Here is a 115,343-nt window from a genome sequence, read left to right on the forward strand (position 1 = left end):
TTATGTATGGGAGCATGATTGTCCATGTCGCTGCTGAAAGATCAAACTTATCCATGCCTTTAACGACGCCGCTTTGGAGGGGATTGAATGAAAAAGATTTTTGTATTGGATACGAACGTGCTTCTGCATGACCCCAATGCCATATTTGCCTTTGATGAACATGAGGTAATCATTCCCGCGGTTGTACTGGAGGAGATCGACTCCAAAAAAAGAAATGCCGATGAAATTGGGCGTAATGCCCGTAATGTATCAAGACTTCTTGATGGGTTGCGTGAATTGGGACATCTGCACAGTGGCGTCCCTTTAGCTAATGGAGGCTATCTGAAAGTGGAACTGAATCATCGTAGTTTTGTAAAAGTACAGGAAATGTTTGGAGAGGTATCCAACGATAATCGGATTTTGGCCGTCGCACTGAATTATCAGATTGAGGAAAATGAGAAAGAGGTCGTTGAGCGACAAGTGGTTCTGGTCAGCAAGGATGTGCTTGTTCGTATCAAAGCGGATGTACTCGGTCTTTTCACACAGGATTACTTATCAGATCGAACGGCAGGCCTTAGTGAATTATATCCAGGCTATACTGCCCTGAAGGTTCATCCTTCGGTCATTGATGAGTTTTACACATATCGCTTCCTACCGATCAAACCGTTACAGTTGTCTTATTCGCTTTACCCGAATGAATTTGTAATTCTCAAGGATGAGATGGGAACCAATAAATCGGCTTTACTCAAAGTAAATACAGAAGGAACGAAGTTGGAACCACTTTTCCTTAGTAATGATAATGTATGGGGCATCAGTGCACGTAACGCGCAACAGCGTATGGCCCTAGAACTGCTCCTAAATGATGATATTCCACTTGTCACGATTACAGGAAAGGCGGGTACAGGAAAAACTTTGTTGGCGCTTGCTGCGGGTTTACTTAAAGTGGAGGATGATCATAAGTACAAAAAATTATTGATCGCTCGTCCGGTTGTTCCGATGGGGAAAGATATCGGTTATCTCCCTGGTGAGAAAGAAGAAAAACTAAGACCATGGATGCAGCCGATTTATGATAACTTGGAATTTTTGTTTGATACCAAAAAAGCAGGCGACATTGATAAAATTCTGATGGGTCTTGGCAGTATTCAGGTTGAGGCACTCACTTATATTCGTGGACGGTCTATACCAGGACAGTTCATCATTATTGATGAAGCGCAGAACCTGTCTCGACATGAAGTGAAGACTATTGTATCAAGGGTGGGCGAAGGCAGTAAAATTATTTTGATGGGTGACCCTGAGCAAATAGACCATCCTTATCTGGACTCAGCAAGTAATGGTCTGACGTATATTGTGGAGCGGTTCAAGCAAGAGGGAATCAGTGGACACATTATGCTGGAAAAAGGAGAACGTTCCAAGTTGGCTCAGCTTGCAGCGGATTTATTGTAAGGTAACGGGAAGTTTATTTCCCGGAAAATGTTTCTATTGAACCGGCTCTTAGGGCCGGTTTTTTGCTGAAAAAATAAAAATCAGTTATTGCACAGAACTCGATATGCTCGAGGTATGCAAAATATCGGAAAACTGTTTTTTGGCAGGATAGGACAAGAGCACTACTTATTTGTTACAATGAGTGTTGCAGGAAAAAATTAGGTGAGCAAGGAGGGGAAGTTAATGAAGCGTGGACACCAGGTTGTTTTGTTCGCAGTGCTACTGCTTTCGTTAACGATTCTGTCTCCCAGCTTTGATTTTAGAGGTTCACAGCTTAATCAGGAACGAGATTCGGAAAAAGATGCATTTCCCAACACGTCATCTCGTAGTGAAGACCAACATGCCCCATTAGAGATTGTAGTCTCGATGTCTGAGACCGACTTTAAATCGTTTAAAAAGATGGCTAATGAAGTAGCAACTTCTCAACATGTGGAAATCAGTCTTCGGAATTTAGAGCCAGTTACATATAAGCGAGTGCTTGATAATAAGTTCTCGGTAGGAGAGAGCGGGGATATTATTCTTCTGGATAGCGCGGAAGTTCAATATCATGCCAAAAAAGGACATCTGTATCCGTTAAACGGTACAACACTGTCCAAGTCTTTGGGAGAAACTGTGGTTGGCTTACGTGAAATGACAGAGTGGAATGGTTACCAATGGGGGATGCCGTTTGATTTTGACGCTTATGTACTCGCAGCCCGCTCTCCATTCCTAGACGAAGCCGGTTTGGCAGGTTTACCCGAAAATAAGGAGCAATGGATCAAACTTGTACAACAAGCAACACAAGATGGAACGGATTTGATAAGTATAAATTCAAATGACCTTCATGCGGTAAGTGCGTGGCTGAATCAGTTTGAGCCAGGCATGGCCCCCGACAAAATTAAGAAAGCGCAAACTTCTTCGCAGACGGAGGCATACCAACAAATCATACAGCTGTTGGATCAGATTCAGTCGCACATTACAGCCGAATCCATAAATCCGATGATCTTTTCTTCTGTTGAGCAGACGGGAACTCCTATGGTAGTAACGTTGCTTTCTCGTTTGTTGAGTGGAGATAAAGCCGTGGCAGGCGATCAGAGCTCATCGGAGAAGATAGCTCTCAGTGCGTTGGAACCGCTAAGATCAAGAAGCCTTGTTATCGCAGCTGGCTCACTTGAGGCGGAAGAGGCCAGCCGCTGGATTGAAGGAATGACTTCCTCTACCGTGCAATCGGAGTGGCACCAACAGGCTAACTATTTACCAGCAAAGCAACAGGAACTAGATCTTGAGTCACAGAAACTAATAACGAAGTATGATACGACTGATGTAAAATCCTGGTTTCCAGCTGAATCTTCACAGGCCGTATTGACGGAAAGTCCTATACTAACTTCTGCCTTTCAAAAAAAGATACAACAACTTCTTGCGGGAGAGATTACGGCTAATCAATATGTCAAAAGTATTATTGCCTTGCAAAGCTCGTCAAAATGAAATGGCGAGCTTTACTTCAAGTATGCCTTCGCTTGTGGATACCTCTGTGGCTTTGACAAAGGACAGAATTTTCTGTGGGTAAAATCCGAGATCGAATTCTCGTTCCAGCATACGACGTGTGGTATCGGGTAGTTCTAACTGATTAAACACAAGTTTATCGACATGAAATCGAATTGAATTCTGCGGTTCATTTTCGACCGTATAATGACCTTCAATGCTTAATTGCAACTGATCACGCTGCCCGGAAGCAGTGATTCGATCTTTGTCGAACTGAAAGGCGAAGTCTTCAAAAATCGGATTCTGTGATCGAAGAAACGTATTCAGCTCATCTTGTCCAATTCGAATGGTGTACGATGTTCCGGTAGTGGAGATTCCTCCGTTTTGTTCTTGGATAAACTGTGGCAGGTTCTGCATAGCTGATGCCAAAGCTTTAAAATATCGCTTGACCTCGTATATGCCAATGTTCTCCCAATAGATGGTCAACTCATCCATCAATTTCAGCATGGCTGCAGCATCCCCGCTGGCAGCTACTTTTCCGTCCACTTCTTTCTGCAATGCAAGTACCCGTTCACGTTGATGTTGAAGATTATTTTTGAGTTCAGACAGCTCTGCAGAGGTCTGATTAATCTGGGCAGACGTTTGCTGCATCGTGCGATATCGATCTTGATACTTGTCCAGAACAGCCTGATCCCTGCCAATAATAATCTGATAGTAATCGTATAGAATGAACAGATCCTTAATGGATCTTGCTCCGAGTACCGTCATCAAGAGACTATCACGCTCCCCGGTATAGTAGGATCTTACAACTGCGCCCGCTCGGTCTTGCTGAGTATGTATCTGGTCTTCCTGTTCCTGAAGCTGAATGGATAACGTCTGACGCTGTTCGTCCAACTGTTTTTGTCTTGCTGTAATACGTTCGATTTCATGATCGATTTCGACGATGGATAGGCTTTGTTGCAGTATTTCGCGTGTTTCCTCAGATGAAGGCTCTCCATAGGCATAAGTCCAAGGTAGCTGAATCAAAAATATAATACATACGATGAAGCCGGGAATGCCGTATCGACGTTTCACCCATCATTCTCCTTTCCATACCCACATATGATGCGACCAGGCTTATCTCTTCCAGACAATATATGAAATAGATACGTGAAATATCCGTAGTGGTTACATAACACAAAGAATAGTCATTTAATCTGAAAACGACAAAAAAGCAATCCGACATTAGCCGGATCGCTTTGATGCTGCTGGCGGATTAGAGCGGCAAATCCATTTGGAATACGGTCCAATAGCTGAACCCTGTGAATGTCACGATCATATAGCCCCAGAAGAGCAATATGTACGTACGTTCCGTAAATTTCAAATATCCCAAAATGACAAAAAACGCAGTCTGCAGGAAAAAAAGCAAAGCCATTTCGACCAGGTCTCCCGCAAAAGCCATCAGGCCAATCGCTAGCGTGAAGAACCCGAGTACCCGAAACATGCGCGCCACGGTAAGTCCTCCTCTCCTATGTACGATCATAGATTGTCTACACAACATTATACCGGGAAAGGAAAAAGGTGTAAACAAAATTGGATATGAAAGCGAATTCTTTTTTTGGCCTAAAAGAGTTAAAGTATGGTTTGTTTTGCATATGTAACGTATGAGTACTCATAAATGTGGAAATACATTTTAGTATGAAATCAATTCTATGAACTCTATGAGAGGCATAAGAATGAATAAAGCAGCTTTTATACCTAATTCACATGCCGGGAACTCGGTTATGGGGACGGTTATTTTAGGATGTTGTTAGGAGGGTATTATAGCATGACTGCAGTGAGACAGGATGCTTGGAGTACAGAGGACGATTTGATTTTGGCTGAGGTTACTTTGCGTCATATTCGGGAAGGAAGTACACAACTGGCTGCTTTTGAAGAGGTTGGCGAAAAAATAGGCAGAACTTCTGCCGCTTGCGGTTTTCGCTGGAACAGCTGTGTACGTAAGAAATATGAGTCTGCTATAAGCAATGCTAAGGCTCAACGACAAAAACGAAGTTATCTCCGCAAACAACCGGCTTTGCTTGGACCACAAGTAGCAGCGTTGTCCACCCTGGATACAGAAGAAAATCTGTACAAGGCGGATGGTATTTCGGAAGACTCTCTATCCATCGATGCAGTTATACGATTCTTGCGGCAATGGAAGGGAACTGTACAGGAAAACGGTCGCCAGCTCAAAATGCTTGAGAAAGAGCTTCGTGAAAAAGAGGATGAACTTCATGAACTGCGTTGCGAGAATGATCGTCTGTCTAAGGAAGTGAATGAAGTACAGACTGATTATCGTGTTGTAAACGACGATTATAAAGCGTTGATTCAGATTATGGATCGTGCTCGCAGACTTGCATTTCTGACAGAAGAAGAAGAGGAACTCAAAACGAGATTCAAAATGGATGCCAACGGGAATCTGGAACGAATTGAATAAAAGCAAACGATGTCTGATGATCAGCATTAGATTAGGGCCCGTCACACCTCCGTTACATAACGGCGGGTATGATGGGTTTTTTGTTTGCTGTTTTTGTTCTATTATAGATAAAAGCAACTATTGGAGCAGAGGTAGGGGTGCAGGATGATCATTGACGTTGTAGGTTCAGGGTCACTGGGTCTTTTGTATGGAGGTAAGCTTCAGGACGCAGGCAACGAGATTCGATTTTGGACAAGAACGGCCGAACAGGCAAACAAACTTAGTATCGAAGGATTTAAGGTCATTGAACAGGAGAAAACCATCCAGATTACACCTGATCATACCCAGGCCAAGCCGATTACGGAGTTAAATCGAGTATGGAAACACTCACCTGGAGATTGGCTACTATTAATGGTGAAACAGACAGCGATACATGATGTTATACGTGAAATTGGTTCATTGAAGACGCAAGTGCTCAACATCGCATGTTTCCAAAATGGGGTTGGGCATCTGGAACATGTGCAAACCAATATGCCACATTCCAATGTATACAGCGTCATAACCACAGAAGGGGCGAAACGACAGCAAGATGGAGTCATCCGTGCAGGTATAGGAGAGACCTGGTTGGGCAAAAGTGCAGATGTACGTATCTCATCTCTAACGCCAATGGATTCTAATGAACCCGTTCGTTTACAGGGACTTTTGCAGCAGGCAGGATTTGGCTGTACAGTGTCGAATGAAATCGATAAGCTGATTTATAGGAAGTTGTTAATCAATGCTGTCATTAACCCACTTACCGCGATATGGCGTATTCCTAACGGGGAGTTAATTACAAAGGAAGAGCGAATCGTGTTTATGCGTCAGTTGTATGATGAGGCATTGGCGGTATACAGAGCAAGCGGAATACTTCTTGATGTAGATGTGTGGGAACAAATCCTTTCCGTCTGTCGTTCCACAGCCTCGAATACATCTTCCATGCTGTCAGATGTTCTGCATGGACAAGAAACGGAGGTACAATCCATTAATGGGCAAATTGTAAGCATGGCGTGTCGGTGTGGCCTGTCTGCTCCAACGCATGAAGTACTGCTTCATCTGATTGAAGGTATGCAACCGGAAGGAGTGAGTTAATGGGATTTTTTATTGTGCTGAGCATACTGCCGTTCTTTCCGTTTTTTCTTGTCTATTGGATCATGTATGGATGGAAAAAAGATAAGCGTGTGGCGCTGCGATCGGCAATGGATGTTACAACCTTATTCCTTATATTCTCTGTATCGGCGTTATTCAACTTAACATTTGATTCGAATTTTGGATTTTATTTAACATTAATACTCATACTAATAGCGCTTGGATTCATCGGAGGGGCGCAAAATCGGCTCAAAGGTAAGGTCGATGGGGGTAGAATGTTCCGGGCCGTTTGGCGCATGGCTTTTGTCATAATGAGTTTTGGATATGTTTTGTTTACTATATTTGGATTATTTAGATACTTCATGAAACAGATGTGAGGATACATAACGCAAAAGGGCTAAAAAATGTGTCGATTTTGTCGAAAACTGAAAAAAACATTACTTTCTGAAAAAGTAATGTAGATTTTTTTGACCGGTGGTTGTATAATCTATAAACATATACCACATCAATTTAGGGGGAAAGTGTTAGATGAAAAGGAAAAGTCTATTAGTCCTTTTGACGCTGATTTTGGCGTTCGGTACCGTACTTGCAGCGTGCGGATCGAAAAACGAAGGCACAGGTAACACCGATACTGGTTCTGCAACCGAAGGAAATGGTCTTGCTAAAGATCAAGTCCTGAAAATTAACCTGTCAGCTGAACCTCCTACGTTAGACCCGGCTCAAGCAAAAGACAGCCAAACCAACACTGTACTGAAATTCTTGTATGAAGGTCTTGTGCGTATCGACCCTGATGGCAAAGAAGCTCCAGGTGTTGCTAAAGACTGGACAATTTCCGAAGATGGTTTGAAATATGTTTTCAACCTGAACCCGGATGCTAAATGGAGCAACGGTGATGCAATCACTGCCGAAGACTTTGTACGTTCTTGGGAACGCGCTTTGAAACCGGAAACAGCTTCTCCATATGCTTACCAACTGTATTACATCAAAGGTGCTGAGGGTTACAACCTGAGCAAAGACGAAACATATAAAGGTACTAAAATCACAGACTTCTCTCAAGTAGGTGTTAAAGCTACTGATGAGCACACGCTGGAAGTAACGTTGGAAAACCCAACACCTTACTTCTTGGGTCTGACAGCATTCTACACGTACTACCCAGTACACAAGTCTGCTGACACGAATGACAAATTCTTCACAGACTACAAAAACATGATCGTTAACGGACCATTCACAATGGATCAATACGCTAAAGGTCAAAAAATCGTTGTGAAGAAAAACGATAGCTACCATGCAGCTTCTGACATCAAATTGTCTGAAATTAATATGTCCCTGACAAACAGCAGTGCTTCCGAACTGCAAGCTTACAAGTCTGGACAATTGGACTACACAGGCGCACCTAACGGTGAAATTCCTTCCGACCAAATTCCTTCTGTAAAAGCGGAATTGCCGGACGAGTTTAAAGCTACTGGTATTGCAAGTACTTACTACTACCAGTTCAACGTTAATGAAGCTCCATTTAACAACGTTAAAATCCGTAAAGCTTTTGCAATGTCAATCGAGCGTCAATTGATCGTTGACAAAGTAACACAAGGTGGACAAATTCCAGCTTTCGGCTTTGTACCTCCAGGTATCCGCGGTGAAAACGCCGAATTCCGTGATGAGCACAAAGACGACTACTTCACTGAGAACGTAGAAGAAGCTAAGAAATTGCTTGCTGAAGGTATGAAAGAAGAAGGCTACACAACATTGCCAGCAGTAACTTTGATCTACAATACTAGTGACGGTCATGCGAAAATCGCTCTTGCTGTTGCTGACATGTGGAAGAAAAACCTTGGTGTTGACGTGAAAACGGAAAACCAAGAGTGGGGCGTATTCCTTGAGAACCGTCAAAACCAAAACTTCCAAATCGCTCGTGCGGGCTGGTCTGCTGACTACAACGATCCGTACAACTTCTTGGAAATGTGGACTACTGGAAACACAAACAATGATTCCAAATTCAGCAATGAACAGTATGACAAAGATGTTAAAGAGACTGTAAAATCTGCAGATCCAGCTACTCGTATGGCTGCTTTTGCTGACGCTGAGAAAATCCTGATTCAAGATGAAATGGGCGTATTGCCGATTTATTACTACACTAACGTATCTTTGACTAAGCCTTACCTGAAAGGCATACAACTTGATTTCAGTGGAGCTATTGACTTCACTCGTGCATATCTGGAAGAGAAATAAGTTGTTCTGAAGTCTATATGATTACTTCGGGATATATATGTGGAATTCCATATATATCCCGATTTTTTTGTATGTGCACCGATTTTCCTTATAATTCTTGAAATTTCCGATAAATGGATTGGACATTATTCTTGTCTAATTCTACAATCGATTTGTATACAAAATATTGTTTTGTGGAGGTGTGCAAGGGTTGGTTAAGTACGTGCTGAAAAAACTGCTATTTATGCTGCTATCGCTTTTCATACTCGCATCAGCAACCTTCTTCCTGATGAAGGCCATTCCAGGTGACCCTTTTACATCCGAGAAAAAAGTATCACCTGAAATCCGGGCACTTTTGGAAGTGAAGTATGGTTTGGACAAACCGATGTATGAACAATACCTGAAGTACATGGGTGGAATCATTCAGGGTGATTTCGGGGTTTCTATGAAATACCTGAATCAAGATGTAACGGGTATGATCACTCAAACGTTTACAGCATCGCTGAAGCTAGGAATCTTTGCGATTATTATCTCAATTGTTGTGGGGGTTTTGTTGGGGCTTATTGCCGCAGTGTACCATCGCAAATTGATTGATGATATTACGATGATTCTGGCTGTTATCGGGATTGCTGTACCGAGTTTCTTGCTCGCATCCCTGGTGCAATATGTTTTTGCATTCAAACTCGGCTGGTTTAATGTTATGGGCTTCGATGGCCCACTCGACTATGTGCTTCCGGTTGCCGCACTGTCAGCATCTCCAATTGCCTTTATCGCACGTTTGACGCGTTCAAGCATGTTGGAAGTGTTGCATGCAGATTACATCAAGACAGCCAAAGCCAAAGGTTTGAAATGGCCTGCTATCATGTTTAAACACGTTTTACGGAACGGTATTCTGCCAGTCGTTACTTATGTTGGTCCGATGACAGCAAATATCATCACGGGTTCCGTTGTTATTGAGCAAATCTTTAATATTGGTGGAATTGGTAAAGTATTTGTAGAGAGTATTACGAATCGTGATTACACGATGATCATGGGGATTACAATCTTCTATGGTATTCTCTTGATGCTTGCACGTTTCCTGACGGATATCGCTTACGTGTTGATTGATCCTAGAATTAAGCTAGAAAGCCGGAAGGGGGCATAACGTTGTCTGGCACGAATAACAACAATAATGAAACGGCGAACACAGGCCTGGATAGTCAGGCAGCGTTGAAATCGCAAGAGAGTGTGTCGCTATTCAAAGACGCTATGTACAGACTTGCAACCAACAAGGCCGCTATGATTAGTTTGGCTGTTCTAGTCCTTGTTGTCATTTTCTCTATGATTGGTCCAACTTCGTTGTTCTCAAGCTATAATTATTATTCCAATGATTTGTTAAATGCCAATGCTGCACCGAGTGCTGAACACTGGTTCGGAACAGATGAACTGGGTCGTGATGTATGGGTAAGAACCTGGGTAGGTGCACGTGTGTCTCTTACTGTAGGTTTGGCTGCTGCTTTGATTGACCTTGTCATCGGGGTAATTTATGGAGCCATTATGGGCTTCTACGGTGGACGTGTTGATGGCATCATGAACAAGTTCTCCGAGATCTTGTACTCCCTGCCATACATGCTCGTTGTTATCTTGTTGCTGGTTGTATTGGAGCCAAGTCTGACAACGATTATCATTGCACTCACCATTACAGGATGGATCAGTATGTCCTGGATTGTACGTGGTGAGATTATGCAACTCAAAAACAGAGACTTTATCCTTGCTGCTCGTTCCATGGGCGCAAGCACTGGACGTCAACTCTTCCGTCATTTGTTGCCAAATGCTGTCGGACCAATTCTCGTTACATTGACGTTGTCCATCCCAAATGCCATCTTCGCAGAAGCATTTTTGAGCTTCCTCGGATTGGGTGTATCTGCACCTAAATCCTCTCTTGGATCTATGATCAATGATGCACTTACAGGCTGGACGCTGTATCCTTGGCGGATGTGGTTCCCTGCAGGTTTGATGGTTATGACAATGCTCGCATTTAACTTGCTTGGTGACGGCTTGCGTGACGCGCTTGATCCGAAATTACGTAAATAGAAATAGGAGGTGGGATTATGGAGCCGATTTTAACAGTCAAAGACCTGAGTGTGTCATTTACGACGCGTTCTGGTGAGTTTGATGCCGTTAAAAATGTGAGTTTTGAACTTGGCAAAGGAGAGACGCTGGGGATCGTAGGTGAATCCGGTAGTGGTAAGAGTGTTACTGCCCAAACCATCATGAAATTGATTCCCTCCCCGCCTTCGAAGGTCAAAAGCGGAGAAATTACTTTTCACGGGCAGGACCTGCTGAATAAGACAGATAAACAGATGGAAGCCATCCGTGGTAAAGATATCGGCATGATCTTCCAGGATCCAATGACTTCTTTGAATCCTACCATCAAAATTGGTAAGCAAATTACCGAGGTACTGCGCAAGCATCAGAACATGTCCAAAAAAGAAGCTGAAAAAAGCGCATTGGAAATGCTCGAACTTGTAGGCATCAAAAATGCGGAAGCGCGTATGAACCATTATCCACACCAATTTTCCGGTGGTATGCGCCAGCGTGCTATGATTGCAATTGCCTTGGCATGTCGTCCATCCCTTCTGATTGCGGATGAGCCAACAACTGCACTCGACGTAACGATTCAGGCACAAATCTTGGATGTTATGAAAGACATGCAGCAAAAGCTTGGAACTTCGATCATGCTTATCACGCATGACCTTGGAGTAGTTGCAGGAATGTGTGACCGTGTTGTCGTTATGAAGGAAGGCGAAGTTGTTGAAACAGGAACAACTGCTGAAATCTTCAGTAATCCTCAACATCCATACACGATTAAATTGCTGAATGCTCTTCCTCGTTTGGACGAGCCTAAAAAAGAAAAGCCTACTCCAGTTGGTATTATCAAAGGTGCCAACAAGCCGCTGGTTCAAGTGAAGAACCTGAAACAATACTTCAATTTGGGCAAAGGGAACATTCTCAAAGCGGTTAATGATGTTAGCTTTGATATTTTTGAAGGCGAAACACTTGGAGTTGTAGGGGAGTCTGGCTGTGGTAAATCCACAACTGGCCGTACAATTCTGCGCCTTTATGAGCCAACAGGCGGAAATGTTAACTTTAATGGAACGGATATTTACAAGCTGTCCCCACGCAAGATGAAAGAAATGCGTAAAGATATGCAGATGATTTTCCAGGATCCTTATGCATCCTTGAACCCACGTTTCAACGTTATGGATATCATCGGTGAATCTCTTGATATTCATGGTCTGGCATCAAGTCGGACAGAGCGGAAGAGACGTGTTGAAGAATTGCTTGATCTTGTAGGTCTGAATCCTAGCCACGCACTCCGTTATCCGCATGAATTCTCAGGTGGTCAAAGACAACGGATCGGGATTGCACGTGCATTGGCCGTAGATCCTAAATTCATCATCTGTGATGAGCCATTGTCAGCATTGGACGTTTCCATTCAGGCTCAGGTCGTTAATTTGCTTGAAGAACTTCAGCAACGCCTCGGCTTGACATACCTGTTCATTGCGCATGATTTGTCCATGGTTAAACATATCAGTGACCGTGTAGCTGTAATGTACATGGGTAAAGTGGTCGAGTTGGCAGAAAGTGAAGAACTTTATGCTAATCCGATTCACCCTTACACCAAAACATTGCTGTCTGCGATCCCTGTACCTGATCCGGAAGTAGAAGCGAGCAAACGTCGCATCTTGCTGCCGGAAGAACAAGCACTTAAGAATGGATCTGGTGGTCCTGCAAGTGATCCATACAACCTGCAGAACGCTCAATTGATTGAGGTATCCAAAGGTCACTGGGTTGCAGAACCTTACGTATAAAAAGTACAAATTTCATTTGGACTTATCCATGAATATCAAACCGCCGACTTTGTTCGGCGGTTTTTTATTTTTTGATGCACTTTCTTTTGACGAAGAGGGCTCTCATTCGGTACAATCAAGAAAGGCTCTTTGAAGCAGAATAGGAGGCAGACCTCATGAAAGGTATTACCGAGGCACTCCGCAGCGGAAATCGACTTGCAGAAGACTATGTCTGTTCAAGGGATGCTGCGCGTGGCCTTTACGAGTATGACATTCGCTGGGAATCGGGGCTTCATACGCGTGCCGAGTGGCTAGATCAATCGGAGAACACACGTATTCCTCGTCAACGTCTGGCAGAGTATCTACGTATATATAATAAACGGGTGAACGATCATGGTGCTGTTCATGAATCCATCACACGTCTCGCGGAACAAGATGCGTTGGTTGTTACGGGAGGACAGCAAAGCGGCCTGCTTACAGGTCCGTTGTTTGTAATTTACAAAGCAGCAAGTGTGGTTGCAGCTGCGCGGGAAGCGGAGAACAGGCTACAACGGCCGGTCGTTCCCGTTTTTTGGATTGCAGGTGAAGACCATGATTGGGATGAAGTGAACCACACATACTTGCCTGACGCCAACGGTGACATGACAAAGATCAAGTTACAAGGGCGGTTTGCAGGCAGGGATTCTGTGAGTTATGTCCATGTGGAAACAGAACAATGGATGACCGTGCTGAAGCAGGTGGAGCATCTTTTACCGGATACGGTGCACAAACCAGGATTAATAAAGCTGGTTACGGAGATTCATCAGTCGAGTTCGAACTTGAGTGATGCGTTTGCCCGGTTAATCTCAGAGTTGTTTGGCAGCAGTGGACTTATTCTGATGGATGCTGCAGATCCAGACTTGCGCAGACTTGAGCAGCCTGTATTTGAACGTTTGATTCGTGAAAATGGGACATTACGCCAAGCATATGCACAAGGTGCCTCCGCATTGGAACAAGCCGGATATGCCATGCCAGCTGAAGTCGCGGAAGATGGGGCCAATCTGTTTTACATACATGAAGGGGCGCGGTTGCTTCTGATGTTGAAAGACGGCTTGTACGGCGACCGTAAAGGTCTGGTTTCATTTACAGAAGAACGACTGCTTCAGGAACTGGCTGAACATCCCGAGCGGTTTAGCAACAATGTATTGACCCGGCCATTGATGCAAGATTCCATTTTACCTGTAGCGGCTGTTATCTTAGGTCAAGGTGAGATCGCGTACTGGGGATTGACACGTGAAGCGTTTGCCCGGTTTGAGCTGCAGATGCCTATTTTGCTTCCACGTCTGTCCTTTACCATTATGGAAGATGTTCATCACAAACATATGAAGCAGTACGGTCTTTCTTTCCAGGACGTTCAATATCATATGGATGAAAAGAGGGAACAATGGCTGGCGCAACAGGAGACCTTCCAGGTCGATGAACAGTTCGAGCGCATTCAACAAGCATTTGCCGATCTATATCGTCCATTGCTTGATCAAATTTCAGAGATCCACCCTGGTTTGGACCGAATTGGAGATACCAATGTAGGCAAGATCAGCGAACAGATGCAGTATCTGCAACAGCAGACCCACAAAGCCATCAAAGATAAACACGATGTGAGTCTAAGGCACTGGAACGGGGTGCAAAACTCACTCTTTCCCATGAACAAACCGCAGGAACGAGTGCATAACGTGCTCTTTTACTTGAACCGTTATGGAACCGAGTGGATTGAACAACTGATTGAAAGTCAGAACGAATTCCGTGGACAACACCAAGTGATCACGTTGTAGTGACCTTTTATAATAGAAGGAATAGATAATCGAGGAGGATGAGGAATGACTACCCCTGCATTGCAAAACAGTATCGTTAAAGATATGGGACTCGCTTCAGAAGGTCATCTGAAAATTGATTGGGTAGAAGCACATATGCCAGTGTTGAACCGCATTCGTCGCCAATTTGAACAGGATCTTCCGTTTAAAGGTTTGAAGGTAGCCATTTGCCTTCACCTTGAGGCCAAAACGGCTTATCTAGCGAAAGTCATTCAAGCTGGTGGTGCAGAAGTGACGATTACACATAGCAACCCATTGTCAACACAGGACGATGTTTGTGCTGCTCTGGTGGAAGACGGCGTTACTGTGTATGCCAAACATAATCCGGACCCTGTTGAGTTCAAAGAACTGCAACTCCGTGCACTTGAAGTGAAACCTGATCTGATTATTGATGACGGTGGAGACTTTGCCACTATTATTGCTTCTGAACGTCCTGATCTAGCTGCCACCATTCGTGGTGGAGCAGAGGAAACGACAACGGGCATCATTCGTCTGAAAGCTTTGGCGAAAGAAGGACAATTGCGTTTCCCAATGGTTGCAGTCAATGACGCTTATTGCAAATACTTGTTTGATAACCGTTACGGTACAGGTCAGTCTGCATTCGATGGTATCATCCGTACAACCAATCTGGTCGTTGCAGGAAAGAACGTAGTTGTAGCGGGTTATGGCTGGTGTGGTAAAGGTGTAGCAATGCGTGCCAAAGGGCTCGGAGCAAATGTTATCGTAACTGAAATTGATCCTATAAAGGCCGTAGAAGCTCATATGGACGGATTCCGTGTCATGACGATGGTGGAAGCTGCAAAATTGGGGGATTTCTTCATCGCTGTTACCGGCAATAAAGATGTGATCACTGGAGAGCATTACGATGTGATGAAGGATGGAGCCATTCTTAGCAATGCAGGTCACTTTGACGTGGAAGTAAACAAACCTGAACTTGCTAAACGTTCCGATTCGATTCGTACCGTACGCCGCAACATTGAAGAATATCGCTTCAAAGATGGTCGTAAAATGTATTTGCTGGCTGAAGGACGTCTCGTAAACCTGGGTGCAGCCGATGGACACCCTGCCGAGATTATGGATACAACGTTTGCATTGCAAGCGCTGGGTCTGCGTTATGTGAGCGAGAACTATGCGGAACTGGGTAAAACCGTTGTTAATGTACCTTATGACATTGACCAACAAGTTGCCAGTTACAAACTGGAAAGCTTGAATATTGCTATCGACTCCTTGTCCGCCGAACAGGAAAAATATCTGGATAGCTGGAAATTCTAAGAGCCATCCATTAATTACAAGCTGATTAAGTGCTTCAAAGGGTTTAAAATGGTTTATTAATGATATGGCTCATATGCGGGTGTACGTGCGATTGCCCGTAAACGGGAAACGTCTTTGATCCTGAGTGACAGGATTAAAGACGTTTTTTTGCGGTTGCGAAATTAAAAAAAGTAAAGCCTGTAAGAAGGGTTTTGATTTTTTTGTGCGAATCTATTATGCTTAGGTGGTGGAAAGTGGGGCAAAGTGGGAGAAACGGGTGAGGAGTGAGTGGGCCAATGTTTATGGGGGAGTTCCAACATAGCATTGATGACAAGGGTCGGGTTATTATTCCGGCTAAATTCCGCGAATCTCTGGGACCGTCTTTCGTTGTCACACGGGGTTTGGACCAGTGTCTTTTCGTGTACCCCATGGAGGAGTGGGGGGTCATGGAACAGAAGCTCAAAGCACTGCCATTGATGAAATCCGATGCACGTGCGTTTACCCGGTTTTTTTTCTCGGGTGCCACCGAATGTGAATTGGACAAACAGGGCAGGGTAAATTTGCCGGGCAATCTTAGAGAGTATGCCAAGCTGGACAAGGATTGCGTTGTTCTTGGCGTGTCGAACCGGGTGGAGATTTGGAGCAAAGGCATATGGGAGAGTTATTTCAATCAATCCGAAGAAGCATTCAACGACATTGCCGAAAAGCTGGTCGATTTTAATTTTGATCTATAAAGTCAGGAGGGGTGCAGGTTGTTTCACCACATAACCGTACTCAAAGAAGAGGCAACAGAGGGTTTAAACATCAAGCAGGACGGTATATACGTGGACTGCACTTTAGGCGGTGGCGGACATAGCTCCGTGATTGCATCCAAGCTCGGTCCAGGGGGGCGTCTGATCGCACTGGATCAGGATGATTGGGCTTTGGATAACGCGCGTGAAAAATTGGCTCTATATGGAGATCGGATTACATTGGTGAAAACCAATTTCCGTGATCTCGAACAGGTACTGAAAGAACTGGATGTACCGATGAAAGATGGCGTGCCGCAGGTAGATGGCATTTTGTACGATTTGGGGGTATCATCGCCGCAATTCGACGAAGGAGAACGTGGATTTAGCTACAATCACGACGCTCCGTTGGATATGCGTATGGATCAGGACGCATCCCTTACCGCCAAAGAGATTGTTAACGAATGGCCGGAAGAGGAGATTGCCCGCATTCTGTATCGCTATGGTGAAGAGAAATTCTCAAGACGAATTGCTCGTGTCATTGTTGAAAAAAGGAAGCAGTCCACAATTGAGACTACTGGCGAACTGGTGGAATTAATCAAGGAAGGTATTCCGGCGGCGGCTCGTCGTACCGGAGGACATCCTGCAAAACGCAGTTTTCAGGCATTACGAATTGCCGTTAATGATGAGCTGGGCGCGTTCGAAGAAGCGTTACATCAGGCCGTTCGGTGCTTGGCACCAGGCGGACGTGTATCTGTTATTACTTTTCACTCACTTGAGGACCGAATTTGCAAACAGATTTTTAGCAGTTATCTGGAGAAATGTACATGCCCTCCCGATTTCCCGTTGTGTGTTTGCGGCGGTAAGGGTGCCATGCGTTTAGTGAACAGAAAGCCGCTGATTCCAACGGAAACGGAACTGGCCGAAAACTCCCGTGCTCGTTCAGCGAAGCTGCGCGTAGCCGAGAAACTGTAAATCAAGAGCGGAGGAGAGAGTCGGAGTATGGCATATACACGTGGTAATCTGGCAGTGAAAGAAAAAGCGTCCCAAGAACGTGTGACCCAGCAGCGGTACAAGGAAACCACCAAAGTGGTGACCCGTCGTACCGGTCTTCCGGCACGCGAGAAATTTTTGTATCTGATTACTCTGGTTGCAGTCATTGTTGTGGGCGGTGTTATGATGTCGCGTTACGCTCACATCTATGATCTGAATAAGCAGGCACAGACAACGTTGTCTGACGTGAGAGAAGCAGAGAGAACGATTGCAGATTTGCAAGTGGAAAAAGAAAAACTAAACAATTTGGTCATCGAGAATGCTCGCAAGCTTGGTTACGTTGAGGCTTCCGGCAAGGATGTCATTTTTGTACCTCGCTCAACAAGTACAACGAACTCGACAGGTACTGAATCGTCCTCGGATACAGCAAATAAGTAGAACATTTTGTATCAATCCTTACAAAGTGCTGAAGCAAAAGAGGTGTACCGATGGTAAAAAGAATAAAGATGCGCACGCTGCTTATAGGGGGATGTATTACCCTCTTTTTTCTTGTATTAATAACCCGAATCTTTTTTATTCAGGTTGTTAATGGCGGTATTTGGCAGGAAAGAGCAGCTGGATTGGTTGAACGCGAACAAACCATCAAGGCGAGTCGCGGGACAATCACAGACCGCAATGGTAACATTTTGGCGACGGATGCGCCTGCATACACGGTGTCCGTTAACCCAAAGATAATTAATCAACTTGGGATTGAAGATGTGGTCACTAACAAATTATCTAGCTTATTGGGTAAAAGCGAGAGTGAAATGCGCGCACTTGTAACAGCGAAAAAGCAAGATGGGACATTCTTTCAACAACGTGAAGTGCGAAGTGAAGGGTATAAAATTAACCCTGATTTGGCTACCAAAGTAGAAGAATTTCGCAAAGAACTGAAAGATGACTACAAGGGTCAAAATGCGATTGTCATGACACAAGAGTCGAAGCGATATTATCCGGAAGAAACGCTCGCCTCTCATTTGCTGGGATACATGAGCCGTGATGGGAAGGCTGTTAATGGACTTGAAGTCTCCTATGATGAACAGCTTACAGGTACAGATGGTTATCTGAACTACCAAAATGATGCCAAAGGGTACAAGCTGCCTGATTCCCAGGACAACTACCTTCCACCGCAGAATGGAAGCAACTTAAAGCTGACGATTGATGATACAATTCAGTACTACATCGAAGATGCAATGAAAGAAGCTGTTGCCCAGTACAATCCACTGAGCATGACTGTCATTGCAGCAGATCCTAACACCATGGAAATCTTAGGAATGGCCAATTGGCCGACCTTTAATCCTAATACGTATGCGGAAACGCCGGATCAGAAAAATTTTATCAACCATGCGATACAATCCATCTATGAACCAGGATCTACTTTTAAAATTGTTACTCTGGCGGGTGCGGTTGAAGAGAAGCTGTTTGATCCGAATGCTACGTTTGAATCCAAGCGAGTCTATATTGGTGGCTACCCAATCAGTGATAACGGTCACGCCTATGGACGGATTTCCTACTTGGAAGGTGTCAAACGTTCAAGTAACATTGCGTTTGTTAATCTGGGTTATAACATGCTTGGCGGTGAACGTTTGCGTCATTACATAGACCAATTCGGTTTTGGTAAAAAGACGGGCATTGATCTGCCGAGTGAATCGGCTTCACCAATCAAGCCGCTGGTTTATAAATCGGAAATTGCCACAGCAGCATATGGTCATGGTCTTGTACAGGTAACACCAATCCAGCAGGTAGCAGCCATTTCGGCAATTGCCAACGGCGGCAAACTTATGGAACCGCATCTGGTGAAGGAAATTATTAACCCGAATGACGGTACATCAGAAGTAATCAAGCCGAAGGTTGTTCGTCAGGTGATTTCCAAGGAATCCTCCAAACTGGTGAGCGGTTATCTGGAACAGGTTGTAGCTGACCAAACGATTGGTACAGGGCGCAATGCTTATATCGAAGGATACCGAGTTGCAGGTAAAACGGGTACTGCTAGAAAAGTAGTGAACGGGGAATACAGTAAATCCAAAGACGTCGTTTCGTTTATCGGATTTGCACCCGTTAATAATCCCAAAATCGCGATGTTGATTGTAATTGACCAGCCAGATGGTTCCAATATTGGCGGAGGTACTGCAGCTGCTCCCGTATTCAAGAAGATTGTGAGCCAGACTCTTCAGTACATGGGAGTTCCCAAAGATACAGTAAAGACCACTGACAAAAAGTCAAAAACAACGCCGGTCGTTCAAGCTAAAGCTCCTGATCTGTCAGGTAAGACAGCCAAACAGGCTAGAAGCCAACTATTGAACGCCGGAATTGCCTATGAGACGCTTGGTCAAGGTGAAAATGTCATTCGCCAGTATCCTGTGGCAGGTGCAGCCATGAATCCTGGCCAACGAATCTACCTGTTGACCGAAGAAAGCAGCAAAATGAAGATCCCTGATCTGACCGGCGAATCACTACGAGATGCACTTGAAGTGCTCTCCCTCATGAAAGTGGGCGTGACCGTTAAAGGTGAAGGATATGTGGTGAAGCAAACGGAGCAGGTGGCAGGCGAACAGAGAACGGTTGAGCTTGTGCTGCAGACGGCCAAAGCGGCAGTTACCGGTATAGCAGATGAAGCTCCCGAGTCTTCTGATCCAGCATTAGGGGACGAGACTAACAATCAGGGAGAAGCTGATGGAACGGCGAACACCGAAGAAACAGGCAAAACCGATACTACAAATCCACCTTCAAATGAGACAAAATCATCTGATAACACATCGGATGGGGCTTCGCTTCCATAGAGATCACAGACAGCTTGTTCTAACCCCCGGTTGTCCTGAATATTCATGAATTGAACACAATCATGATTTTGGGACGAGTGGGGGGATCTTTTCGTGAAGGGGTCAAGCGTAAATCTGCGGCGCAGGTTGTTATGGAGTTTAGTGATTTTAGTTCTCTTATTCTCAGCCTTGGTGATTAGGCTTGCTTATGTACAGTTAGGGAAAGGGCCGGAACTATCTGCGAAAGCGGAAGAGTCCTGGCGGCGGAATATTCCTTATTCAGCCAAACGGGGAGAGATCCTGGATCGAAATGGAACCTCTCTCGCCTACAATATAACCACACCAACCATTATGGCGATTCCTGCCCAGGTGAAGGAAGCGGAGACAACAGCAAGAGCACTGGCTCCTTTGCTGGGGATGACCGAAGAGAAAGTGCTGGCAACCATCAAGAAAAGAGAACTAATTGTACGACTACAACCCGGTGGCCGCAAAATTACGATGGAGAAGGCTCAGCACATCCGTGATTTGAAGCTTCCGGGTATCGTTGTTGCTGAGGATAATAAACGCTTTTATCCTTATGATGATCTGGCGGCCCATATTCTTGGTTTTACAGGCATTGATAATCAGGGCTTAACGGGTGTAGAGAAAAAGTATGATGATAAACTGAACGGTTTGAATGGCAGTGTGTCCTACTTGTCCGATGCGGCCGGAAGGCTAATGCCGGGCTCATCTGAGAAGTATGTGGAACCGAAGGATGGTCTGAACCTCAAGCTGACTATTGATAAATCGATTCAGTCCATCATGGAACGCGAGCTGGATCAGGCTATGGTCAAATTCCAGGCCAACTCGGCGCTTGCCATTGCAATGAACCCTAAGACGGGTGAAATCCTTGGTATGGCCAGTAGACCCGGATATGAACCAGCTGATTATCAGCAATATCCGGCCGATGTATACAACCGGAATTTACCGATCTGGATGACGTATGAACCAGGCTCAACGTTCAAAATTATTACGCTTGCAGCAGCACTTGAAGAGAAGAAAGTAAATCTGACGCAGGATCAGTTCTATGATCCCGGATTTGTTGAAGTTGGAGGCGCTCGCCTGCGTTGCTGGAAAAAGGGCGGTCATGGAAGCCAGACCTTCCTGCAAGTTGTGGAGAATTCCTGCAACCCTGGATTTGTTGCACTAGGTCAGAGACTGGGCAAAGAATCATTATTCTCCTATATTAAAGACTTTGGATTCGGCACCAAAACAGGCATCGATCTGAGTGGTGAGGCCAGCGGGATTTTGTTTAAACTGTCACGGGTTGGACCTGTGGAGCTTGCGACCACTGCTTTTGGTCAAGGGGTATCCGTTACGCCGATTCAGCAGGTAGCGGCTGTGTCAGCAGCTATTAATGGTGGTAAACTATACAAGCCATATGTTACAAAGGCTTGGGTTCATCCGGAAACGGGTGAAGTGATGGAAGAGGCCAAGCCGGAACTGGTTCGACAAGTCATCTCGGAAGATACGTCCAAGCAAGTACGTGAAGCACTTGAGAGTGTCGTTGCCAAGGGTACGGGACGTCCGGCGTTTATTGATGGATACCGGGTTGGCGGCAAAACGGGTACAGCCCAGAAGGTAATTAATGGACGTTATTCCTCTACCGAGCATATTGTATCTTTTATCGGTTTTGCTCCGGCGGATGATCCGCAGATTGTTGTGTATACTGCGGTGGATAACCCGAAAGGAATTCAGTTCGGCGGCGTGGTTGCTGCACCGATCGTACAGAACATTCTAGAGGATGCGCTGCATTATATGAATGTTCCGGTTCGGAAGGATCAGGTAGCCAAAGAATACAAGTATGGAGAAACGAAAATCGTGACGGTTCCCGATCTGACAGGAGCTACGGTCGAAGACCTGTATGAGGATCTGAATATGAACTTTATGCTGGCTAAATCCGGCAGTGGGAAATATGTCATTAACCAGGCTCCAAAGCCAGGAGCGCGGGTTGATCAGGGTTCTACTATACGGATCTATATGGGTGATGTTCTGAATGATATTCATGATCATACCAAGGAGGAAGGACAAGAGCCCTGATGGGGCTCTTGATCACCACCGCAACAAAATGCACTGAGTTGCGTTTCATTAATTGGCTGTGTTGACGATATTAATGATTACAGAGAACTGTTGAAATTGAAGTAAACTTGGAAAAAGTGAGGTTATTCATGTGCTTTTAAAACAACTTTCATCATTGCTGACAACCGCCCGTGTCATAGGCGAACCAAATACAGAATGTCAAAACCTACAGACAGATTCTCGCCAGGTACAACCGGGAGATCTGTTTATCTGTCTTCCAGGGCATACAGTTGATGGACATGACTATGCTGAGAAGGCTGTAAACGCTGGAGCTGTTGCTCTTGTTGTGGAACGAGAGCTGGATCTGCCTGTTCCGCAGTTGCTGGTAAAAGACAGCCGTTTCGCCATGGCTGTACTGGCGGATTCCTTTTTTGACTCGCCAAGCCTCAAGATGAATATGATTGGTGTAACGGGAACTAACGGAAAAACAACGACTACCTATTTAATTGAAAAAATCATGAGTGACTTTGGTCAAAAAACAGGATTAATCGGGACCATTCAAATGCGGTATGACGGGCGCACGTACCCGATGTCAGGCACTACACCGGAAGCACTTGATCTGCAGCGCAGTCTGAATGATATGGTTCAAGCTGGCACGGACTGTTGTGTGATGGAAGTTTCCTCCCACGCTTTGGAGCAAGGTCGGGTGAAGGGGACGGAATTCCGCACGGCTGTATTTACCAATCTGACGCAGGATCATCTGGATTACCATCATTCCATGGAGGAATATCGCGGAGCCAAAGGACTATTCTTTGCACGGTTGGGTAACGGATATACCGCAGATGCTTCCAAGCGCAAATTTGCAGTGATCAATGCAGATGATCCAGCTGCTGCCTATTTTATATCTGTAACTGCAGCTGAAGTCATTACATACGGCATGGAGGAAAATGCGGATGTTCGCGCATCCCAGATCTCAATTACCTCGCAGGGGACTTCTTTCCATGTAGATACATTCAGAGGCAGCACCGATATTCGTTTACGCATGGTAGGCAAATTTAATGTGTACAACGCAATGGCTGCCATCGCTGCTGCTCTGGTTGAAGATATTCCGCTGGAGGAGATCAAACGTAGTTTGGAGACGGTGCCGGGCGTAGATGGACGTGTTGAGGCTGTTGACGAAGGACAGTCGTTTGCAGTCATTGTTGACTATGCTCATACACCAGATGGCCTGGAGAACGTATTGCGGACGGTGAAAGAATTTGCTGAAGGCCGTGTGATCTGTGTATTTGGATGTGGTGGTGACCGAGATCGTACGAAGCGGCCTCTAATGGGTAAAATTGCAGCGAAGTATAGCGATATCGTATTTGTCACTTCCGATAATCCGCGGACAGAAGATCCCGATCTGATTCTCAAGGATATTGAACAAGGCTTGATTGAAGATGCCATTCAACCTGACCGTTATACGATGATTGTGGATCGGCGCCAGGCGATTCATGAGGCTATTGAAATGGCAAGCCCTGCCGATGTAGTATTGATTGCGGGCAAGGGGCATGAGACCTATCAAATTATCGGCACAACCAAGACGGATTTTGACGATCGGATCATAGCGAAAGAAGCGATAAGGGGCAAATCCAATTGATAAAAAGAACAATGGCACAATTGGCCGAGATGTGTGGAGGAACACTAACTGACGTTGCTACTTATGGTGATGTTGGTGTTGAAGGTGTATTTACAGATTCGCGTAAGCCGGTTCAAGGCAGTCTCTTTATCCCTCTTGTTGGCGAAAGGTTTGACGGACACGAATTTGTGCAAACATGTGTAGAGAAAGGCGCTGCCGGGGCTTTATGGCAAAAGGATCACGGAGTTGCACCTCAAGGTGCTGTGATTATTGTGGAGGATACTCTGGTTGCATTACAGGAGCTTGCGTCTTCCTATCTAAGAGAAAACAAGGCCTCCGTTGTAGGCATTACAGGCAGCAATGGAAAAACAACAACAAAGGACATTGTGGATGCCATTCTCTCTACAACGTTCAAAGTGCATAAGACCCAAGGTAACTTCAATAACCATATTGGTTTGCCACTTACCGTACTTAGCATGGAACCGGACACTGAGATCGTAATTCTGGAGATGGGCATGAGCGGCCGGGGGGAGATTGAAGAATTATCTTTAATTGCCCAGCCGGATGTCGCAATCATCACGAATATTGGAGAATCCCATCTACTTCAACTGGGATCTCGATTGGAGATTGCTCGGGCAAAAGTTGAAATTGCTGATGGAATGAAACCAGGTGGATTGTTGATATATAACGGCGACGAACCATTGATTGAGCAGGTTCTGGCAGAGCCAGCGACTAAGCTGCCTGAAGGACTTCAGCGGTATACATTTGGCTTGCAGACGGATAATGATGATTATCCTACTGGAATTATGAATGTACAGAGTGGGGTCGCTTTTACCACCAAGCAGTCTGGAGAGAGTGCTCTTACACTGCCATTATTGGGAACACATAATGTGGTCAACTGTCTTGCTGCATTAGCGGTTGCCCGTCATTTTGGAGTGGCTGCTGAACAGATTGTAGCAGGACTGTCACGTCTGAAATTAACCGGCATGCGCATCGAGATTATTAACGGCGTCAGTGGTTTGACCATGCTTAATGATGCTTACAACGCTAGTCCAACCTCCATGAAAGCCGCTGTGGATGTGCTGGAGGGCCTCAAGGGGTATCGGATCAAAGTCGCCGTGCTCGGTGATATGCTAGAACTGGGGCCTCAGGAGCATGAGCTCCATCGGGGAATCGGTGAATACATTACACCCGACAAAATGAATATGGTGCTGGCTTACGGCCCTTTATCTGCGAGTATCGCAGAAGGAGCAAGACAAAACATGCCAGCAGAAGCCGTACACACTTTTGAGAGCAAGGAAGCATTGACCCGATATCTACTGGAGAATCTCCAATCCAGAGATGTTGTCTTGTTTAAGGCCTCCCGGGGCATGAAACTGGAGGATGTGGTCGAAGCGCTAAAAATAGCTCCATTACAGAATAGAGTAGACTAGAGGGGTGAACCCATGGATTTTCAGGTATTACTGTTAACAATCGGTGTTTCATTTATTTTGGCGGTGATTGCTGCACCGCTCTTAATTCCATTGCTGCGTCGAATGAAGTTCGGACAGCAGGTGCGGGAAGATGGGCCACAGAGCCATCTGAAAAAAAGCGGAACACCTACAATGGGCGGAGTAGTTATTTTACTCGCGTTCACATTGGCCTTTTTGAAATTTTCAGCGGTCAAAAATACAGACTTTTACGTCCTGCTGGTGGCTACACTCGGCTTCGGTCTGATCGGTTTCCTGGATGACTACATCAAGATTGTATTCAAACGTTCACTAGGGCTGACGGCTAGACAAAAGATGATTGGTCAGTTGTTTTTCAGTGCAGTGATGTGCTACTTACTGATCCAGAATGGACACAGTACAGCCATATCGATTCCGGGTACATCAGTCTCCTTCGACTGGACGGGATGGTTCTACTATCCGTTTGTGGTATTCATGATGCTTGCCATCACGAATGCAGTTAACTTTACCGATGGTCTGGACGGCTTGCTGTCCGGCGTGAGCGCCATCGCATTTGGGGCATTTGCCATTGTGGCGATGCAGGCAACATCAATGCCAGCAGCAGTATGTGCGGCGGCGATGATTGGGGCGGTACTTGGATTCCTGGTATATAACGCACACCCGGCCAAAGTGTTTATGGGAGATACAGGCTCACTCGGAATTGGTGGTGCGATTGGTGCCGTCGCCATTGTGACGAAGACAGAACTTCTTTTTGTCATCATTGGCGGTATTTTCGTCATCGAAATCCTGTCCGTTATCATTCAAGTAGTATCTTTCAAAACTCGTGGCAAACGCGTATTCAAAATGAGCCCGATTCATCATCACTTTGAACTGAGTGGCTGGTCGGAATGGCGAGTTGTCATTACTTTTTGGGCGGTAGGCGCCATTTTGGCCGCTCTCGGACTTTATCTCAACAAGGGGTTGTAAACAATGAATCATCCTGAATCATATCGTGGACAACAAGTGGTCGTGCTTGGACTGGCCAAGAGCGGCGTGCAGGTCGCTAAAGTACTGGACCGTGCCGGCGCAATCGTTACAGTTAATGATAAAAAAGAGAGAGAACAGTGTCCCGAAGCATCCGAATTGGAGGCTTTGGGAATTTCTGTTGTATGCGGTGGACATCCGGACGACCTGATTCATAGTGATGTGAAGCTTGTAGTCAAAAATCCGGGCATTCCTTATCAGGCGCCTCCTGTGCAACAGGCACTTGCCTTAGGCATAGAAGTGGTGACTGAGGTGGAGGTAGCTTACCATTTATGCGCTGCGCCTATGATCGGGATCACGGGCTCCAACGGGAAAACAACCACAACAACGTGGGTAGGCAACATGTTGGAGCTTGCCGGTTTGAAACCAATCGTTGCCGGTAATATTGGAACGCCATTGTGTGAGGCGGCAGAGCAGGCTTCTGCGGATAACTGGATGGTGGTGGAGCTTAGCAGTTTCCAACTGAAAGGCACATCCGATTTCCGTCCGCGTATTGCCAGTTTGCTAAACGTGGCGGAGACTCATTTGGATTATCATGGGGACATGGATGATTATGTGGCTTCCAAAGCCAAATTGTTCTCCAACCAACAACCGGAGGATGTGGCTATCCTGAACTGGGATGATCCGGTATGCCGCGGACTAGTTCCATATATCAAAGCAAGACTCCTCCCATTCTCGCTGACAGAGAAGCTCGAAGCAGGGGTATATGCTGATCCTCCTTACGTGGATGGGGAAGAGGATGATGTGAAGCGCCAGGTGATCTATGCAGACGGTCAGGGCAACCATCATGTCATTATTGATGTGGAAGACATCGGAATACCAGGACGATTTAATGTGGGAAATGCCTTGGCAGCAGTAGCTATTGCTGTATCCGCTGGAGCCGATCCATCTGTGCTTGCTGCGCCTCTGGCTGACTTCAAGGGGGTTGAACACCGTCTTGAATATGTACTTGAACATAATGGAGCGGGCTATTACAACAATTCCAAAGCGACCAACTCCAAAGCAACCGTAATGGCTCTGAACTCCTTCAAGGAACCGGTCGTGCTCATTGCCGGAGGACTGGATCGTGGTTCAGACATGATGGAATTGCTGCCATTATTCCAGGAGCGGGTGAAAGCTGTGGTTGCTATTGGAGAGACACGTGAGAAAATTGCCAAGGTCGCGGAACTGGCGGGATTAAAGCAAATTAAGGTCGTCGATAATGAGGAGGACGCTGCCCAAACGTTAACCGCTGCCGTGCAGGAAGCTTCACAGTTTGCAGCTCCAGGTGATGTGGTCTTGTTATCACCGGCATGTGCAAGCTGGGACATGTTTCCTTCCTATGAAGAGCGGGGACGCATTTTTAAAGAGGCGGCGCATAACTTGTAAGTAGGGGGGTGGAAAAGCCCCTACTTCCATGCAAGGGGTGGCCTCCTGATGAAACAGACGCGACCGGCGCCGGATTTCTGGCTCCTAATTTGTATTCTGGCATTGCTTGCCATCGGCATTATTATGGTATACAGTGCGGGCTCGGTGCTTGCTTTTCATGACTATGGTGATTCATTTTACTTTGTCAAAAGACAGCTGCTGTTCGCCGGACTTGGACTTGCTGCCATGTTTGTTACGGCAAATGTGGACTACCGGGTCTGGAGAAAGTATGCAAAGCCTATACTGATTGCCTGTTTTATAATGCTGATTGCGGTGCTGATTCCTGGCATCGGAGTGGTTCGCGGAGGAGCACGAAGCTGGTTGGGCATTGGCTCATTCGGCATACAACCTTCGGAATTCATGAAACTGGGTATGATCCTGTTTCTGGCTCATTGGTTAAGTAAGGAACCCGGCAAAATCAAAACGTTTACGACGGGGCTTCTGCCGCCGCTCGGTTTGATTGGTTTGGCCTTTGGTATTATTATGCTTCAGCCCGATTTGGGGACAGGCACAGTAATGCTGGGTGCATCAATGCTCATTATTTTCACAGCAGGAGCACGGATGAAGCATCTCTTGCTTCTTGCCCTAGGCGGTGTAGCGGGATTTGCCGCGTTGATTGCGGCAGCTCCTTACAGATTGCAGCGAATAACGGCTTTTTTGGATCCGTGGTCTGATCCACTTGGCGCCGGATATCAGATTATTCAATCTTTATATGCGATCGGCCCGGGAGGACTTGCCGGCTTGGGGCTAGGTATGAGTCGGCAAAAATACAGCTATGTACCCGAGCCACAGACGGATTTTATTTTTTCCATTTTGGCAGAAGAGCTTGGCTTCATTGGTGGAATGATTGTATTATTGCTGTTCCTGGTCCTGGTATGGAGAGGGATGCGTGTAGCCATGACGGTACCAGATGCTTTTGGCAGCCTTCTGGGCGTAGGTATTGTGGGTATGGTGGCTGTTCAGGTCATTATCAACATTGGCGTTGTGATTGGGCTTATGCCAGTTACGGGGATTACACTCCCACTCATCAGTTATGGTGGTTCCTCTCTGACCTTGATGTTGACAGCGTTAGGCATATTATTGAACTTATCCCGTTATGCGAGGTGAATGTACGATGCGAGTCGTTCTAAGCGGCGGCGGTACCGGTGGGCATATCTATCCGGCCGTTGCTATAGCAAGGCAATGTGAGGCGGAGAATCCCGACTCGACATTTTTATATATCGGTGGTACCCGTGGACTGGAAAGCAAACTGGTGCCACAAGAGAATATTCCGTTTCAATCGATTGATATCACAGGTTTTCGCCGGAAATTGTCCTTTGACAACGTGAAGACTGTGATGAGATTTTTGCAAGGTGTACGTAAAGCCAAGAAAATGCTCAAGGAATTCAAACCTGATGTTGTCATCGGTACGGGGGGCTATGTGTGTGGGCCTGTCGTATATGCAGCAGCCAAACTAGGTATTCCAAGTGTTATTCATGAGCAGAATGCCATTCCCGGGTTAACTAACAAGTTCCTTACTCGGTATGTGGACACGGTAGCTGTTAGTTTTGAGGGTTCGGAGAAAGCATTCTCTGGAGCCAAAAAGGTTGTGTATACCGGCAATCCAAGGGCTACAACGGTAGCTCAAGCCAGCCGTGATCGTGGATTTGCGACATTGGGTGTACCCATGGACAGCCGAGTTGTTCTTGTGGTTGGTGGTAGCCGTGGTGCGAAAGCAATTAATAAAGCCATGGTGGATATGGCACCGATGCTGGCCAAGCTTGAAGATGTGCATGTGGTCTACGTGACTGGTGACTCATATTTTGATGAAACGCGTGAAGCGATCCGCAGTTCCCTTGGAACGATGCCAAATCATCTGCATGTGTTGCCATACGTACACAACATGCCTGAGGTTCTTGCATGCACGTCGCTGATCGTAAATCGTGCAGGGGCATCGTTCCTTGCCGAGATTACATCTCTAGGTATTCCATCCATTCTGATTCCGTCACCTAACGTGACAAATAATCATCAGGAGGCGAATGCTCGTACGCTTGAGGGTGGCGGTGCATCACTTACGATGCTGGAGAAGGATCTGACAGGCCAGGCGCTATATAAAGCGATTGCTGGAATTATGAATGACGAAGCGGCGCGCAAAAGGATGGCGGAAGCCTCCCGGCAGCTGGGGAAACCTGATGCAGCCGAAGTGCTTGTGAGCGAGATTCGGCGTCTTGCTGTAGGGCGTTAATGTGCGTTTTGGGCGATTGTCACACACACGGCGGGACTGACATAAGATACCCTATAAATCGTGACAATCGTTCCATGGCGCCGCAACACGGCTTGCAGCAACGAAAACTGCCGTGCTCATCGGTTTTGAAGTAAAGGAGGATATTAATATGCAGCAGTGGATATCGTTACTATCCCAGAACAATGTCGGCAAAGTTCTTGAAAACGAGCCGCTAGCCAAATACACCACATGGAAGATCGGCGGTCCTGCAGATGCGCTGGTCATACCGGAAAACAAGGAGCAGATGGTCAATCTCATCCAATTGCTGCACAAACATCAGATCCCATGGATGCAGCTTGGACGGGGTTCAAACATGCTAGTGTCTGACAAGGGAATACGCGGAGTTGTCGTGAAACCGGGAGAAGGTTTTGATTATGCCGAATTTCACGAGGGCGGGGTAACTGCTGGAGCGGCACATTCCTTTGTTAAACTCAGTGTTGTTGCTGCAAAGAAAGAGTGGACCGGTTTGGAATTTGGCAGCGGAATCCCCGGAACAGTCGGCGGAGCCGTATATATGAATGCTGGTGCCCATGGATCGGATGTGTCACGGATATTTCAATCCGCTGAGATTGTACTGGAGACAGGGGAATTGGTACGTTATAGCAAGGAGGACATGGAATTTGCCTATCGCCACTCTGTTCTGCATGACCGGAGAGGCATCGTGCTGGAGGCTACATTTGAACTACAGCAGGGAGAACGCAAAGTCATTTCGGAATCGATGGCGGCCTATAAAGACCGCAGACGCCGTACACAGCCACTGCAGATGGCGTGTGCTGGCAGCGTGTTCCGGAATCCCCCTGGTGATCATGCCGCCCGCCTGATTGAAGCAGCGGGGTTAAAGGGTATGACTCAGGGAGGCGCACAGGTATCCACCATGCATGCCAATTTCATTGTCAATACAGGCCAAGCAACAGCAGAGGACGTTATCACCCTAATGCAGCAGATTCAGAACACTATATCATCTCAAAACGGTATTAACCTGGTACCGGAAGTCTTCGTAGTGGGTGAACGGTAAACCCCGGAGGTGATACATTGGACAAATTGGTGATTGAAGGCGGGAAACCCCTCTCAGGATCCATACGCATCCATGGAGCAAAAAATGCCGCTTTACCGATCATGGCCGCAAGTTTGTTGGCAGACGGAGAAGTTACGCTGCACAACGTTCCACACTTGCTGGACATCGAAGTGATGCTGTATATCCTGGAACGACTTGGATGCACGTGTCGGCATGAACAGGGAACAGTGACGATAGATACATCGTCCATCCGGTCATATGATGTGCCTGAGGATCTCATGAAGCAGATGCGTTCTTCCATTTTTTTGATGGGACCATTGCTGGCTAAGTTTGGGCAAGTATCCGTGTACCAGCCAGGTGGCTGTGCCATTGGGGAACGTAAAATTGATCTTCACCTTCGGGGCCTTGAGGCCCTCGGAGCTTCGATTGAAGAGCTGGATCAGCAGATCATATGCCGTGGGCGCAAGCTGGTGGGAACAGACATTCATCTGGATTTCCCCAGTGTAGGAGCCACAGAAAATATTATGATGGCTGCCGTTACCGCTGAGGGTACAACAACGATATTTAATGCAGCCAGAGAACCAGAGATACAGGATCTGCAACATTTTCTGAATGCGATGGGTGCACGAATTATCGGTGCTGGAACGGATACGATCACCATTAATGGTGTGGAGAAACTCAAGCCTTGCTCTTATGAAATTATACCTGATCGGATCGTTGCAGGAACGGTGATGATTGCAGCCGCAGCAACGAGAGGGAATGTAACGCTTACACACTGCAATCCGGCCCATCTTACTTCCCTTATACATGTGTTGAAGCGTACTGGTGTTCAAATCACAGTCTGCAATGATATAATGACGGTGAGCTGTATGAGCCGTCCCAAATCAGTAGACCGCATTGTGACTTCTCCGTACCCTTCATTTCCAACAGACCTGCAGTCGCAAATTATGGTGCTGCTCAGTCTGGCCGACGGTTTCAGTGTGATGAAGGAAACGGTATTCGAGGGCCGGTTCAAACATGTGGATGAGCTGAATGTCATGGGAGCCGATATCTCGGTAGACCTGAATGCAGCATTTATCCGTGGCGTTCCCCGATTGTACGGGGCTACAGTGGAAGCAACCGATCTGCGTGCAGGTGCAGCACTAGTTATTGCTGGCCTTGCTGCCCAGGGAAAAACGGTTGTGGAGCAAGTGCATCATATTGATAGAGGGTACGATCGTATCGAGAAGCTCTTTCAGAGTCTTGGAGCTTCGGTTGAGCGACAGTCCCCCGTTTCGAAGCAGCTGGATTTTGCCAATTAACGTCCTTTGAGTCCCCTTCTTAAGGGAAGGGGGCCGGAGGCTTTGTGGAGCGCGACCTATGCCTAAAAGTCAAATTCCGGTTCTGAAGAAGAATCGGCCCAAACGAAACACAAGCCGTAAAATTGTTTTTATTCTCTTACTTCTTTTTATTGTATTACTTGCTGTACTTTTTTTTCGTTCTTCGATGAGTCGGATTTCGGCAATTGAGATTACGGGTAATGTATACACAACGACTTCAGAACTGCTGGAGAAAAGTGGGCTGAAGGAGGGCGAACAGTTTTTTGGGACAACCTCTGCTGATGTGATTGAGCGACTGAAAACGATCAAGGCTATATCAACCGTAACTGTGGATAAACAATTTCCAGGGACTATTCATATCAAGGTGCAGGAATATCCAACGGTTGCGTATGAACTTGGTTCTGACGGTACGCTAAAAGCCATACTGGCAAGCGGGACAAGCTTAACGGTCCCTGCCACCATTGGTGTTGCGGTTGAGAAACCGATTTTGACCCAGTGGAAGGCGGATGATCCGCTCAAGGCTAAGCTGAGTGAAGAGTTGGCCAAGATCCCGAATGAACTAACGACGGATATTTCAGAGATTATTCCGAATCCTACACCTTCTTTCCCGGATCAGATTCGGATGTATACCAAGTCACAGTTTGAAGTGATTACAACCGTTTCTCTATTGTCCGATAAGGTAGAGTATCTCAACCAGGTCATTGAGACGGAACGTCCAGGGAAAATCACGATGCTGGAGGCCGATACGTACGTGCCTTTCATTCCGGATAACCCGGAAGAAGATGCTGAACCAGGAGCAACTCCCTGATTTCCGCCTTTATTCGGTTGATCAGTATTTAAAACCAGGCGGGATCGGGGTTTAGCCCCTTTTATCCAGTGAAAGTTGTTCTTTCTGAGACGAAGAAAAAATGATACACTTGAACTTATGGCACTTGAGTTGCCTCCTTCTTTTTTCTTCAAGGTTTTATGTCTCGCAACCAGATCTTGGCACCCAAAAAAATTGTAGAAAAAAGAGGGAAAGCCTAAAGTGTGTTGAATATATTTTAAGAGTGTTTAAACCCGAACGTATTTTACTATTTGGAGTCAGGAGGTGCCACAGACTTGAGCAACAATGACATCATTGTTAGTTTGGACATCGGTACATCCAAAATTCGCGCTATTATTGGGGAAATGAATAATGGAACCTTTAATATTATTGGAGTTGGATCTGCCGACTCGGAGGGAATTCGCAAAGGTGTAATCGTAGATATCGATCAGACGGTGCAATCGATCCGCAATGCAGTGGATCATGCAGAACGTATGGTAGGTATTCAAATATCCGAAGTGTATGTTGGAATCTCGGGAAATCATATCGGACTGATGAGCAGTCACGGTGTCGTGGCAGTGTCTAACGAGGATCGTGAAATCGGAGAAGAAGACATGGAGCGGGTGTTGAAAGCAGCCGAAGTGATTGCGGTTCCACCGGAACGGGAAATTATTGATGTTGTCGCCAAGCAGTATGTTGTAGATGGCTTGGAGGGCATACAGGACCCCCGTGGTATGATTGGTGTTCGTCTGGAAGTAGAGGCGACCATCATTACGGGTGCAAAAACCGCGATACATAATCTTTTGCGCTGCGTGGAAAAAGCGGGTTTGAAAGTAAGTGATTTGGTACTCATGTCACTTGGAGCAGGTCAGCTGGCATTGTCCAAGGATGAAAAAACGATGGGTTCCGTGCTTGTGGATATCGGAGCAGGGGCTACAACCATCGCCATCTTCGAAGAAGACAGTCTCGTTGCCACTTCAACGCTGCCTATTGGCGGGGAGTTTGTAACGAATGACATTGCCTATGGTCTGCGCACATTAACAGATCAAGCCGAAAAGGTAAAACTAAAATATGGCTGCGCATGGCTGGATGATGCTGCTGCGGATGTCATGTTCAAAGTAACACGGATCGGCAGCAACGTAGACAAGGAATTCTCTCAAGAGGATCTGGCGGCTATTATTGAACCGAGGGTTCAAGAAATATTCCAGATGATTTCTCAAGAAGTGAAGCGTCTTGGTTACAATGATCTTCCTGGAGGTTATATACTAACGGGAGGTACGGTCTCTATGCCGGGTGTTCTGCAGGTAGCTCAGCATGAGCTTGCTGCTTCGGTACGAGTTGCGGTGCCGGATTATATCGGTGTGCGTGACCCTGGCTTTACTAGCGGAGTCGGCATTTTGCACAGTGTAATCCGCAGTTTGCGTATTCGTCCCTCGAGCAACAACGGCGGTGGAAATAACAACAACAACAATAATAACAACAAAAAACCGACCAACCGTCCTAAGCCGAATACGGCCCAGGAATCGGAGCAGAAACCAGGTCTGTTCGAACGGCTGAAAAATATGTTCAGCGAATTTATATAAAAGGTTGAATCCATTTCATACAATTCTTGAAGCCGTCTGAATGCGCTGGTTCTAAAATAAACGCTTTCGTTCGTCGATATATGAAATTGATTCGGTTCAATCAAAAATTGGACGGGCCATCCATGCACATTGAGGGGGAGATGGAATAATATGTTGGAATTTGATTTCGAGATGGAGAGCTTGGCTCAAATTAAAGTCATCGGTGTAGGCGGCGGCGGAAGCAATGCAGTCAACCGAATGATCGAAAACGGTGTACAAGGTGTAGAATTTATTACGGTAAATACGGACGCTCAGGCGTTGCACCTCGCGAAATCCGAGCATAAATTGCAAATCGGTGATAAATTAACCCGTGGTCTTGGCGCTGGTGCCAACCCGGATGTAGGTAAAAAAGCAGCGGAAGAATCCCGTGATTTGATCATGAACACCTTGAAAGGTGCAGACATGGTATTTGTTACAGCGGGTATGGGCGGCGGTACGGGTACAGGTGCGGCTCCGGTTATTGCCGAAATCGCCAAAGAGTGCGGCGCACTTACCGTGGGTGTAGTTACTCGCCCGTTCACATTTGAAGGACGTAAACGTTCAAGCCACGCAGAGCAAGGTATTGAAGCTCTCAAGGAAAAAGTGGACACGCTGATCGTCATTCCAAATGACCGTTTGCTTGAGATTGTAGACAAAAAGACACCAATGCTTGAAGCGTTCCGTCAAGCAGATAATGTATTGCGTCAAGCCGTACAAGGTATCTCTGACTTGATCGCTGTACCGGGTCTGATCAACCTTGACTTTGCAGACGTTAAAACGATCATGCACGAGCGCGGATCTGCGCTGATGGGTATCGGTGAATCGACTGGCGAGAACCGTGCTGCAGAGGCGGCACGTAAAGCCATCATGAGTCCTTTGCTTGAAACATCCATCGAAGGTGCACGTGGGGTTATCATGAACATTACGGGTGGCATTAACCTGTCCCTGTATGAAGTCAATGAAGCAGCTGAGATTGTTACGTCAGCTTCTGATCCGGAAGTGAACATGATCTTTGGTGCCATCATTGATGAGGATCTGAAGGAGGAAATCAAAGTCACAGTTATTGCGACTGGCTTTGAAGATAAACCTGCTTCCCCACCACCAGGACGTAAACCCGCTCCAGCAAGTGAGCCTGCGGATAACCGTTCCCCGAACTTGCGTCCGTTCGGAAATCAGCCGAGCAATGATCAGCTGGATATTCCGACATTTTTGCGCAATCGTTCACGTAATAATAACAACGATTAATACGATAATAGATTTCATTGAAGACCCGGTGCTCCTGATGGAGCAACCGGGTCTTTTTTGTTTTTTTTATTATCCTATCACATCGTATTGAACAAATTCTGAACAACTGCTCTGAGTAATTCCGACAAAAAAAGTTGGAACGATCCCCCCATGATTAGACAGACTTTGAAAAGTGAGCTCCTTATACTTGTGAATATGCTCATGAATATCGGGATAACGTTATTTCGATATGTTGCGCGCAGGCAGGTGAAGAATGTGGTTGTATATGTGGATCTTATTTTTTTGACGAACCTGTGTATTGACGGTGCGCTCATCGGACTGACGGCCTGGATGCGCAAAACGAAGCTGGTCTGGTGGCGATGGTTGCTGTCCGCGATCGTGGGTGCGCTGTACGTTGTCATGATGTTTGTGCCGGAGTTTGATTTTATGTTCACCTTTTTGATCAAGTTTGGATTGTCTCTGGTGATGCTGAGTATTGCATTTGGGTTTAAGGGTCTTCAGGCATTTATGAGGACCTTGGGTACCTTCTATGTAATCAATTTTGTCGCCGCTGGGGGAATTCTGGGTGTGCACTACATGCTGCAAAGCTCTGGGGAATTGTTCAACGGCATTTGGTTTACAGCATCAGGTGGAATGTCTTTTGATTTGAAAATTGCCTTCTGGTTCACGTTTGTCGTCTTTTTTGCCGTGCTTTTTCTATTCAAAGCCGTGCAGAGCTCCAAAAGAAAAACAGACCGAATGACAACGTACTTGGGTAAAGTGGAGGTTTTTATTGATGATGTGACTATTTCTTGTACAGGCCTTCTGGATACAGGAAATCAACTTACAGACCCCCTTTCACGTATGCCCGTCATGGTAATGGAGGTATCGCTATGGCAAGACATGCTGCCTGCTGCTTGGAAGGGCAGGTTGAAGGATGAGGCGCCGGACAACCTTATCATGGAGCTCGATCAGGAGGACTTCCACTGGCAGGATCGTTTAAGGCTTGTACCCTATCGAGGTATTAACAAAGGAACTGCGTTTATGCTGGCGATGAAGCCAGACCGGGTGAAGGTAACGATGGATGAGATGTGTTATGAGACGACAAAGGTATTAATAGGGTTGGACGGGGGCGTATTGTCATCCGATGGAAAATACCAGGCCGTGATTCACCCTGAGCTTGTGCAAGACGCTGCTTCTGCGCAGTCTACGGCTATCTCTGCGGGAGCAACAGAAAAGCCGCTGAATGTGGTATAGGAGGAACGTACATGCTTGTAAAATGGAAACTGGTGGCGCAGCTGCAGTACTATCGTTTATTATTTCTGCTTGGTTTGAAAAGTGAAGAGATTTATTATATCGGAGGCAGTGAGGCACTACCGCCCCCGTTAACACGTGAAGAAGAAGAATTTCTGTTGCAAAAGTTGTCTTCTGGAGATTCCGCGATCCGTGCCATGCTGATTGAACGGAACCTGCGACTGGTAGTCTACATCGCACGCAAATTCGAAAATACAGGTATCAATATCGAGGATCTGGTCTCCATCGGTGCAATCGGTTTGATTAAAGCCGTTAATACGTTTGACCCGGAAAAGAAAATTAAGCTGGCAACCTATGCTTCCCGTTGTATCGAAAATGAAATTTTGATGTACCTGAGACGTAACAGTAAAATTCGTACAGAAGTTTCTTTTGATGAACCACTCAATATTGATTGGGATGGAAATGAACTATTATTATCCGATGTACTCGGTACTGAGAACGATACAATCTATCGGAATATCGAAGAACAGGTAGACCGGAAGCTTTTGCATAAAGCATTGGAAAAATTAACCGAGCGGGAGCGAATGATTATGGAGCTTCGCTTTGGCTTGACGGATGGGGAAGAAAAGACACAAAAAGATGTCGCCGATCTGCTTGGAATCTCCCAATCCTATATCTCTCGTCTCGAAAAAAGAATCATTAAAAGACTCCGCAAGGAGTTCAACAAGATGGTATGAACAGGAGCATTTTTCATAATGGGTATTAATGGCAAGGATGCCAAGTGCGAATAAAAAAGCCTACCCCGGAGATAATGTACATTAATGTTTCTCCTTGGGAGGTAAATCACGATGACCCGAAACAAAGTCGAGATTTGTGGCGTGGACACCGCAAAATTGCCTGTCCTCACCAACACAGAAATGCGGGAATTGTTTCATTCCCTTCAGCAACACCATGATCGCTCAGCAAGAGAGAAATTAGTGAATGGCAACCTGCGTCTCGTACTCAGTGTCATTCAGCGCTTTAACAATCGGGGAGAGTTTGTCGATGATCTGTTCCAGGTTGGATGTATTGGCCTGATGAAAGCCATTGATAATTTTGATTTATCCCAGAATGTCAAATTTTCAACCTACGCGGTGCCGATGATTATCGGTGAAATCCGTCGATACCTGCGCGATAATAACCCAATTCGGGTATCTCGCTCATTGCGGGACATTGCTTATAAAGCACTTCAGGTGCGTGACAGCCTGACGAATAAAAATTCCCGTGAACCGACGATATTCGAAATTTCTGAGGTACTAAATGTGCCGAAGGAAGATGTGGTTTTTGCATTGGATGCCATCCAGGACCCGGTTTCGCTCTTCGAACCGATCTATCATGATGGTGGAGATCCGATCTATGTGATGGATCAGATCAGTGATGACAAAAACAAGGATGTGTCCTGGATTGAGGAAATTGCGCTGCGTGAAGCGATGCATCGTCTCGGTCAAAGGGAGAAAATGATTCTGTCGATGCGGTTTTTCGAAGGAAAAACCCAGATGGAAGTGGCTGATGAAATTGGTATTTCCCAGGCGCAGGTATCCCGTCTGGAGAAATCAGCGATACAACAAATGCAGAAACATGTGAAGTCGTAACACGGGGTTAGCGAAGAGGCGATTAAAGGGAGGAATATTCCTTTGATCGTCTTTTTGCTTTTTGGATTTCGACATCAGAGAATCTGGAATTGTTCCATTGCCTTTCCTTCGAAAAAGAGGACATTTTTCGCGTATGAAACATATATTGTATAGAAGTGGAGAACGGGCAGAAGCGGATTAATCAGGGGGCGGGACCAAATGAAAGTGAACACAGGTGAAGCGGTGGGTAGCGGGATGAAAATTTCGGATTTTCAAACCAAAGATGTTATTAACATTACGGATGGAAAACGTCTGGGTCAGATTAGTGATTTGGAATTGGATCTGAAGCAGGGCCGAATTGAAGCGATTGTTGTGCCAGGTTACAGTCGTTTTATGGGGCTGTTTGGCGGGGGGACGGATCTGGTTATCCCTTGGAGAAACATTGTGAAGATCGGTTCGGATGTGATTTTGGTTAAAATGGATGAAATGAAGGAAACTAACTATGATGAGCGCGACCGTGAAGCCCGCTTGTATGACGAACAGAACGGCCGGATGGACCGGGTGGAACGTATTGAACGTTTGAATCGTAACCAGCGCCGAACGATATAACCGAGACAGAACGGGGTTCATTTGGTACACTGGAAGTTGTGAGGTGAGAAGATGGAACCGTTTATTTTGGATAAGGAAATACGGTCGGGAAGCCAGAACTCAAATTGGGGTCCTGACCCGTTGTTATTATATGTGGAGCCGTGGAAATTGCAGTTTAAGCATATGAAAGCCGGTTTTACGACAAGGCAGGGTGGTGTCGGAAGCACACCTTACGCCAGTCTCAACTGCGCCTATCATGTGGGTGATAATCCGGCTGACGTGCTGAATAATCGCAAACTTGTGGCTGAAAAGCTGGGTTTCCCTTTGGAATCTTGGACTTGTGGAGAACAAGTACACGGTAAACATGTGGCTGTAATCACGGCTGAAGAGCGGGGCAAAGGTTTGCTGGATCGACAGTCTGCATTACAGGATACGGATGGGTTGGTCACTAATGTGCCTGGTGTGCTGCTGACTTCCTTTTATGCAGATTGTGTACCCCTTTATTTCTATGACCCCGTACATCAAGCGGTGGGGCTTGCTCATGCCGGATGGAAAGGTACAGTTGCTGGTATAGCTGAGTCGATGGTCGAAAAGATGGAGCAAGAATATGGAACTCGCAGACAGGATATCCATGCTGCAATAGGTCCCTCCATTGGGGATTGCTGTTATGAAGTGGATGAAGCGGTTATGCAGCATGTACGGGTTTGGCTGGACCACTCCTCGGGTAATGATGAATACAAGAACTCTGCATCCAATCAAGTATATCGACCTGCCGCAAATGGCAAAACGATGTTAAACTTGAAAGAATGCAATCGACACATTATGATGAAAGCAGGAATATTGCCGGATCATATCGAATGTACAACTTGGTGTACAAGCTGCAATCCCGAGCTATTTTTCTCGTATCGTAAAGAAAATGGCATTACCGGGAGAATGGCGAGCTGGATTGGGCTGGAAGAGAGGTGACCCTCTGTGTCATTGGAGGAGCGTATACAACTAGTAAATCAGAAGATCGAAGCCGCGTGTCAGCGCAGTGGCCGTCAACGTGAAGATGTGAATGTGATTGCTGTCACGAAATACGTCTCACTTGAAACAACGGGAGCTGTGCTGGAACACGGTCTTGAGCATATTGGCGAAAACCGCTGGCAGGATGCACAAGCGAAATGGGAAGCATTCGGTCAGCAGGGAACCTGGCATTTTATCGGTCATTTACAGACGAATAAGGTGAAGGACGTCATCGGTAAATTCCGTTACATACATTCACTGGATCGTTTGTCCCTGGCCAAGGAGTTGGATAAAAAGGCGGCGTCTCTTGGCATCCAGGTGGAAACATTATTGCAGGTGAATATTTCGGGTGAAGAAAGTAAGTATGGCTTGCAGCCTGAACAGGCGAGTTCCTTTTTGCGTGAAATCAGTTCGTTCAACAACCTGAAGGTCATCGGCCTGATGACCATGGCACCCCATGAGGAAGATCCAGAGCTTACACGTCCCGTATTCCGCGGACTGCGTGAGCTTAGAGACCATTTGAATGGACAAGCTTTGACAGCGGAGCCATTGACCGAGTTGTCGATGGGCATGTCCAATGATTTTGAAGTGGCGATTGAAGAAGGGGCAACTTGGGTTCGGCTTGGATCGATTCTCGTAGGAAAAGAGGAGGGTTCGCAATGGGCGTAATGAATAAGTTTATGAATTTCCTCGGGCTTCAGGAAGAGGAAGAGATTGTGGAACGTGAGCGTATGGCGGCACAAGAGGAACATGATCCTGATCAGCAGGAAGCTGAAACCTCAAGTCTCGATAAACGTAGAAACCAAAGGGGTAATAATGTGGTGAGCATTCATTCCCAGAAAAATGTTAAAGTCGTCCTTTATGAACCGCGTTCTTATGACGAAGCACAGGAGATTGCTGACCATCTGCGCTCCCATCGTACAGTTGTCGTTAACCTGCAGCGGGTACGTCAGGATCAGGCTTTGCGCGTCATTGATTTCTTGAGTGGCACAGTGTATGCACTGGGCGGCGGTATTTCAAAAATTGGCGGCAACATTTTTCTCTGTACGCCAGATACGGTTGAAATTCAGGGTTCAATTACGGAAATACTGGCTGACAGCGAGCAAGATTATAACAGAATGAGGTGAGCCACTTTTGTATCAGATTGAAAGCGTGTTGTACACGTTATACCAGATTTACTTTTACATGGTCATTGTCTACATATTGATGTCATGGCTTCCCAATGCACGGGAGAGCTTCATCGGTGAATGGCTAGGTAAGTTTGTAGAACCATATTTAAGACCTTTCCGCCGATTTATTCCGCCTTTGTTCGGTGTGTTGGATATTTCACCGATTGTGGCGTTGATCGTTCTTCAACTCGCGCTTAATGGGCTGATCTCCGTCCTCCGATACTTTGTATATTAAGGTAGGGTGAACATAGATGAGCGGTGAGATTTACGAGCATTTTAGTCATGATGAGCGGGATTTTGTGGATAAAGCCTCAGACTGGGTTGAACGGGCAGGTAAGTATCATGACATGAAGCTAACTGACTTTCTTGATCCCAGGCAGGTCTTTATTTTACAAACACTTGTGAACCGTCGAGATGATGTACAGATTCGTCTGGATGGTGGTTATGAAACAGCTGAACGTAAGCGTGCGCTGATTGCACCGGATTATCGGTATCTGGACGATGAGGATATGGGTATGCAGGTGATGAGCATTACGTCTGACGATCAGAAAATCAAAGAGCTGGAGCATGGGGACTATATGGGTGCCCTGCTCGGGCTTGGCATGAAACGTGGCAAGATCGGTGATATTCAAGTGCTGGAGGACGGATGCCATACGGTGGTGGCGTCGGAAACCGGCGCTTTTTTATCGCTTCAACTGAATCAGGTGCACCGGGTACATGTGTTTACGGAGCTGTTGGCACTGGATCAGCTGAAATGGTCCGAGAGCAAACTGGAGACGATGGATATTACTGTCGCTTCACTGCGTTTGGATGGCATCTGTGCAGATGTGTATCGGCTTAGTCGCAGTAAAGTTCTCGTTCCGATCAAGGCTGGCCGCTGTCGTGTGAATTGGAAAGTGGAGGAAGATCCGTCCAAAGCGCTGAAGGCAGGAGATGTGGTATCCATTCAAGGATTTGGTCGATTCAAGGTGATGGAACAGGATGGATTGACCAAAAAGGGACGCTGCCGCGTAAAAATCGGCAAATTTGCCTAAGAGTGTTGCAGGAAAACCCGCTTTCTTGTCGAAATGTTTAAGGTAAAGGTGCAAAAAACATTCGGTGTTTCCGATATACATTAAAGTGCAAAGGTTGATATGACCGCCAAAGGATCAGAGTCTGATCCTGCATTCCGTATTCGTGCCAGGATTGGGCATCACATATACGGCCCCTTGGGTGGAACCCATATGCTGCAAACCTTCTCATTCCGGGAAGGAACTTTTACAGGAGGTGGACAGCATGCCATTAACGCCGCTGGACATACACAACAAGGAATTTTCCCGACGTTTGCGCGGGTATGACGAGGATGAGGTCAATGAATTCCTGGATCAAGTCATCAAAGATTACGAAGGCGTCATTCGCGAAAACAAAGAGCTGAGTAATCAGTTGCTGTCCGTTCAGGAGAAGCTTGATCATTTTGCAACGATTGAAGAGACGCTGAGCAAAACGATCATCATTGCGCAGGAAGCTGCAGATGATGTGAAGAACAATGCGAAAAAAGAAGCACAGTTGATCGTGAAGGAAGCCGAGAAAAATGCGGACCGGATCGTAAACGAATCTTTGTCTAAATCACGCAAAATTGCTTTGGAAGTCGAAGAGCTGAAAAAGCAGGCGTCCATCTATCGTGCCCGTTTCCGTACACTTGTGGAAGCACAGCTTGAATTGTTGACTCAGGATGGTTGGGAAGCGCTGGAGAGCCGGGAGCAGGAAGTCCGTGACCGTGAGCGGGAAATGAAGGAAATTTATTAGTCTATCCGCCTGGTTGACTTTTGCCTGTAAAGAGGCTATAACTATATTCATAATGAATAGTGATTCCATGACGGGTTCAGTACGTTATGATCTCATCCCTCAGAGAGTTGGCGTCTGGTGCAAGCCAATGGATGAGTTATAGCCGAATATCTCCCCGGAGAAGTGACGCTGAAGCGGTGAAGGATTGGCCGTGTGTAAGCGAAACCGTGAGCCGAACGTTACATTGGCACCCTGCTGTAGTTAAGCGGGGCATAAGCGCTGTTGATGACAGAGCATACCCAATTTATATTGGATGTGGTTTGTGATGAACAGAATTAGGGTGGTAACGCGAGCATAACCTCGTCCCTTTCCAGGGATGAGGTTTTTTTGTGTCCAAAAAAAGGCGAACGCCCATGAGGCCTGAAGGTGCCTCAAGGAGAGAGCCCACCGCCGGATGAGCGAAGCGTCCGGCAACTCCCTTCTCGCGGGTAAGGCCCTGCGGCGTTCCCGAAGGGGACAGCCGCATGAGGGCCGACTCCAACATAGACACCCTCGCCAACGCCACCGTAGCTCCCGCCAAAGACAACCCATTCCGGGTGTCCAGAGGGCGGAGCGCCTATGGGGTCCCCCTTGGTAAGGGGGATTTAGGGGGATTGAAACGCTTTTTGTGGACGGTCCACAACTATATCTCGAAAGGAAGATTATCATGCAACGAGTTGACGTCAAAGAGAAAGCACGTGCCAGAGAACTACGCGTGTTAAACAAATGGAAAACCGAGAATACATTCAAAAGATCCATCGAAAACCGCGAAGGTAAGCCGAACTTCGTATTTTACGAGGGACCGCCTACAGCCAACGGTAAACCACATATCGGTCACGTACTGGGACGGGTCATCAAGGATTTCGTGGGACGTTATAACACGATGAAGGGTTACCGCGTCGTTCGTAAAGCAGGCTGGGACACACATGGTCTGCCTGTAGAACTGGGTGTTCAGAAAAAGTTGGGCATCTCCCACAAGTGGGAAATCGAAGATTATGGCGTGGAGAAATTCATTAACGAATGTAAAGCGAGCGTGTTTGAATACGAACAACAATGGCGCGATCTGACCGAAGGTATTGGTTACTGGACAGACATGAATAATCCGTATATCACACTTGATAACAATTACATCGAAAGTGTGTGGAACATTCTGGCGACGATTCATGAAAAAGGCCTGCTGTATCGCGGTCACCGCGTGAGTCCTTACTGTCCGTCTTGTCAGACTACACTTAGCTCCCATGAGGTAGCGCAAGGTTACAAAGACGTGAAAGACCTCAGTGCTACAGCCAAATTCAAGCTGAATGACAGCGGCGAATTCGTGCTTGCCTGGACAACAACGCCTTGGACATTGCCTTCACACGTTGCACTTGCCGTGAACCCGGATATGGACTACTCCCGTGTTCGTCAGGACAACGAAGTGTATATCATGGCGACTAATCTTGTTGAGAAAGTCATGAAGGATGCCAAAGGTGAATATGAAATCATCGGTGCCTTGAAAGGTTCTGACCTGGTTGGCAAAACGTATGATCCTCCGTTCAACTACGTGCAGGCTGAGAAAGCAAACATCATCCTGGGTGCAGGTTTTGTAACCGATGCAAGTGGTACAGGGATTGTACACATGGCACCAGCACATGGTGAAGATGACTATCGTGTATGTCGTGAGAATGGCATCAGTTTTGTGAACATGGTGGACCTGGAAGGCAAGTTTGTGCCAGAGGTAACTGATTTTGCCGGACGTTTTGTTAAGGATTGCGATATTGATATCGTAAGATACCTGTCTGAAAAAGGACGTTTGTTCAGCAAAGAAAAATATGAGCACAGTTATCCGTTCTGCTGGCGTTGTGATACACCACTTCTGTACTATGCAATGGACAGCTGGTTTATCCAAACAACAGCAATCAAGGATCAGTTGATCGCCAATAACAGTGAAGTAGACTGGTACCCGGGCCACGTTCGTGACGGGCGTTTCGGGAAGTTCCTTGAAGATCTCGTAGACTGGAATATCAGCCGTGACCGCTATTGGGGAACGCCATTGAACATCTGGGTGTGCGAAGAGACAGGTGAACAATTCGCTCCGCATAGCATCGCTGAACTGCGTGCTCGTGCAATTGGCGACGTGCCTGAGAATCTGGAGCTGCATAAGCCGTATGTAGATGACGTCAAAGTCATGAGCTCTTGTGGCAAATATGAAATGAAACGCACACCGGAAGTGATCGATGTCTGGTTCGACAGCGGCTCCATGCCGTTTGCCCAGCAGCACTATCCATTTGAAAATAAAGAAATATTCGAACAGCAATATCCGGCAGACATGATCTGTGAAGGAATTGACCAGACGCGTGGCTGGTTCTACAGCTTGCTGGCTGTATCTACACTTTTGACAGGCAAAGCGCCTTACAAAGCAGTTATGGCAACAGGCCACGTTCTCGATGAGAACGGACAGAAGATGTCCAAATCCAAAGGTAACGTTATCGATCCTTGGGAAGTTATCGAAGAATACGGTACAGACGCATTCCGCTGGGCATTACTGTCTGACAGCGCACCATGGAACAGCAAACGTTTCTCCAAAGGCATCGTGGGCGAAGCGAAATCCAAAATGGTGGATACGTTGGTCAACACCCATGCATTCCTGACGCTGTATGCTACGATTGATGGATTTGATCCACAGGAGCATCCATTCAAGTTGTCTTCACACAATCTGGACCGCTGGATTTTGTCAAGACTGAATAGCCTGATTCTCGTTGTAGAAAAAGCGCTGTCTGTTAACGACTATCTGAACTCTTCCAAAGCCATTGAAGCGTTTGTAGATGAACTCAGCAACTGGTACATCCGTCGTTCACGTGACCGTTTCTGGGGTAGTGGATTGACAGAAGACAAACTGGACGCTTACCGTACACTTACCGAGGTGCTGGTGACTACTGCCAAGCTCGTGGCTCCATTCACACCAATGCTTGCAGAAGATATCTATCTGAACCTGACTACCGGTGAGAGTGTGCACATGGATGATTATCCGGTTGCCAATGAAACGCTGATTGACTTGAATCTGGAGCAGGATATGGAGACAGCACGCCGAATCGTGGAACTTGCCCGTAATGTCCGTAACGAAACAGGAATCAAGACACGTCAACCGTTGTCCGAACTGATTGTTTCTCTGGATAAAGGCTTCGATCTGGCAAGTTATGAAGAGATCATCAAGGATGAGATTAATGTCAAAACTATTCGTACCGAGCATGATGATGCGGATTTCGTTGATTTCACTTTGAAGCTGAACCTGAAGGTAGCGGGTAAAAAATACGGTAAAAACGTAGGGTTCCTGCAGAATTTCTTCAAAGGAATGTCAGCAGATGAGACGCGTAAAGTGGTGACAGAAAATCTTCTGAACGTTGTTTCTCCGGAAGGCGAAGAGCTGCAAGTGACGGGGGAAGAACTGCTGGTGGAGAAACAAGCCAAATCCGGTTTTGCCTCGGCATCCGGCTATGGTCTGACGGTAGCTCTCAATACGGAGATCACAGCAGAACTTGAACAGGAAGGTTGGGTCCGTGAAGTCATTCGTGCAGTTCAAGACACACGGAAGAAGCTGGATCTGCCGATTGAGAAAAGAGTACGTTTGACGCTGGATGTAGACTCTGCTTTACAAGAAGCGATTAAGGCTTTTGATCATGTGCTGCGTGAAAATGTGCTCGTTACCGAAGTTACCTTCGGAACGAATGATTCAATGCAGCGCATTGAAGCTGGAGGCAAAGCCATCGGTGTTTATATCGAGGGGTAATACTGTAATTCTCACGTAAGGCGTTCCTGAAGAAAGGATTGCTCTGTCAGACTTTAACGGGGACAGAGTAACTCTATTTCAAATAGGACAGTATATAGAGACAGACATGCCAACGAGCCTCAGATGCAGGAGATCAATCCTGTGTCCTGGCTCGTTTGGTTTTTCAGCAAATGGGCAATGATTTCTATTGTGCAGACATTCTATATACATCAAAGGAACTGAGTAAATTATGAACGAACAGGATACCCAATCGCCATCTAATTCAGAATCCACGACGCATTCCAAGAATGCGGAGGACAAGATTGAAGAACTTCACAAGCTCACTAACCGGCTCGCGAATGAACTTGAACGTTCACGAATCGCACAGTATACGGAATTACTTAACCGGCCGTGGAAGCTGATCGGACTTAATCTGTTGTCTGGCGCCGCAAGGGGCGTGGGGATTGCCATCGGTTTTACTTTTTTTGCAGCAACGATTATTTACGTGTTACAAGTGCTAGGCGCGCTTAATCTGCCCATCGTGGGTGATTACATCGCAGATATTGTACGGATTGTGCAGCGACAGTTGGAATTAAACACTTATTAGAGTACCCGTAGGTTAATACGTGTCATCTGACTCGATATCCGGTTCTAACAGACCTTCTCCTTCACGGTTCTCCAGATACTGTCGATATTGCCGATTGCGCACGATGGACACGTCATGACCGTAGATATCGGTTGCAACAAAGCTCTCATATGCCTCAACGCATCCCTCGACTTCGTCAGTGGCTTCAATCGCCATAACGTCATAACTGTCGATGTCGCGTCCCTCAGCCATAGCGGGAGTATTGGAGGTACCCCAACTTTCAACAATCTGCCATGCGTCTTCGCCGTCAAAACCGTTCTGGTCATCACGTTCATCCAGGCTTGTGCGGCCAAAGGCAGGGGCGAGGAATTCTTCCTCGACAGGGCGATTTTCGGAAACAACGGTTTCCGGTTGATGCTTTTTGCAGTATTTGGTGTAAGGAACAGCTTGCATGCGTTCATAGGGGATAGGTTGCTGACAGACGGCGCAAGTTCCATAATGACCTTCTTCGATGGAATGCAGGGCAGAATCGATGCGCTCCAATTGAAATTCATCATGCTCCAGCAGGGAAATATCCTTTTCGCGATCATACATCTCGGTAGCTACATCACCCGGATGGTTGTCAATCGGTGATAATTCGCCTGTCTGAAGCTTCATGGAGTCACCAAGACCATAATGTTCGTTCTGCTCCAGTCTATGTTCAATATCGCGCTTTTCAGTTATCAATTGGGAACGTAAGGATTGCAGTTGTTTGGCAGTGAAATGTGACATCATTTTCCCCTTTCTGTTCCGTATGAACTCCGGATTTAACTCTGTTGTAGGATGTACCATTTGGTGCAGAATTACAGAAGGGAAATGTTATCTTTTTTGCCATGCAGGCTGCGGCTAACCGCGTCGTGGACGATTTCCAAACAGCTGTGCTACAATGAACAAGTCTGGCGTAAAGCCTGGTATCGTTTGGAAAAGACAAGAACGGAGTGACAAACAAACGTGGTGTATTATATCCTCGCTTTTATCGTATTTTTAGTCGATCAGGGAACGAAGTTCCTAATTGCAACCCGGATGGAACTTAGAGATGAAATTCCGGTGATTGGCAATTTCTTTGTCATCACATCACATCGTAACTCAGGTGCAGCTTTTGGTATTTTACAGGATCAACGCTGGTTCTTTATTGTGGTTACACTGGTTGTCGTGGTGGCTTTGGTTTGGTATTTGCAAAAGGTAAAAGATACTCCGCACAAATTGCTGCCTGTAGCGCTTAGTTTGGTGCTTGGGGGGGCTATTGGTAACTTCCTGGATCGGGCTTTGACCGGAGAAGTTGTCGATTTTATCCAGCTTAATTTTGGTAGCTATACGTTTCCCATTTTCAACATAGCCGACTCGGCGATCTGTATCGGTGTGGTATTGATTATTGTAGAAACGTTGCTTGAAGGACGGCGCGAGAAAGCAGCCGCAAAGGTCGAAGGGAATGAACATCATGAGTAAATTGCAAAATGAAGAACAGACTAACGGAGACACATCAACGCATGACGATGAACTCTTGAATGGCAATGATCGTATGGAATGGACGGTTGCTGCTGAACATAATAAAGAACGAATTGACAAATATATTACAGAATCCATGGATAACGTATCGCGCTCCCAAGTTCAATTGTGGATCGGAGACGGATTCGTAACGGTGAACGGGGCTAAAGTCAAAGCTAACACCAAATTATCTGAAGGCGATCTGGTAGAGCTTTGGATCCCTGAACCGACGACTGTAGAGATTATTGCTGAAAATATTCCACTTGAAGTGGTGTATGAAGATAGTGATTTGATCGTTATCAACAAACAGCGTGGCCTTGTTGTACATCCAGCACCAGGACATACGTCAGGAACACTTGTTAATGCATTGATGTATCACTGTAAAGATCTCTCAGGCATTAACGGCGAACTGCGTCCGGGTATTGTTCATCGGATTGATAAGGACACATCAGGTCTAATTATGGCTGCCAAAAATGATCGTGCTCACGCCTCACTGGCCGCTCAACTCAAAGAACATAGTGTGAATAGACGATATATTGCACTCGTTCATGGGCATCTTAGCCATGATCAGGGTACGATTGATGCACCGATTGGTCGAGATACCAATGATCGCAAAATGTATACCGTGACAGAGCGTAACAGTAAACATGCGGTCACGCATTTTACCGTCACCGAGCGCATCAATGACTACACGTTGTTGGAGCTGAAATTGGAGACAGGGCGTACCCACCAGATTCGTGTTCACATGAAGTTTATAGGTCATCCGCTTGTTGGAGATCCGACGTATGGTCGTAACAAAGGAATCAAAATGCAGGGACAAGCCCTGCATGCCGCGATTCTCGGTTTTGTACATCCAACGACTGGAGAATACCTTGAATTTACAGCTCCGCTTCCGCAGGATATGGAAGATGTTCTGGCCTCACTGCGTAGCCGCTGACAGCTCGAGAAAGTACAAATGTTCGGATAATTTGTCCATGGTTTTGAACGCGCAAATGCTTCATATTAAAGTGTAGAAATTTGCGTCAAATGAGGAGATGAACAAAATCATGAGTATCGATAAATATCAGGAAACGTACATTCAGACTAATTTTGCCGACCGTATTGGCGGCTCCAACTATGGTAAAGACACCAACATCTATAAATTCGAGAAAATCAAACGTGCCAAAGCTTCGGCTAAAAAAGATTTTCCAAATGTAGAACTGATTGACCTCGGCGTAGGTGAACCAGACGAGATGGCAGATGCAGGCATCGTAGCTGCATTGGCGGAGCAAGCCTCCAAACCTGAGAACCGTGGATACGCGGATAATGGTATTCCTGAATTCAAGGAAGCGGCAGCTGCTTACCTGAAAAATGTATTTAATGTTGAAGGTATCGATGCATCAACTGAAATCGTGCATTCCATCGGCTCCAAGCCAGCTTTGGCGATGATGCCTTCTTGCTTCATTAATCCAGGTGATGTAACGATTATGACGGTGCCAGGGTATCCGGTTATGGGTACACACACCAAATACCTGGGTGGCGAAGTGTTCAACATTCAATTGACCAAGGAGAACAACTTCCTGCCAGATCTGTCGGCTATTCCGGAAGATATCGCGAAACGAGCGAAACTGCTCTATTTGAACTATCCGAATAACCCAACGGGCGCGAGTGCTACCGTAGAGTTCTTTACGAAAGTGGTTGAATGGGCGAAGAAATACAGCGTAGTCGTTGTACATGATGCTCCATACGCAGCATTGACTTATGACGGCAAAAAACCGTTCAGCTTCCTGTCCGTACCTGGTGCGAAGGATGTGGGCGTAGAATTGCACTCCCTGTCCAAGTCCTATAACATGACAGGCTGGAGAATTGGTTTTGTTGCAGGTAACCCGCTTGTTGTTAAAGCATTCAGCGACGTAAAAGACAACAATGACTCCGGTCAGTTCATCGCGATCCAAAAGGCTGCTGCTTATGGATTGAACCACCCGGAAATCACGGAAAAAATCGCCGAGAAATATTCCCGTCGTCACGACCTTCTGGTAGCTGCACTGAACGAGCTGGGCTTCCAGGCTGAGAAACCTAAAGGTTCCTTCTTCCTTTATGTTGAAGCTCCAAAAGGTATTGTCGGAGGCCGCCGCTTTGAATCAGGCGAAGACTTCTCCCAGTTCCTGATCCGTGAGAAACTGATCTCTTCGGTGCCTTGGGATGATGCCGGTAACTTTGTTCGTTTCTCCGTTACCTTTGAAGCTAAAGGGGAAGAAGAAGAGAAACGTGTTATCGCTGAGATTAAACGCCGCCTAAGCGACGTGCAATTCGAATTTTAGTTTAAATTCACATAATCATAATGATGTAATGTAAAGAAAGAAGAGACCGGAAACGGTCTCTTTTTTTATGCAAAAAAATATAAATTCTTCCTGTAATCCCTTTACAAAATTATACAAGCAACATATGATTAGATCTTTACGTTATTTATATAAGTCAGAAGTTGCTTTTGAAGGGAGTTATGGAAATTGTTATCATCACGTACCAGTACCGTGTCTACACCTGCTGCAGGGACAGGAAATACCATTTCAGGATTGCTAAAATTATTGAGACCGAAACAATGGACCAAAAATTTGTTGTTATTTGCCGCTCTGCTTTTTTCTTTTGAGGAAATTCGGACGGAGACCATTCTATCGACTTTGCTAGGTTTTATTTTATTTAGCCTGGTTGCAGGCTGCGTTTATATTTTAAACGATTATGTAGATCGCGACATAGATCGTCAGCATCCGGTGAAGATGTTCCGTCCCCTTGCTTCTGGACAGGTCAATCCGGCTCACGCCTTGCTGTTTGGAATACTGTTATTGATCTTTTCGCTCGGGACAGCCTTTGTAATGAACCCGTTATTCGGAGTGTTATGTATTGTTTATTTCCTTCTGAATGTCTCGTACTCATTTGTACTGAAACATCTCGTTATTTTGGATATGATGACTATTGCGGCTGGGTTTGTACTTCGTGCGATTGCGGGCGGTGTGCTGATCCATGTACCATTTACGCCGTGGTTTCTCATCTGTACGATGCTTTTGTCTCTATTCCTGGCTATTGGCAAACGGAGGAATGAACTTACTCTGCTTGAGGGAAATACCGGTTCACACCGTAAAGTATTGGATAATTATTCGATTACGTTATTGGATCAGTTCAATACCATTGTCACAACGGCGACCATTATCAGTTATTCGCTCTTTACGTTCACATCCGATCGCACCATTCATTTAATGTGGACGATTCCTTTGGTTATATACGGCATGTTCCGTTATCTGTATCTGATTCATATGAAGAACCAAGGGGGTTCGCCTGATCGAGTTCTATTTGAGGACAAGCCCATCTTAATCACCGTTGTTTTGTATGTCATCAGTGTTGTTTCTATTTTCGCTATTTTCGAATAAAACTAGAGTCAAAAAGCTAGAGGGGGATCAGGGTGAAAAGCACGAAAGTTGCCATCTTTGATATTGATAAAACGATTATACGCAGAGATTCCATGTTTCAGTTTGTACATTACGGCGTTCGGCGTTACCCATGGCAGGTATGGAGATTGCCTGTAATTGCATTTCATACTGCGTTGTTCAAGGCTGGTCTGATGACCGTTGAGCGTGTCAAACGTTCCTATTTTAAGAGCATTGAGCGCATGTCCGAAAATGATCTGGAGCATTTTTTTGATACACGATTGCGTACGGCTATTTTTGCAGAGGCAAGTGTAGAGATGCAGCACCGTAAGGAAGCAGGCTATCATGTATTGCTGGTGACCGCATCTCCGCATGCCTATATGAAATATTTTAAAAATTTCCCTTGGGTGGATCATGTCATTGGTACCGATCTGGTTCGTCACTCGAATGGCTATACTTGTAGGATTGAAGGCAGCAATTGCAAAGGGGATGAGAAGGTTCGCCGTATTCAGGCCTATCTGGATGAGAAAAAGATGGTGATTGATTATGATCAATCCTGCTCTTACTCCGACTCCTTATCCGATCTTCCAGTGATGCAGTTGGTGAGTCAGCGATACTTTATTAACAAGCGCGTGCCAGAGATGGAGGCATTGTCGTGGGGGAGATAAAAGGGCGCCACACAGGCAAGCTGTTGATGCTTGTCTCCGCTTTTCTTACAGCGACGGGACAACTGTTCTGGAAGTGGGGTCTGACCGAGTGGATCTATCTGGGCATCGGCTTTCTATGTTATGGGCTGGGTGCCATTTTGATGATCAAGGCTTTTGCTTTGGAAAAGCTGTCTGTGGCCTATCCTTTGATGTGTGCCAGCTATGTGTTTGCGCTGATCTATGGTTACTTTTTGCTAGGAGAAGAAATTACGGTGCAGAAGCTGGCCGCTGTTGTGCTGCTTGGAATCGGGGTGACGTTGACCAGTGTTGATCGATAGCTGGATGATTGCTGTATTAATTGCAATGACCCTGTGTGGAGCGATGGGGGGAGCGGGTTTGAAAGCCTACGCCACCAGCCGCAAAAAGCTGCATGTTCTAATGGGGCTAGGATTTTACGGTACAGGTGCGCTGCTGAATATTGTATTGTTGAAATTTCTCCCCTTAACGGTTGTGCTGCCTGCCAATGCATTAACGTATGTGTGGACGCTCATTATAGCGCGCTTTGCCTTTAAGGAAACAGTGGGTCCTTTGCGCTGGATCGGTGTCGCTTGTATTATGGGCGGGTTGTGTTTATTGGTTTTCTAGAATAATTGAAACTGGATGTGAACGCATGAAATTTTTGGACTTCATATTTTATAATCGCAGGACCAATTGGACGGCATTTTGCCTTTTTGCGGGTTTTGCTCTTTTTTACGCTCTCATGAATGGGCCTTACGTGACATACATAGCGAATCATGCCGAGCTGCTTGGCTCATACACGCCATTTAGTACGACGCAGTTTCCACTTAATTTATTTAACTTCGATCCTTCCATGTATTATGGAGATAACAGTTCTTCGGTAATTCATCCGTTAATTTCATTTCTAGCAGTCGCGCTTGAAGCAGGTGCTCAACTGTTGGGCGGAAATTGGTTCTTTCTTGTCCTGCAGTCCCTTGTGAATGCAGGTTCGGTTGTGCTGGTATTTCTGTTTTTGAATCAAAAAGATAAACAAATCACCACACCGTTACTTTTCGCAGTACTGTTCGGTTTCAGCTCCTATCTGATGTTTACCGCGTTGATTCCGGATTCGTATCCGTACGTACAGTTTGTTATCCTGTTCTCTGTGCTGTATATGCAGTACAACCGTGAACGCAAAGATGTCCGTTACATCCCGAATGCGCTGCTGGCATCCATCAACTTTGGACTGACATCGACGAACATTGTACCGCTTGCGGCCGCCATGTTTTTTAATTTACGTACGTGGCGTAACAAATCTGGTTGGAAAAAGTATATCGGGATTATGGCACTGGCTGTTGCCTTCATTGTAGTATTGACTGGGATACAGTACATCGCGTTTGGCGGTCGCAGTTGGGTCAGCAATTGGTTGCTTGGTATTCAAAATGGGGGAACAAGCTATGCCACTCCATTTCAGTTCGCAGTTCATTGGAAGGCTCTAAGCCTGCTAACAATTAATCCGATGCTGTCACCGAAAGTGCATTTGCTGGACCCGGGCATGGTCGCGTTTGTAACGGATCTATCCCGTTCTAATCCGATCTATGTTCAGCTCACGGGTATTTTTATTCTGCTGCTGGCGCTCACGGGGTTTATTAAAGGGATACGTGAACGGGAAGTGTGGACTCTTGTGCCATACATTCTGTTTGCATTTTTACTTCATATCGTTGTTGGTTTTGGGCTTGCGGTATTTCAATACGATATGTACCTGTATGCAGGACACTATCTGTTTGCGTTTTTCCTCCTCGGTGGGGGCTTCGTCATCGGTCTCCGTCCGGGGCTAGGTAAAAAAGTGCTAATAGGCTTGATCATGTTATGTATTCTCGTCACCGCAGGCAACAACATCTATCGGCATGTAGAAACATTAACAACCATTAAGCAGTCCTATGATCAGTTGGAACAGGAACGTACAGTGAAATAATCAGAGGTTTTAATTATCTATATAATGAGACAAGGCCATTGGACTGTAGATCCAATGGCCTTGTCTTGTTTGGCAAGATTCATTCGATATGTGCATGTTGGTTTCAAACAAAAGACCCACTGCATTCATTACGCAGAGGGTCTCAGGGACACTTTTAAGCAATGATTTTGGTCTTCTTGGCATTCTCGGCTGAACGTTTGGTGAGACTGCTGAGTGGACGTTTCAAAGCGAGTGCAATGATGAGACTCAGCGCGATAAACATGCATAACCACAGAATATCCTTAATGGCAGTCGACCACAGGATGCCGCCGACCGACTCACGTAGCAGGCTGATCGCATACGTGAAGGGCATGAACGGATTCAATGCCTGGAAAAAGGGCGATGTCATACTGATCGGAAACGTCCCGCCGGAGCTTGAGAACTGGAACACCATGAAGATGATCGCGATCCCTTTTCCGATATTCCCAAAAACGGACAGTAGGGTATACGTTATGGTGACAAATACGGCACTCACCAGCATGGCAAATAGGACAAACCACAGTTTATCTGCGACATAGGTGCCGAGGATCAAGATATCTCCCAGGCTGACACAGATCGCCTGAAGCAATCCAATCGTCAGGAAAGTGGCAAGACGTCCAAGATACAACTCGTATCCCCGGAACTTGCCTTCTGGATTCTCAGCTTCGGCACGAAGCAGGGAAATCAGCAGCGTTGAGCCTACCCACAAGGACAGCACGCCATAAAACGGTGACATGGCTGATCCGTAATTCGGAATCGGGTAAAGCTGCTGTTCCTTGATTTGCACCGGACTTGCTAGGAAAGCACTTTCTTCTTCAATGTCGCCGCGCAAAAGCTTGGCGAGCTCGGCAAACTGGTTATTGCCTTCGACTTCTCTAAGTTTGTCTGCTGCCTTGCTGATGGCACTTTCCAATGCAGGCAGATCATCACGTACCAGCGTGGCAACACGATGTACTCCTTGTTCGACCTCCGGAAGCTGATTTTGTACAAAATCGGATGCCTTGCTTATCTGTTTCTCAGCATTGGGCAGATCGTTCCGAACAAAATCAGCCGCTTCATTCAGCTTGGTCCCCAGCTTGGGCAGATCGTTTCGTATTAATGAAGACACTGTGTTCAAAGCTTGGATAAAGCCTTCACTTTTATTTGCGAGCGTCTCTGATATCTCATGAATCTTAGATTGTATTTGGGGCAGTTCGCTCTGGATTTTTGTCAATTCAGTCTGCCCAAACGTAATGCCTTCTTTGGCTGATGCAAGAATGTCCGCAATATCCGGAATTCGATCTCTTGCTCCCTGTAGTGTATCTGCTGAAGTGGAAAGGATAGACCTCAGCTTATCCGTACCAGCCGCAAGAGCCGGCGATATTTCGCTCTCGTAGGTGTTCATGAAATTCCCAATGCCGCTGCTAATCTCCTTGGAGAGAGCATTTAACTGGGCGATGACGTCTGCGGGTGGAGTTGTATTGCGACGCAGAGCATCACTGATAATCCCAGCCAGGCGGATTTGCAACTGAAGTTTATCTGAAATGGTGTTCAGCTGCGTAATTTTATTAGCAAGTGGATGGCTTGGAAGCAAGTTGTCGATTTTGCCCAGTAGTTCTGCCATACTGTCGACGAGTTTTACCGCAATCCCCAAGCGGGCAGCGATCCGGTCCAGATCTTCTGCTGTTGGCAGTTTAGTAAGATCCGTATTCTGCAATTGCCCAAATACGTCTGACGCAGCGTTTGCGATTTGTTGCACCAACAGCAGGTTTTGCCGGATTGCCGGGCCTATGGCCTGAAATGCTTCTTCACTGGAATCCACAAACCGATTCAAGCCTTCGGCCAGCTCAATCCCGTTACCAGCGATTTGGGATACTTTGTCCAGATCTTGCTCAGCGGCGGTTACGATAGAGAGAGCCTTATCGGTTTTATCCAGGGCCGTTTGGATGACACTAGATACCTGACCAAAGTTCGCATCCACTTCTTGAATACGTTCTACGGCTTTTTGAATATCGGGAATCCGCCCCTGAATAGCCAACACCTCGGATGCCGCATCATTAATTTGAGGCCAATACTCCTGTACCTTGAGCACATATTGTGCAGCTTCATTGATTTCGGGTAGTTTTTTTTCGATTTCGACGATCTTTTGAGCATCTTTTACGATACCAGGCATGGCTTTTTCTACTTCCAGTACCTTTTGACCTGCAGCTTGTATATCCGGAAGATTTTTCTCAAGCGTGAATATGCCATTCTCCATCTTGCGCAAAGTTGGAAGCTGGGCATTGATCTCAACTCCGGCTTCCTTCAATTTGGTTAGAACAGCCTGACTGACGGCTTCCGTGAAATTTTCATTGATTTGTGTTGTAATCGCAGATACACCAGAGCCTGTGATTTTTGGAGCGATGGCATTAACCTTCTCGTTAACGGTATAGATTACCTCTGGGCGCTCCAGCTTCCCGTCAACGATACCTGTAATTTTGGTTGAAAAGTCCCCAGGAATGAGCAGGCTTGCATAATACTCTCCTGTTTGTACACCACGATCAGCCTCAGCCTGGTCCACAAAAGTCCATCCCAGCTTTTCGTTCTGTTTAAGGCTGAACACCAATTCGTCTCCAATATTGACGTTAGTTCCTGCAACAGTTGCACCCTTGTCCTCGGTTGTCACCGCAATTTTAATTCCTTGGGTGTTACTGTACGGGTCCCATACGGACTTCACGTTGACCCAGTCATACACCCCGGGTAGTAAAATAATAGCCACAATTAGAAAAATACCTGTGGGAACCTTCAAAATATGCAACCAGTCTGTTTTGTAAACTTGCCAAATGTGACGCATAACTTCCTCCTAAATGTAAATAAATGTAGGTCTTATCTTATTTCTATGTCGCGTATTTGTAAATCCTTATGTATATCGGCTTTATTGAAGCATCAATGAATTGTTTCATGTTTATAAACTTTACCCATTTCACTGGGGACTAATGCAGAGCCTTCATGTATTCCGTGTTTCTGGACGTTGAACTCTAAAATTAGAAGAGATGGATCATATTGAAAATGCCTTCAGAACTTAAAATAGTTATGACAAAACTCATTGCATGTTCCAAAGGGGGAGAGCTTTGTCTCAACTTGGATTATAGTCAGAGGATTATTTTGGTTGTAAGGTTCTCTGCAATTTCCTATGGATAAATATACAGAATTATTGTATAATTATGAATAACGAATGAAATGTGATGTGTTTGGATGTTTTTCAGCCGAACTGCTGATTCTAGTTCTAAAGGGAATACAGTAGTGGAATTTCGCCTGTGATGTTGAGGTGTTGACAGAGGGTTGTCTTTCTGTCATAATTCATGAAGACAAACGGACATATTGAGTATAGAACCCTGTGAGGTCCTTCAATATGAACGACATGAATAGCACCTTTAAATCAGTCCCGTGAGACTGGCAAGGTAACGTGAACGATACATCGTTTTTTTGCTGCGGCAAATGAAGCGATGCATCCCGAGAGTAAACTTTCTTCAGAGCGGTCTGAAGTTCGGAGACTCCTTGCCAATAAACACGGCAAGGAGTCTTTTTTGTTCTCCTCGTCACGGGGCCATGATCTGAAAGGTAAATCCTGAGGAGGCTGAACGCATGAGCACAGAGACACATGTCATTATGGATGAAACCGCGATCCGCCGCGCATTAACACGGATTGCCCATGAGGTTTTGGAAAAAAACAAAGGCATTGAGGGCTGTGTACTGATCGGAATTCGAACACGGGGTGTATACCTCGCAGAACGGATCGCCGCCAAGATTGAAGAAATCGAAGGTACACCGATCCCTTGGGGAGAACTCGATGTGACCCCTTATCGCGATGATCGCTTGGATGAGAATAAAGCGAATCGCAAGGAACTGTTGACGATGACACCTGAATCACTTTCGATTCATAACAAAAAAGTGATTTTGTTCGATGATGTGCTTTATACCGGACGGACGATTCGCGCAGCGATGGATGCCCTGATGGACTGTGGAAGACCACAGAACATTCAGCTGGCGGTTCTCGCAGATCGCGGACACCGGGAACTTCCGATACGACCTGATTTTATCGGCAAGAATGTGCCAACTTCCAAATCAGAGGAGATCGTGGTTGCGCTCATGGAAACGGACGGACAGGACGAAGTCAAGATTATTCAGAACCGGGGGGAACAAGCATGATGATTACACAACCAGCATTGAAGGACCGGAGCTTGCTTGGCCTCAAGGAACTTAGTCGCGATGAGATCGAATCCATTCTGAACAGAGCAGCACACTGGGAAGCGCAGAAGGAGAAACTGGTTCCTGTACTGGAATCCCACTTCGTAGCCAACATGTTCTTCGAGAACAGCACGCGTACTCGCTTCTCATTTGAGATGGCGGAAAAACGTCTGGGTGCACAAGTACTGAACTTCACGGCGGCTGCATCAAGCGTGGAGAAAGGTGAATCCATCTATGATACGGTACGCACACTGGAGTCCATGGGCATCGACGCAGGGGTGATCCGATTGAAACCTTCGGGGGTTCTGCAACAACTGGCTCAGAAAGTGAATGTTCCACTGGTGAACGCTGGAGATGGGAATAACGAGCATCCTACACAGGCGCTGCTGGATCTCTACACGATGCGGAAGGCTTTCGGTGAGCTGAAAGGTTTGCGTGTGTCAATTATCGGAGACATCCTACACAGCCGTGTAGCTCGCTCTAATCTGTGGGCACTGCAAAAGTTTGGTGCAGATGTGCGCTTCTGCGCACCGCAAACGATGCAGGCACCGGAGCTCGCAGAACACGCACCTTATGTAGGTCTGGAAGAAGCTCTCGATGCGGATGTAGTCATGATGCTCCGAGTTCAACTGGAACGTCATAAACATGGCTTGATTACTTCGGCTGAGGATTATCGCGAACACTATGGATTGACGGAAGAACGGGCGTCACGCCTGAAACCAAGCACAATCATTATGCACCCTGCTCCTGTGAACCGAAATGTCGAGGTGGATGACGCGGTAGTGGAGAGCGCAGCATCGCGGATCTTCCCGCAGATGGCAAACGGTGTTCCAATCCGCATGGCGGTCATGGAACGTGCGATGAAACTGTAACAGGGTCTGGCTGTGGGTCATAGGCTGACGGGACGGAAGTTCTTATAGAGCAATGTGAGGGTACACGATAAAGAAAATCATCCGGCTTATCTGGCAAGTCGGACAGAACCGAAGCGGAGGGCAATTATGCTACAGATTATAAAGAACGCGAACATCTTGAATCAACAAGGGGAACTTGAACGGAAAACGATCATTATAGATGAAGGAAAAATTCAAAAGATCGCTGGAGTGGAAGACGAAGCGGTACTGAAAGCAGAGCAATCAGCGCATAGCGTAACCGATGCTTCAGGCAAACTGGTCATTCCCGGTTTGATTGATATGCATGTGCATCTGCGTGAGCCTGGATTCGAGCATAAAGAGACGATCGAGACGGGTGCCCGTTCGGCAGCACAAGGCGGTTTTACAACGATTGCATGTATGCCGAACACAAGACCGGTAACCGACAGCGCGGATGTCGTTAAGCTGGTTTTGGATAAAGCCAAAGAAGCCGACCTGGTAAAAGTACTGCCTTATGCAGCTATTACGAAGAACGAGCTTGGACGTGAGCTTACGGATTTCGCTGCATTGAAAGAAGCGGGTGCGATTGGATTCACGGATGATGGCGTTGGCGTACAAAACGCTCAAATGATGAAAGATGCTATGAACCTTGCAGCAAGCATGGATATGCCAGTCATCGCTCACTGCGAAGACGACTCATTGGTTGTTGGCGGATATGTGACAGAAGGCGAGTTTTCGAAGCGTCACGGTATCAAAGGTATCCCAAATGAATCTGAGGCCATCCACGTAGGCCGTGATATCCTGCTTGCAGAAGCAACGGGAGTTCACTACCACGTCTGCCACGTAAGTACGGAGCAGTCGGTTCGCTTGATTCGCCTGGCGAAGTCCATCGGTATTAAAGTAACTGCTGAGGTATGTCCGCACCATCTGGTATTGTCTGATGAGGATATCCCAGGTATGGATGCCAACTGGAAGATGAACCCGCCCCTTCGCTCACCACGCGATGTGCAAGCTTGTATCGAAGGTTTGCTGGACGGAACGCTGGACATGATCGTTACCGATCACGCGCCGCATAGCGAAGAAGAAAAAGCAAAAGGCATGGAGCTGGCACCTTTCGGCATCGTCGGATTCGAAACAGCTTTCCCGCTGTTGTACACGAAGTTTGTGGAAACAGGGCTTTGGAGCCTAGACTTCCTCGTGAAACGCATGACAGCTGATCCGGCACGGGTATTCCGGCTGGATACTGGCAAACTGGAAGAGGGAGCACCTGCGGATATCACGATGATTGACCTGAACGAGGAAAAAGCGGTTGATCCTGCAACGTTCGCAACCAAAGGAAGAAACACACCATTCACAGGCTGGAAGCTGAAAGGCTGGGCCACACAAACATGGGTGGACGGCAAAAGCGTGTGGAATAATACGGTACAACAGTAAAACGGCACCTTGCTGAACCGCTACATCAATTACATCATCAGGTTTTGAATAATTGATCAAACAACTAGTCTTCATAGCTTTAAATTAACAATGTATAGACCAGTAACAACTTTACAACTAACTCGAGGCAGACCATGCCGAGAGTCAAACATACGAAACAAAGAAAAGTTGAATAATGATTTTTGAACTTGGACACGAACGTAACTGCGGAGTGGGCAGAAAGAACCCGAAGAAGCAAAGCGTTCGCCTTTATCACCGGATTACTCCATTTGAAGAATGGGATCAAAGTAATCCGGGGATAACAGCGATCAAAGGGTTTTCTGCCCACGAAGCCGCACCAAACGTAACGTCTCCCAGTTCAACTCAAAGTATTCAACTTTGATAAACACAGAGGAGTGAAATGGGATGCAGGCACAGGCAAGATTATTGTTGGAAGACGGCACACTGTTCACCGGGAAAGCGTTCGGTGCTGAAGGTGAAACAACAGGTGAGGTCGTTTTTAATACGGGAATTACAGGCTATCAAGAGGTGCTTTCGGATCCTTCTTATTGCGGTCAAATCGTAACCATGACGTACCCACTGATTGGTAACTACGGCATTACGCGTGACGACTTCGAGTCGATTCGTCCGTTCGTACACGGTTTTGTGGTACGTCGTCATGAGCCAACACCAAGTAACTGGCGTGCGGAATACAGCGTAGACGATTTGCTTAAAGAGTATGGCATCGTAGGAATCAGCGAGATTGATACACGGATGCTGACTCGTCGGATTCGTCACCACGGCACAATGAAAGGAATTCTCACAACAGGATCGAAACCTGTGGAAGAGTTGCTGGAGATGATGGGAGACACCAGCATCGCTGAGCTGCGTAATCAAGTTCCTATGACTTCTACTCAACATGTTTACAACAGCCCGGGAACGGCTGAACGCATTGTATTGGTTGACTACGGTGCAAAAACAGGGATTTTGCGTGAACTCAGCAAACGTAACTGTGACGTTGTCGTAGTTCCGCATGATGTAACAGCGGACGAAATCCGCCGCATGAACCCGGATGGCATCCAGTTGTCCAACGGCCCTGGGGACCCGAAAGACGTTCCTCACGCGGTTAAAATGATCAGTGAACTTCTCGGCGAATATCCGATCTTCGGAATCTGCCTGGGTCACCAACTGTTCGCACTTGCGGCAGGAGCCGACACAGAGAAGCTCAAGTTTGGACACCGTGGCGGAAACCACCCGGTTAAAGAACTGGAGAGCGGACGTTGCTTCATCACATCTCAGAACCACGGTTACACTGTAAACGAAGAATCCGTGAAAAATACGGAGCTTGAAGTGACACATATCAACAATAACGATAAGACCATCGAAGGTCTGAAACATAAAAAATTCCCGGCGTTTTCCGTTCAGTACCACCCGGAAGCAGCGCCAGGACCATATGATAACAGCTATCTGTTCGACCGCTTTATCGAGATGATTCGGGAACACAAGATTACTCACCCGCAACAGCCGCGTCAAGCCGTACTGGCAGCCGCAGTGAAAGGAGCACAATAACATGCCGATTAACAAAGATCTCAAAAAAATCCTGGTGATTGGTTCAGGTCCAATCGTCATCGGTCAAGCGGCCGAGTTCGACTATGCCGGTACACAAGCATGCCAGGCACTGAAAGAAGAAGGCGTGGAAGTTGTACTCATCAACAGCAACCCGGCTACGATCATGACGGATACCAACATGGCTGACAAAGTATACATCGAGCCAATCACACTGGATTTTGTAACGCAAATTATTCGTCAGGAACGTCCAGACGGTTTGCTGCCTACCCTTGGCGGTCAAACAGGTCTGAACATGGCTGTGGAACTGGCACGTGCCGGTGTGCTTGAACGTGAGAATGTTAAACTACTCGGAACTCAGCTCACTTCCATTGAGAAAGCGGAAGACCGTGACTTGTTCCGTGATCTGATGCGCGAGCTGGAACAGCCTGTACCTGAGAGTGTAATCGTAACTACACTTGAGGAATCACTTGATTTTGCGAATGAGATTGGTTATCCAATCATCGTCCGTCCAGCTTACACGCTTGGCGGAACAGGCGGCGGAATCTGTGCCAACGAAGAAGAACTGCGTGAGACAGTCGTAGCAGGTATTCGGTATAGCCCGATCGGTCAATGTCTGGTTGAGAAGAGCATCGCAGGCATGAAAGAAGTCGAGTATGAGGTTATGCGGGACAAAAACGATAACTGTATCGTGGTCTGCAACATGGAAAACTTTGACCCGGTAGGTGTTCATACAGGTGACAGTATCGTTGTGGCACCAAGCCAGACGTTGTCTGACCGTGAATATCAAATGCTGCGCTCAGCTTCCCTGAAAATTATCCGTGCCCTCAACATTGAAGGTGGATGTAACGTACAGTTTGCGCTTGATCCGCACAGCTTCCAATACTATGTTATCGAAGTTAACCCACGGGTAAGCCGTTCTTCGGCACTAGCTTCCAAAGCAACGGGATATCCAATTGCTAAGATGGCTGCCAAAATTGCAATGGGTTACACACTGGACGAAATCGTGAATCCGGTAACGGGCCAAACATATGCATGCTTTGAGCCAACACTGGACTATATCGTGAGCAAAATCCCACGCTGGCCGTTTGACAAGTTTATCTCAGCGAACCGCAAACTGGGTACACAGATGAAAGCGACAGGCGAAGTTATGGCGATTGGCCGTACATTCGAAGAGTCAATTCATAAAGCTGTTCGTTCCCTGGAAATCGGCGTACACCGTCTGTATCTGAAAGATGCCGAAACCCTTGATGAAGAAACGCTGAACGAGCGTCTGGTCAAAGCTGACGATGAGCGTATCTTCCTGATCGCTGAAGCATTCCGCAGAGGGTATACATTGCAACAGCTTCAAGATCTGACGAAGATTGACTGGTGGTTCCTGGATAAACTCGAAGGGCTGATCCGCTTCGAAGATCGCATTCGTGAGGAATCCGAATTGTCCTCCGAAACCTTGTATCAAGCGAAGCGTCTTGGTTTCACAGACCGTGCCATTGCTGAGCTGCGGGCTGAAGGTCAACCAGGAGGTACGCTAACGAAAGAAGCTGAAGTCAGAGCACGTCGTGAAGAGGAAAACCTTCGCCCAGTCTACAAAATGGTAGATACATGTGCAGCTGAATTTGAAGCAACAACGCCATATTACTACTCTACTTACGAAACTGAGAATGAAGTCATTCCTTCAGATAAGAAAAAAGTAGTTGTGCTTGGTTCCGGTCCAATCCGGATCGGTCAAGGGATTGAGTTTGACTACTCAACAGTACACGCAGTATGGGCTCTGCAAAAAGCAGGCTATGAAGCAGTTATCATCAATAACAACCCGGAGACCGTGTCTACGGACTTTAATACATCAGATCGCTTGTACTTTGAACCTCTGTTCTTCGAAGATGTAATGAACGTTATCGAACAGGAACAGCCTGTAGGTGTTATCGTACAGTTTGGTGGCCAAACGGCAATCAACCTGGCAGCACCACTGCGTGCCGCTGGTGTAACGATTCTCGGAACAGATCTGGAAAACATTGATGAGGCAGAGGATCGCAAGAAGTTCGAGCGTTTGCTCTCCCGTCTGGAAATTGCACAACCAAAAGGAAAAACAGTCATTTCGGTAGATGATGCGGTTGAAACGGCTCAAAGTCTGGGCTACCCGGTACTGGTTCGTCCTTCCTATGTACTCGGCGGTCGTGCGATGGAGATTGTGTACTCCGATGCAGAATTGCTGACATATATGGAGCAGGCGGTTAAAATCAATCCGGAGCATCCGGTCCTGATCGACCGTTACATGATGGGTAAAGAGGTTGAGGTTGACGCGATCTGTGATGGTGAAACGGTATTGATTCCGGGGATCATGGAGCATATCGAGCGCGCAGGGGTTCACTCCGGCGACTCCATCGCGGTTTATCCGCCACAGCACCTGTCCCAGGATCTCAAAGAGAAAATTGTAGAGATTACAATCAAGATTGCAAAAGAACTGAAAACGATCGGTTTGGTTAACATCCAGTTTGTTATCCATAAGGGTGAAGTGTACATCATCGAGGTGAACCCGCGTTCATCCCGTACAGTACCTTTCCTGAGCAAAGTAACCAACATTCCGATGGCGAACTTGGCAACACAAGCCATTCTGGGCGTGAAGCTGAAAGACCTCGGATATGTGGACGGTCTGTGGCCTGAATCGGATCATGTTTCCGTAAAAGTTCCGGTCTTCTCCTTCGCGAAGCTGCGTCGTGTGGAACCAACGCTTGGACCTGAGATGAAATCCACAGGTGAGGTTATGGGTCGTGACCCGAATTACGCTAAAGCGTTGTTCAAAGGTCTCATCGGTGCAGGCATGAAGATCCCAGCCACCGGAGCAATCGTGGTAACGGTAGCCGATAAAGACAAAGAGGAAGCTGTTCCACTGCTTGAAGGTTTCTATAGACTGGGATACAAAATCATGGCTACCGGAGGTACGGCAGCTGCGCTTGAAGCAGCGAACATTCCGGTGACGACGGTAAACAAATTAAGTGAAGGTTCGCCGAACATTCTCGATATGATTCGCAGCGGCGAAGCAAACTTTGTGTTCAACACGCTGACCAAAGGCAAAACCCCGCAGCGTGACGGATTCCGTATTCGTCGTGAAGCGGTAGAGAACGGCATTGTATGTATGACTTCACTGGATACGATCCGTGCCCTGTTGATCATGCTGCAAACGATCAACTTCTCCTCTGAGGCTATGCCAGCTCTTGTACAATAAATAAGACGATTTGTCACTGATCAAGGACATCAGTCAGCCTTCGGGCTGGCGGGATGTCCTTTATATCGGGCAAAAACGGAAAAATCAAGCTTTTGGAAGGAGCGCTGGAATATGAATCACCCGAATTTCAACGAAATGGCTGGTCGTCTGATGGTTGCACTCGATTATCCGGGAGCAGAGCAAGCACAGGAATTGGTACAAGCTTTAGAAGGCATTCCCTGCTATCTGAAGGTGGGCATGCAGCTCTTTTACGCCGCTGGTCCGGACTTCATTCGTGAGTTGAAGTCAAAGGGGTACTCGGTATTCCTTGATGTGAAGATGCATGATATTCCCAACACGGTTCGTGGGGGTGCTGAAAGTATCACCCGTCTGGGAGTGGATATGTTCAATGTGCATGCAGCTGGAGGTACAAGCATGATGCGTGCTGCCCGTGAAGGTGCAGAGGCGGCTCTGGCTGCTGATCCTTCTCTTCGCAGACCTGAGATTATTGCGGTTACCCAGCTGACCAGTACCAGTCAGGAAACGATGAATACCGAGATCGGCATCCAGGGCAGCGTTGAGGCAGCAGTAGTCCGTTATGCAGGACTGGCCCATGAGGCAGGTCTCGATGGCGTCGTTGCTTCCCCGCTGGAAGTACCGGCGATCCGCGCAGCCTGTGGCAGTGATTTTCACACGGTCACACCAGGCATTCGTCCAGCAGGAAGTGGACTCGGAGACCAGACTCGTGTCCTGACGCCAGGTGAAGCCATTGTCAGAGGCAGCCATTACATTGTTGTAGGCAGACCAATTACGGGCGCTCCCAATCCGCGTGAAGCGGCAGAAACCATTTTGAAGGAGATGTTGAACGCATGATCGAACTTACTGAGATTCCTAACCATATTGCTTCCCAACTGTTGAAAATTAAAGCGGTGGCGCTGCGTCCGCAGCAGCCATTCACCTGGACATCCGGCATCAAATCACCAATCTATTGTGATAATCGTCTAACGATGTCTTATCCCGAGATTCGTAACGACATCGCTGAAGCTTTTGCTGCGATCATTCGTGATCAATACCCCGATGCAGAAGTCATCGCAGGTACTGCAACTGCGGGTATCCCACATGCTGCCTGGGTGGCGCAAAAGCTGAATCTGCCGATGGCTTACATTCGCGATAAAGCCAAAGGACATGGCAAAGAGAACCTGATTGAAGGTCTGATCACTGAGGGGCAGAAGGTTGTTGTCATTGAAGACCTGATCTCGACAGGTGGCAGTTCAATCAAGGCCGCTGAAGCAGTACGTGTAGCTGGGGCCACTCCACTGGTAGTACTGGCGATTTTCAGCTATCAGCTGGACAAAGGCATTAAGGCTTTTGAAGAAGCGGGAATTCCGCTGCAAACTCTGTCCAATTACACAGCTCTGATGGATGTAGCTTTGGCTGAGGGTACAATCCAGGAAAGTGATTTTGAACTGCTCAAATCCTGGCGTGAAGATCCTTCTTCATTTGGTAAATAATATCATTCACACCGGATTGAAAGGTTTGCTTGTGAACGGTATCAAAATTGTAATGATTGCCGCCATAGAGGCAAATTCATCGAATATTCAAGAGGCATCCCGCTCGTTGGGGTGCTTTTTTCGTTTGTTCATCAAAATATTAACTTTTTCACGGGAACGTTGTAAAAAGCTTGTAACTTTTAGTTGTGATCCGTCGTTTATAATGCAGTGTAGTATGGAATAGATTTCTATTTTTAGTGTCTTGATGAAGTGAACGGGATATGAAGAAAGGATGAGCGTGATTGCTGGCATGAAGAATTTATTTTCCAAAATCAGACCTGCCAAGAGCCAGTCAGGCGAGGACAGTGCAGTCGGACAAACGGAGCATAGGGAACCAGTCGGGCAGGAGGAATCGGCATACATAAGTGAACCGCAGAATACATCCATCGATCCGCACGACATAACCAGTGAAACAAGCCAGGAGGAAGTTGCGGTTGCAGCAGCTGAACCTGAAGTGAAGTCCAAGTCCTCCAAGAAGGATCTGTTGCCTCCATATGACGGACCTGTGCTGGAGGTTCGCAATGTTCATCGCAGTTTCCAGACGGGTAGCCGTATTATTCATGTGCTCAAAGGCATCGATATGGAAGTGAACCCACAACAGCTGGTGATGTTGAAAGGGCGGTCAGGTTCAGGGAAAACGACGCTGCTCAATATGTTGGGTGGGCTGGATCAGCCATCAAGTGGAGATATTCTGTTCTCCGGCCAGCCTCTTCAGGATTGGGGCGACCGGCGGCGGACCGCTTTGCGGCGCAGAGAAATTGGTTTTATTTTTCAGGCGTATGCACTTATGCCTTTGTTGTCTGCCTGGGAAAATGTAGAGCTGTCGCTGCGCATGGCGGACGTGCCGCGTTCGGAATGGAAGGACAGGGTAGGTCATTGTTTGGATCTGGTCGGACTAACCAAACGGGTCAAGCACCGTCCATTCGAGATGTCCGGGGGAGAGCAGCAGCGGGTGGCCATCGCCAAGGCGATAGCCCACAGACCGAGATTATTGCTCGCGGATGAGCCGACAGCAGAACTCGATTCCAAAATGGGAGCACAGGTTATGGCTGTATTTCGCAATATTATTGAAGTTGAACAAGTAACGATCTGTATGACTACACACGATCCTACGATTTTGGAGGTTGCGGACCATGTTTATGAAATGGCGGACGGCAGATTTATCAAGTAAAGGGGCCGCTCCGAAGAGGGGGAAACGCGCAGCGCTTATTGTGCTTAGTGCGATAGTGGCTGCAACGATGTCCGGCTGCTCTTTGCTGCCGGCTGAGACAGAGGAAGAAGTACTTCCGCCGATTACACCGCCCACGATCTCCAAGAAGCCGGAATATGAAGTTCGGACGGAGACGTTGGAGAAGAAAGTAAGCGGAAGCGGCAAGATGATGAGCCAGCGGGAGGAAAAGGTGTATTTTACGCTGGACGGTATGCATATCAAAGAGTTGAATGTAAAACCAGGGGATAAAGTGAAAAAAGGTCAACTTCTCGCTGTTCTTGATGTAGAGAGCGTGGAGAAGGAAATCCGGGCCAAAAACCTGCAGATTCGCAAATCGGAAGTGCAAATGAAGGAAACGCTTCGCAAACGGGATGAGATGGACCCGGTAGAGTTCGAAGAGTCCACGATTGCCTTTGAAGAGCTACGTCAGGAACTCGCCGATCTGGAGGATCAGTTGGGTAAAGCCACTTTGACCGCTCCATTCGGTGGAACAATCATTGCTGTACAGGTGGAGAAGGGCGCGGCTGTCAAAGCTTATGACCCGATTGCGACCATAGCAGATACATCCAACCTGGTTGTCGCAGCTACGTTTGCCAAGGAAGATCTGGAAAAGTTCTCGGCTGGCATGAAGGCGGATGTGGACATTAATGGCGCAGGCAAAGTGGCTGGCAAAGTCAAAGTGATGCCTGTTGCCCAAGCATCGGGAAGTGGAAGTGGTACTGGCGGAGGTTCAGGGGAAGGCGGAACGCCTCCAGCAAAAGAAAGTCTGGATCAATATGTGATCGTCTCGCTGGCGAAAATGCCGAAGGGTGTTGAACGCGGTACACCTCTAACGGTGTCAATTGTCACGCAGCGTACAGAGAACGCGATTGTCATTCCTGTATCCGCTCTGCGCTCCATCGGTTCAAGAACGTACGTACAAGTGGTGGAGAGTGATGGAAGCAAGCGTGAAGTGGACGTAGAAGTCGGGCAGCAGACATCCACGGATGTGGAGATTCTGAAAGGTCTGACCGTTGGACAGAAAGTAGTGGGCCGCTAATGGGGCTGCCATTGCTTCGACTGTTGTTCCGCAAGATGTGGAACACTCGCTGGATGACGTTCAGCACACTGATCGGACTGATTGTGGCGGTAGCGTTCACCGTTAGTATTCCAATGTATGCCGATGGTGCGCTGAAGCGGGTCGTGGCCCAGACGCTGCAGGATAACAGTGAGGGACTGCCAGCCGGCTCGTTGCTCATGAGTTACCAGGCACCTGGTGGTGTGAAGACAGACACACGTGGTCTGGAAGAGGTGGATCGATATATTCGTGAGGATGTGCCTCGTGACATCGGATTTCCTTTTCATACGTATGTGAACTCCCGTTCCATCCGCAGCACGGAAGTGAACCCGGAAGACCCAACGAAAGTGGATGCCAGCCGGGTCCGCAGCATGAGTCTGGGTACGATGACAGGCCTGGATGCACAGGTTAATTATTCTGCGGGAGTGAAGCCGGGCAACCAGGTCAAGGACGATACGATTGAAGCGGTTATGCTCGAAGAGGGTATGTATCGTAACGATCTGCATATCGGAGATGTTCTGGAATATCCGATTTACAGCGGTCTCGATATTACGTTGCGTGTGAAGATTATAGGTTCTTTCAAAGCCGATGATCCTAGCAGCCCGTATTGGGTACAGGGATTTGACGGTATGATGAATGGACTATATGTGGATGAATCGGTATTTAATAATGTTTTGTTAAAGGAAAAAGGGATCCCTCTTCAGAATTCACGTTGGTATTATGCATTTGATCTGAAAGAGATTCAAACGAGCCAGCTCTCGGGATTGACCTCTGTGCTGGAAAGGCTGGATATCGATCTGTATCAGCGGTTGAAGGATACGAAAGTGGACATCACCTTCGGGGATCTGTTGAAACAATTCCGTAGTCAGAGTCTGCAATTGCAGACCATGCTGTTCACATTGGCAGCACCGATGATTGCGATGGTCTTTTATTTTATAGCCATGAATGCTAGACAGTCACTACAAAAGCAGGAAAGTGACATCGCGGTTCTTCGCAGTCGCGGAGCTTCTGCCCGGCAGATCTTCTCTCTTTATCTGCTTGAAGGTATATTCCTGGGAGCGATTGCTCTTGTCATCGGCCCGTTTCTTGGATGGTTTATGGCGAAAAGCATCGGTTCAGCGAGCGGATTCCTGTCGTTCGTGGATCGGAAATCCATTCCAATTGGAATATCAAAGGAAGCCATCCTGCTTGGCCTTATCGCCGTGTTAGTGGCAATCATAGCCTCGCTCATTCCGGCAGTAACCTATGCGCGGGCCACGATTGTATCGGCTAAGCGTCGGCAAGCACGTACAGATCGTGCGCCGGTATGGCAGCGCTGGTTCCTGGATATCGCGCTGTTGGGGCTCGCCGGATATGGATACTACTTGTTCTATGAACGGCAAATGTTGACGTTCCAGACCGGAATGACGACAGATCAGCTTCAGGTGCAGCCGTTTCTGTTCTTTGTACCGGCACTCGCGATCTTTGCACTGGGACTGTTCTTCTTACGGTTGTTCCCGTGGATTTTGAAGCTGATACAGCTGATTGGGCGTAAGTTTCTCCCGGTTCCACTGTATCTGACACTGACGCAACTTTCGCGTTCATCATCTTCTTATTATCCCTTGATGATCCTGCTTGTATTGACACTCGGACTCGGTGTGTATAACTCGGCGGCGGCTCGTACCATTGATCTGAACTCAACCGAGCGTACATTATATCGCTATGGTTCGGATGTTATTATGCAGACGGTATGGGAAGGCACACCTGAGGTTAAGCCAACGGGTTCCGGACAAAACGGAGGTTCAGGCGGTGGACAGGGTGGAGGAAACGGTAGTGGTGGTTCTGGAGGCGGCGGTAACGGTGGTGGAGGTGGATCAGGTGGGGGCGGTGGTACTTCACAACCCACGAAGATGATCTATTCCGAGCCACCTTTTGAAGTGTTCCGCAGCCTGAATGGTGTCGAACATGCAGCGAGAGTGCTGCAAACGAAAGGCAATATTATTGTCTCTGGCAAATCAGGTGGACAGGGAATGCTCGTGGGGATCGACAATGTGGATTTTGCCCAAGTGGCGTGGTTCCGCAACGATCTGTTCCCGGCTCATCCTTATAAGTACCTTGACTTGCTTGGAAAATATGAAGGGGCCGTATTGATCTCTTCCAAATTTGCAGACAAATTCAAGCTCAAAACCGGAGACCTCGTCTCCATTGGTGTACAGGGCCAGGCGATTGAATTTGTGGTCTTTGGCATTATACCTTACTGGCCTGCCCAGTACCCGGATCAGATGCCGTTTTTCATTGCCAATCTGGATTACATCTATGATCAGGTGCCTCTGATTCCATATGAGGTCTGGCTGAAAATGGAGCCGGATGCCAAAGTCGCTCCTTTGATGGAGAAACTTGCAGCTGAAGGCATTGAGTTATCGTCTGTGCGCGATGTGCGTACAGAGCTGGTATCCCAGGGCAAACATCCGTCAAGGGGGGGAGTGTTCGGCATATTGAGTCTCGGATTCCTTGTGTCGGTGATTATTTCCCTGATCGGATACATTCTGTACTGGTTCTTCAATCTATCCGGGCGTGTAGTACAATTCGGTGTTCTGCGGGCAATGGGGTTATCCAGGGCGCAATTGAGCGGTATGTTGCTGCTGGAGCAGGTGTTCACGGCGGGTCTGTCCATCATTCTTGGTATTGGCATTGGTCAGGTATCCAGCCGTCTGTTCCTGCCCTTCCTGCAAACGACAGATAATGTGTCCGCACAGGTACCTCCGTTCCGAATTGTATTTGAAGAGAAAGATATGTTGCAACTGTATGGCGTGACCGTGGTCATGCTGATCATTGGAGCAACGATGCTGCTGTGGCAAATCCGCAGGCTGCGTGTTCACCAGGCAGTCAAAATGGGAGAGGAGAGGTAAACGTGATCCAATGCGAAGGACTTGTCAAAATTTTTAAATCCAGCGATGTGGAAGTCGTTGCCCTTCAAGGTCTCAATCTGACTGTCAATCAAGGTGAAATGATGGCCATTATCGGTAACAGTGGTAGTGGTAAATCCACATTGCTCAACATTCTGGGTGGACTTGATCGTCCAACAGCTGGTACAGCCGTTGTCGGGGATTGGGATTTGCTGAAAATGACAGATGCCCAATTGGTGGAGTACAAACGTCATACCGTAGGGTTCATTTGGCAAAATAACGGCCGTAACCTGCTGCCATACCTTACAGCACTGGAAAACGTGGAAACGCCCATGATTTTGGGAGGCAAGAGAGATCGCGCCTATGCCATGCAGCTGCTGGAGTGGGTTGGACTGAAGGATCGCATGCACAACAAGCTGCATCAATTATCCGGTGGGGAGCAGCAGCGGGTGGCAATTGCCATCTCGCTATCGAATCGCCCCAAGCTGCTGCTTGCCGATGAGCCAACAGGTTCGGTGGATTCAGAGACATGTGATACCATCATGGGCATTTTTCGCAAAATGAACAAGGAGCTCGGGGTCACGATTGTAATTGTTACTCATGATCTAACCCTTGCTGGTAAGGTGGACCGCATCGTGGCGATTCGGGACGGTTTGACTAGCACCGAGTTTGTGAAACGCAATCCGAATCTGGATGACGAACATGGCTTATCGGAGGCTGGAGCCCCGGATATTCATGAAGCTTTTGTCATTATTGACCGGGCGGGACGTCTTCAGGTGCCCAAGGAGTATCTGGAGGCGCTGTCCATTGATAATCGTGCCACATTGGAATTTGACGGTGAACGTATTGTCATTACACCGCCAAGATAATTTTAGAGGGGGAATTGGGAGATGAAGAACAGGTTTTGGGGAAAACGGGTGCTAGCCGTGCTGGCTACAGCCAGTCTGGCTTTGCCGCTGCTTGCGGGTTGTACAGCGAGTGAGTCCAAGGATAACGAGCAGCGTGTACTGCGTGTAGCGACGTTATGGGGGGGGCAGGATGACAGTTATTTCCGTCAGCAGTTTACCGATGCTTTTGAACTGACACATCCAAATATAACGATTGAAGTTGTACCAGCGGTAGATCAGGGCAGCATGTATGGGTATGGTAACCAGGAAGAACAGCAGGACATTCCGGATACGATGGAAAGCTTGAAGAAGATTATGACAGGAGATAACCCGGTAGACGTCATCGTGGCTGATACGGCGACAGTCAAGTCGTTAATTCAGGAAAACATGGTGAAACAACTGGACCCACTGATGCAGGAAGACAAGTTTGATACTACGGATATTGTGCCAAGTGTTCTCGAAGGAATCAAGGATTTGGGAGATCAGAGCATCTACGCTTTGACGCCAACGTTTTCCTCTTCAGCTTTGTTCTATAACAAGGGTATGTTTGAAAAAGCAGGCGTTGAGCCTCCAACGGATAACATGACTTGGGATGATATTTTCAACTTGGGTACACGCCTTACCAAAGGTGAAGGAAAAGACCATGTATTTGGTTTCTCTTTCAGTACCTATCAAGGCGGTTCTCCATACTATACGATGTCGCAGTATTATAACTCTTTGCAGCTGAAAATTTTTGATGACAAAGCGGAGAAAATGACTGTAGATTCTCCTCAGTGGGAGAAAGTATGGAGCACGATAAGCAAACTCGCCTTAGATAAAGTCATCCCTAAAGGAGACGAACCGCAGGATAATCAGGATGAGAGTGGACGTTATAATCCGCTTCAGGGTGATCTGTTCCTGAGTAGCAAAACAGCCATGGTGATTGGAGATTACAGTTACATTAATCAATTGATTGATGCCAATAAAAATGCGGATAAAATGAAAGGTTTTACGAAGGTAGACTGGGATGTTGTCACTCCTCCAGTGCATCCGGAGGCTCCTGAAATTGGAGGCAATATTTATCTGAGCAACCTTATGGCCATTAATAGTTCAGCTCAGAACCCTGATGATGCGTGGGAATTGATCAAGTATATGAACAGTGAAGATTGGGCGAAGATCAAAGCGCGCAGCAGTTACGAGATGGTTTCTCGGAAAAGCTTCATTAAACCGAAGGATGGTTTGGATTACAACATTCAGGCATTCTATACATTGAAACCTGTACCTCCGACTAATACGAACTTGGATAAAATGTATCAAAAAATGCCGAACCTGTGGCAAGTAAGTGATAAGGGTATGGAATACTTCAATCAAGTTCTTGCGAACAAAAAAACACCAAAAGAAGCGCTTGGTGAATGGGCAGCCAAAGGGAACGAGATGCTGGAGAAATTGAAAAAGAACCCTAAAGCCACGTTTCAATAAAAGTTAGATGATCTTGTAATAAAATCATAGATGCAGCCGCTGGAGATTTATATCTTCGGCGGCTATTTTTATGGAATTGGGGTATTCTACAAAAGCAGGGATAAATGATGACTTCAAGAAAGGACGAGTGGAATGCACTGGGTATATTTCAGCAAATTGTATGCAACAAAATTTCAGGCAGGGTGTCTTGCAAAACGGATGGAGCAGGATGGGTGGATTTATGGCCATAACGAGCCGGCTGAAGTGGAAGTATATCGTTCAAAAAAGGGGAGATATGGTGTACGCTTTATCCCCTAAACATTACCCCTTGACTTAATGGGTAGGTATGGTGTATATTAATTAAGTCGCTGTTTTAATATTTCTTACTGACGCGGGGTGGAGCAGCCCGGTAGCTCGTCGGGCTCATAACCCGAAGGCCGCAGGTTCAAATCCTGCCCCCGCAATTTAGTTTTACTGGATGATTCACAGCCATCATCTGAACGTTATACATTTTTGTTCAGGGCCCTTAGCTCAGTTGGTTAGAGCGGTCGGCTCATAACCGATTGGTCACAGGTTCGAGTCCTGTAGGGCCCATTCTCTCAAAACCCTTGCGTAGCAAGGGTTTTTTTCTATTGTTACAAACTCAAAATAAATACTAACTGAGCCTGGAACAAGCCTGCAAAAGCCCGATGGTGATCATCATCATTCTTTGCTGTTTTATCAAGGCTTTTTTATTGTGTTCTCCTTTAACAAAGAACCGGTACTACTTTAAATGATAGGCGCGTACAAATAGTGTAGTTAATTTGCGGTTCAAAGAGGAGGGATGGTTCGATTGCCAAACTCTACAGGATTGATTTACAATTCACCAACAGGTGCAAGTATGGCTACTCAGATTCTTGTAACTTGTTTAAATGATTCACTTAATATTCCTGTGAATATCGAGATTGAAGCGTTTAAGTGGGACACTACTCAGAATGCCAGAATTCCAATTGGGCACGATTTATTTCAATTAGGACCCCAAGCTTCTCGGACCTTGATTTATGCGCTGAATGGTGCAGCTTTTTATGAAGTCCAAGCGGACTACTTTAGTGCTACGAGTACGATCATTCATGTGTACGGCATTGATTCTACGGGTGAGATTATTCAACGCGTTTTACAGTCTGAAATGATATGGGTTGACCGATTTACGAATATTCCTTAACTTACGAATTGGAGGTGAGTGGTTTGCCCGTTGTAAATATTACAGGAGCACTTGGTGGAAATCAGTTCGAACCTTCTATAGCTACCAACGAATTGCTTCCCAATATCATGTGTGCGGTTGCAGTAGATACAAGTACAGGCCCTACGCTCATTGGGTTTTACCGTTCAATTGATACTGGGCAGACATGGACAACGACAATTTTGCAGCAACCAGCCGGATATGCTGGCGCCGAAGCACCAACAATTGATTACACATTTCCGAGTACTTTCATAGTGACAGTCCATATATTTAACGGTGATAATGACGGTACAATTATTAGTTACACGTCCCTAGATGATGGGGTGACTTGGACTCCTCCCGTGTTTGTGAACAGGGGATATGGTCTTATCGTTCATAATGATGAACCGTATATTGCAGTGGATCGAACACCTGGAAGTCCTTATCGGGGCAACGCGTATGTGGGGTACACACCTCTTGCTACCTTGGCATCGTCCATTTTTTTGCAGAGATCATTAGATCAGGGTACAACATGGCAGACTCCAAGCCGAATTTCAAGCCCGAGAGGTTTTCATGATAGAAGTGCTATAGCTATAGGTTTTACAGGTGAGGTATATGCAGGATATATTACTACGGGTCCGGACAGTCCGTACGCTTTACTTCGCATCTCGTACGATGGAGGGGCTACGTTTCAGCCACCTATTCAACAACAATCCACGTTGATCGCTTCTGTTGTGCCTGCACCATCTCCCTTACCTGTCACGAATTATGCTTTTCGAGTTCAGACGAACCTGGGCTTGGGAGCTGACATATCCAATGGAACCTTTAGTGGGACGGTCTATGCAACCTGGAATGATGCGCGGAATGGATACACCGACATTTTCCTATGCAGTTCACCGGATGGGCTTCTATGGTCAGATCCCGTTAGCATTACCGGAGCACCTGCTGGATCACAAAATTTCTTCCCCTCCATCACCGTATCGCCATTCACAGGAACTGTAAGGGTTATTTATTATTCCAATCAAATTGATGGGTTTCTTTTAGATGTGTTTGTGGCTGAATCGTTTGACGGAGGAGCAACCTTCGCAAATCGCAGACTCACGACGACTTCATTTAATCCTAATGGCAATTCCTCTACACCTACAGTATTAATTGGTGATTATATCACCGCTACAACGTATGCTCCCGATAATTTGGCAGCAGTTTGGATGGCAACCACACCGCCCACTGGAAAATTGGACGTTTATTTTGGAAGTTGATGAATTCCAAGTTATGATGAGAATATTTCAAATAAACAACGGTAAGAAAGCTCTGTTGGCACAATGCTACGGAGCTTTCTTTGACAGGCTCATGTGAACGAACTTGCAAACGAAACTGATACCATAAATATATGGTATCATTGTTAAAATATATGTTGTAAAGGTGGTGACAACTTAAAGTTATGAATGGTGCTAGTGCTGTCAGTTTTGTAGGGATTTTAACTATATTTATTTTCATTGGTTTGGTTGGTCTGATTTTATATGCTGTGTTTTCTATGGCAATAAAAAGATCTGGTTTAAGAGAGGAAATCTCAGGTTTGAAACAAGAGATTCGATTATTAAAAGAGAAATTGGAGAAAAACGAGCATAAACTTGAATAGTTATTCTAAAATGACGAATATCCAAAATTGAAGATAGTATATTCAATCAGATTGAAGCCGCTACTTTGCAAAATTTGAAAGATAAACGATAGAGGCACTTCCGTAGCAATACGGGCAGTGTCTTTTTAGTGTGCCCTTTTTTCAGAATATCAGTGTCTGTCCATGCCATATAGGAAATCTCACATATACTATCATATTCCAAACAATAGGAGGTAGATTTCATGAGCCAATTTATTGATGCGAGAACGTCCCAGAATGCTAGTTTGGCGAACTCCATTGCAATACCGATTCTTGTTACTAATACGCCACAATTATTTGGCCAGATTGGACTTGTAACTAGCGCGGGTATTGGTGCTAATCCGAGGGTGCAATTCAAAGGAACCGTTTCAGTTCAACTTCCCTTGGCCCTCGTTGGAATAACGATAACGATTGTCAGAGGAACCTTGGCAACGGACCCTGTCATCTATTCTGCAACGTCTACGTTCAGCTTGAGCATTCTGGCTCCTCAGATCATTACGTTCTCTGCGGATGATTTCAATCCACCAGTCACACCTCAATTGACGTACACTGCATTCGTCAGCTCTAACTTGCTGGGTACGATTCGTGTAGGTCCAGAGAACTTTGATGGAGTCTTGTATTCGGACTAAACTTTGAGCGCCCTTGCCAACAGTTCGTTATAAATGAAGCATAAATGTATTAACGAATATGGCCTACCTTGAGAAAGGTAGGTTTTTTCTATTTTACAGGAGTGCGGTTTAGCACTTCATTGGATCAGGCATCGTTTATGATATAATGCGTTAGAGATTAAGGGAACGGTCTATGAGTGCATGGAATTGTAAGTCCAAAAAGTCGATGAAATTATGAATGGAAAGCAGGTTTTCAACCAATGATGCAAAACGAAGGACAACGATTCCGCTTCAGTGAAGCTCCGGTATGGGACTGGCAGCGGGCATACTATGAACAGAAAGGACTGCACGCTTGGACTGAGAATCAGGTTCCGCAATATATTACGAGTAACCCCATGATTGCAACGGCGTATGCAGAGATGATTTTTGGTTTTCTTCAAGATCTCGCCAACAAAGGAAAGACGGCTGAGACGGTGATCATTCTGGAACTTGGAGCGGGCGTAGGCCGCTTGGCTCACCAAATTCTGCTCAAACTGACAGAGTTGAAAGATTTTGCAGGCGTGGAGCTGCCTGCTTTTCGATATGTAATGACCGATCTGGTCGAAGATAATGTATTGGGCTGGAGAGAGCATCCGTCTATGCAATCCTTTATTGACCAAGGAATACTGGATTTTGCACGTTTTGACGCGATACAGGACACTGAGTTGGATCTGGTAGTGGCGGATACAGTTATTCGACCAGGCGATCTGAAGCAACCTTTGCTGTTGATTGCCAATTACTTTTTTGACAGCATTCCACAGGAATTAATTTATGTCGGTGAGGGTGAGATATATGAGTGTGACGTACTCGTCCAATCTCCAAAATCTCCTCTTCATTCGGAGCCTGCCGAGTTACTGCAAAACATGATACTGAGTTATGAATACCGCCGTGCACCTGAGTACAGTGCAGAAGACTATCCCTATCAAGGGCTTATCGCTCTGTACAAGGAAGAGTTGGAGGATTCGCACATTATGTTCCCGGCAATCGGTCTGTCCTGTCTCGAACGATTAAACAAGTTATCTGAGTCGGGATATGTGTTGATTACTGCGGACAAAGGGGACCATCGACTGGACAACTGGAAGTTTGCTGAGCCGCCTGAATTCGTACTTCATGGGAGTTTTTCTTTAACGGCGAATTATCATGCCATTCAATATGTATTGGAAGGGCAAGGAGCCCACACTCGCTTTACAACACATCATTACAAGGATCTGAACGTTGGATGTATGTTGATGGTGGACGAACCGTTAGGGTACGTGAACACACGGCTGGCGTATCACCGATTTGTTGAACGTTTTGGACCCGATGATTTCTTTAGTATGAAAGAATGGATGGATCATCAGGTAGAGCGAATGGAACTGAAGCAGATTATACCGTTCTGGCGTCTGGGCGGATATGATGCTGAGTTTTTGATTCATAGTGCCAACCGAATTTCGAACCTTCTACCGGATGCAAGCGATGAGGAAATGCTTGATATTCAGTCTGGAATCCACATCATGTGGTCTTCATATTATGTAATGGAGCGGCTAGGAGATGTGGCATTCCTTGCAGGTCAGTTGTTATATGGGATGTACATGTATGAGGACGCCAAGCGGTTTCTGGAGCTGTCGTTAGATGCTGATTCGAGTAAACAGGACTCAGCGGTGCTGTATGACTTGGCCGTGTGTTGTTATGAACTTGAACTGGAAGAAGAAACACTGGCTTACACGCGGAAAGTACTGGTTTTGGAACCTGATCATGAAGAGGCAATGGATTTGCTGAAAAGCTTCGAATGACTATAAAATATTGAAACTTACTTCTCTTCATCGTATTATTAGGATGATCACACAAAAATTTCCTGTATACGGAAGAGGAGATGAGTACATGAAGAAGGTTCTGACCAGTTTGCTTTATCCACTTGCGGCGGTTGTGGGAGCGTTGGGCACGAATTCAGCTGCGGCTGGCGATATGGTACTTTTTGCGAAAGATATAGCTACAGATCGAGGTTATGACGGGCAGGAGATTTATGATAGAATTGAACACAGAAACTCCTAACTACATATCATTTAAACTGTAAAAGTAATTGTTAGATTAGCGTTATTCCAAAGACAATTACTCTTGAAGCGAAGTGTGATGAGCAGGAATCCTGCCTGTACAGCAGCCTTTAAGCCGGTTTCGTACCTGATACAGGTATGAACCGGTTTTTTTCATGAATGGGGGATAAACGTTGAAGATTATTATTGGACAACCCAGGTTGGAACAACAATTGCTGCAGCTGGAGGCGGAATTGAAACAACATCCAGAAGTGGATGTGTTACTCTTTCCTGAGGGCTACTTGAATCAGAATGTGGAAGAGACTAGACGTCTGGCGGCTGTATATGGAACGATGATTGTGTCAGGTCATCGCAGGTTGGATGAACGTCCCAAGGACCGTGCCATCATCATTAACAAAGCTGGGGAGACTGTATTGGAGAAAGCCAAGTATACCGCTGCTGAGGTCGTTAAGGAACAGGACTGGACCATAAGCACATTGTTATGTGACGAACTGGTGCTGCAAGGATTTCGCAATGAGAATATTGGCAGAGTGGATATCATTATGCATTCCATTGGTGTGGGGATGTTCAGTGAAGAGCAGTATATAGAGTGGATTGAAGAAGCACGGTGGATGGCGATACAAAATCAATGCATTGTTATGGGGACCAGTCATGCGGACGGTTCATATCGTGACAGTGAAATTTCAATACCAATCGCCTATTGCATTGCCCCGGATGGTCAAGTGGTCTTGGCGTCCAGAAACGATACGCGTACTCGTTTGATTGTCCTGGAGAAGCAAAATACAGCAGACCTCTATCGTGAAGTATCAGGAAATCATGTGAACATTCAAGTCATTCCTTTGGCATCATTCAACTGACAGAATACACAATGATTGGGCCGGTTAGCTTGCCGTATAGCCCGGTCATTCTTATTCGAATCAACATATGTTATGGCATACCTTGAAATTTAAAGGAGGCCAATCAAATGAGTCAAGTTGGATACGGTTGTGGCGGCAATGTTGGTGGATTTGGCGGATGGACTTCCACAAGCGCAATTCTCGTACTCTTCATCCTGCTCGTAATCATCACTAAATCTTTCTGGCTGTAAGCCACTGTAGAACAAAGTGAGATGATGGTTACGTGAATGCTCCGCTGAGACTTCAGCGGGGCTTTTCTGCGTTTCTATGAAAAAAATGATATGATGAAAGAGATTTGACAACCGAAAACAATGTGCTTAAAATCACATAAGAGACTAATAATAGAGATTGAAGGGATAGCAATGCCGTTTATTCGTTTTAAAGGATTCACAGGACCCCAACTGGAGGAAGTTGTACCCCGTATCACGGAGCAATTTGCGTTAATTACCAATATTCCGCGGGAGAGAATGAAGGCAGAACGTCATGACGTACAAGCCCTTACTCCTTCTCCGGCTTCAGTAGAGATCTTGATGTTCCAACGTGATCAGGAGATTCATAATCGGATTGCTTCCTCAATGCAGGTTATTTTGGAAGAAGCGGATTTGCCTGATGTGCATATTTTCTTCAATATACTGTCACCAGCGTTGTATTATAAACATGGCAAACCGTTGACAGATTACCGATTGGATTGAGAATAAAATGGCTGCTCCGATGATATTCGGAAGCAGCGGAGACGAGCAGATGTGTGCTCGTCTTTTTTTGATTCAATCATTTACTCTTTTATTCGATTTAACCGGAAAGAGCAAAGGGAGGAAATGATGAATAAGGCACCGCCAATCAAATACACCAGCCGAACCCCCATTTGGTCAGCGATCAGACCGAAGACTACCGTAGATATGCTCATGGCAGTGGATAGAACAATCCCATGCGCTGCGTATACCTTGGACAAAAATTCGACGGGCACACTACTCTGAAAAGCAGTTTGCTGTGCAATATCGCGGATCTGATAAGCAGGACCCATAAGCACACACAATACCAGAGCAAGCCAAGGAAGGCTGTTTAAACCGTATGCGATGGTCAGCAAGCTGAAGAGAAGAGAACCTATGGTCATACTGGAGATCAGGTGCTTCTGTATACGAGAGGCCAGGGCAATGGCCAAAATTCCCCCAACAATGGTGCCGGCAGAATAGCTGGAGTTGATAAGTCCCCACCAACCTTCCTCTTGGCCCAAAGCTTCTTTCACAAAAGCAAGCGTGATAGCGCCGATCCAGATGGAGCCTGCAAGTCCTTCAACCAGGTCCATGAACGTTATCAGGCGCAACGACCGATTTTTCCAAAGAATAAGCCAACCTTCCCTTAATACATCCCATCTGGAAGTCGATTTCTCGACTTTCTCCTGAATATCGCGGGTAAGTGAACTGATCGTAATCATTAGCAGCAGGACAGCCCAGGATAAGCTTGTAGCCGCCCAGAATGTTTGTGAAGCGCCCCAGTGCATCACGATGAATCCTGTCATCGCATATCCAATGATCGTCACGGTCTGAGTAGAGAACGAGAGAAAACTATTCGCCTTCACCAGATCTTCTCCTTGAACCAATCGTGGAGTTAATGTGTTTATTAATGGAGATTCCCATCCATCCAGGAACGAGAGGATCGCTGTTCCCACAAGCAGGAGAGGAATGTGTGCAGTGAGATCGGTAAATGCAATGGCGATTCCGGTAATCATCAGTGTTTTGGCTAAAGGAATGCTAATAATCAGCTTGGAGAATGCGAAACGGTTCACAAGCAGTGGTGCAGTAAACCCTGCGACGATACGCGCTGACATTTGAATGAACGGAAACAACGCAGCGTAAAGGACAGACCCGGTCTGACCGTAAATAAACGTCGTGATAACCATGATATATATAACATTAATGAGAGAAAGCAGCGTTTTGGCAGCCCAATATGGATAAAATGCGATGTTCATGCTAAGGTGTCCTTTCCGCAACGATAATTATATATTACGAGGATCGTTGCAAACGCACCACAAACAAAGTTGTCATTTTCCCGTCATTGAAGCAGCAAAAAGCAGCTGTCCCAAGAGACAGCTGCCATTCTGATTTCTATAATTCAAGCCACAACGAGCGTAAAAGCGATAAGCAGCATCAACAGACTGGTCATTCTGGTCATCGCCATATATGGTCTGCTGGGCTCAGCTTCTCCCCGGGAAATCCAGCCATAACGCAAATACCAGCCAAATTTCGGGAAGCACAGATTAATGATACAAAGTGTCATGAATATAAAAAAGAGGGTTCGCATACCCGATCTTCCTTCCTCATTTACATGACCGGATTAAAATTAACGTTTACGTCTTGTGAAAAAGAAAACAAGCAAAATAATAATAATGACGATTAATAAAAATTTCATAAGTGACCCTCCTGATGACATGATAAGTATTTGTGAATGTATTTATCAGATATTACCCAAGGAACACATGACTTGAATAACTATGTTACAATTAATTATATTGTTTTTATATAATCACATACCATCGGGTTATCAATAGCTGAATAAGGAGTATGAATACAACAAAGTTTGGTGAGATGAAGGAGGAAGCATGACTAAATACAATCAACTCGCTATACAATGGGAATTTATTATCTCTAAAATTAAATCTTCCGTGACCGTAGTCGATGCCACCTTGCCTGATTTTCCGCTAATGTATGTAAATGAATATTTTAGTGAATTAACCGGATATAGTGCAGAAGAGTCGATTGGACAGAATTGTCGGTTCCTGCAAGGGCCGGATACGGACCCGGAAACCGTACAGCATATCCGCGAAGCGTTGAATAAGAAGCAGTCAATCAAGACGGAGATTCTGAACTATACGAAGCATGGACAGAAATTCTGGAATGAACTGAATATTGATCCTATTTTCGATGATTCAGGGGAATGTTTGTTTTTTGTAGGGATTCAATACGATATTTCAGAGCGGAAATATGCTGAGCAGCAGTTGCGGATGGCAGCTTCGCTGACAGAAATGAACAGTAGGGGACAGCTGGAGTTCATTGGGAAGTTAAACCATGAACTTCGCACACCGCTGAACGGGATTATGGGCATGATCGAACTTGTCGGCATGGGTGACAACAGTGAGGAGCAGAAAGAGTACCTGGAGCTTGCGCGTCAGTCAGGGGAGGCTCTTCTGAACATTGTCAACAATAGTCTTGATATGGCCAAGCTGGGCAGAGGGAAAATGAGAGTGGAACAAATTGAATTTCAGCCGCTGAAGCTGATTCAACAGATTATTAAAACGCATGAACCTGCGGCGCAGAATAAACAAATTCGTTTGCTCTGTCATGCGGATCTGACTACTCCTGATGTACTCACGGGTGATCCTCTGCGTCTCCGACAAGTGTTGGATAACCTGCTCAGTAACGCCATTAAATTCACGGAACAAGGTGAAGTGCAATTACAGATGGATGTTGAGGAGCGGCGAGGAGATACCGTTATTCTGGTATTCACTATACAAGACACCGGAATTGGTATTGCGGACAATAAAATCAATCAATTGTTTGAAGCATTCACGCAGACAGACATCTCTCATGCACGCAAATTTGGCGGCAGCGGACTTGGACTCACCATCTGCAAAGAGTTGCTCGAATTGATGGACGGTCAAATTTCGGTGGAGAGTATCGAGGGAAAAGGAACGAAGTTTGAGGTAACCTTGCCTTTACTTCGACAACAGGCGATTCCTAACGTGGGATAGTTTATGCAGAACAGCCGTGAAGTGTCGGCTGTTTTTTTATGTTTTTTATATTGTTTAGCGAACTGGCGTTCTGGTATAATGCAAGTGTTGAATGGGGGAGAAACAGCATGAGTAAAAGACGCAGAAGCAGAAAGAGCAAGGGCAGGCAACGATTTAAAAAACAGATATTGACGCTGGTGGCCATGTTAATGGTAGCTCTCTATGCATGGGTTGGGGGAGAATGGTCTCTGGACATACCGTCCCAATTTGGGGGAAACAAGGGGAGTGTAGATCATACTATCACATTCCCGGCAGAGCGCTATCCCGAAACGGCCAATCATATCAAGACAGCAATCAAGGCAGGACATTCGGATGTATGCACCATTGATCGCAGTGGAGCTGAAGGTAATCGGGATTTATCTCTCAAAGGTGTTCCGGTCAAGAAGGGGAAAGATCGGGATGAATGGCCTATGGCGATGTGTGCAGAAGGCGGAGCGGGTGCGGATATCCAATATATTAGTCCCAAAGATAATCGTGGTGCAGGCTCATGGGTGGGAAACCAACTAAGTACATATCCGGATGGAACTCGAGTAAAGTTTGTGGTGAAATAACGACACGCTGTGAATGTGAAAGTAATCGATACAGATATGCCCTGGGGCTTTGAAAGAGTGTGGCATACCGTAAAAGGCAAAATAAAACCAGACGTTGATGCGTCTGGTTTTATTTTATGAATGACGAAATAAACACGTCTAGTTCACGTATAAATACATGAAGTACTTGTTCTCTGTTTACAGATCAGCCGTACACAACTGCATTCCACTTAAATGATGAGAGCGGATAGTTAACAAACGAGTGACTTGTTCCACTTCGTCGAATGGAATCCACAGGCTTCCGTGGACGGTCCGTAAGGAAAGAATGGAAGCATCGGCTGTACGTTCCGGAAATCCAGTTACCGTTTGCCCACTTGTATTACGGACAATAATTTGTTGTTTGCGCCGAATGGCAATTTCTACCTCTTTTTTCATATGTCATTGCTCCTGGTTATGGAATAGTAATCCGATATGTCAATAATTTCAATGGTTAATTTGTCTTCTTTATCTAGTCTATCAGAACTAGGTATAGATTTCCAGATCAGAAATTATATTTTACATAGGTGTAAGGACTTATTACATGTTTTCCGTTTTTGAAGAAGCAGCCAGGGGTTATATAAGGGTAAAAGGAGGGGGACGCATAATGACACAATTGCTGATCGGACTTGTACGCACGGAGCACGAAGCCATTATCATGCTGAATAAATTGAAAGAGGAAGGCATAGCAGATAAATATTTGGGCGCGGTAGCCAAAGAACAGGTCAATCTCGAAATGGTAAGTGAGAAAACTGGTTTGCCGCTACCTCTGAAGGGTGCAGGAACAGATGGAGCATTAGGCGTGCTTAAAGGGGTACTGGCTGGTCTGGGCAAGCGGATGGATCAGACGATGTCTATTGGAAAAGCGGTACGCAAACTTGCAGGCAACGAGATTGGAAGTGAGACGGATGATCTGGTGCTTACCTTAACCGAAGCAGGTGTCTCCGAAGAAGATGCTAATTACTATGAAGATTGGCTGGTACAGGGGCATATCCTGGTAGTTGTGGAATGCAGCGAGGAAGAGGCAGCCCGAATTGCACCTATTCTTCTTTTTTAGTTTAATTTAAGCCTGATTTTAGGTTTCTTTAATGTTGGGGAGGTATTCTTATTTCACACCTCCCTTAATATAGATGGTTTAAAGAAAGTTCGGGACCGCAACTCGAACTTTCTAGGCACTGCTCGCTAACGCTGGCAGTGCCTGTTTCATTTTTTTTTGGATTATTTTATGTTAAGGTATTGCAAAGCTATAAATTTCATGGTAAGATATTTCTTGTCGCCAAGAAATACATACCCATGCCGGGGTGGCGGAATTGGCAGACGCACAGGACTTAAAATCCTGCGGTAGGTGACTACCGTACCGGTTCGATCCCGGTCCTCGGCATCCTAAGAAAAGATCGCATGACACTTGTTAAACAAGTTGTTCATGCGATCTTTTTTTGTTTGAAAATTTTAATTTTTATCACTTTCTGCTGTACCATTCAGTTCATAAACATTAAAAAACGATAATACATATCAGATGACGCCTATGGGGCTGCCCATTATGAATTCCCAGGATCGATGGTGTATACTATCCGTAGGCATAAATTACCTTTAACTTTGAACTTGAATAACTCAAGGTTGCATAACAAACTAAACAATTTAATGGACGGAGGACTCGACCCATGTTGAAACAGCTTAAGCCCTATAAGGTGCTACAGGAACGTAGAATCGAAGAGTTGAAGTCAGATGCGTATCTCCTGGAACATCAGAAATCCGGAGCCAAAATTGTACTCTTATCCAATCAGGATGATAATAAAGTGTTCAGTATCGGTTTCCGTACTCCTCCGGAAGACAATACAGGTGTAGCTCACATTCTAGAGCATTCCGTACTTTGTGGCTCCAAGAAATTTCCGGCTAAGGATTCCTTTGTTGAATTGCTAAAGGGTTCTCTTAATACATTTCTGAATGCGATGACATATCCAGATAAAACGATTTATCCGATTGCAAGCCGGAATGATCATGACTTCCATAACCTGATGGATATTTATCTGGATGCGGTACTCCACACAAATATTTATGATAATGAAAAAATATTTTTGCAGGAGGGTTGGAATTACAACCTGACCTCAGCTGAAGATGAGCTAACCTATAACGGCGTTGTATATAACGAGATGAAGGGTGCGTTTTCTTCCCCGGAACGGATTGTGCGCAGAGAAGTCCTGAATTCACTTTTCCCGGATACTACATATTCCTGTGAATCAGGCGGATTTCCTGATGCCATTCCCGATCTGACTTATCAAGGCTTGCTGGATTTCCACTCCAGATACTATCATCCGTCCAATAGCTTCATCTATTTGTATGGGGATATGGATATGGAAGAGAAATTGCAGTGGTTAGATGAAAACTATCTGAGTGAGTATGATCGAATTGAGATTGATTCTGCCATTCAGCTCCAGCCTGCATTCGGACAAAGAGTGGACGCAGTTAAGACATATTCTGCCGGAAGTACCGAATCAGAAGTGGATAACAGCTTTTTGACCTATAATGCGGTTATTGGAACAAGTCTGGACAAGGAATTAAACATCTCGTTTCAAATTTTGCTGTATGCACTGCTTAACGCTCCAGGAGCGGTTTTAAAGCAGGCTTTGCTGGATAAGGGCATTGCAAAAGATGTGTATGGTACGTATGATGACAGCCTGTATCAGCCCGTGTTCACCGTTGGATTGAAGAAGAGTAATCTGGCAAGCAAAGAAGATTTTCTGGGGACGGTAAAAGAGGTGCTTGAGCGTGTGGTGAAGGAAGGTTTTGATCCAAAAGCGCTGCTCGCAGGTATCAATTCCTATGAGTTCAACCACCGCGAAGCGGATTATGGAAGAATGCCCAAAGGATTAATCTACGGTTTCTCCTCATTGCAAAGCTGGCTGTATGATGTCGATGCGCCATTTACTCATTTGGAAGCAAATGACGTATTCGCCGAGCTCAGAACGAAGATGACCGAGGGTTACTTTGAGAAGTTGATTGATACGTATTTATTGAAAAATACACATACTTCTTTCGTTGCTGTCACGCCGGATAAAGGATTGAACGCACGCAAAGAGGAAGCACTGAAAGCACATCTGAAATCAGTTCAGGCGGGACTGAGTCAGGAAGAGATTCAGCAGCTCATTCAGAGAACCGAGGCTCTCGCCGAGTACCAGAATGCACCGTCAACCAAGGAACAACAGCAGGTGATTCCGACGTTGTCGATAGAGGATATTGAACCGAAAGCATCCACGCTGTATCAGACGGTAAATCAGGTCGAAGGTACAACGGTACTGCACCATAACATCTATACGAATGGAATCGGTTATCTGAGACTGTTGTTCGATATTAAGGAAGTCCCACGGCGTTTGCTGCCGTATGTTGGATTGCTGAAAAGTGTGCTCGGTTACGTCGACACTCAGAATTTCTCATTTAATGAATTGTCGAATGAAATTCACATTCATTCCGGGGGTATTCATAGTGGCATCGGCACGTATGCAAACGCGCATGAGCACCGTGATTTCAAGGCTACGTATGAATTCAACGCCAAAGTACTGTATGACAAACTTGGATTTGCTTTTGACATGATCAAAGAAATTGTGTTTACGTCCAAATTTGATGATTCGAAGCGTTTATATGAAATTATTGCCCAGTTGAAAGGCAACTTGCAGCGCAATCTGATCAGCGGAGGGCATTCAGCGGGAATTGGCCGTTCTACCTCTAAACATTCGGCTGTCGCAAACTTCAGGGAAGCAGTTAGCGGCATCGCTTTTTACCAGTGGCTTGAGGAGCTTCAAGCGAACTTTGAGGCAAGAAAAGAAGAACTGTCGACCAGCCTTCAATCGTTGACTAGCTTTATTTTCAGACCGGAAAACTTGCTTGTAAGTTACACTGCAGATGATCAGGGGTATGCGGGCTTGGAGAAACAGGTATCCGATTTGAAAGCGAAGCTGTTCACCCAGGACGTTGCCAAAGAAAAAGAGGCATTTACACCTGTGCATCACAAAGAAGGATTCAGATCTCCATCTGAAGTCCAATATGTCGTTCAAACAGGTAATTATATCGATAAAGGGTATTCGTACACCGGCTCGCTGCGTGTCTTGCAGGGGATTCTATCTCTGGATTACTTGTGGAACAATATCAGGGCCAAGGGTGGAGCATACGGCTGCATGTCAGGTTTCAGACGTAACGGAGACAGTTATGTAGCATCGTACCGCGACCCGAATCTCGAAAAAACATACAAAGTATATGAAGAGATGCCGCAATACCTGAAGGATTTCAAAGCAGATACACGGGAAATGACGAGATATATCATTGGCGCCATCCAGGACCTCGATACACCAAGAACGCCTTATGGCGAAGGATCATTCTCTCTGGAATGTTACCTGTCTAATGTCACCGAAGCCGATCTTCAGAAAGAACGGGATGAAGTGCTAAGCACAACAGAAAGTGACATTGTAGGTTTTGCGGAAGTGGTATCCGCCATATTGGAACAGCAGCAGCGCTGTGTTATCGGTAATGAAAACAAGATTGAAGACCAGAAGCAATTATTTGACGAAACTCTTGATTTGATCAAGAACTAATCGAATAATGCATCAAAGTCGAAGTGTGAAGTAATAAACATCTGATCCCAAAGGGCGCTTTTATGAGCTGTAATAGCTTATAACTGTCGCCCTTTTCTTGTTATACAGGCGGTTCTCTTCTAATCCACTCTGATGGATCAGCATCTGTTGAAAATTTAGGTGACGGCGAGCATATTATAGATCTTTAACGTGCGCAGATCTTCCTTAGACATTTTTAGCTCGTTATATAACTCCTGATTCTCAGGCAAGGGCGTTCGAGAGAATAGCATTTTTAAAGCGATGGGCATAAAGGGGCGGAAGGAAACACCTGCCATCAATCCCCACTTTTTCTCAGACTCCTGAAAAGATGCCAGAATGTTAATATACAGATTCTCCAGCGGTGTAGCCTGATTTTTCAGAATCAGCGTGGTGAGTGTGTCGTAATGCTCGGTGTGGCCCCAATACATATTTTCGCATTCTTGGTAATTTTCAAAATTCTTGACGTTCATATACATCACGGTTCGATAACGATTCGCGTCCGACTGTGCCATCATGTCAATGACACAACGAATGAGGCTGTTATTGCGCCCGTCATAAAAATACGAATAAAACCGCGTGGAATTTTTGAAAAAGCTGGACGGTACCGTATTCATAAGAGGAGAGGCTTGCTTGGGCTCGATATACAGCAGCTGCTCCACCTGAATGTTCAATGAATCAGCAATTTGATGCAGCGTGACCACATCAAGTGTAATATCACCGCTCTCATATTTGGACAGAGTAGCTTTACTTTTGTGAATCTGATCCGCCAGCTGCTGAACCGTTAATCCTTTCCATTTGCGAAAATTACGGATTTTCTTGCCCACTTCTTTGTTGATGGTGTTCATATCGGATCTCCTTCTTTTAAGTTTCTTAAGAATATGAGAAAAGGTGAAACCCCTTGGTAAAATCAATCTATACGAAAAATATAACACTTTTTTCATGAAAATACCTATTCAGAAGAAACATTAAGATCAATTTGTTTCTTCTGAATAGATTGTATTGCGTTTGATGGAACTTCTGAGCCATGAAATAATGTATCTATAGAACCTCATCCCAGGATGGAGATCAGAGAGAAAGAGGCGCAGAAGGCTATGAAATATGATTTTGATGAGATTATTGATCGCACAGGAACCAATGCCATGAATACGGATGGTTTCCGTCAATATATTTTTAATGCAACAGAAGATATGAAATTTCCCTTTAAGGATGAAGAGTTTATTCGCATGTGGATTGCAGATATGGAGTTTGCCACACCTCCCGAAATACGGGAAGCAGTTAAAGAACGTTTGGACCGGAAAATTATGGGGTACTCCCAGGTGTTCGATCCGGCATACTACGAAGCTGTCTCCAACTGGATGAACAGATACTACGGCTGGTCTTTTCCCAAGGAGCATCTGGAGACATCACATGGGATCATTCCTGCTCTATATGAATTAGTTGAATATATTTGCAAACCGAATGAAAAGGTGTTGATTGTGACACCCTCCTATGGTTATTTTAAATCGGCTGCAGAGCATAATCATCTTGAACTAGTTTGCTCAGATTTGATCAACGAGCAGGGACATTATTCAATAGACTTTGCAGATTTTGAAGCCAAAGCCAGTGATGAACAAGTCACGTTATGTATTTTTTGCAATCCGCATAATCCGTCTGGACGCGTATGGTCAACAGAAGAGTTACAACGTGTGGGTGAGATCTGTCTGAACCATAACGTGTGGGTAATATCGGATGAAATTCACTGTGATTTGCTGCGTACAGGTAAGAAGCATACACCTCTTGCCAAGCTGTTCCCGGATACGGATCGAATCATTACCTGTATGTCTCCAAGCAAAACGTTCAACATGGCGGGCCTAATGTTCTCCAACGTGATTATTGCAAATGAAGGACTTCGAACGATCTGGCAGAAACGGCATTATGGATTCAAAAATCCGCTGAGCATTGCTGCAACACAAGCGGCTTACGAACATGGCGACGAATGGCTGAAACAGCTGAAAACGTATCTCGACGAAAATTTTGCCTTTGTGGATCAGTATGTGAAACGTTATCTGCCACAGGCAGTCTTTCATATTCCGGAGGCTACGTATCTGGCATGGATTGATATTACGGCATACATCCCCTCAAATGTAAACCTGCCTTTATTTTTCGCTGAACAAGCGGGGGTATTACTTGAAGATGGGCATATGTTTGTAGCTAATGGAGGCGGGTGTATCCGTCTAAACTTGGCATGTCCGCGTTCGGTTCTTGAAGAGGGACTTAGAAGAATAAGTACTCTATTGGTCAATAAAGATGAAGGCGTACCCGTTCAAGTCTGAATAGTACAGAATCAAAGCGCATCAATTTGCAGCGTTAGCTATTCCATTGTCACTCTGAATTAACGTTAGTTATACAGGTAACCTATCCCCTGATGTACACTTCTGGTCTGCTGTCCCCGGTTATGTTAAAATGGTGGATAGTCTATGAGTCGTAGGATGCGGCTCACGCAGGTGGCAGTTCGTTATGTGGACTGCACGGATATGTATTCATCAGGGAAAGGAGCCTTTACATATGTTTGAAAATGATTGGGACACGGTACTTCAGGAAGAGACTGAAGCCGAGTATTTCAACAACATTCGTTATGCACTCGCCGCCGAGTACAAAACACAGACCATCTTTCCACCCAAGGAAGATTTGTTCTCGGCTCTTAAACTGACCCCGTATCATAAGGTCAAGGCCGTTATAATCGGTCAGGACCCTTATCACGGAGCAGGTCAAGCTCAAGGATTAAGTTTCTCGGTCAGACCGGGGGTGCGCATTCCTCCTTCTTTGAAAAATATATATAAGGAGCTTCAAGCGGATCTGGGTCTGCCGATTCCGAATCACGGATCGCTGGTTCATTGGGCAGAGCAGGGCGTGCTGCTGCTTAATGCGGTTCTGACGGTACGGGAAGGACAGCCAAACTCCCATCAGGGACTGGGATGGCAGACGTTTACAGACGCTGTTATCCGGGCATTGAATGAACGTTCAGAACCGATGGTATTTATGCTTTGGGGCAGTCATGCCCAGAAGAAAGGGGCATTCATTAACCGGGATAAACACCTGGTGTTGGAGTCTACGCATCCAAGTCCGCTTGCAGCACATCGTGGTTTCCTGGGCAGTCGTCCTTTTTCCAAAGCCAATGAATTTTTGACCTCCAAAGGTATTGAACCGATTGATTGGACGATACCGGAAAACTAGACAAACGGGGGGCGATGGCATTGCGACATTGGGTAGGACGGAAAGTAGCCGTATATCGTGCAACCGGCATACGAGAGCCATTGAAAGGAACGCTGGTCGAGTGGGATGAAGAAGCGGATTGTGTACGAATCGGACCCAAGCGGATCAAGGTATCGTTCGACAATATCGCAATGATCCGGCCTCTGCCTGAAGAGAGCCTTCCCTTGAAAAAAGCGCGATCCGAGGTGCATAAGGTTGGATATGTGATGAAAAAGGCCGTGCAATTTGAAAATGCCATCTATTTCAAATCACAGGTTATGATTTGGCGTCGGGCCAAAATTGTAGCATTATCCACAACGATTATACGTCATGATGATGATCAGGTTGAGCTTGCAGACGGCCGGATACTTCGCAAGGACAAGCATATGTTTGTGGTACGCTCACGACGTGGAATACGATAAGTCCATTGATATTTAATATTCATTTCATGCAAAGATCATATGGATTTAATGTTCGACCTTTATAGTAAACAGTAACAACCCCTTCTAAATGATGTGTACTAATTATGGGAGCCCGGCCGGCTGCAAACGGTCGGGTGTTTTTTTGTCTATTGGTTCTGTTAACCTGTTGTACATACCCATAACATTCATGTTATATATTATTAAAATAGATAAATTGAACTAAATATTTATACGAGAACGTAGAGAGTGTCATCGAAGTGGCAAGTGTAAATATTCTTAAGTTCAATCTAAAAGATCATGAGAAGGAGTGAAACCCATTGAAACGTATATGTGTTTTTGCAGGCTCCAACCCGGGAAATCACCCCGATTACACACAGCAGGCTATTAAATTGGGTAAACAGATCGCCGATAATGGGTACGCACTCGTCTATGGCGGTTCATGTATGGGATTAATGGGTGCAGTCGCGGATGCTGCTCTGGAGCAAGGTGGAGAAGTAATTGGTGTCATGCCAACTGGATTGTTCCGAGGAGAGGTCGTACATGGAGGTCTTACGCAGCTGATTGAAGTGGGAACGATGCATGAACGCAAGGCAACGATGGCTGAACTATCCGACGGATTTGTGGCTCTTCCTGGTGGTATGGGTACATTTGAAGAACTATTTGAGGTTCTTTGCTGGGCACAAATTGGCATTCATCGTAAACCCGTCGGTTTGTTAAATGTAAACGGATATTATGAGCCGTTGATGAAAATGGTTGAGCACAGCGTGCATGAAGGATTCTCCAATACTTCACATCTCAGTCTATGGAGTCTTGAATCTGATCCGGCTGAACTGTTGAACCGGATGTCCTCCTATATTCCGGCACAATTGACCCAGAAGTGGTCTCAGCTTCAGGATAAGTAACTACCCGCTCCAGCGGAAAACTTTCCGATGTGCCCAAGCAAGTTCCCTCTCCAAACATAGTCTATAGTGTACTTTCTTAAAAGAGGGGAGTGTCACTCATGAGCGAAATCAAAGGCACAGGTTACGGTTACGGATACGGCGGCTTTGGCGGTGGAGCATGGACATCAACAGGCGCGATTCTGGTGTTGTTCATCCTGCTCGTTATCATCTCTCGTACATTCGTACTGTAATTCGGTCAGCCATTCCGGGACAGTGACATAGTTGCTGAAGCAATGCCCGGTGAAGAAATGGCCTTTCCAAAGAGACGTCGGTACGGTCGGCGTCTCAGGGGAACGGTTTTTTTGTCTGCAAAAAAAGAACTCCGCCTCTAGGGAAAAGAGAGACAGAGCAGGGCAAGAGAGGTTAGACCGTTACCACAGTATCACCCGGCAAACTGAGTGTTCTCCAGGCAATGTATAGTCCAATAGCAGCCGCAATAAGAGCAAGGATGGCAGCGATAAAAGCCAACTTATCCAGTTGACTCTGTTCATTAATAACAGATGATTGATTACTTGTTTTGTCGGGAACAGACAGCCCTCGAACGGATGCCTTTTTCATGTATTGGCGTGGTCCGGGGGGCGTTCTTGTTTTGCTGCTAGGTTTGCCGGATCTGCTTTTGGCAGAAATTCTGGGTAAGGGAGCTTTTTTGGAGGAAGATTGGGAAGATACAGATCTATTCTTCGTTAGGGGTTTCAATGGGCGACCTCCTTACAGCGGAGTGCAGTTGTCTATGACTGATACTATATTATGTCTGCGTTACAGATTGAGTTCACAAAATGAGTGAATCCCCAGCCCCCAAGATGTTGCCCTATACACGGACAGAGCATACAATTAAACGCTCTGTTAATACAGGTATGACAAACTGCGTTTATAGTGATAATCATAGAGTTAATGTTGAACTCAGGAGGCGCTGGAATGAAAAGATTTGAAAATATTGCCCATAGGGGAGCATCCGCCGTATGTCCCGAGAATACGATGGTGGCCTTTGAACGCAGCTTGCAGCTTGGAGCAACAGGCATTGAAACAGATGTCCAGCTTTCCAGTGATGGTAGACTTGTACTGATACATGATGAGACGTTAAGTCGCACTGCTGGAGCAGAAGGCTGGGTCAAGGATAAATCAATTGAAGAATTGCGTACTCTTGACGCAGGAGCTTGGTTCCATGCCGATTTTGCTGGAGAACGCATTCCATCTTTGGAAGAATTATTTGATCTGGTTCGGGGAAAAGACATTTTACTTAACCTGGAATTGAAAAATGGTATTGTTAGTTATAAAGGAATGGAAGAAAAGTTGATACAAGCGATTCGGGATTGGGACATGGAACAACAGGTTATTCTGTCCAGCTTCAATCATGCTTCGTTAGTGAGATGCAAACGTCTTGCCCCGGAAATTCGCACAGCAATTCTATATATGGAAAAGCTGTACCGCCCATATGATTATGCGGCCAAACTGGAAGCTTCTGCTCTGCATCCCTACAAGCTGGCTGTAACACAAGAAGAAGTTGCTGCTGCACTGGCTCAGGAAATTGCAACACATCCGTTCACGGTGAATGATCCTGCCCAGATGCAGGAACTGATCGACATGGGTGTAATGGGAATCATTACGGATGTGCCTGATGTCTTGGCAGCATTGATTGCGGTGCATAGTCGTTAATTCATTTTAATAACCAAGGTGCTGCATTGGAGTTCTTATACTCCATGCAGCTTTTTTTAGTACAAAAATTCATTTATGCAATAAACATGTCCCATTTGTCCATTGCCAGCGACAGTTAGTTGACATACAATGGTCTATGGGAATGAGAATCAATATCAATATCAGTTTTGTATTAATAGAGAGGTGAATGTTATGTACATAGGATTTGTCTACACCACTCATAACAAGGGTGGGGGCATATGAGTTCGAAAGTTTCACCGGCAAGTCAACCTACGGAATCACCGACAGCCAAAATCCACACTCGTCCCTGGGCTGCCACATTGATCCTGACCGGGGGGATTCTACTGCTCGCGCTGGGTATGGCGTTATCCATTTCGTTTGGGGCCGCAGATATTAAGCTGGGCGTTGTATGGGAGGCCATTTTTAACTTTAATCCTGAACTGACTCCGCATCAGATCATATGGGAGATTCGGTTACCTCGTATTCTTGGGGGAGCGATGGTGGGTGCCTGCTTCGCAGTAGCCGGTGCGATTATGCAGGGGATGACCCGTAACCCGCTGGCAGATTCCGGTTTGCTCGGACTGAATGCTGGCGCGGGATTTGCGCTTGCTGTCTGCTTTGCCTTTTTCCCAGGCATGCCATATATGTATATCATTCTGTACTCCTTCGTTGGTGCAGGACTGGGGGTTCTGTTGGTCTACGGTTTCGGTGCAGCTTCTAAATCCGGACTTACACCTCTCCGGCTCGTTCTGGCGGGGGCGGCAGTGTCTGCGATGTTATCAGCACTCAGTGAAGGGATTGCACTGTATTTCAAAATTGGACAAGACCTCGCTTTCTGGACAGCTGGCGGTGTAGCCGGGACGAAGTGGTCCCAGTTAGAGGTCATGTTCCCTTGGGTTTTGGCGGCGCTTATTGCAGGGATTATTATCTCTCGTTCCATTACGCTGCTTAGCTTGGGAGAAGATATCGCCGTTGGATTGGGTCAACGTACTGGCTTGATCAAGCTGGTTGGTCTGATTGTTGTCCTGATCCTCGCGGGTACAGCCGTGTCCGTGGTGGGTGCTGTTGGTTTTGTAGGTCTTATCATTCCCCATCTCACACGTAAATTGGTTGGGGTCGATTATCGCTGGATTATTCCATGTTCCGCAGTGATGGGCAGTCTACTGCTCGTATTCGCGGATCTGGCTGCACGTATGATTAACCCGCCATATGAGACGCCAATTGGCGCCTTGGTTGCCCTAATTGGGGTACCTTTCTTCCTCTATCTGGCGCGTAAAGAAAGGAGGACTCTGTAACGATGGAATCCTCAACTCTGGTTGGAGCAGAACGCAAAAAGAGAACAAAAAGCACCATTGTCATGATTGTGCTTGGTGCGTTGATTATTACGGCTTTTATTATCAGTATGAATACAGGGTTCACTCGGCTTTCTCCGCTTGAGGTTATGCGGACCTTGTTTGGCGGTGGGACTGCTAAGCAGGAACTGATCTTGTTTGAATTCCGTTTGCCGCGTATCGTCATTTCAGTTCTGGTTGGTGCGGGACTTGCGCTATCCGGTTGTATTCTACAGGGGGTATCCCGAAATCCTCTGGCTGATCCAGGAATTCTCGGTATCAACGCTGGAGCCGGATTGGTTGTTATGTTGTTTGTTTCCTTCTTCCCGACAACAACGGCGGCTCCCGTATTTTTGCTGCCAATCCTGGCTCTGATCGGTGCAACGTTTGCTGCATTTTTGATTTATGTGCTCTCTTACAAAAAGGGAGAAGGTCTCATGCCTACGCGCATGTTGCTTACAGGGATTGGTGTAGCGGCAGGAATCAGCTCAGCCATGATCGTACTAACACTTCGGCTCAGTCCGGAGAAGTATCAATTTGTGGCCACCTGGATGGCAGGTAGCATCTGGGGTTCCAACTGGAAATTCGTAACGGCGTTGTTGCCGTTTCTCATTGTCCTTGTGCCGCTTGTTCTGTATAAAGCCCGTGTGCTCAATGTACTGAACCTGGGTGATCAAACAGCGAGTGGTCTCGGCGCACCGGTGGAGCGTGAAAGACTGATCCTGCTGGCTGCTGCCGTGGGACTGGCCGGATCATGTGTATCCGTCAGTGGCGGCATTGGTTTTGTGGGTCTAATCGGCCCACACCTGGCACGTCGTCTCGTGGGACCAAAACATCAGTTCCTTTTGCCTGCATCTGCATTAGTCGGATCATTGCTCGTGCTTGTTGCAGATACGCTGGGACGCGTAATTTTGCAGCCTTCAGAGATTCCAGCAGGTATTCTGGTTGCCATCATTGGTGCCCCGTACTTCCTGTATCTCTTGAGCAAAACGAAATAGAAAGCAATCATGTGGTATGGTTGCTATAAGGAGGACTTCAGTCCATGCTTCGCCGTTTCTTTGCCTATTACAGGCCTTACAAAAAGCTGTTCATTCTGGACTTTAGCTGCGCGATTTTCGTAGCTCTGCTGGAACTAGCCTTTCCGCTGGCAGTTAATAGAGTCGTGGATGACCTTTTGCCAGGGGGACGCTGGGACTGGATATTATGGGCATGTCTTGCCCTGCTCGCGATCTATCTATTAAACTCGTTCCTCAACTTTGTTGTTACATACTGGGGACATAAGCTTGGTATTAACATAGAGACCGATATGCGTAAAGCGCTCTTTAATCACGTACAGAAGTTATCATTCCGTTTCTTTGACAATACCAAAACCGGACACCTAGTCTCTCGTATGACCAATGACCTCATGGATATTGGCGAGATTGCCCATCATGGTCCGGAGGATGTATTTATCGCAGTAATGACGCTGATCGGTGCATTCAGCATCATGATGAGCATTAACGGAAATCTGGCTGTGTTAACATTTATCATCGTGCCGCTCATTATTTATCTATCTTTGTATTTTGGCAGCAAGATGTCCAAGGCATTTAGCCGAATGTTCGGGGATATAGCAGATTTCAATGCACGTGTAGAAAACAATGTAAGTGGTATTCGCGTGGTTCAGGCTTTTGCTAATGAAGAGCATGAAAAAGCACAATTCGCTGTAAACAACAGCCGTTTCCGTCAGACCAAACTGATCGCGTACAAAATCATGGCCTGGAACTCTTCCATCAGTTATATGCTGATGAAGCTGGTATCCCTCTTTGTGCTGGTATGTGGCACATGGTTTGTTATTAATGGCAGTATGAGCTACGGTCAGTTTATTGCATTTATTATGCTGTCCAATGTGTTTCTTACACCCATTCAGAAGATCAATTCCGTTATTGAGACGTATCCAAAAGGGATTGCAGGTTTCAAACGTTATACGGAATTGCTCGATATGGAGCCGGACGTTGAAGATCGACCGGGTGCCACTACAGTATCTCATCTGCGTGGAGATATCCGTTATGAGCAGGTGACCTTTGGCTATTCGGACCAGGAGCCTGTTCTTAAAGGGATTGATCTGAATATTCACGCCGGCGAAACCGTGGCCCTTGTAGGACCATCCGGTGCAGGGAAAACAACGCTGTGCAGTCTGCTGCCTCGTTTCTATGATGTGCTGGAAGGTCGCATCACGATCGATGGTCAGGAGATTCAAGACATGACGCTGGATTCATTGCGCAGTCAGATCGGAATTGTTCAGCAGGACGTGTTCCTGTTTGACGGAACAGTTCGTGAGAATATTGCGTATGGCAAGCTGGATGCAACAGAAGAAGAAATCTGGATGGCAGCTCGTCGTGCACAGATGGAAACACTGATCACTTCCATGCCGGAAGGAATGGATACGTTAATTGGTGAACGCGGTGTGAAACTGTCCGGCGGACAGAAACAGCGTTTGTCCATTGCGCGTATGTTCCTGAAAAATCCTCCGATTCTAATTTTGGACGAAGCTACATCTGCATTGGATACGGAGACAGAAGCGGCGATCCAGCAATCCCTTGCGGAATTGTCTGAAGGACGGACTACCCTGGTTATTGCCCATAGATTGGCTACGATCAAAAATGCGGATCGCATTATTGTTGTTGCCGAACAGGGAATCACGGAGCAGGGCAGACATGAGGAGTTGCTTCAAGCGGGTGGAGTATACAGCCGTCTGCATTATGCACAGTTTGGTGCCTGAACGTAACTGAGCGTTTGTGGAAGCAATATAAGAAAGCTGTATATAAATTAAAAATTAACGCCTTCATCTACTCATTATCCTGAGTAAGCGAAGGCGTTTTTTTTTTGTATTTTTTTATATCACGTTATGCCTGTTGGCGGGAGCAGCAAATTACGTTTACGTATCTAAGTTAGTGGATGCTTTAAAATACGTGGCATGACTTTGAGCAAACGATCTCTGGTGATTGGGTCATCGAAGTTCCATTTTGCGTTTGTCGTATACGTGTGTGCACGGACTGAGGCAGGTAAATCAGCCCAGCTGGTCTGTTCGAGAAGTTGTCGCAGATGGGCGTCATGACGACGGGGGCTGGAGGTTAATACGAAAAGGCGGTCACCTGCATAATCAGCAAGTTCATGCTTCTGAATTTGGAGAAACCGAACCTGGTTCTTCATCAGTGAGGCCACTCTCTCGGGAGGGGTGAACCCAAGAGGATGATAGAGTGTTAGTGGAAATCCCTGAATCCCCATGACATACCATTCTCCTTCCAAATCAAGCAGTACAGTGGCTGATTCTTCCGTTCCGGTTTTTCTGCCCAGCCGTCTCCACATCTGTTCGTGTTTCTCTTCATAATGAGCAATCCATTGTTCCGCTCTCTGCTCTTCACCCACGTGCTTCGCAATACAGCGCAGCTGCTCGGCGGTATTACTTGCAGGATTAATCGTTAGTGTTGGCGCCACCTGTTCAAGCAATTCTTTCATCGCATCTGATCGATGCTCATAGATAATAAGGTCAGGCTCCAGACCTGCAATAACCGAAGCACTGTTGATCACACCGACATCTTCAATCAGCTGTAATTGATTCCGGTACACGACTTGATGACGGATAATGGTGAGCTCTGCGCCAACAGGTCGAATGCCCAGTGTCAGTATGTGTCCGACCATACTGCCCATTGTGACAATTTTGGGAGAGTGTGATGTCGATTTGGATGGCACAAGCACAAGGTGATCAGCAACGGGTTGAGTCGATGGAAAGGATGGAACAGCTGCATGCTCTGAGTCAGATGGTGCCTGTACGGGACGAGCAGGCCATAGGTTTTCCGAGCGAGTGTCAGGAGAAGTTATAGAAGCGTTCCAGGTGGATTTAAAACTTCTGTCGCTGCGATGCTGACGAACATATTGTTTGGGTGAACATCCCGTCATCTGGCTGAATCGCCGATTGAAATAGTACTCATCGCTGAACCCTACACTGCGAGCGATCTCTCGTAAAGGATCATCTGTACGCATCAACAGGGTTTTGGCCTGTTCGATTCGTAACCGGGTAATATAGTCCAGCGGTTTATACCCCGTTATGCTCTGGAAGCGTGAACTATATTGTGAACGTGCCATACCGGCTTGTGTTGCAAGTTGTTCAACTGTAAGTGATTCGGTATAATGTTGCCCGATATATTGAATGGTGGCACGCACCGATTCATCCGGATGGGGATTTTTGCGAACGGTCTGGGCGTTTTCCAGCAAAAGCACGATCAATTCCTGTACAATAATCTGTTGTCTGAACTGTTGCAGCTCATCTGATGTGTACTCTTCCAATCCAGCATGTTGTTCAAGCAAATGAACATATTGAGCGAACGGCCGAATAGGAATCGGTTGCCCGTAAGGAAAAAGACTGTTCAAAGCAGTTGCTGGTTGATTGCAGCCTCTGGCAAATACGTCAAAAGAGATATGGATTCCGTCTAACTGTTCGTCGCCGGTTAATTGAATCCGAGTCCGGGGATGCAGGAGCAAGGTGGTTCCCTTTTTGACGGGCACAGGGATGTCCTGTATATATAAAGTTCCTTTTCCCGATGTAAACGAGAGCAGAGAATGCTTTTCAAAAACGGAGGAGTTGTTTGATGTCAGCAGATTGCTGAGCAAATGGGATCGAGAGTTGGCATAGGATAAAGACAGAAGTTCCGAAGTATTCTGGGCCGGTCGTCTCAACACGGAATCCTCTTTTCATGGCGTATTTATTGAGAATAGTTATCAATTATAGTTGATTGTATATAAAGAATCGTTTTTTTTCAATGGCAAATAACCGGAGGGCTCCTGTGTCCAGGGAATGCTCCGGTCATAAGTGGAGGGCAATAGTATTTCTGCAGTTCATGCTGCTGTGGAAAATGATTTATCCAGAGGAACATCACGCTTCGGGAATGGTTGTGTTATTTACCTAGTATTGAAGGCAGCTCGTCCATCAGTCGTTCTTTGGTAATTGGATCATCAAAGTTCCATTTGGTATTAAGATAGTAGACTTTATTATTTTTGACAGCCGGGATGGACTTCCAGATATCGGTCGTCATGATGGAGTCACTGTTATTCCGCTCTTCCTCTGACAGATCCGTGAGCACAAACAAGTATTCTCCTGCAAATTCCGGCAGCAGCTCGCTGGAGATATTGGCAAATGGTTCATTTTTATCAATCAGGGATTCTTTTACTTTGGGAGCAGGGGTAAACTGCAATGTATCATACACCGTTTCGGCAAGTGCGCTGTTGCCCATTACGTACATGTCTTTGCCAAGCTGGAGAAAGACGGATGCGGTAACACCTGTGGGCAAATCAAGCTGATTGCGTACTTGCTCGAATTGCTCTGCATAGGTTTCGATCCAGTCCTCGGCGGCCTGCTCTTTCCCCAGAATGTCACCGAAGACTTTCACACGTTCATTGGTTGACAGACGGTCATAGGTTACTGTCGGAGCAATCTTCGACAACAAGGTATATTGGTTCTCTTCATAATAACTGCCGCCAGCATCCAACAGGATCAAATCAGGACTTAGTGAAGTGATTTTCTCCAAATCACCTTGCAAGTCGCCTACATCTTCAATGCCATCCAGTAATTCGGGATACGCGATCTGGTCACCAATAATCCCCAGGGCCGCTCCTACAGGTTTAACATCCAGGGCGAGCAAGTCTCCAAGATCACTGCCTGTGAAAATAATACGTTTGGCGTTAACCGGAATCTCTACCGTGTGGCCCAGGGAGTCGGTGTAACTTTTGGTTTCACTTTGTCCGGACTCCGCTTGAGTTGAGGTGGTAGACTCACCTGATTTTGCTTCAGCGGTTGTAGTGGATGGTTCTGCTTGGCTACCACAGGCTGATAACAGTGCTCCAATCAGGGTAATCATGAGTGTAAGGGTACCGAGCTTACGTGTTGCTTTCATCGTTTGAATTCCTCCCGTAACTGGTTACTTATTGGATAATGATAATCATTATCAATTTAGTTCGAATGTGATCAGTTTATCGAAAGCGGGATGGCAGTACAATGGACAAACAGGCGGAAAACCTTTGTACAAAAATAGAAGAAAGTGAAGAGAGGAGACAATCGCTATGTTCTATATTTTCATAACCTGGTTAGTATTGATTTTATTGCTGATTATCCTGGTTCAAGGCGTACAAAAGAATTCCAAAGATAGAGATAGAGGGGGATCTGTTTCCAAACGTTGGGGCGGGTGGTTCATCGGACTTTTTGTTGTAGGCAGCGTCCCATTGGGTTATGCGTTATATACGGAGTTACGTGGAGGCTATATAGGGGCTAATATCGGCTTGGGGCTCGCTCTGTTTTTTATCTGGGGATACTGTGCAATTTTATTATGTGTGGCATTAGTGATCTGGGGAAGGTATGGGTATAAGCAGTACAGAAAGAAGTGATTTTGTTGCCCTCATGTTTATGATAAACCTATGTTCGCATGCAACTATAAGCATATATTGAACGTTGAAATTAGAAATAGGTTTAAATAAGGGGGATTTACATATGTCCCATCTTCATCGAGTTCTGATATCGCTTTCGATCCTGATCGTATGCCTTCCCGGATGCTCGGGATATAAAGATTGTAATTCAGTGCAAACTCAAGCGAATACACCAAGTGAAGATGGATTCACTGGTTATGTGGTTGCCCGCGAAGGCAATTCCATTCTAGTGGTTGATCCTGCATATGAAGACTTCGGTGCGAACAAAGGAGAAAGTCGGTATTATACGGCAAAATGGTTCTCCAATGCGCCTAATCCGCAGATCGGCTCCTATGTTGAGATTTGGACGGATGGCAGCCCGGAAAATCAGCCCTATCCCGGGCAGGCCAGAGCGGAAGCGATTGCTGTATCTTGCCCGGCCACCCCAGATGGTGCTCATATGAGTGAGGCGGATGCTATCCGGGCTGGATTGTACTCATCAGACGGAGAGCAAGTACGTATTCCTGTAATTGAGAATGTCGATTTTAATGAGGATATAGGAACATGGACCATTCGTATGAGAGATGCAATGTCAACGTCGAATGCTCAGGATCCAATAGAAGTAAAAGTAGAAGACATTGAGCCAGTAGGGGAGCAAGAGTAAGGATGTAGGATTTCAATGTTGGATGAAAAGAGGAGATAGGTCTGAATGTTAGAGAATGGCTTCCCCGCGACAAACATGATTATGAAGCGGTGCGTAAGTTAAGTGAATTAAGTAATGAAGAGTTGAGAGATATCATTCCTGAGCTTATGGAGTGGTTGCAAGATGGGAATTGGCCCATTGCCAGATCCGTAGAAGATTTACTTTTAAGATTTGGAGAAGAACTTATTCCTCATATTCAAAATGTATTTAAAACCAAAGATCCACAGTGGGAATATTTTATGCTTACTGGTTTAATCAGAAGATTGCCTTCGCGATATCTAATAGTTTTGAAGGTTGATTTGGAAAGAATTTTGAAAAATCCTACAGAGGATGAGATGCTTGAGGAATTGGATGAGGTTATAATACCATTGCTGAATAAAATACAATAACAAGCCAATAAGAAGCGTATTTTTCATTTTGTGATTCAGAATAGTTCATACGAAGCAGCAGTGCAAACAACCTTGAACGGCACAACCTTTCAGGGTTACCAAGAAATCAAGGAGAAATTTGAGTTCAGCAGATTGTAGCGTGGAATGATTTGATGATGTGGAAGTTTATTGAAAAAAAGAAGGTGTGATTTTTATTTTGTATCAAGGAAAGTCAAGAAAATTCATCATTGTATTGTTATCTTTGTATACTTGTTTAACATTGTATTTCTTATTCCTGGGCTTCGATAGAAGCTCGGCCAGTACTGATCAGGGCTGGCGATACAGCTTAACCCCTGAAGGAATTCCTTTACATTTTCCAATGGGGAGAGATTTTAAGATATGGTTTTTTGAAATGGGGAACTTTGTAGCATTCATCCCCTTCGGGATGGTCATTCCGCTCCTCTTTCGCTGTGGGTTTATTCGCTTTATCAGCATATTCATTCTCTGCATTACGATGTTAGAGACATTGCAAATGATTTCCCGTTTAGGTGCGTTTGACATAGACGATATCCTGATTAATACTTTAGGGGCTGCCGTTGGATATGGAGCACAGCGGATAGTAAAGCATCATCGGAATACATTAAAAGGACTTATTCGAATCTTCCTGACAGCGATTATTTTTTCAATAAGTACGATCACTGTTGTTGGCGGCCTCAATCATTATTTAGATAATGTTGACGGAAAAAGTGTTGCACTGAATGAAATTGTTTCGAGCGATGGGGCTGTAGTATGGGATGAAGAACTCTCCAGTTTTAAAGTAGGCCAAACCAATGTCGAGCCTCAAATCAATCTGTACAGTAGAGAAAAACAAAAAACGAATGAGTTTTCATATCTCTTAAATCAAAAATACAAAAATATGAAAGGTTATTTCGCTATACCGGACGATGTTGTCCGAAGAGCAAGCCATGAGACTATAACAGTAAGCTTTATCGCCGATGGCACAGAAATTTATTCTTTGGTTGTATCAGCAAACAGTGGGGAGAACCATCCTGACTCTTTTCAAACTCCGTTAAAGGGAGTTAATGAACTGACTATAAAAGTAATATCCGATGGTTCAAATCCGGTGACCAATATAGTGATGTGGGACATTACACTGACAGAGTCAAACACAGGGCAAAAGTTCATCAACAGCATTAAATCCATGTTTTAATATATCAATAATAGCCCTCGATCCTGCCACTGAAGCAGCAAGATCCGAGGGCTTAATCCATTTTCATGCCATATCAACAACAACTAATACATCCACTACAATAAAGCTTCCTTAATCCGCAATATTTCCTGCCATCTTCAGACGACGTGCAATTTCCTGGAAGTCTTCCTGCGATATACCTGGTGCGAATTCTTCTTCCACTGCAGGAGCTTCCGGAATCGGGTATCCTTCAGGGACGCCTTGAATGACTTCCAGCGGTTGTCCATCTTCAGGGTGTGTCCCTTTCCAGATCTGACTGATCGCAGTAAAGTCTTTATCACTATAGGTATACAGCTTGGTGTGTAGGCCTTTTTCTTCGTATTTCCACGCTTCGTTAAAGGATTTGTTGCTCAGGGATGGAATCGGCACCAATTTGGTTACATTCACTCCGGTTGCGATTTCAAGCGCTTTAGCATAAGCGACCACATGCACACCACCACGTACCAGCAAATAGCCAACAACTGCCCGGGCTGCAGGGTGATCGGTCATTTCATAAACTTTCATTTTATGTGTACGTGCTCCGCATTCGAGGAAAAAGTTATGCAGCAGATCTTCAACCAGATTACCGCTGTTGAAGACATTGGCTCCTGTCCAGGGATTGCCCATGGAGTCGAAAGGCATTGCTCCCTGTGCGCCAGCCAGGAAATGATAGGAGAGACGCGCATCCTTCACGGAACTAAGTGGTGTATCGTCAGGCTCTTTGTACTCAGTGGAACCTCTGAGGCACTTGTTAATGCCATGAGACACAAGCTCTACATGACCTAATTCTTCCGCGGTGATACTCATCACCAGATCGTAGAAGGGTTTCAATTTTTCTTTGGAACGAAAATTAAACGATTGATAGAGGTAATTGTTCAACGTTGACATCTCTCCGAATTTACCACCCAGCAATTCTTGTATTGCTGCCGCTGCATTCGGGTCCGGTCTCTCGACATTGGGGATTTCAATTGCGATTTCATCCATACGTTTGAACATTCGGGTGTAACCTCCTCGAAATGATTGCTCAGAATAATGAAGTGATGCTGTCATGGCCTATTACACGTTTATCGAATACGCTAAACCCATAATTTTGCAAATGAGGCTTAAGGCGTATGTAATTGAGTCTACATTTGTTATTTCCAATCCCGTGTTATTTATGTACAATCAGGACGAATGAAGTTAAGTATGGTAGTCATTATCTGAATTAATGAAGGAGAAACTGAGAGTGCGCAAAAGTTGGATTATGGTGGGATGGGGTGTCCTCCTGCTTGTCGTTTTTGGATGTAGCGATGTGACGGCAGCATATGCAAATTATTCGAGTGAGTTGGATCAACAAAGAAAAGACAAGCTTATAGAAAAGTACGGTTTGGAAAAGCCGGAAGATCCACCACCGCGAAATCTTTTATTGGATGGTGACTGGGGGATAAGCTTCAAATCACCAATAGAACGGTATAAGTTGTCGATCAGTACGATTCAATTGCTCCAGCAACCGATTACGTTTATCATTCGTCTACTGGTGTAAAATAAACTTCTACAGGGCAGGCTAACGTAAACATTGCCCCAAGGAGTGAATGAAATGAGAATGCTCATCGTAGCCCTAATGACAGTGGTACTAAGTTTAAGTGGACTAACAACCAGTTCAGCAACTGCGATTCCGGATTATGCGAAGTGGGGAATCATTGCAGTGAAAGAAACACAAACCAAGTACAACGTGGACATTTTGGATTACAAACATATTGGCCGCACTTCGTTAACAGCAGACCAGTCCCGTGAACAGTTCAAGTTATGGGTACGTAATAAAGACGGTAAACAATTTGCTGTATTTGTGAATGTTGATTTTAACCCGTCTACCCAGCAGCTGAAAAAAGTACAATTCACGGAATCGGATCGACGTTAAACTGAAGATGATCTGCATAGCAAGGCAGGATAGGAACCAGACTTCCCTATGAAAGGGAGTGAGTCTGGTTTTTTTATTTCAAAAAAATCCTTTTTTTAGTTATTGAATAAAGAACTTATGTTCGCATATAATAAAACAAACACATGTTCTTATTGGAGGGATGATTATGCTAGGGAAATATATTGGTCAGATGGTGGAACTCGTCTACATGGATCGTGCAGGGCATATTACACAGCGGCAGATTCGAATCAACAGTGTTCGGGAAGGGAAGATTAGAGCATCCGCAGGAAAAGAGGGGTCACCCCGAACATTTCTGGAACAAGGTATTCTGGCATGGCGTCCCGTACTCCATAAGGAAGGGAAGGAAGAAATATGCTAAATGATTTTGAACGCAAAATTTTGCGGATAATTGTGAATTATGCAGGCCAGCGGCGCAGAGTGCCACGAATGGATGAGCTGGAGAATAAGACGGGAAGAAGCAAGGCGTTCATTCATGAGTCACTGCTGGAGCTTGAGCGCAGGCAGCATATTGTATGGGAGAACAAGTCTACGCTCGAAGGTATACTCATTTTGCAAGCATGGGAGCAGGCACCACAACCCATTCGCAAAAGCCAGCCTGCTGGCGATGCCGTGAAATATTTTACCGAATATTAAAACGTAAAAAACGCCAACCCGGAATGCCGGATTGGCGCCTTGTTAGGCATCGTAACATCTATTAGAAGATAGGAAGTTGATCAAGGTTATTGGTTGGGTCGCCGTCTGCGTCGCCGCGAATGTACATTTCGCCGTCTTTGCCTTTAAAGACGTTCACACCTGCAATTGCTCCTGCTTTTACTTCTGCCAGTGCCTGTTGGTAATCCAGCACACGTCCAGATGAAGTTTGGAACGCAGTCAGATCGCCGTCACCATTTTTTTGAACTGCTGTGAAGCTTTCGCGTGTCGTTTGATCCATGATGTCACACTCTCCTTATCTGACCAAATAGGAATCTGGTTACCTCTTTAGCCTGTCCGGATCAAAAAAAAGTATGCATAACATAACTTCATATCGCACGCAGAGGATATCTACAAGCTCTTTTGCATACGAACATGCAGAATGTCTGCATCATAAAAAGGCTCTTCCGAAATCACTTCATATCCGAGCTTTTCATAGAACTTCTGCGCCTGGCATTGCGCGTCCAAAACAGAGTAGGCTAATCCCAATTCACGTGCCCGTTCTTCCATGGCTAACAGCAACACACGTCCATAACCGAACGCACGATGAGATTTGAGTACAGCGATGCGCTGCATCTTGGCGGTATCCTTGGTGTAATAGATCAGGCGCCCCGTGGCTACAGCCTGTCCATCTTTACTCAACAATACGTGATGCACATCAGGACTGATAATATCATATTGATCAATCTCAATGTCAGCAGGCACCTGCTGCTCGATTACAAAAACATTATTACGAATATCCAGTGCTTTCTGGAGTTGTTCTTCAGTTGTTACATAACTAATCTCAGCTGCCAATTCCATACCTTCTTTCTGCTCTACGCTATCAGACTGAATTATACAAAAAAATGCTTTTCCTGTATAGTTAAGTCTGGAACATACTGGGAGAGGAGGTGCGAACCATGGGTATGGCGGGAGTGATGGCAATCACACTTTTGATGTCGGCCGGAATGATTGCTTTGTTATATTATGTGACCAAGAAGGCATATTCCAAAAAGTGGGACGAAGATGAGTGAAATGCGACATCATGTTCCTCAGGGTAAGACTTCAACATTGCCTTGTGGGGAGTAAACGTCATGCACAACAGACTTAGAATACACATCCAGCCAAACGGGCAGGTCATCATTAACCTCATTGGGTACTTTCAACTGTTGGAATTGTACAGTGTGTTCATCCCGTTCCAAACTACAACCGACAGAAACGTATATTAATGCAACAAGCGCAATCAGACAGGCTAAGTTTTTGGCTATGATAAATAAACGCAGTTTACGTTCTTTCATGTTCCTCATATGGAAGTCACCTCGTCATCAAAATGGTAATCTTTCCTTTATTGTGCACCAATTCGAATAAAATATTACCAATATAACGATTGACAATGAACACGGTTACTTGGTATGATACTGTTACTTGATTGGAAAACAATTAGATATCATGATCTGTTAGCTCAGCTGGGAGAGCACTATCTTGACAGGGTAGGGGTCAGTGGTTCGAGCCCACTACAGATCATAACAAAAAGTCCTTGCGCAGCAAGGGCTTTTTTCTTTTGTCTAGTTTTTTTGAGATGACATGATGAAGCCTTGGGGGACAATTGGGGGACGAAAATTAGAAGAAATAAGCTATATCCTTCGCTGCGCTATGTTCACTAACTCTTCTGCAAATCAGCAAGATTCTGTTTACCCCAATCGCAGAGAATCTCCAGCACAGGCATCAGCGTTAATCCTTCACGAGACAAAGAGTATTCTACTTTTGGCGGTAATTGTGGATACTCTGTACGGATAATTAATTGGTCGGCCTCTAATTCTTTCAGCTGAGAGCTTAGCATTTTATGCGTAATGCCTTCCAAGGCTCTTTTCAATTCTCCATATCGCAATGTTTCTTTTTTCCATAACCAAAACAAGATATGCATTTTCCATTTTCCGCCGATCAAGGACATGGCATGTGAAAATGGTTTAACGTTTACTTCCTCAGCAGTTTCCATATTCCACTCTCCTTTTAGATAGTATCTACCTTTTAAGTGCATACTATACTCTTTTTTACCCTACTATACAATAACTCATGAAACAGAGACAAGGGCGAACAAGCCTAATAAAGGGAGAGAATATATATGGAAAATAGTAATCGTAATTTCTTGCAGCCTTATACATTTGCGAATGGTTTTACGCTAAAAAATAGAGTGGTCATGGCACCGATGACAACGATGTCCAGTTTCTTCGACGGTTCAATTACCAATGATGAAGTCGATTATTATGCCGAACGAGCTGGTGGCCCTGGTATGATCATTACGGGTGTTGCATACGTAACTGAAGGAGGAAAAGGCTTCGAAGGTGAGCTATCCATCGCAAGTGATTCTACAATCAAAGGACTGTCCAAAATTGCAAGGGCCATTCAGAAAGACGGAACGAAAGCCATTGTGCAAATCTTTCATGCAGGGCGCAAAACGAACTCCAAAACGCTAAGAGGTGTTCAACCCACCAGTGCGAGTGCAATCGCTGCCGCACATCCAATCGGCTCGGAGACGCCGCGTGAATTAACACCTGAGGAAATCGAAAGCATTATTAAGGACTTCGGCAGGGCAACCTTGCGGGCCATACAAGCTGGTTTTGACGGAGTAGAGCTTCACGGGGCCAATACGTATCTGTTGCAGCAATTTTTCTCCGTCAATTCCAATCAACGATCCGATCAGTGGGGTGGCAGCTTTGAAAATCGTATGCGATTTCCGCTGGCAGTCATTCAGGAGGTTGCATCGGTTATCGATGCCCATGCGGATAAACCTTTCATCCTCGGTTATCGGATTTCACCGGAAGAAATTCATATGCCGGGCATCCAGCTCAAGGACTCCTTGGCGTTTGCCCAGGCTCTGACAGACACGCGAGTTGATTACATTCATCTGTCGATGGGAAGTTACAAACGAACATCATTAAATCACCCCGATGACAAAGAGCCGATCTTAACTAAATTCGTCCGGGTTTTGGATCACAAAAAACCTCTGATCGGTATCGGATCGATTGAGCGGCCGGAAGACGCAGAAGAAGTTATCAACGCCGGGGCAACTTTGGCTGCACTCGGACGGGAATTGATTCGCGAGCCGAAATGGGTACAGAAGGTAAAAGCAGGGGACCTTGGCAGCATTCGTTACCAAATTTCTCCGTCTGATATGGATGAACTGCGTATCCCTTTGGCAATGCAGACTTATCTGGAAGGTTCGTTTCGGGAGGTCATGCACTTTACTACCGACAGTCAGAAAGGGACTGACTACCAGAATTCACTTGCACCGATGGAGGGTTTTGAAAAGAAAATGTAAAAGTTAAACTAAATTAGATAGATTCAACTTTCGGATCATTAATAGTTATTTATTAATTCCGGAGCAACCATTTCCTGCTTTTACATGAGGGAATGGTTGTTTTTTTTATTTAATAATAATGATTTACAAACACAATTAAATTGTGTACAATCTAATTGTTAGCAAAATAAAAAGAGATATCATCTTTACAAAATAAAATTTAAACATACAGAGGAGACAATACTCATGAAAACATTATACGAAACTACAGTTATCAATACAGGTGGACGTCAAGGGATTGTGCAATCGCCGGATAACGTATTTATGCTTGATGTCGCTGCCCCGCCTGAACTGGGAGGCAAAGTAACGACAGCTACGAATCCCGAGCAATTGTTTGCAGCAGGATACAGTGCTTGCTTTAATTCAGCGCTGGAGTTTCAGTTGAAGAAACACAAAGTCGAAATTGAGAGAAGCACAGTATCGGCTACAGTTATGCTAGTAACGGACCCTACGGATAATGGTGTGAAGCTGGAAGTTGAACTTGAAGTTAAAATTGAGGGTCTGGATGAAGAGACAGCACAGAAATTTGTCAAACTTGCTCATGACTACTGCCCATATTCCAAAGGCATCAAAGGGAACGTTAATGTTACCGTGGGACTAGCCTAATCTTTGCCAGGGCGAATAAAACGGTTTTGTTCTGGACTTCACTATTGAAGTCTGAAGCATCTTTCTAAAATAATGTTCAACATACTGAAGGCCTCCGAGAAATCGGAGGTTTTTTGATATGTTTTTAATTCTTTTTGCGATATACAAAAATAGATAAAGAAATCGATCACGATTGAAATATACCCATATGGGGTATATTATAAGAGTAGAAAACGAAAGTTCAAAGGAGTGCAACTCATGAAAAAGTATGCAATGATATTGCTGACTACGTTGATCACGGGCAGTCTGATGTTAAGTGGATGTGGCAAGAATGCTGAGCAGCATAATAGCAGTAGTAACAGTCATACAGCGAGCACAGGAGAGATGCACCACTCGGATTCGGGAGAATTACCGGAAGGGCTTCATGAAAAGAAAAATCCAACATATCCTGTGGGCAGCCAGGCCGTGATGAGTACGGACCATATGGCTGGAATGAAGGGTGCAGAAGCGACCATTGTGGGAGCCTATGAGACAATAGCGTATACAGTCTCGTATACACCAACCACAGGAGGAGATACTGTGAAAAACCATAAATGGGTCATCCAAGAGGAAATTCAGGACCATACGGATCAACCGTATGCAGCAGGAACAGAGGTTGTGCTGAACGCTGACCACATGCCAGGAATGAAAGGGGCTAAGGCAACGATTGACTCCGTTGAGCAAACGACGGTATATATGGTTGATTACACCCCGACCACAGGCGGAGATCCGGTGAAGAATCATAAATGGGTCACAGAAGAAGAATTGTCTATTCAATAATACTTTTCAAAGAATAATCAAATTCTCACTCAATTATGGGTTATACTGGAACAATAAGATTAAAGTTGCTGGAAAGGGGAATGTATATGATGGACTTCAGCAAGCCGCCCCATGCCTCCGAATCACATACACACAAACAGCGTCATGAAGAAAATGAACAACAGCTATTAGCCGGAGGGAAAAGCATTTGGTGGGAAATCAGCAATTGGCTAATTCTCGGTGGGATACTTGCGGTGATCTTCGTATTGTTTAAATTCGTGTTCTAGAAAAAGAGAAACATTAAAACTTTGGATAAGGGCCATATTAAATGGGCTCTTTTTTTTACGCTCGTACATATAAAATTATCAAGAATAACAAATGACAAAAATAATTATTTGTCATTTGTTATTCGGTATGTTAATCTAATTTCAACGGAGGTGACTAGGGGATGGTGCAACCATCTTAATCATATGGATAAAGACAAAACTTCTGAATTTTTAACCAAGGAACAAATTATCGCAGCAACGCAGGAAACTCTCCGGCGCTTCGGTGTTGCCAAAACATCTGTTACGGATGTCGCTAAATTGCTTGGCGTTAGTCACGGTACGATTTACAGGCACTATAAAAGCAAGAAAGAATTACTTGAAGGCGTGACCGCACAATGGCTCGAAGATGAGATTATCGCGCCTTTGACGGCAATAGCTAAGGATCAGAGTTACAACGGTGAGGGAACACGTCATTTGAAAGTATATATAGAAGTGTTAATCGCTCGTAAACGTCATTATGCCGAATCCGATGCAGAGTTG

General features: G+C 45.9%; 110 protein-coding genes, 4 tRNA genes and 1 other annotated feature (1 of these 115 cut by a window edge). Of the genes, 98 read left to right on the forward strand and 16 right to left on the reverse strand.

What is annotated here, in order from left to right; all coding sequences use genetic code 11:
* Nucleotides 1-87 precede the first annotated feature (87 nt).
* Together CS562_RS24410 and CS562_RS24415 are read left to right on the forward strand one after the other, a co-directional pair.
* Nucleotides 88-1,422 carry a PhoH family protein gene (locus tag CS562_RS24410; protein ID WP_076288113.1) on the forward strand — a complete coding sequence of 445 codons (1,335 nt, stop codon included), beginning with the start codon at nucleotides 88-90 and terminating at the stop codon, nucleotides 1,420-1,422.
* A 222-nt stretch (nucleotides 1,423-1,644) separates the two neighbouring features.
* Nucleotides 1,645-2,925 carry an ABC transporter substrate-binding protein gene (locus CS562_RS24415; protein WP_099858465.1) on the forward strand — a complete coding sequence of 427 codons (1,281 nt, stop codon included), beginning with the start codon at nucleotides 1,645-1,647 and terminating at the stop codon, nucleotides 2,923-2,925.
* Here the strand turns inward: CS562_RS24415 and CS562_RS24420 are convergent.
* Together CS562_RS24420 and CS562_RS24425 are read right to left on the reverse strand one after the other, a co-directional pair.
* Nucleotides 2,917-3,996, reverse strand: coding sequence for a coiled-coil domain-containing protein (locus CS562_RS24420; protein WP_099858466.1), 1,080 nt, complete (start codon nucleotides 3,994-3,996; stop codon nucleotides 2,917-2,919). The two genes, CS562_RS24415 and CS562_RS24420, sit on opposite strands and share 9 nt — an antisense overlap.
* Before the next feature lie 181 nt (nucleotides 3,997-4,177).
* Nucleotides 4,178-4,414, reverse strand: coding sequence for a DUF2626 domain-containing protein (locus CS562_RS24425; protein ID WP_053781237.1), 237 nt, complete (start codon nucleotides 4,412-4,414; stop codon nucleotides 4,178-4,180).
* A gap of 315 nt (nucleotides 4,415-4,729) precedes the next feature.
* On the opposite strand from CS562_RS24425, the gene CS562_RS24430 reads away from it, so the two are divergent.
* The 37 genes from CS562_RS24430 to CS562_RS24610 all read left to right on the forward strand — a co-directional run bounded on the left by CS562_RS24430 (nucleotide 4,730) and on the right by CS562_RS24610 (nucleotide 47,701).
* Nucleotides 4,730-5,380, forward strand: a complete 651-nt coding sequence (locus tag CS562_RS24430) for an RsfA family transcriptional regulator (RefSeq protein WP_063567002.1) — start codon at nucleotides 4,730-4,732, stop codon at nucleotides 5,378-5,380.
* 144 nt (nucleotides 5,381-5,524) lie between these two features.
* Nucleotides 5,525-6,487 carry a ketopantoate reductase family protein gene (locus CS562_RS24435; protein ID WP_099858467.1) on the forward strand — a complete coding sequence of 321 codons (963 nt, stop codon included), beginning with the start codon at nucleotides 5,525-5,527 and terminating at the stop codon, nucleotides 6,485-6,487.
* Nucleotides 6,487-6,861, forward strand: a complete 375-nt coding sequence (locus tag CS562_RS24440) for a DUF3397 domain-containing protein (protein WP_076288116.1) — start codon at nucleotides 6,487-6,489, stop codon at nucleotides 6,859-6,861. Before CS562_RS24435 ends, CS562_RS24440 begins: the two co-directional genes overlap by 1 nt.
* Before the next feature lie 151 nt (nucleotides 6,862-7,012).
* Complete coding sequence (locus CS562_RS24445) at nucleotides 7,013-8,710, forward strand: peptide ABC transporter substrate-binding protein (RefSeq protein WP_076288117.1); 1,698 nt, start codon at nucleotides 7,013-7,015, stop codon at nucleotides 8,708-8,710.
* A 190-nt stretch (nucleotides 8,711-8,900) separates the two neighbouring features.
* Nucleotides 8,901-9,833, forward strand: coding sequence for an ABC transporter permease (locus tag CS562_RS24450; protein WP_076288118.1), 933 nt, complete (start codon nucleotides 8,901-8,903; stop codon nucleotides 9,831-9,833).
* Nucleotides 9,834-9,880: 47 nt separating this feature from the next.
* Nucleotides 9,881-10,762, forward strand: coding sequence for an ABC transporter permease (locus CS562_RS24455; RefSeq protein ID WP_371121656.1), 882 nt, complete (start codon nucleotides 9,881-9,883; stop codon nucleotides 10,760-10,762).
* A gap of 17 nt (nucleotides 10,763-10,779) precedes the next feature.
* Nucleotides 10,780-12,543 carry an ABC transporter ATP-binding protein gene (locus tag CS562_RS24460; RefSeq protein WP_099858468.1) on the forward strand — a complete coding sequence of 588 codons (1,764 nt, stop codon included), beginning with the start codon at nucleotides 10,780-10,782 and terminating at the stop codon, nucleotides 12,541-12,543.
* A 155-nt stretch (nucleotides 12,544-12,698) separates the two neighbouring features.
* Nucleotides 12,699-14,330 (forward strand): bacillithiol biosynthesis cysteine-adding enzyme BshC, encoded by a 1,632-nt coding sequence (bshC, locus tag CS562_RS24465; protein ID WP_099858469.1) that lies wholly within the window; start codon nucleotides 12,699-12,701, stop codon nucleotides 14,328-14,330.
* Nucleotides 14,331-14,375: 45 nt separating this feature from the next.
* On the forward strand, nucleotides 14,376-15,641 hold the full coding sequence (locus tag CS562_RS24470; protein ID WP_076288121.1) for an adenosylhomocysteinase: 1,266 nt from the start codon (nucleotides 14,376-14,378) through the stop codon (nucleotides 15,639-15,641).
* Nucleotides 15,642-15,916: 275 nt separating this feature from the next.
* Complete coding sequence (gene mraZ / locus CS562_RS24475; RefSeq protein WP_017687291.1) at nucleotides 15,917-16,354, forward strand: division/cell wall cluster transcriptional repressor MraZ; 438 nt, start codon at nucleotides 15,917-15,919, stop codon at nucleotides 16,352-16,354.
* Between the two features lie 18 nt (nucleotides 16,355-16,372).
* Nucleotides 16,373-17,323: a 16S rRNA (cytosine(1402)-N(4))-methyltransferase RsmH gene (gene rsmH, locus CS562_RS24480; RefSeq protein WP_099858470.1), complete on the forward strand. Its 951-nt coding sequence runs from the start codon at nucleotides 16,373-16,375 to the stop codon at nucleotides 17,321-17,323.
* Nucleotides 17,324-17,350: 27 nt separating this feature from the next.
* Nucleotides 17,351-17,779, forward strand: a complete 429-nt coding sequence (locus tag CS562_RS24485; RefSeq protein WP_099858471.1) for a hypothetical protein — start codon at nucleotides 17,351-17,353, stop codon at nucleotides 17,777-17,779.
* Between the two features lie 50 nt (nucleotides 17,780-17,829).
* Nucleotides 17,830-20,160 carry a penicillin-binding transpeptidase domain-containing protein gene (locus tag CS562_RS24490; protein WP_099858472.1) on the forward strand — a complete coding sequence of 777 codons (2,331 nt, stop codon included), beginning with the start codon at nucleotides 17,830-17,832 and terminating at the stop codon, nucleotides 20,158-20,160.
* Between the two features lie 93 nt (nucleotides 20,161-20,253).
* Entirely contained in the window at nucleotides 20,254-22,218 is a 1,965-nt protein-coding gene (locus tag CS562_RS24495) for a stage V sporulation protein D (protein ID WP_053781224.1), read from the forward strand.
* Nucleotides 22,219-22,348: 130 nt separating this feature from the next.
* Entirely contained in the window at nucleotides 22,349-23,836 is a 1,488-nt protein-coding gene (locus tag CS562_RS24500; protein WP_099858473.1) for a UDP-N-acetylmuramoyl-L-alanyl-D-glutamate--2,6-diaminopimelate ligase, read from the forward strand.
* Nucleotides 23,836-25,248: a UDP-N-acetylmuramoyl-tripeptide--D-alanyl-D-alanine ligase gene (locus CS562_RS24505; protein ID WP_099858507.1), complete on the forward strand. Its 1,413-nt coding sequence runs from the start codon at nucleotides 23,836-23,838 to the stop codon at nucleotides 25,246-25,248. Before CS562_RS24500 ends, CS562_RS24505 begins: the two co-directional genes overlap by 1 nt.
* Nucleotides 25,249-25,260: 12 nt before the next feature.
* Nucleotides 25,261-26,229 (forward strand): phospho-N-acetylmuramoyl-pentapeptide-transferase, encoded by a 969-nt coding sequence (mraY, locus tag CS562_RS24510; RefSeq protein WP_063566988.1) that lies wholly within the window; start codon nucleotides 25,261-25,263, stop codon nucleotides 26,227-26,229.
* A gap of 3 nt (nucleotides 26,230-26,232) precedes the next feature.
* A complete protein-coding gene (gene murD / locus CS562_RS24515; RefSeq protein ID WP_099858474.1) occupies nucleotides 26,233-27,654 on the forward strand; it encodes a UDP-N-acetylmuramoyl-L-alanine--D-glutamate ligase in 1,422 nt (473 codons plus the stop codon).
* A 48-nt stretch (nucleotides 27,655-27,702) separates the two neighbouring features.
* The gene (spoVE, locus tag CS562_RS24520; protein ID WP_099858475.1) at nucleotides 27,703-28,800 is read left to right on the forward strand and encodes a stage V sporulation protein E; all 1,098 of its coding nucleotides are present in this window, start codon (nucleotides 27,703-27,705) and stop codon (nucleotides 28,798-28,800) included.
* Between the two features lie 7 nt (nucleotides 28,801-28,807).
* The gene (gene murG, locus CS562_RS24525; protein WP_099858476.1) at nucleotides 28,808-29,917 is read left to right on the forward strand and encodes an undecaprenyldiphospho-muramoylpentapeptide beta-N-acetylglucosaminyltransferase; all 1,110 of its coding nucleotides are present in this window, start codon (nucleotides 28,808-28,810) and stop codon (nucleotides 29,915-29,917) included.
* Between the two features lie 148 nt (nucleotides 29,918-30,065).
* Nucleotides 30,066-30,971: a UDP-N-acetylmuramate dehydrogenase gene (gene murB / locus CS562_RS24530; RefSeq protein ID WP_099858477.1), complete on the forward strand. Its 906-nt coding sequence runs from the start codon at nucleotides 30,066-30,068 to the stop codon at nucleotides 30,969-30,971.
* A gap of 17 nt (nucleotides 30,972-30,988) precedes the next feature.
* Nucleotides 30,989-32,272 (forward strand): UDP-N-acetylglucosamine 1-carboxyvinyltransferase, encoded by a 1,284-nt coding sequence (gene murA, locus CS562_RS24535; protein ID WP_053781219.1) that lies wholly within the window; start codon nucleotides 30,989-30,991, stop codon nucleotides 32,270-32,272.
* Nucleotides 32,273-32,330: 58 nt separating this feature from the next.
* The gene (locus CS562_RS24540) at nucleotides 32,331-33,098 is read left to right on the forward strand and encodes a cell division protein FtsQ/DivIB (RefSeq protein ID WP_099858478.1); all 768 of its coding nucleotides are present in this window, start codon (nucleotides 32,331-32,333) and stop codon (nucleotides 33,096-33,098) included.
* Between the two features lie 293 nt (nucleotides 33,099-33,391).
* Nucleotides 33,392-34,678, forward strand: a complete 1,287-nt coding sequence (gene ftsA, locus CS562_RS24545; RefSeq protein WP_076288132.1) for a cell division protein FtsA — start codon at nucleotides 33,392-33,394, stop codon at nucleotides 34,676-34,678.
* Between the two features lie 150 nt (nucleotides 34,679-34,828).
* Nucleotides 34,829-35,941, forward strand: a complete 1,113-nt coding sequence (gene ftsZ / locus CS562_RS24550; protein WP_063566980.1) for a cell division protein FtsZ — start codon at nucleotides 34,829-34,831, stop codon at nucleotides 35,939-35,941.
* Nucleotides 35,942-36,196: 255 nt separating this feature from the next.
* Nucleotides 36,197-37,177 carry a sigma-E processing peptidase SpoIIGA gene (gene spoIIGA / locus CS562_RS24555; RefSeq protein ID WP_063567038.1) on the forward strand — a complete coding sequence of 327 codons (981 nt, stop codon included), beginning with the start codon at nucleotides 36,197-36,199 and terminating at the stop codon, nucleotides 37,175-37,177.
* A gap of 11 nt (nucleotides 37,178-37,188) precedes the next feature.
* Nucleotides 37,189-37,911 (forward strand): RNA polymerase sporulation sigma factor SigE, encoded by a 723-nt coding sequence (gene sigE, locus CS562_RS24560; RefSeq protein WP_017687308.1) that lies wholly within the window; start codon nucleotides 37,189-37,191, stop codon nucleotides 37,909-37,911.
* A gap of 111 nt (nucleotides 37,912-38,022) precedes the next feature.
* Nucleotides 38,023-38,805, forward strand: a complete 783-nt coding sequence (sigG, locus tag CS562_RS24565) for an RNA polymerase sporulation sigma factor SigG (protein WP_024628410.1) — start codon at nucleotides 38,023-38,025, stop codon at nucleotides 38,803-38,805.
* 234 nt (nucleotides 38,806-39,039) lie between these two features.
* Entirely contained in the window at nucleotides 39,040-39,393 is a 354-nt protein-coding gene (locus tag CS562_RS24570; protein ID WP_076288299.1) for a YlmC/YmxH family sporulation protein, read from the forward strand.
* Nucleotides 39,394-39,444: 51 nt separating this feature from the next.
* Entirely contained in the window at nucleotides 39,445-40,338 is an 894-nt protein-coding gene (gene pgeF, locus CS562_RS24575) for a peptidoglycan editing factor PgeF (protein WP_076288133.1), read from the forward strand.
* A 6-nt stretch (nucleotides 40,339-40,344) separates the two neighbouring features.
* Entirely contained in the window at nucleotides 40,345-41,046 is a 702-nt protein-coding gene (locus CS562_RS24580; protein ID WP_076288134.1) for a YggS family pyridoxal phosphate-dependent enzyme, read from the forward strand.
* Nucleotides 41,037-41,504: a cell division protein SepF gene (locus CS562_RS24585; RefSeq protein WP_063566976.1), complete on the forward strand. Its 468-nt coding sequence runs from the start codon at nucleotides 41,037-41,039 to the stop codon at nucleotides 41,502-41,504. The genes CS562_RS24580 and CS562_RS24585 overlap by 10 nt, the downstream gene beginning before the upstream one ends.
* 7 nt (nucleotides 41,505-41,511) lie before the next feature.
* Entirely contained in the window at nucleotides 41,512-41,781 is a 270-nt protein-coding gene (locus tag CS562_RS24590; RefSeq protein ID WP_205524745.1) for a YggT family protein, read from the forward strand.
* A gap of 16 nt (nucleotides 41,782-41,797) precedes the next feature.
* Nucleotides 41,798-42,580, forward strand: coding sequence for a YlmH family RNA-binding protein (locus CS562_RS24595; RefSeq protein ID WP_076288135.1), 783 nt, complete (start codon nucleotides 41,798-41,800; stop codon nucleotides 42,578-42,580).
* A gap of 241 nt (nucleotides 42,581-42,821) precedes the next feature.
* Nucleotides 42,822-43,331 carry a DivIVA domain-containing protein gene (locus CS562_RS24600; RefSeq protein ID WP_063566974.1) on the forward strand — a complete coding sequence of 170 codons (510 nt, stop codon included), beginning with the start codon at nucleotides 42,822-42,824 and terminating at the stop codon, nucleotides 43,329-43,331.
* Nucleotides 43,332-43,389: 58 nt separating this feature from the next.
* Nucleotides 43,390-43,681: a binding site (T-box leader), on the forward strand.
* 335 nt (nucleotides 43,682-44,016) lie between these two features.
* A complete protein-coding gene (ileS, locus tag CS562_RS24605) occupies nucleotides 44,017-47,115 on the forward strand; it encodes an isoleucine--tRNA ligase (RefSeq protein ID WP_099858479.1) in 3,099 nt (1,032 codons plus the stop codon).
* Nucleotides 47,116-47,344: 229 nt separating this feature from the next.
* Nucleotides 47,345-47,701: a DUF5665 domain-containing protein gene (locus CS562_RS24610; protein WP_063567857.1), complete on the forward strand. Its 357-nt coding sequence runs from the start codon at nucleotides 47,345-47,347 to the stop codon at nucleotides 47,699-47,701.
* 12 nt (nucleotides 47,702-47,713) lie between these two features.
* Here CS562_RS24610 and CS562_RS24615 read toward each other — a convergent pair whose 3' ends face one another.
* Nucleotides 47,714-48,451 carry a TraR/DksA C4-type zinc finger protein gene (locus tag CS562_RS24615; RefSeq protein WP_099858480.1) on the reverse strand — a complete coding sequence of 246 codons (738 nt, stop codon included), beginning with the start codon at nucleotides 48,449-48,451 and terminating at the stop codon, nucleotides 47,714-47,716.
* A 219-nt stretch (nucleotides 48,452-48,670) separates the two neighbouring features.
* On the opposite strand from CS562_RS24615, the gene lspA reads away from it, so the two are divergent.
* The 8 genes from lspA (at nucleotide 48,671) to CS562_RS24655 (ending at nucleotide 55,221) form a co-directional block, all read left to right on the forward strand.
* Nucleotides 48,671-49,165 (forward strand): signal peptidase II, encoded by a 495-nt coding sequence (lspA, locus tag CS562_RS24620; protein WP_024628399.1) that lies wholly within the window; start codon nucleotides 48,671-48,673, stop codon nucleotides 49,163-49,165.
* On the forward strand, nucleotides 49,158-50,141 hold the full coding sequence (locus tag CS562_RS24625; protein ID WP_099858481.1) for an RluA family pseudouridine synthase: 984 nt from the start codon (nucleotides 49,158-49,160) through the stop codon (nucleotides 50,139-50,141). The genes lspA and CS562_RS24625 overlap by 8 nt, the downstream gene beginning before the upstream one ends.
* Before the next feature lie 109 nt (nucleotides 50,142-50,250).
* Nucleotides 50,251-51,504: an LL-diaminopimelate aminotransferase gene (locus CS562_RS24630; RefSeq protein WP_099858482.1), complete on the forward strand. Its 1,254-nt coding sequence runs from the start codon at nucleotides 50,251-50,253 to the stop codon at nucleotides 51,502-51,504.
* A gap of 210 nt (nucleotides 51,505-51,714) precedes the next feature.
* Nucleotides 51,715-52,605, forward strand: a complete 891-nt coding sequence (locus CS562_RS24635) for a decaprenyl-phosphate phosphoribosyltransferase (protein WP_099858509.1) — start codon at nucleotides 51,715-51,717, stop codon at nucleotides 52,603-52,605.
* A gap of 32 nt (nucleotides 52,606-52,637) precedes the next feature.
* On the forward strand, nucleotides 52,638-53,270 hold the full coding sequence (locus CS562_RS24640) for an HAD-IB family hydrolase (protein ID WP_076288141.1): 633 nt from the start codon (nucleotides 52,638-52,640) through the stop codon (nucleotides 53,268-53,270).
* 26 nt (nucleotides 53,271-53,296) lie between these two features.
* Entirely contained in the window at nucleotides 53,297-53,587 is a 291-nt protein-coding gene (locus CS562_RS24645) for an EamA family transporter (protein ID WP_090810048.1), read from the forward strand.
* Nucleotides 53,574-53,894: an EamA family transporter gene (locus CS562_RS24650; protein WP_256716754.1), complete on the forward strand. Its 321-nt coding sequence runs from the start codon at nucleotides 53,574-53,576 to the stop codon at nucleotides 53,892-53,894. Before CS562_RS24645 ends, CS562_RS24650 begins: the two co-directional genes overlap by 14 nt.
* 130 nt (nucleotides 53,895-54,024) lie before the next feature.
* Nucleotides 54,025-55,221, forward strand: coding sequence for a DUF6080 domain-containing protein (locus CS562_RS24655; RefSeq protein WP_256716755.1), 1,197 nt, complete (start codon nucleotides 54,025-54,027; stop codon nucleotides 55,219-55,221).
* A 154-nt stretch (nucleotides 55,222-55,375) separates the two neighbouring features.
* Here the strand turns inward: CS562_RS24655 and CS562_RS24660 are convergent, their stop codons facing one another.
* On the reverse strand, nucleotides 55,376-58,051 hold the full coding sequence (locus tag CS562_RS24660; protein ID WP_076288143.1) for a YhgE/Pip domain-containing protein: 2,676 nt from the start codon (nucleotides 58,049-58,051) through the stop codon (nucleotides 55,376-55,378).
* A gap of 791 nt (nucleotides 58,052-58,842) precedes the next feature.
* On the opposite strand from CS562_RS24660, the gene pyrR reads away from it, so the two are divergent.
* The 23 genes from pyrR (at nucleotide 58,843) to CS562_RS24770 (ending at nucleotide 82,641) form a co-directional block, all read left to right on the forward strand.
* Entirely contained in the window at nucleotides 58,843-59,406 is a 564-nt protein-coding gene (pyrR, locus tag CS562_RS24665; protein ID WP_076288144.1) for a bifunctional pyr operon transcriptional regulator/uracil phosphoribosyltransferase PyrR, read from the forward strand.
* The gene (locus CS562_RS24670) at nucleotides 59,406-60,317 is read left to right on the forward strand and encodes an aspartate carbamoyltransferase catalytic subunit (RefSeq protein ID WP_094939311.1); all 912 of its coding nucleotides are present in this window, start codon (nucleotides 59,406-59,408) and stop codon (nucleotides 60,315-60,317) included. The genes pyrR and CS562_RS24670 overlap by 1 nt, the downstream gene beginning before the upstream one ends.
* A gap of 126 nt (nucleotides 60,318-60,443) precedes the next feature.
* Nucleotides 60,444-61,748, forward strand: a complete 1,305-nt coding sequence (locus tag CS562_RS24675; protein WP_076288145.1) for a dihydroorotase — start codon at nucleotides 60,444-60,446, stop codon at nucleotides 61,746-61,748.
* A gap of 405 nt (nucleotides 61,749-62,153) precedes the next feature.
* Nucleotides 62,154-63,296: a glutamine-hydrolyzing carbamoyl-phosphate synthase small subunit gene (gene carA / locus CS562_RS24680; protein WP_076288146.1), complete on the forward strand. Its 1,143-nt coding sequence runs from the start codon at nucleotides 62,154-62,156 to the stop codon at nucleotides 63,294-63,296.
* A 1-nt stretch (nucleotide 63,297) separates the two neighbouring features.
* Complete coding sequence (gene carB / locus CS562_RS24685) at nucleotides 63,298-66,516, forward strand: carbamoyl-phosphate synthase large subunit (RefSeq protein ID WP_076288147.1); 3,219 nt, start codon at nucleotides 63,298-63,300, stop codon at nucleotides 66,514-66,516.
* 111 nt (nucleotides 66,517-66,627) lie between these two features.
* Nucleotides 66,628-67,368: an orotidine-5'-phosphate decarboxylase gene (gene pyrF, locus CS562_RS24690; protein WP_076288148.1), complete on the forward strand. Its 741-nt coding sequence runs from the start codon at nucleotides 66,628-66,630 to the stop codon at nucleotides 67,366-67,368.
* Nucleotides 67,365-68,006 (forward strand): orotate phosphoribosyltransferase, encoded by a 642-nt coding sequence (gene pyrE / locus CS562_RS24695; RefSeq protein WP_099858483.1) that lies wholly within the window; start codon nucleotides 67,365-67,367, stop codon nucleotides 68,004-68,006. The genes pyrF and pyrE overlap by 4 nt, the downstream gene beginning before the upstream one ends.
* A 271-nt stretch (nucleotides 68,007-68,277) precedes the next feature.
* A complete protein-coding gene (locus CS562_RS24700; protein ID WP_099858484.1) occupies nucleotides 68,278-69,216 on the forward strand; it encodes an ABC transporter ATP-binding protein in 939 nt (312 codons plus the stop codon).
* On the forward strand, nucleotides 69,179-70,294 hold the full coding sequence (locus CS562_RS24705; protein WP_099858485.1) for an efflux RND transporter periplasmic adaptor subunit: 1,116 nt from the start codon (nucleotides 69,179-69,181) through the stop codon (nucleotides 70,292-70,294). The genes CS562_RS24700 and CS562_RS24705 overlap by 38 nt, the downstream gene beginning before the upstream one ends.
* Nucleotides 70,294-73,200 (forward strand): ABC transporter permease, encoded by a 2,907-nt coding sequence (locus CS562_RS24710; protein WP_076288151.1) that lies wholly within the window; start codon nucleotides 70,294-70,296, stop codon nucleotides 73,198-73,200. The genes CS562_RS24705 and CS562_RS24710 overlap by 1 nt, the downstream gene beginning before the upstream one ends.
* 2 nt (nucleotides 73,201-73,202) lie before the next feature.
* Nucleotides 73,203-74,066: an ABC transporter ATP-binding protein gene (locus tag CS562_RS24715; RefSeq protein ID WP_063567873.1), complete on the forward strand. Its 864-nt coding sequence runs from the start codon at nucleotides 73,203-73,205 to the stop codon at nucleotides 74,064-74,066.
* 21 nt (nucleotides 74,067-74,087) lie between these two features.
* Nucleotides 74,088-75,542, forward strand: coding sequence for an ABC transporter substrate-binding protein (locus CS562_RS24720; RefSeq protein ID WP_076288152.1), 1,455 nt, complete (start codon nucleotides 74,088-74,090; stop codon nucleotides 75,540-75,542).
* A 369-nt stretch (nucleotides 75,543-75,911) separates the two neighbouring features.
* Nucleotides 75,912-75,985: transfer RNA gene (locus CS562_RS24725), tRNA-Met, on the forward strand.
* Nucleotides 75,986-76,041: 56 nt separating this feature from the next.
* Nucleotides 76,042-76,115 (forward strand) — tRNA-Ile (locus CS562_RS24730).
* Nucleotides 76,116-76,353: 238 nt separating this feature from the next.
* Complete coding sequence (locus CS562_RS24735) at nucleotides 76,354-76,722, forward strand: hypothetical protein (protein WP_076288153.1); 369 nt, start codon at nucleotides 76,354-76,356, stop codon at nucleotides 76,720-76,722.
* Nucleotides 76,723-76,745: 23 nt separating this feature from the next.
* Complete coding sequence (locus CS562_RS24740; protein ID WP_076288154.1) at nucleotides 76,746-77,978, forward strand: sialidase family protein; 1,233 nt, start codon at nucleotides 76,746-76,748, stop codon at nucleotides 77,976-77,978.
* A 182-nt stretch (nucleotides 77,979-78,160) separates the two neighbouring features.
* Nucleotides 78,161-78,358, forward strand: a complete 198-nt coding sequence (locus CS562_RS24745; protein ID WP_076288155.1) for a hypothetical protein — start codon at nucleotides 78,161-78,163, stop codon at nucleotides 78,356-78,358.
* A 221-nt stretch (nucleotides 78,359-78,579) separates the two neighbouring features.
* On the forward strand, nucleotides 78,580-79,005 hold the full coding sequence (locus CS562_RS24750; RefSeq protein WP_076288156.1) for a hypothetical protein: 426 nt from the start codon (nucleotides 78,580-78,582) through the stop codon (nucleotides 79,003-79,005).
* A gap of 239 nt (nucleotides 79,006-79,244) precedes the next feature.
* The gene (locus CS562_RS24755) at nucleotides 79,245-80,795 is read left to right on the forward strand and encodes a hypothetical protein (RefSeq protein ID WP_076288157.1); all 1,551 of its coding nucleotides are present in this window, start codon (nucleotides 79,245-79,247) and stop codon (nucleotides 80,793-80,795) included.
* Nucleotides 80,796-80,883: 88 nt separating this feature from the next.
* Nucleotides 80,884-81,054, forward strand: coding sequence for a hypothetical protein (locus CS562_RS33075; RefSeq protein ID WP_180287213.1), 171 nt, complete (start codon nucleotides 80,884-80,886; stop codon nucleotides 81,052-81,054).
* A gap of 172 nt (nucleotides 81,055-81,226) precedes the next feature.
* Nucleotides 81,227-81,910, forward strand: a complete 684-nt coding sequence (locus tag CS562_RS24760) for a hypothetical protein (protein WP_179087131.1) — start codon at nucleotides 81,227-81,229, stop codon at nucleotides 81,908-81,910.
* A 107-nt stretch (nucleotides 81,911-82,017) separates the two neighbouring features.
* Nucleotides 82,018-82,140, forward strand: a complete 123-nt coding sequence (locus CS562_RS24765) for a sporulation protein YjcZ (protein WP_083678795.1) — start codon at nucleotides 82,018-82,020, stop codon at nucleotides 82,138-82,140.
* A 171-nt stretch (nucleotides 82,141-82,311) separates the two neighbouring features.
* Nucleotides 82,312-82,641 carry a DUF1904 family protein gene (locus tag CS562_RS24770; RefSeq protein ID WP_099858486.1) on the forward strand — a complete coding sequence of 110 codons (330 nt, stop codon included), beginning with the start codon at nucleotides 82,312-82,314 and terminating at the stop codon, nucleotides 82,639-82,641.
* 80 nt (nucleotides 82,642-82,721) lie between these two features.
* On the opposite strand, the gene CS562_RS24775 is transcribed toward CS562_RS24770, so the two are convergent.
* Entirely contained in the window at nucleotides 82,722-83,915 is a 1,194-nt protein-coding gene (locus CS562_RS24775) for an MFS transporter (protein WP_099858487.1), read from the reverse strand.
* Nucleotides 83,916-84,058: 143 nt separating this feature from the next.
* Nucleotides 84,059-84,247, reverse strand: a complete 189-nt coding sequence (locus CS562_RS33080) for a DUF6199 family natural product biosynthesis protein (protein WP_053784205.1) — start codon at nucleotides 84,245-84,247, stop codon at nucleotides 84,059-84,061.
* A gap of 298 nt (nucleotides 84,248-84,545) precedes the next feature.
* Between CS562_RS33080 and CS562_RS24785 the strand changes: the two genes are divergently transcribed.
* A complete protein-coding gene (locus CS562_RS24785) occupies nucleotides 84,546-85,694 on the forward strand; it encodes a sensor histidine kinase (protein WP_099858488.1) in 1,149 nt (382 codons plus the stop codon).
* Between the two features lie 107 nt (nucleotides 85,695-85,801).
* Entirely contained in the window at nucleotides 85,802-86,284 is a 483-nt protein-coding gene (locus CS562_RS24790) for a NucA/NucB deoxyribonuclease domain-containing protein (RefSeq protein WP_257219597.1), read from the forward strand.
* A gap of 177 nt (nucleotides 86,285-86,461) precedes the next feature.
* On the opposite strand, the gene CS562_RS24795 is transcribed toward CS562_RS24790, so the two are convergent.
* The gene (locus CS562_RS24795) at nucleotides 86,462-86,698 is read right to left on the reverse strand and encodes a hypothetical protein (protein WP_099858489.1); all 237 of its coding nucleotides are present in this window, start codon (nucleotides 86,696-86,698) and stop codon (nucleotides 86,462-86,464) included.
* A 208-nt stretch (nucleotides 86,699-86,906) separates the two neighbouring features.
* On the opposite strand from CS562_RS24795, the gene CS562_RS24800 reads away from it, so the two are divergent.
* The 3 genes from CS562_RS24800 to CS562_RS24810 all read left to right on the forward strand — a co-directional run bounded on the left by CS562_RS24800 (nucleotide 86,907) and on the right by CS562_RS24810 (nucleotide 90,882).
* The gene (locus CS562_RS24800; RefSeq protein WP_163755261.1) at nucleotides 86,907-87,356 is read left to right on the forward strand and encodes a general stress protein; all 450 of its coding nucleotides are present in this window, start codon (nucleotides 86,907-86,909) and stop codon (nucleotides 87,354-87,356) included.
* Between the two features lie 238 nt (nucleotides 87,357-87,594).
* Nucleotides 87,595-87,680 (forward strand) — tRNA-Leu (locus tag CS562_RS24805).
* A 280-nt stretch (nucleotides 87,681-87,960) separates the two neighbouring features.
* Nucleotides 87,961-90,882 carry an insulinase family protein gene (locus CS562_RS24810; RefSeq protein ID WP_099858491.1) on the forward strand — a complete coding sequence of 974 codons (2,922 nt, stop codon included), beginning with the start codon at nucleotides 87,961-87,963 and terminating at the stop codon, nucleotides 90,880-90,882.
* 155 nt (nucleotides 90,883-91,037) lie between these two features.
* On the opposite strand, the gene CS562_RS24815 is transcribed toward CS562_RS24810, so the two are convergent.
* Nucleotides 91,038-91,745 (reverse strand): helix-turn-helix domain-containing protein, encoded by a 708-nt coding sequence (locus tag CS562_RS24815; protein WP_072735384.1) that lies wholly within the window; start codon nucleotides 91,743-91,745, stop codon nucleotides 91,038-91,040.
* A gap of 246 nt (nucleotides 91,746-91,991) precedes the next feature.
* Between CS562_RS24815 and CS562_RS24820 the strand changes: the two genes are divergently transcribed.
* The 5 genes from CS562_RS24820 to CS562_RS33210 all read left to right on the forward strand — a co-directional run bounded on the left by CS562_RS24820 (nucleotide 91,992) and on the right by CS562_RS33210 (nucleotide 95,685).
* Nucleotides 91,992-93,212: a MalY/PatB family protein gene (locus CS562_RS24820; protein ID WP_099858492.1), complete on the forward strand. Its 1,221-nt coding sequence runs from the start codon at nucleotides 91,992-91,994 to the stop codon at nucleotides 93,210-93,212.
* Between the two features lie 232 nt (nucleotides 93,213-93,444).
* Nucleotides 93,445-94,113, forward strand: coding sequence for a uracil-DNA glycosylase (gene ung, locus CS562_RS24825; protein WP_099858511.1), 669 nt, complete (start codon nucleotides 93,445-93,447; stop codon nucleotides 94,111-94,113).
* A 20-nt stretch (nucleotides 94,114-94,133) separates the two neighbouring features.
* Nucleotides 94,134-94,553, forward strand: a complete 420-nt coding sequence (locus tag CS562_RS24830; protein WP_064636507.1) for a hypothetical protein — start codon at nucleotides 94,134-94,136, stop codon at nucleotides 94,551-94,553.
* A 317-nt stretch (nucleotides 94,554-94,870) separates the two neighbouring features.
* Nucleotides 94,871-95,455 (forward strand): LOG family protein, encoded by a 585-nt coding sequence (locus CS562_RS24835; RefSeq protein ID WP_076288178.1) that lies wholly within the window; start codon nucleotides 94,871-94,873, stop codon nucleotides 95,453-95,455.
* Between the two features lie 98 nt (nucleotides 95,456-95,553).
* Entirely contained in the window at nucleotides 95,554-95,685 is a 132-nt protein-coding gene (locus tag CS562_RS33210) for a YjcZ family sporulation protein (protein ID WP_211754062.1), read from the forward strand.
* 172 nt (nucleotides 95,686-95,857) lie between these two features.
* Here CS562_RS33210 and CS562_RS24840 read toward each other — a convergent pair whose 3' ends face one another.
* Nucleotides 95,858-96,190 carry a hypothetical protein gene (locus CS562_RS24840; protein ID WP_076288179.1) on the reverse strand — a complete coding sequence of 111 codons (333 nt, stop codon included), beginning with the start codon at nucleotides 96,188-96,190 and terminating at the stop codon, nucleotides 95,858-95,860.
* 219 nt (nucleotides 96,191-96,409) lie between these two features.
* Between CS562_RS24840 and CS562_RS24845 the strand changes: the two genes are divergently transcribed.
* The 4 genes from CS562_RS24845 to CS562_RS24860 all read left to right on the forward strand — a co-directional run bounded on the left by CS562_RS24845 (nucleotide 96,410) and on the right by CS562_RS24860 (nucleotide 101,236).
* Nucleotides 96,410-97,147, forward strand: a complete 738-nt coding sequence (locus tag CS562_RS24845; protein WP_099858493.1) for a glycerophosphodiester phosphodiesterase — start codon at nucleotides 96,410-96,412, stop codon at nucleotides 97,145-97,147.
* Nucleotides 97,148-97,386: 239 nt separating this feature from the next.
* Nucleotides 97,387-98,442 (forward strand): FecCD family ABC transporter permease, encoded by a 1,056-nt coding sequence (locus tag CS562_RS24850; protein ID WP_063565538.1) that lies wholly within the window; start codon nucleotides 97,387-97,389, stop codon nucleotides 98,440-98,442.
* A gap of 2 nt (nucleotides 98,443-98,444) precedes the next feature.
* A complete protein-coding gene (locus CS562_RS24855; protein ID WP_024631187.1) occupies nucleotides 98,445-99,476 on the forward strand; it encodes a FecCD family ABC transporter permease in 1,032 nt (343 codons plus the stop codon).
* Nucleotides 99,477-99,520: 44 nt separating this feature from the next.
* Nucleotides 99,521-101,236 (forward strand): ABC transporter ATP-binding protein, encoded by a 1,716-nt coding sequence (locus tag CS562_RS24860; RefSeq protein ID WP_099858494.1) that lies wholly within the window; start codon nucleotides 99,521-99,523, stop codon nucleotides 101,234-101,236.
* A 164-nt stretch (nucleotides 101,237-101,400) separates the two neighbouring features.
* Here the strand turns inward: CS562_RS24860 and CS562_RS24865 are convergent, their stop codons facing one another.
* Both CS562_RS24865 and CS562_RS24870 read right to left on the reverse strand, forming a co-directional pair.
* Nucleotides 101,401-103,194 carry an AraC family transcriptional regulator gene (locus CS562_RS24865; RefSeq protein WP_099858495.1) on the reverse strand — a complete coding sequence of 598 codons (1,794 nt, stop codon included), beginning with the start codon at nucleotides 103,192-103,194 and terminating at the stop codon, nucleotides 101,401-101,403.
* A gap of 215 nt (nucleotides 103,195-103,409) precedes the next feature.
* Nucleotides 103,410-104,405, reverse strand: a complete 996-nt coding sequence (locus CS562_RS24870) for an ABC transporter substrate-binding protein (RefSeq protein ID WP_076288183.1) — start codon at nucleotides 104,403-104,405, stop codon at nucleotides 103,410-103,412.
* Nucleotides 104,406-104,571: 166 nt separating this feature from the next.
* On the opposite strand from CS562_RS24870, the gene CS562_RS24875 reads away from it, so the two are divergent.
* The 4 genes from CS562_RS24875 to CS562_RS24890 all read left to right on the forward strand — a co-directional run bounded on the left by CS562_RS24875 (nucleotide 104,572) and on the right by CS562_RS24890 (nucleotide 107,191).
* Nucleotides 104,572-104,892, forward strand: coding sequence for a hypothetical protein (locus CS562_RS24875; RefSeq protein WP_099858496.1), 321 nt, complete (start codon nucleotides 104,572-104,574; stop codon nucleotides 104,890-104,892).
* Nucleotides 104,893-104,995: 103 nt separating this feature from the next.
* The gene (locus CS562_RS24880; protein ID WP_099858497.1) at nucleotides 104,996-105,574 is read left to right on the forward strand and encodes a DUF3221 domain-containing protein; all 579 of its coding nucleotides are present in this window, start codon (nucleotides 104,996-104,998) and stop codon (nucleotides 105,572-105,574) included.
* 41 nt (nucleotides 105,575-105,615) lie between these two features.
* Nucleotides 105,616-106,002, forward strand: coding sequence for a DUF5071 domain-containing protein (locus CS562_RS24885; RefSeq protein WP_257219599.1), 387 nt, complete (start codon nucleotides 105,616-105,618; stop codon nucleotides 106,000-106,002).
* Between the two features lie 196 nt (nucleotides 106,003-106,198).
* Entirely contained in the window at nucleotides 106,199-107,191 is a 993-nt protein-coding gene (locus tag CS562_RS24890; protein ID WP_099858499.1) for a VanZ family protein, read from the forward strand.
* Between the two features lie 111 nt (nucleotides 107,192-107,302).
* Here CS562_RS24890 and CS562_RS24895 read toward each other — a convergent pair whose 3' ends face one another.
* On the reverse strand, nucleotides 107,303-108,205 hold the full coding sequence (locus CS562_RS24895; RefSeq protein ID WP_099858500.1) for a manganese catalase family protein: 903 nt from the start codon (nucleotides 108,203-108,205) through the stop codon (nucleotides 107,303-107,305).
* Nucleotides 108,206-108,434: 229 nt separating this feature from the next.
* Between CS562_RS24895 and CS562_RS24900 the strand changes: the two genes are divergently transcribed.
* The 4 genes from CS562_RS24900 to CS562_RS24915 all read left to right on the forward strand — a co-directional run bounded on the left by CS562_RS24900 (nucleotide 108,435) and on the right by CS562_RS24915 (nucleotide 109,760).
* Nucleotides 108,435-108,731, forward strand: coding sequence for a hypothetical protein (locus tag CS562_RS24900; protein WP_099858501.1), 297 nt, complete (start codon nucleotides 108,435-108,437; stop codon nucleotides 108,729-108,731).
* 54 nt (nucleotides 108,732-108,785) lie between these two features.
* Nucleotides 108,786-109,106, forward strand: coding sequence for a DUF3889 domain-containing protein (locus CS562_RS24905; RefSeq protein WP_076288190.1), 321 nt, complete (start codon nucleotides 108,786-108,788; stop codon nucleotides 109,104-109,106).
* A gap of 166 nt (nucleotides 109,107-109,272) precedes the next feature.
* A complete protein-coding gene (locus CS562_RS24910; protein WP_076288191.1) occupies nucleotides 109,273-109,485 on the forward strand; it encodes a hypothetical protein in 213 nt (70 codons plus the stop codon).
* Nucleotides 109,479-109,760: a hypothetical protein gene (locus CS562_RS24915; protein WP_076288192.1), complete on the forward strand. Its 282-nt coding sequence runs from the start codon at nucleotides 109,479-109,481 to the stop codon at nucleotides 109,758-109,760. The genes CS562_RS24910 and CS562_RS24915 overlap by 7 nt, the downstream gene beginning before the upstream one ends.
* Nucleotides 109,761-109,821: 61 nt before the next feature.
* On the opposite strand, the gene CS562_RS24920 is transcribed toward CS562_RS24915, so the two are convergent.
* From CS562_RS24920 to CS562_RS24930, 3 genes are all read right to left on the reverse strand, one after another.
* On the reverse strand, nucleotides 109,822-110,058 hold the full coding sequence (locus tag CS562_RS24920; protein WP_076288193.1) for a DUF3892 domain-containing protein: 237 nt from the start codon (nucleotides 110,056-110,058) through the stop codon (nucleotides 109,822-109,824).
* Between the two features lie 110 nt (nucleotides 110,059-110,168).
* Nucleotides 110,169-110,612, reverse strand: a complete 444-nt coding sequence (locus CS562_RS24925) for a GNAT family N-acetyltransferase (RefSeq protein WP_076288307.1) — start codon at nucleotides 110,610-110,612, stop codon at nucleotides 110,169-110,171.
* Nucleotides 110,613-110,848: 236 nt separating this feature from the next.
* Entirely contained in the window at nucleotides 110,849-111,103 is a 255-nt protein-coding gene (locus CS562_RS24930) for a hypothetical protein (protein WP_076288194.1), read from the reverse strand.
* 144 nt (nucleotides 111,104-111,247) lie between these two features.
* Here CS562_RS24930 and CS562_RS24935 point away from each other — a divergent pair.
* A tRNA-Val gene (locus tag CS562_RS24935) sits at nucleotides 111,248-111,320 on the forward strand.
* A 136-nt stretch (nucleotides 111,321-111,456) separates the two neighbouring features.
* Here CS562_RS24935 and CS562_RS24940 read toward each other — a convergent pair.
* On the reverse strand, nucleotides 111,457-111,792 hold the full coding sequence (locus CS562_RS24940) for a winged helix-turn-helix transcriptional regulator (protein WP_076288195.1): 336 nt from the start codon (nucleotides 111,790-111,792) through the stop codon (nucleotides 111,457-111,459).
* 126 nt (nucleotides 111,793-111,918) lie between these two features.
* Between CS562_RS24940 and CS562_RS24945 the strand changes: the two genes are divergently transcribed.
* The 5 genes from CS562_RS24945 to CS562_RS24965 form a co-directional block, all read left to right on the forward strand.
* Entirely contained in the window at nucleotides 111,919-113,115 is a 1,197-nt protein-coding gene (locus CS562_RS24945) for an NADH-dependent flavin oxidoreductase (RefSeq protein WP_076288196.1), read from the forward strand.
* Nucleotides 113,116-113,340: 225 nt separating this feature from the next.
* Nucleotides 113,341-113,760, forward strand: coding sequence for an organic hydroperoxide resistance protein (locus CS562_RS24950; RefSeq protein WP_064636540.1), 420 nt, complete (start codon nucleotides 113,341-113,343; stop codon nucleotides 113,758-113,760).
* 237 nt (nucleotides 113,761-113,997) lie between these two features.
* A complete protein-coding gene (locus CS562_RS24955; protein ID WP_099858502.1) occupies nucleotides 113,998-114,558 on the forward strand; it encodes a YdhK family protein in 561 nt (186 codons plus the stop codon).
* An 86-nt stretch (nucleotides 114,559-114,644) separates the two neighbouring features.
* Nucleotides 114,645-114,824: a hypothetical protein gene (locus tag CS562_RS33085; RefSeq protein WP_053784269.1), complete on the forward strand. Its 180-nt coding sequence runs from the start codon at nucleotides 114,645-114,647 to the stop codon at nucleotides 114,822-114,824.
* Between the two features lie 183 nt (nucleotides 114,825-115,007).
* On the forward strand, nucleotides 115,008-115,343 hold the 5' portion of the coding sequence (locus tag CS562_RS24965) for a TetR/AcrR family transcriptional regulator (protein ID WP_076288198.1). Its footprint extends 279 nt past the window's final position; the window shows 336 of its 615 coding nt (coding positions 1-336); it begins with the start codon at nucleotides 115,008-115,010; its stop codon lies beyond the right edge, outside the window.

The organism is Paenibacillus sp. LK1 (assembly GCF_002750415.1).
GTDB lineage: Bacteria > Bacillota > Bacilli > Paenibacillales > Paenibacillaceae > Paenibacillus > Paenibacillus taichungensis.

Excerpts from the sequence above, each read along its gene's own strand:
- CS562_RS24610 (WP_063567857.1), top strand. The coding sequence starts at position 47,345 with ATGAACGAACAGGATACCCAATCGCCATCTAATTCAGAATCCACGACG.
- CS562_RS24945 (WP_076288196.1), top strand. The coding sequence starts at position 111,919 with ATGGAAAATAGTAATCGTAATTTCTTGCAGCCTTATACATTTGCGAAT.
- CS562_RS24470 (WP_076288121.1), top strand. The coding sequence starts at position 14,376 with ATGACTACCCCTGCATTGCAAAACAGTATCGTTAAAGATATGGGACTC.
- CS562_RS33075 (WP_180287213.1), top strand. The coding sequence starts at position 80,884 with ATGAAGAAGGTTCTGACCAGTTTGCTTTATCCACTTGCGGCGGTTGTG.
- CS562_RS24875 (WP_099858496.1), top strand. The coding sequence starts at position 104,572 with ATGTTCTATATTTTCATAACCTGGTTAGTATTGATTTTATTGCTGATT.
- CS562_RS24905 (WP_076288190.1), top strand. The coding sequence starts at position 108,786 with ATGAGAATGCTCATCGTAGCCCTAATGACAGTGGTACTAAGTTTAAGT.
- CS562_RS33080 (WP_053784205.1), bottom strand. The coding sequence starts at position 84,247 with ATGCGAACCCTCTTTTTTATATTCATGACACTTTGTATCATTAATCTG.
- CS562_RS24810 (WP_099858491.1), top strand. The coding sequence starts at position 87,961 with ATGTTGAAACAGCTTAAGCCCTATAAGGTGCTACAGGAACGTAGAATC.
- CS562_RS24795 (WP_099858489.1), bottom strand. The coding sequence starts at position 86,698 with ATGAAAAAAGAGGTAGAAATTGCCATTCGGCGCAAACAACAAATTATT.
- CS562_RS24880 (WP_099858497.1), top strand. The coding sequence starts at position 104,996 with ATGTCCCATCTTCATCGAGTTCTGATATCGCTTTCGATCCTGATCGTA.
- CS562_RS24855 (WP_024631187.1), top strand. The coding sequence starts at position 98,445 with ATGGAATCCTCAACTCTGGTTGGAGCAGAACGCAAAAAGAGAACAAAA.
- CS562_RS33085 (WP_053784269.1), top strand. The coding sequence starts at position 114,645 with ATGATGGACTTCAGCAAGCCGCCCCATGCCTCCGAATCACATACACAC.
- CS562_RS24845 (WP_099858493.1), top strand. The coding sequence starts at position 96,410 with ATGAAAAGATTTGAAAATATTGCCCATAGGGGAGCATCCGCCGTATGT.
- sigG (WP_024628410.1), top strand. The coding sequence starts at position 38,023 with ATGACCCGAAACAAAGTCGAGATTTGTGGCGTGGACACCGCAAAATTG.
- CS562_RS33210 (WP_211754062.1), top strand. The coding sequence starts at position 95,554 with ATGAGCGAAATCAAAGGCACAGGTTACGGTTACGGATACGGCGGCTTT.
- CS562_RS24700 (WP_099858484.1), top strand. The coding sequence starts at position 68,278 with ATGAGCGTGATTGCTGGCATGAAGAATTTATTTTCCAAAATCAGACCT.
- murG (WP_099858476.1), top strand. The coding sequence starts at position 28,808 with ATGCGAGTCGTTCTAAGCGGCGGCGGTACCGGTGGGCATATCTATCCG.
- CS562_RS24600 (WP_063566974.1), top strand. The coding sequence starts at position 42,822 with ATGCCATTAACGCCGCTGGACATACACAACAAGGAATTTTCCCGACGT.
- ileS (WP_099858479.1), top strand. The coding sequence starts at position 44,017 with ATGCAACGAGTTGACGTCAAAGAGAAAGCACGTGCCAGAGAACTACGC.
- bshC (WP_099858469.1), top strand. The coding sequence starts at position 12,699 with ATGAAAGGTATTACCGAGGCACTCCGCAGCGGAAATCGACTTGCAGAA.
- CS562_RS24630 (WP_099858482.1), top strand. The coding sequence starts at position 50,251 with ATGAGTATCGATAAATATCAGGAAACGTACATTCAGACTAATTTTGCC.
- CS562_RS24775 (WP_099858487.1), bottom strand. The coding sequence starts at position 83,915 with ATGAACATCGCATTTTATCCATATTGGGCTGCCAAAACGCTGCTTTCT.
- CS562_RS24490 (WP_099858472.1), top strand. The coding sequence starts at position 17,830 with ATGGTAAAAAGAATAAAGATGCGCACGCTGCTTATAGGGGGATGTATT.
- CS562_RS24870 (WP_076288183.1), bottom strand. The coding sequence starts at position 104,405 with ATGAAAGCAACACGTAAGCTCGGTACCCTTACACTCATGATTACCCTG.
- CS562_RS24860 (WP_099858494.1), top strand. The coding sequence starts at position 99,521 with ATGCTTCGCCGTTTCTTTGCCTATTACAGGCCTTACAAAAAGCTGTTC.
- CS562_RS24585 (WP_063566976.1), top strand. The coding sequence starts at position 41,037 with ATGGGCGTAATGAATAAGTTTATGAATTTCCTCGGGCTTCAGGAAGAG.
- CS562_RS24595 (WP_076288135.1), top strand. The coding sequence starts at position 41,798 with ATGAGCGGTGAGATTTACGAGCATTTTAGTCATGATGAGCGGGATTTT.
- CS562_RS24675 (WP_076288145.1), top strand. The coding sequence starts at position 60,444 with ATGCTACAGATTATAAAGAACGCGAACATCTTGAATCAACAAGGGGAA.
- CS562_RS24955 (WP_099858502.1), top strand. The coding sequence starts at position 113,998 with ATGAAAAAGTATGCAATGATATTGCTGACTACGTTGATCACGGGCAGT.
- CS562_RS24570 (WP_076288299.1), top strand. The coding sequence starts at position 39,040 with ATGAAAATTTCGGATTTTCAAACCAAAGATGTTATTAACATTACGGAT.
- ftsZ (WP_063566980.1), top strand. The coding sequence starts at position 34,829 with ATGTTGGAATTTGATTTCGAGATGGAGAGCTTGGCTCAAATTAAAGTC.
- CS562_RS24435 (WP_099858467.1), top strand. The coding sequence starts at position 5,525 with ATGATCATTGACGTTGTAGGTTCAGGGTCACTGGGTCTTTTGTATGGA.
- CS562_RS24415 (WP_099858465.1), top strand. The coding sequence starts at position 1,645 with ATGAAGCGTGGACACCAGGTTGTTTTGTTCGCAGTGCTACTGCTTTCG.
- murB (WP_099858477.1), top strand. The coding sequence starts at position 30,066 with ATGCAGCAGTGGATATCGTTACTATCCCAGAACAATGTCGGCAAAGTT.
- CS562_RS24705 (WP_099858485.1), top strand. The coding sequence starts at position 69,179 with ATGTTTATGAAATGGCGGACGGCAGATTTATCAAGTAAAGGGGCCGCT.
- CS562_RS24915 (WP_076288192.1), top strand. The coding sequence starts at position 109,479 with ATGCTAAATGATTTTGAACGCAAAATTTTGCGGATAATTGTGAATTAT.
- CS562_RS24930 (WP_076288194.1), bottom strand. The coding sequence starts at position 111,103 with ATGAGGAACATGAAAGAACGTAAACTGCGTTTATTTATCATAGCCAAA.
- CS562_RS24615 (WP_099858480.1), bottom strand. The coding sequence starts at position 48,451 with ATGTCACATTTCACTGCCAAACAACTGCAATCCTTACGTTCCCAATTG.
- CS562_RS24430 (WP_063567002.1), top strand. The coding sequence starts at position 4,730 with ATGACTGCAGTGAGACAGGATGCTTGGAGTACAGAGGACGATTTGATT.
- CS562_RS24820 (WP_099858492.1), top strand. The coding sequence starts at position 91,992 with ATGAAATATGATTTTGATGAGATTATTGATCGCACAGGAACCAATGCC.
- mraY (WP_063566988.1), top strand. The coding sequence starts at position 25,261 with ATGGATTTTCAGGTATTACTGTTAACAATCGGTGTTTCATTTATTTTG.
- mraZ (WP_017687291.1), top strand. The coding sequence starts at position 15,917 with ATGTTTATGGGGGAGTTCCAACATAGCATTGATGACAAGGGTCGGGTT.
- CS562_RS24790 (WP_257219597.1), top strand. The coding sequence starts at position 85,802 with ATGAGTAAAAGACGCAGAAGCAGAAAGAGCAAGGGCAGGCAACGATTT.
- CS562_RS24710 (WP_076288151.1), top strand. The coding sequence starts at position 70,294 with ATGGGGCTGCCATTGCTTCGACTGTTGTTCCGCAAGATGTGGAACACT.
- CS562_RS24485 (WP_099858471.1), top strand. The coding sequence starts at position 17,351 with ATGGCATATACACGTGGTAATCTGGCAGTGAAAGAAAAAGCGTCCCAA.
- CS562_RS24745 (WP_076288155.1), top strand. The coding sequence starts at position 78,161 with ATGAATGGTGCTAGTGCTGTCAGTTTTGTAGGGATTTTAACTATATTT.
- murD (WP_099858474.1), top strand. The coding sequence starts at position 26,233 with ATGAATCATCCTGAATCATATCGTGGACAACAAGTGGTCGTGCTTGGA.
- CS562_RS24670 (WP_094939311.1), top strand. The coding sequence starts at position 59,406 with ATGATTACACAACCAGCATTGAAGGACCGGAGCTTGCTTGGCCTCAAG.
- spoVE (WP_099858475.1), top strand. The coding sequence starts at position 27,703 with ATGAAACAGACGCGACCGGCGCCGGATTTCTGGCTCCTAATTTGTATT.
- CS562_RS24850 (WP_063565538.1), top strand. The coding sequence starts at position 97,387 with ATGAGTTCGAAAGTTTCACCGGCAAGTCAACCTACGGAATCACCGACA.
- carA (WP_076288146.1), top strand. The coding sequence starts at position 62,154 with ATGCAGGCACAGGCAAGATTATTGTTGGAAGACGGCACACTGTTCACC.
- CS562_RS24770 (WP_099858486.1), top strand. The coding sequence starts at position 82,312 with ATGCCGTTTATTCGTTTTAAAGGATTCACAGGACCCCAACTGGAGGAA.
- pyrF (WP_076288148.1), top strand. The coding sequence starts at position 66,628 with ATGAATCACCCGAATTTCAACGAAATGGCTGGTCGTCTGATGGTTGCA.
- CS562_RS24460 (WP_099858468.1), top strand. The coding sequence starts at position 10,780 with ATGGAGCCGATTTTAACAGTCAAAGACCTGAGTGTGTCATTTACGACG.
- CS562_RS24800 (WP_163755261.1), top strand. The coding sequence starts at position 86,907 with ATGACACAATTGCTGATCGGACTTGTACGCACGGAGCACGAAGCCATT.
- pyrE (WP_099858483.1), top strand. The coding sequence starts at position 67,365 with ATGATCGAACTTACTGAGATTCCTAACCATATTGCTTCCCAACTGTTG.
- CS562_RS24440 (WP_076288116.1), top strand. The coding sequence starts at position 6,487 with ATGGGATTTTTTATTGTGCTGAGCATACTGCCGTTCTTTCCGTTTTTT.
- CS562_RS24540 (WP_099858478.1), top strand. The coding sequence starts at position 32,331 with ATGCCTAAAAGTCAAATTCCGGTTCTGAAGAAGAATCGGCCCAAACGA.
- CS562_RS24920 (WP_076288193.1), bottom strand. The coding sequence starts at position 110,058 with ATGGATCAAACGACACGCGAAAGCTTCACAGCAGTTCAAAAAAATGGT.
- CS562_RS24815 (WP_072735384.1), bottom strand. The coding sequence starts at position 91,745 with ATGAACACCATCAACAAAGAAGTGGGCAAGAAAATCCGTAATTTTCGC.
- CS562_RS24785 (WP_099858488.1), top strand. The coding sequence starts at position 84,546 with ATGACTAAATACAATCAACTCGCTATACAATGGGAATTTATTATCTCT.
- CS562_RS24660 (WP_076288143.1), bottom strand. The coding sequence starts at position 58,051 with ATGCGTCACATTTGGCAAGTTTACAAAACAGACTGGTTGCATATTTTG.
- ung (WP_099858511.1), top strand. The coding sequence starts at position 93,445 with ATGTTTGAAAATGATTGGGACACGGTACTTCAGGAAGAGACTGAAGCC.
- CS562_RS24750 (WP_076288156.1), top strand. The coding sequence starts at position 78,580 with ATGAGCCAATTTATTGATGCGAGAACGTCCCAGAATGCTAGTTTGGCG.
- CS562_RS24445 (WP_076288117.1), top strand. The coding sequence starts at position 7,013 with ATGAAAAGGAAAAGTCTATTAGTCCTTTTGACGCTGATTTTGGCGTTC.
- CS562_RS24895 (WP_099858500.1), bottom strand. The coding sequence starts at position 108,205 with ATGTTCAAACGTATGGATGAAATCGCAATTGAAATCCCCAATGTCGAG.
- CS562_RS24755 (WP_076288157.1), top strand. The coding sequence starts at position 79,245 with ATGATGCAAAACGAAGGACAACGATTCCGCTTCAGTGAAGCTCCGGTA.
- CS562_RS24940 (WP_076288195.1), bottom strand. The coding sequence starts at position 111,792 with ATGGAAACTGCTGAGGAAGTAAACGTTAAACCATTTTCACATGCCATG.
- pyrR (WP_076288144.1), top strand. The coding sequence starts at position 58,843 with ATGAGCACAGAGACACATGTCATTATGGATGAAACCGCGATCCGCCGC.
- CS562_RS24720 (WP_076288152.1), top strand. The coding sequence starts at position 74,088 with ATGAAGAACAGGTTTTGGGGAAAACGGGTGCTAGCCGTGCTGGCTACA.
- CS562_RS24625 (WP_099858481.1), top strand. The coding sequence starts at position 49,158 with ATGAGTAAATTGCAAAATGAAGAACAGACTAACGGAGACACATCAACG.
- sigE (WP_017687308.1), top strand. The coding sequence starts at position 37,189 with ATGCTTGTAAAATGGAAACTGGTGGCGCAGCTGCAGTACTATCGTTTA.
- carB (WP_076288147.1), top strand. The coding sequence starts at position 63,298 with ATGCCGATTAACAAAGATCTCAAAAAAATCCTGGTGATTGGTTCAGGT.
- CS562_RS24910 (WP_076288191.1), top strand. The coding sequence starts at position 109,273 with ATGCTAGGGAAATATATTGGTCAGATGGTGGAACTCGTCTACATGGAT.
- CS562_RS24950 (WP_064636540.1), top strand. The coding sequence starts at position 113,341 with ATGAAAACATTATACGAAACTACAGTTATCAATACAGGTGGACGTCAA.
- CS562_RS24410 (WP_076288113.1), top strand. The coding sequence starts at position 88 with ATGAAAAAGATTTTTGTATTGGATACGAACGTGCTTCTGCATGACCCC.
- CS562_RS24645 (WP_090810048.1), top strand. The coding sequence starts at position 53,297 with ATGCTTGTCTCCGCTTTTCTTACAGCGACGGGACAACTGTTCTGGAAG.
- CS562_RS24765 (WP_083678795.1), top strand. The coding sequence starts at position 82,018 with ATGAGTCAAGTTGGATACGGTTGTGGCGGCAATGTTGGTGGATTTGGC.
- pgeF (WP_076288133.1), top strand. The coding sequence starts at position 39,445 with ATGGAACCGTTTATTTTGGATAAGGAAATACGGTCGGGAAGCCAGAAC.